This window comes from Streptomyces sp. NBC_00285 (genome assembly GCF_036174265.1).
In the GTDB taxonomy this organism is placed as follows: domain Bacteria; phylum Actinomycetota; class Actinomycetes; order Streptomycetales; family Streptomycetaceae; genus Streptomyces.
The window spans coordinates 6440839-6553901 of the sequence record NZ_CP108055.1 but is presented as its reverse complement, the minus strand read 5'-3'; the positions used below and the strand labels follow the sequence as shown (position 1 = coordinate 6553901).

Below are 113063 nucleotides of genomic sequence, written 5' to 3'. Positions count from 1 at the left end.
GCCGAAGTTGTCGCTCGCCTCCACGGCTCCGGGGACTCCCTTGGTGTCCTGGGTGAAGCCCTGGGCGCCCTTGCCGGTCAGGCCGGAGCGGCTGCCGTACAGGACGTTGACCATGCCCGCCCCGTCGTCGTAGCCGAGTTCCTCACCGGGCACGCCCACGGCCACGTCGGCGTAGCCGTCGCCGTTGATGTCACCGGCGGCCACCGCGGCGCCGAACTGGTCCTCGGTCTCCTTGCCACCGGGGACCCCTTCGGTGTTCTGGCTGTACGACTTCCACGTGGACTTCGGCTTCAGACCGGAGGCCGAGCCGAGGGCCACGGTGACCGTGGAGTAGTTCGTGGCGCCCCGGACGACGTCGGCGTAGCCGTCGCGGTTGACGTCGCCGAAGGCCACCTGTCCGTCGCCCTCGGGGGCCTCGTAACGGGTGAAGGCGTCTCCGGAGGCGTTGGCCAGGTAGAAGCGGGAGGTGGAGGCGCCCTCGCCGATGTAGTCGGTCAGGGCGAGGTCGTCGCGGCCGTCGCTGTTGACGTCTCCGGCGGCGGAGTACAGCACGTCGTCGTACGTGAGGTCGGTCGCGCCGAAGGCCTTGGTGCCGGCCGGCTTGCCGGTCCGGGATATCGGGCCCCGCCAGACGGTGGCCTTGGTGCCGATCGGGTCGTCGACGTGCGAGCGGCCCCCGCGGAACAGGACCAGGTCCTGCTTGCCGTCGCCGTCGAAGTCGCCTGCCTGGGTGGCCGCCGCGGGGACGGACACCCCGCCGGACAGACCGCTCTTGCCGCCCCAGACGACGACCGCGTCCCGGGTCGGGGAGGCCTGCCCGATGATCAGGTCGGTGCGCCCGTCGCCGTCCAGGTCCCCCGTGGACAGCTGGATGCCGAAGTTCTCGCCCGTGGCGGGGCCGCCCGGGATGCCGCCGGTGGAGCGGCTGATGGTCGTGCGGTGGTCCTTGGTCAGGCCGTGCGGGCCGCCGTACATGACGGTGACGTAGCCCGCCCCCTGCTTGCCGCCGACCGTGGCGATCGGGGCGGCGACGGCGAGGTCCCTGTAGCCGTCGCCGTTGAAGTCGTCGTGGAGGGTCCTCGGGGCGACCGTCGCGGCGCCGGCCGTCAGGACGGGGAGCCCGCCGAGCGCCAGCGCACCGGCGACGAGCGGCACGGACAGGATTTTGTACGAACGCGAAATGGACATCGGAATTCCCCCTGGTTACGGCAAAGCAGTCACCGCAACAGACACCCCGGTACGCCCGATGGTTGCAACACGCGTTTGGTTTTCAGCGGAGCGACTCCCACAACTCACTCGCCGCAGGCTCCTTCGCCACCACCCGGTTGGGGTTCGAGGGCGCGGTCACGACCGGCATGGTCACCGTCTTCACCTGGTCGCTCGACAGGCCCTTCAGGCTCTCGCCGAGGCTCATCAACTCGGTCAGGGAGTCGAGGCCGGTGTCGGTGGTGAGACTGCCGGTGATCGCGTCGGCGACGGAGTACAGCTTGGCCGGGCTGGTCAGGAGGTTCGTCGACGAGATCTGCTCCAGCAGGGCCTTCACCAGCTTCTGCTGGAGGCCGATGCGGCCCAGGTCGCTGCCGTCGCCTATGCCGTGCCGGGTGCGGGCGAGCGCGAGGGCCTGCTTGCCGTCGAGGTGGTGGGTGCCCGCCTTCAGATGCAGGTGGCTGTCGTCGTCGTCGATGTTCTCGTCCGTGGTCACGGTGACCCCGCCGAGGGCGTTGACCAGCTTCGCGAAGCCCGAGAAGTCGATCTCGATGTAGTGGTCCATGCGGACGTCCGTGATCGACTCGACGGTCTTGACCGCGCACACCGGACCGCCCACCGAGTAGGCGCTGTTGAACATCGCGCCGTATGCCACCGCCGTGGAGCCACCGCTCGACAGGGGGCAGGACGGGCGGGTGACGAGGGTGTCGCGCGGGATGCTGACGACCGTGGCCTCGGTGCGGCCGGCGTCGATGTGGACGACCATCGCGGTGTCCGAGCGGGCGCCGGTGCTGCTGCCGCCGCCGAGCGCCTGGTTCTCCTTGCCGCTGCGCGAGTCCGAGCCGAGGACCAGGATGTTCACGGCTTCGGTGGGCAGCGGGGTGGCGGAGGCGGTACCGGACGGGGTGGGCGTGGTGACCGCCTTCGCGGGGCGGTCGTCGCCGAGCGCGCTGTTGATGTCGACGCTCTTGATGTTGGCGTTCAGATGCCAGTAGACCCAGCCGGCCGTCCCGATGCCGAGCACCAGGAGGCCCGCCAGACCGAGGCCGGCGGCCTTCAGCAATTTCGGCCGCCGGGCCGGTCTTATGCAGGCGTCTCCGCCCTCTTCCTGTCCCGTCGCAGTCACAGGGAGGAACGTAAGTCCGAATTATTACCGGCAGGAACTCCAGACGGGATTACTTCGGAAATTCTCAGACTTCTCATGCCGTCATCACCCCAGCTCAACGGCGGGTAGCGGGTTGCTCCCACTCCATGAGCCGTTGAATCCGAACGTCACCGAGCCGCCGTCCGGAACCGTCCCGTTGTAGGAGGCGTTCGAGCAGCTGACCGCCGCGCCGGACTGGGTGCAGGTCGCGTTCCAGGCCTGGGTGACCTGCTGCCCCGCGCCGAACGTCCAGGCGGCCCTCCAGGACGAGAGCGTGCCGCCGGAGCAGGAGATCGTCACCTGTCCCGTGAACCCGGTGTTCCACTGGCTGGTCACGGCGTAGGCGGCGGTGCAGCCGTCCGTCGAGGGACCACCTCCGCCGCCGCTGCCGCCGAGCGCCTCCGCGATCGCGTGGTACGCCGGTTTCGGCGCGTAGTTCTCGTCGTACGGGGTCGCCGCGCCCTGTCCCGGGAAGGTGCTCGGGATCCACGAGTCGGAGTCGGTGAAGCCCCATACGGTGACTCCGGCGCAGCGCGTGACCGCCACGCAGGCGTTCATGACGGCCTTGTAGTCGGCGGCCTGCTGGGCCAGTTTCGTGCTGTCGGAGGGCAGCGTCATCCGGATGTCCAGCTCCGTGACCGCCACGTCGACGCCGAGGTCGGCGAAGCGCTGGATGTTCTGCTGGAGCGTCGAGGGCACCTGACCGACGATCAGGTGGGCCTGGAGGCCGACCCCGTCGATCGGAACCCCCTGCGCCTTCAGCGACTTGACGAGGTTGTAGAGAGCCGTGCTCTTCGCGTTGACGCCCTCGACGTTGTAGTCGTTGATGTACAGCTTGGCGGCCGGGTCGGCGGCGCGGGCGGCGGTGAGGGCCTGCGCGATGTAGCCGGAGCCGAGGCCGTTGTACCAGAGGGTCGGACGGTAGGTGCCGTCCTCGTTGAAGGCTTCGTTGACCACGTCCCAGGCGGCGAGCCGGCCCTTGTACCGGCCCACTTCCAGCGCGATGTGGTCGTTCATGAGCTGGCTCAGCTGGGATGCGGTCCAGGTGCCGTTCGTCAGCCAGCTGGGGTTCTGGCTGTGCCAGACCAGGGTGTGGCCGCGCACCTGCTGGCCGTGGGCCTCGGCGAAGTTCACGATCTGGTCGGCCTCGGCCCAGTTGAAGCTGCCCCGGGTCGGCTCGACCGAGCCCCACTTCATGGCGTTGCCGGGGGTCAGCGAGTTGAACTGCGCCCCGGCGATGTCGCCGTAGGTGCCGGTGAGCTTGGACCCGGTGACTGCCGTACCGATGACCTTGCCCTTGGCCGCGGCGAGGTCGCGCAGAGGGGGGTCGGCCGCGTGCGCCGGGGGCGCCGTGAGCAGGGTGACGAGGCAGGTGACGAGTGCCGCGAGGGGTAAGCCGGATCTCAGAGATCTCATTGCGGGCGCCTCCGAAAGTTTCGGTCGAACAACCGATTGGCTTCGGAGGAGTGTGGGCGCAGGCACCCCACCCGTCAATAGACCATCTCCCGACACGGCAGCGCCACCAACCCACCCACAACCTGGCAAAGCGCCACCACGACCCCACCGCCACCCAGGGGCGCGGGGAACTGCGCGACCAGCCACGACGGACCCGCACCCGCCTGACGACCGGAACCGCCCGGACCCCCGGTCGCAGCACCGCGCACCCGCCGACCGCGGCAGGCCACCAGGACCCCCCGCCCGGCGGCCTACCGCACCCCCACCCCGGTCAAACCGCCGGAGGAGCCCCCGTACTGCTGCGCACCACCAGGCTGGTGGCCAGCTCCACCCGGGTCGCCGTCTGGTTTCCGTCGTCGCGGCCCAGGTCGAGCACCAGCTTGGCCGCGGCCTCGGCCATCTCGGTCAGGGGCTGTCGTACGGTCGTCAGCGGCGGGCCGACCCAGGGGGCCAACGGAAGGTCGTCGAACCCGACCACGCTCAGGTCCTCCGGGATGCGCAGCCCCAGTTCGCGCGCGGCCTCGTACAGGCCGAGGGCCTGGAGGTCGTTGCCGGCGAAGACCGCGGTGGGCCGGTCCGGGCGGCGCAGGAGTTCCAGGCCCTGGCGGTAGCCGGTCTCGTGGTGGAAGTCGCCGGCCATGATCAGCGCGGGGTCGACGGGCAGCCCGGCGGTCTCCAGGGCGGCCCGGTAGCCGTCGACGCGGGCGCGGCTGCACATCATCCGGGACGGCCCGGTGATCGCACCGATCCTGACGTGCCCCAGCTCGACGAGGTGCCGGGTGGCGGCGAGGCCGCCCTGCCAGTTGGTGGCGCCGATCGAGGGCACGTCGGCGCCCGGATCGCCCGCCGGGTCCATCACCACGAACGGGATCGACCGGCTGCCGAGGAGCGCGCGCTGGGACTCGTCGAGCCCGGACAGCACGAGGATCACGCCGTGGGGGCGGCGGGCGGCGACCTGGTCGGCCCAGGTGCGCCCGGGGGTGAGCCGGCCCGCGCTCTCGCTCAGCACGACACTCAGTCCCGCGTCGCGCGCCACGTTCTCCACGCCCCGGATGACCTCCATCGCCCACGCGCTCTCCAGCTCGTGGAAGACCAGGTCGATCAGGGGCGAACGGCTCGCCTCGGCGCGCCGGCGCCGGTAGCCGTGGGCGCGCAGCAGGTCCTCGACGCGGCTGCGGGTCGCGGGCGCGACATCGGCTCTGCCGTTGAGAACCTTCGAAACTGTCGGCGCCGATACGCCCGCCTCACGGGCGATCTCGGCAAGGGTCGCGGTCTGACCCGACCGTCCTGCCGCAGGTGAAGTCGTCCGGGTTTCAGCGGGCTCCGGGGGTGTCATGGCGGCGATCGTATCCCTGCGCGACCTCTTGACGAACCCTCTCTGCGGCCCTAGGTTCCCAAAACATTCGGATTAGATATCGAAACATTCGCGAAGGTCGTCGACCCGACGTCGAGCCCGACAGGAGTTACATGACCACCGCGCCCTGGCGTGACCCCGCCCTGACCGCCGCCGCCCGCGTCGACGACCTTCTCTCCCGGATGACCCTTGAGGAGAAGACCGCCCAGCTCTACGGCGTGTGGGTGGGCGCCAGCGCGGACGGGGACGGAGTCGCCCCTCTGCAACGTGAGATGACCGCCGGCTCCTCCGCGTACGACTGGGACGAGCTGATCACCCGGGGCCTGGGCCAGCTCACCCGCCCCTTCGGCACCGCCCCCGTGGACCCGGCGCTGGGCGCGCAGGCACTGGCCCGCGCCCAGCGCCGTATCGCCGACGCCGGCCGCTTCGGCATTCCCGCGCTCGCGCACGAGGAGTGCCTGGCCGGCTTCACCACCTGGCGGGCCACCGCCTATCCGGTCCCGCTCGCCTGGGGCGCGAGCTGGGACGCCGATCTGGTCGAGGAGATGGCCGGCGCCATCGGCCGCGACCTGCGTGCGGTCGGGGTCCACCAGGGTCTGGCCCCCGTTCTGGACGTCGTCCGCGACCCGCGCTGGGGGCGGGTCGAGGAGACGATCGGCGAGGACCCGTACCTGGTGGGCACGATCGGCGCCGCGTATGTCCGGGGCCTGGAGTCGGCGGGGATCGTCGCCACGCTCAAGCACTTCGCCGGGTACGCCTCCTCGGCCGGCGCCCGCAACCTCGCGCCCGTGCGCGCGGGCGTCCGGGAGTTCGCCGACATCACCCTCCCGCCCTTCGAGTTCGCCCTGCGCGAGGGCGGGGCCCGCTCGGTGATGGCCGCGTACACCGACACGGACGGCGTCCCGGCCTCCGCCGACCCCGGCCTGCTGACGGAACTCCTGCGCGAGGACTGGGGGTTCACCGGCACGGTCGTCGCCGACTACTTCGGCGTGGGCTTCCTGCAGACCCAGCACCGGATCGCCGGCTCCGAGGCGGGCGCTGCCCACGCGGCGCTGGAGGCGGGCCTGGACGTCGAACTGCCGACGGTGCGGTGCTACGGCAGTCCGCTCATCGAGGCGGTCCGGGCAGGGGAGGTCCCCGAGTCCCTGATCGACCGGGCGGCCCGCCGGGTCCTGCTCCAGAAGTGCGAACTGGGCCTCCTCGACGAGGACTGGAACCCCGAGCCCGCCGAGCGGATCGACCTCGACTCGACGCAGAACCGCGCCCTGGCCCGCCGTCTCGCCGAGGAGTCGGTGGTCCTCCTCGACAACCCGGACGGGCTGCTCCCGCTGGCCCCCGACACCCGGATCGCGGTCGTCGGGCCCCGCGCCGCCGACGCCCTCGCCATGCTCGGCTGCTACTCCTTCCCCTCCCACGTCCTGACCCACCACCCCGACGTGCCGATGGGCATCGAGGTCCCCACGGTCCTTGAGGCCCTGCGCACCGAACTCCCCGACGCCAAGGTGACGTTCACCGAGGGCTGCGGGGTCGACGACCCGGACACCGGGGGCTTCGAGGAGGCGGTGGCCCGGACGGCCGAGGCGGACGTCTGCGTGGCGGTGCTCGGTGACCGGGCGGGCCTGTTCGGGCGGGGCACGTCGGGCGAGGGCTGCGATGTGACGGACCTTCAACTGCCGGGCGTACAGGGTGCGTTGCTGGACTCCCTGGTCGCCACCGGCGTCCCGGTCGTGCTGGTCCTGCTGACCGGCCGCCCCTACGCGCTCGGCCGCTGGCAGGGCCGGCTCGGCGCGGTCGTACAGGCCTTCTTCCCCGGCGAGGAGGGCGGGCCGGCGGTCGCGGGAGTGCTGTCGGGCCGGGTGAACCCCTCGGGCCGCCTGCCGGTGAGCGTCCCGCAGGTGCCCGGGGGCCAGCCCTGGACCTACCTCCAGCCACCGCTCGGCCTCGCGGGCGAGGTCAGCAACCTCGACCCGACCCCGCTGTACGCCTTCGGACACGGGCGCTCGTACACGGAGTTCGCCTGGGAGGACTTCGAGGGGTCGGCGCCGGGGATCACCACCGACGGCTCCTACGACCTCGCCCTCACCGTCCGCAACACGGGGGACCGCGCGGGCGCCGAGGTCGTCCAGCTGTATCTGCACGACCCGGTGGCCTCGGTGACCCGGCCGGACGTCCGCCTGATCGGCTACCGGCGGCTGGAGCTGGACCCGGGCGAGTCCCGACGCGTCACCTTCCGCTTCCACGCCGAACTGTCGGCGTTCACCGACCGCAAGGGCCGCCGGATCGTGGAACCGGGCGACCTCGAACTACGGCTGGCGACGTCGAGCGCGGACACCCGGCACACGGCCCGACTGCTTCTCACGGGCCCAGTACGGGAGTTGGGCCCGACCCGCCGACTGCGCTGCGAGACAGAGGTGTCGTAGGAGCCGCCGTCACTCCACCGACTCGAACCGCCACCGGTGCACCGCCCGGGCGACCAACTCGCCGTCCGGCTCGGGGAGTTCCGGCAGCTCGGCGTCGTAGGCCGCGTCCCACCAGGTGAGGACGAGGACGCGGTCCTGCGGTGCCCGGAGGGTCTCGCGCCGCAGGGGTCGTACGGGAAGCTCCTGGCGGCGGGCCCAGGCGAGGAGTTCCTCGCCGCGTCCCTCGGCCGCCCGGGCCTCCCACATCAACGCGACCGTCACGAGTACAGGTTCTCCTTGCTGACCTCGTGGACGTGGTCGTGGCCCGGGACGTGCGGATCGGTCACCGGGAGGGAGGAGTCGGCGGACAGGTCCCAGCTGGAGGTGGGGCGGTTGCGGGCCACCATCTCCGCACCCAGCGCGGCGACCATCGCGCCGTTGTCGGTGCACAGCTTGGGACGCGGTACCCGCAGCCGGATCCCGGCGGCCTCGCAGCGCTCCTTGGCGAGGACCCGCAGCCGGGAGTTGGCGGCGACGCCGCCGCCGATCATCAGGTGGTCGACGCCCTGGTCCTTGCAGGCCCGCACGGCCTTGCGGGTCAGCACGTCCACGACCGCCTCCTGGAAGGACGCGGCCACGTCACGCACCGGCACCTCCTCCCCCGCGGCCCGCCGGGCCTCGATCCAGCGGGCGACCGACGTCTTCAGCCCGGAGAAGGAGAAGTCGTACGCCGGGTCGCGCGGCCCGGTCAGACCGCGCGGGAACGTGATCGCCGACGGGTCGCCCTCGCGCGCGTACCGGTCGATGACCGGACCGCCCGGGAAGCCGAGGTTCAGCACACGGGCGATCTTGTCGAAGGCCTCACCGGCCGCGTCGTCGATGGTGGCGCCCATGGGGCGGACGTCGGAGGTGATGTCCGAGGACAGCAGCAGGGACGAGTGCCCGCCGGAGACGAGCAGCGCCATGGTCGGCTCGGGCAGTGGCCCGTGCTCCAGCTGGTCGACGCAGATGTGGGAGGCGAGGTGGTTGACGCCGTAGAGGGGCTTGCCGAGGGCGTAGGCGTACGCCTTCGCGGCGGAGACCCCGACGAGCAGGGCGCCGGCGAGCCCCGGGCCCGCGGTGACCGCGATGCCGTCGAGGTCCCTGGCGCTCACCCCGGCTTCCTTCAGCGCGCGCTCGATCGTGGGGACCATGGCCTCCAGGTGCGCCCGGCTGGCCACCTCCGGCACCACTCCGCCGAACCGGGCGTGCTCGTCCACGCTGGACGCGATGGCGTCGGCCAGCAGGGTCGTCCCCCGGACGATGCCGACGCCGGTCTCGTCACAGGAGGTCTCGATGCCCAGGACAAGCGGTTCGTCAGCCATTGATCTCGGTTCCCCGTTCGGATGTCGGTCCTGTGGCCAGGCCGCTGTCGGATGCTGTGGTCAGCCGCATGACCAGGGCGTCCACGTTGCCCGGCTGGTAGTAGCCGCGCCGGAACCCGATGGCCTCGAAGCCGAAGCGCTCGTAGAGCTTCTGGGCGCGGATGTTGTCGATCCGGCACTCCAGCATCACTTCGGCGCACTCGAAGGCGGTCGCGGCCCGCAGCAGCTCGGTCAGCAGCACCGAGCCCAGTCCGGTGCCCCAGTGGTCGCGGGCGACGGCGATCGTCTGCACGTCGGCCCCGGCGCCCGGGCCGGCGTCGGAGCCATTGCCGGTGTCGCCGTCGGCCGCGGTGCCGGCGAGGGCGAGCCCCGCGTACCCGACGAGCCGTTCGCCGGCCTCGGCCACGACGTACCGCCGGGTCGCCGTGGGTCCCCGGGAGTGCGCGAGCTCGGACCAGAACATGCCCCGGGACCAGGCGTCCTCCGGGAAGAGGTTCTTCTCCAGCTCCAGGACGGGATCGATGTCCCACCAGCGCATCTCACGCAGCACGGGATTCACGGGTGTGGTCACTTGGGGGTGACCACCTTGTAGTTCTTGGGCACCTGCGCGTCGGGCCGCCGCAGGTACAGCGGCCGGGGCGCGGGCAGCTCCACCCCGGCGGCGAGCCGTTCGGCGGCGAGGGCGGCGAGCGAGGCGGCCGAGACGTACTCGGGCTCGCGGGCGTCCGGGAAGGTGTCGGGGTAGAGCAGCGCCCCGGCGCCGACCGCGGGCAGCCCCCTGACCTGCTCGGCGATGTCGGCGGGCCGGTCGACCGCGGGTTCCCCGGTGCGCGTGCGGGAGTCCTCGTAGCGCGCCCAGTAGACCTCCTTGCGCCGCGCGTCGGTCGCCACGACGAAGGGTCCGTCGCCGGGGGCGGCGGCGTGGGCGAGTCCGTCCAGGGTGCAGATCCCGTACACGGGGATTCCGAGCGCGAGCCCGAAGGTGTCGGCGGTCATGAGCCCGACGCGCAACCCGGTGTAGGGGCCGGGTCCGACCCCGACGACGATCCCGGTGACGGCGTCCAGCTTCACCCCCGCGTCCGCGAGCACCCGGTCGACGGCCGGCAACAACAGCTCCCCGTGCCTGCGCGCGTCCACCTGGCTGAAGGAGGCGACGACGTCCCCTCCGTCATGCAGGGCGACGGTCACGGCGGGGGTGGCGGTATCCAGAGCGAGCAAGAGCACGCAAACAGCCTACGGCTCCTGAGGGGCCGGGGCGGCCGCAGACCGTCAAGGGGCGCTGGGCTCCGCCGATATGCGGCTCGGCCGCACGGGCGCGACCAGCCACGACGGCGCCGTGCCCGGTCGACAACCTGCTACCGTCACGACAAATCAGGACCAAACACTCAAGAGGTAGCCGGTGGCACCCAGCAACGCAGCCTTCGTGACCGCCCTCACCGCAGCGGCCGTGGCGACGGTCGGTCTCCTCGCCTACCAGGCCTCCGCGACGGTGCCCACCCGTGCACACACCGGCGACGTCCCCGCGGCCACCGTCTCCAAGATCCCCCGGGACAAGCGGCACCCCACCGCCCTCCCGCCGAGCTCCGGCACGGGCGCCCGCGTCGTGTACTCCCTGGACGACGACCGCGTGTGGCTCGTCGAACCCGGTGGCCTGGTCACCCGTAGCTTCCCGGTCACCCCGGGAAGGATCCACCCCGCCCCCGGTGTCTACACGGTCACCTCCCGGTCGGGAGCCGTGACCGGCACCGACGGCACCCCCGTCGAGCACGTGGTCCGCTTCACCGGCGTCGACGGCGTGGCCATCGGCTTCAGCACGGCCCTCGACGACGCGGCGGCCGATGCCTCCACCGCGCGCACGGGCGGCATCCGGGAGTCCCGGGAGGACGGCGACGCGATGTGGGCCTTCGCGACGATCGGCGCGAAGGTCGTGGTGATCCGCTAGGGCCTCCTGAACCCGGGCTGCCCCGGAACGGCCCCAGGACTGCTCAGGCGGCCTTGGGGCGTTCGTGCCCGGCGGTCCGGCGGCCCGTCCCCGGGTCGGGCATCCGCGGCGGCGTCGAGACGGCCTCCGCCGCCGCGCAGGACGCCAGCAGATCGCGCATGGACACGCCTCGAACGATCGCGTACGGCTGTGACTGGGGCTGCGGACGGTTGTCGGTGGCTGCCATGGACGCCTCCTGAAGTTCGGGGGCGGGCGTAGTTAGGTAGACCTAACCACGAGGTGGGTACCATGTGACCACGCACAAGACGCCGAACGCAATATCTTGCCGACGCGTTGTCGGAACGTTCACGGAAAGCGCGGGCGGCACTCAGGCCGTGAGCACGCCGAGGTCGGCCACGGTCCACCGCTCACCGACCGGCGTCAGCGTCACGTGCCGCACCTCGTCGGTGGTGTCGCCGACCGCGCGATGGATCTGCACCTGGAGCCGGTCGTCGGTCAGCTCCTCGACCTTGCCCTCGCCCCACTCCACGACGATCACCGACTCCGGCAGCGACACGTCGAGATCGAGGTCCTCCATCTCGTCGAGCCCGCCGCCCAGGCGGTACGCGTCGACGTGGACGAGCGGCGGCCCGTCACCCAGGGACGGATGCACCCGGGCGATCACGAAGGTCGGCGAGGTGACCGCCCCCCGCACCCCGAGCCCCTCACCGAGCCCGCGGGTCAGCGTCGTCTTGCCCGCGCCGAGCTCCCCGCTGAGCATCACGAGGTCCCCGGCGCGCAGCAGTTCGGCGAGCTTCAGGCCCAGCTCGCGCATCTGCTCGGGGGAGGTGACGGTCAGCTCGGTCTCAACCGGGTTGCGCGGTACTGCTTCCATAACCGCCAACGGTAGCCCCTGCGGGCACCGCACCCGCGCGGGTGAGCAGGTCGGCGAGGCGGTCGGTGACCACTTCCGGGTGTTCCAGCATGACCAGGTGTCCGGCGTCGGGGACCAGGACCAGTTCCGCCTCCGGCAGCAGGGAGGCGATCGCCTCGCTGTGCTCGCTGGGCGTGACCATGTCCCCCACCCCGGCCAGCACGAGCACCGGCTTGTCCACGAAGTGGGCGAGGGCGGCGGCCTTGTCGTGGTTGTCGAACGCCGGGTAGTACTCGGCGACCACGTCGATCGGGGTGCCCTCGATCATCCGCTCGGCGAACCGGACGACGGCCGGGTCGACGTCCCGGGAGGCGAAGGAGTAGCGCTTGATGATCCCGGCGAACAGGTCGGCGGTGGCCCGCCGTCCCTTCTCCACCAGGTCGGCCCGCTGCCCGAGCACCTTGAGGACGCCAGGCAGCACCCGGCGTACGGCGTTGACGCCGGCGACGGGCAGTCCGAAGTTGACCTCGCCGAGCCCTCCCGACGACGTGCCGATCAGAGCCACCGCGACCACCCGGTCGCGGATCAGCTCGGGGTACTGGTCGGCCAGTGCCATGACGGTCATCCCGCCCATCGAGTGCCCCACGAGGACGATCGGCCCCTGCGGCACGGCCGCGTCGATGACGGCCTTCAGGTCGCGCCCCAGCTGCTCGATGTCGACCGGCACCCCGTCCTGCACCTGCCGCACCCCGCGAGCGGACCGCCCGTGGCTGCGCTGGTCCCAGTGCACGGTCCGTACGACGCCTCTCAGGGCCGCGCGCTGGAAGTGCCAGGAGTCCTGGCTGAGGCAGTAGCCGTGGCTGAAGACGACGGTGACGGGAGCGGGGGCCTTGCGCCCGAACAGGCGGCGCCGACGCGGCGACAGGGCGGGCGTGGCCGCCGGGTCGACGTCGTCGACCTCGTAGTAGAGCTCGGTGCCGTCGTCGGCGGGCGCCTTGCCGGGTGTGCCGCGCAGTGCGCCGTACGGCCCGGTCGAGTCGAGGGCGAGTCGCGCCTTCTGCCGTATTCCGCGCCCGACGGTGAGCCGCTCGATGGCCACACCGGCCGCGGCACCCGCGGCGACGACCCCTATCGCGGCACCCGCGAACCCGGTCGCCCGCCGCCAGCCCGCCCCCGTGGCGGAGGCGAGGGCCACCGAAGCGGCGGCGTCCACGACGGCCTCCGCACTGCTCTCGCTCACGTACCGCTCCTGTTCGCTGGTCGGGTGCTGCTGATGGTGCCAGTGCTGCTGATGGTGCCAGTGCTGCCCGTTTCACTTGTGAGGGCACTGACGGTAGATGTTCCCGGACGCGCTGTTCTCGCACACGCTCTGCTCGCACGCGTTGTTCTCGCACGCACTGTGCAGTTACCCCGCTAGTTCCTCATTCACATAGACGCGGGGAACGCGTGTTCCGATGCGGGTGACAATTTCGTACGCGATGGTGCCCGCGGCCTGCGCCCAGTCCTCGGCGGTGGGCTCGCCCCGGTCGCCGGGACCGAAGAGCACGGCCCGGGTGCCGGCCGGGGGCTCGTCGCCGCCGAGGTCCACGACGAACTGGTCCATGGCGATCCGCCCGGCCACCGTCCGCCACTTGCCGTCGACCAGCACCGGGCCGGCGCCGGAGGCGTGCCGCGGGATGCCGTCCGCGTAGCCGACGGGCACCAGGCCGAGGGTCGTCTCGCCCGGGGTGACATAGCCGTGGCCGTAACTGACGCCATGGCCGCCCGGGACACGCTTGACCAGCGCGATCGACGCCGACAGCGTCATCACCGGACGCAGCCCGAAGTCGGCGGGGCCGCCGGTCTCGGGGCTGGGTGAGATGCCGTAGACCGCGATGCCGGTGCGGACGAGGTCGAAGTGGCTCTCCGGAAGGGTGAGCGTGGCGGGCGAGTTGGCGATGTGCCGCACCTCGGGGCGCACGCCCTGGCCCTCGGCGTACCCCACCATCTCCCGGAAGAGGGCGAGCTGGGCGGCGACGGAAGGATGCCCGGGCTCGTCGGCGCAGGCGAAGTGCGACCAGAGGCCGGTGATCCGGAGGAGGCCGTCGGCCTCGGCGCGCAGCGACTGCGCGACCAGCTCGGTCCAGTCCTCGCCGGGCTGGCAGCCACCCCGCCCGAGCCCGGTGTCCGCCTTGAGCTGCACGCGCGCGGGGATGCCGGCCTGCCGGGCCGCCTCCGTGACTTCCCGCAGCGCCCACATCCCGCTGACGGACACGTCGAGGTCGGCCTCGACCGCTTCTCGCCAGGGCCCGCCGGGCGTCCACAGCCAGCACATGATCCGCCCCGGAAGTCCGGCGCCGCGCAGTGCGAGGGCCTCCTCCGGTGTGGCGGTGCCCAGCCACTGCGCGCCCGCCTGGAGCGCCGCGCGGGCGCACGGCACCGCGCCGTGGCCGTACGCGTCGGCCTTGACCACGGCCATGAGGGCGGCCCCCGACGCGCGGGCGCGCAGGGCCCGCACATTGGCCCGCAGCGCGGCCAGGTCGATCTCGGCACGGGCGCGGAGCGGTGCGGTCGGGGCAGTTGCTGTCTCGTTCATGGCGCCCCCAGTGTCTCAGAGGCGACTGACAGCACCGCTGAGCACGTCCCCGATGACGCGCACGCGTGTGTGCGTCACAGGGTGAGACCGTGCCGGGCGAGGTACTTCACCGGGTCGATGTCCGAACCGTACGGTCGGCGGGAGCGGACCTCGAAGTGCAGATGCGGGCCGGTGGCGCGCCCGGTGCTGCCGCTGCTCCCTATCCGCGTCCCGGCTTTGACCTTGGCACCGCGCGCGACGGAGATGCGCGAGAGATGGCCGTAGACGACGTAACGGGAGTCACTCGTCTTGATCGTCACGGCTTTGCCGTACGACCCCGACCAGCTGGCCAGGACGACGACGCCGGTGCCCACCGCGTACACCGGCGTGCCCTTGGGCACGGCAAGATCCACTCCGGTGTGGTAGCCGGCCAGCCAGTTCCCGCGCACCCGGTAACGCATCGTCACCCTGGCCCGCTTGCGCAGGGGGCGGGCCCACTTGGCGGGTGCGAGGGAGCGGTCGCCGGCCCCGACGTCCTCGGGGTCCTCGGCGGCCGCCAGCAGTTCCTCGAATTCGGCGTCGTAGTCGCTGCCGCAAGTGCCGCCGGGTTCCTCGCCCGACGGATCCGACGGATCCTGCGAGTCCGACGGGGCGGGCGGGTCGGGCGAGTCGGGCTGGTCCTGTGCGCGCCGCTGGTCGGGCGGATCCTGCGGATCACCGTGGAAACCGAGAACGGGACTCCCCAGAACGACTGCCGCGCCGCCGAGCAACTCACGCCGGGTGGTGCCGTGTATATGTGGCTCATCCATGCGGCCAGCGAAACATCGCCCTTTCGGCTCCGCACACTCGGCCGTCCGGCATTAGTCCCATCAGGTGTTAGTTCGCGCTCACGCGTCCCTCACGTCCCGCCAGGCCGCCGGAACGGCCTCCGCCACATCGTGGGCCCCCACCGGCGCCCCGTCCGCCGCGAACCGCCCGGCCAGCCCGTGCAGATACGCGGCCACGCTGCCGGCGTCCAGAGCGCCGAGCCCGGACGCGAGCAGAGACCCCGCGAGACCCGACAGCACGTCACCGCTGCCGGCGGTGGCCAGCCATGCCGTCCCGGTCGGGTTCACGCGCACGGCTCCGCCCTCGGCGTCGGCGACCAGCGTGGTCGAGCCCTTGAGCAGCACGGTCGCGCCGTAGCGCCCGGCGAGTTCCCGCACCGAGGCCAGCCGGGTCCCCTCGACCTCCTCGCGCGGCACCCCGAGGAGCGCGGCGGCCTCTCCGGCGTGCGGGGTCATGAGGGTCGGCGCGGTACGCGCGCGTACGGCGTCGCGGTCGGCGAGCCGCAGCCCGTCCGCGTCGACGAGCACCGGCACGTCCGACGCCAGCACCTCGGCGACGGACACGGCGTCGTCACCGGCCCCCGGCCCGACGACCCACGCCTGCACCCGCCCGGCGTGCTTCGGCCCCCGGTCGGAGACGAGGGTCTCGGGGAACCTGGCGAGCACGGCGTCCCCGGCGGGCCCGACGTACCGCACGGCCCCGGCGCCGCCGCGCAGCGCCCCGGACACGGCGAGCACGGCTGCGCCCGGGTACCGCGCGGACCCGGCGGCGATCCCGACGACGCCTCGCCGGTACTTGTCGCTCTCGCCGGTCGGCACCGGCAACAGCCGCCGTACGTCGGCGTGTTGGAGAGCTTCCAGCTCAGCCTCGGCGGGGAGGACGGCCCTCAGCCCGATGTCGACGAGCCGCACCGACCCGGCGTACTCCCGCGCGGGATCGACGAGCAGCCCCGGCTTGTGCGTCCCGAACGTCACGGTCAGGTCGGCCCGCACCGCGGCCCCGCGCACCTCCCCGGTGTCCGCGTCGACCCCGCTCGGCAGATCCACGGCGACGACGGCGGCGCGGGACCGGTCGGCGGCCTCGGCCAGCCGGGCCGCGTCGGGCCGCAGTCCGCCCTTGCCGCCGATGCCGACGATCCCGTCGAGAAGGAGGTCGGCCCGTTCGATCAACCGGTCGGCGCCGTCGACCCTCACGGCCCGCCCTCCGGCCCGCTTCAGCGCGGCCAGCCCCGCGGAGTGGGCCCGCTCGGGCGCGAGGAGCACCGCGGCCACCCCGGCCCCGCGCCTCGCGAGCCGCGCGCCCGCGTAGAGGGCGTCCCCGCCGTTGTCCCCGCTCCCGACGAGCAGTACGACCCGACGGCCGTACACCCGCCCCAGCAGATCGGCGCAGGCCGCGGCCAGTCCGGCCGCCGCCCGCTGCATGAGCGCGCCTTCCGGCAGCCGGGCCATCAGCTCCCGCTCGGCCGCCCTGACCGTCTCCACGCTGTACGCAGTACGCATGGCTCCGAGTCTCCCCCGTCACGGGCGCAGGTGAACAACACGGGTCCGGCCCACCCACCGGCGAGCCGGATATCAGATGCCGTGCCGTCGGCCCGGGGTGCAGACTCCCTGTATGGCAGACATGGGGGCGTTCCGGGACGCGGTCGACGGCTGGGCGAACGGCGGTTCCGGTGAGCCGGCGCGCGATCTGGCCGGGCACCTGGGGATACGGAAGGCGGTCCTGCTGGAGGGCCCGAGCGACCTCGCGGCGGTCGAGGCGCTGGCCGCACGCCGGGACCGCGACCTGGCCGCGGAAGGAGTGGCCGCCGTGTCGATGGGCGGCGCGATGAGCGTCGCCCGCTACGCCGCCCTCCTCGGCCCACCCGGCCTGGGCCTGCGCCTGACGGGCCTGTGCGACGAACGCGAACGCCCCTTCTACGACCGCGGGCTGGAGCGGGCGGGAGCCGCGGACTCGGCGGTCTTCGTGTGCGTGTCGGACCTGGAGGACGAACTCATCCGCGCCCTGGGCACGGCACGCGTCGAGGAGATCGTGGAGACGGAGGGCGACCTGCGCCCCTGGCAGACCTTCCTCTCCCAGCCCGCCCAGCACGACCGGCCCCGCCACCAGCAACTACGCCGCTTCCTCGGCACGAAGAAGGGCCGCAAGATCCGCTACGGCCACCTCCTGGTCGAGGCCCTGACCCCCGACCGGGTCCCGGCCCCGCTGGACGAACTGTTCGCGGGGCTGTGAGGCGGTGACCGTCGCCCCCCGTCTCACCCCTCCGCGATCACCACCGCCGAAGCCACCCCCGCGTCATGACTGAGCGACACATGCCAGGACCGCACCCCGAGAACGGCGGCCCGCGCGGCCACGGTCCCGGTCACCCGCAGCCGAGGCTGCCCAGTGTCCTCGACGTACACCTCGGCGTCGGTCCAGTAGAGGCCGGCGGGTGCCCCGAGCGCCTTGGCGAGCGCCTCTTTGGCAGCGAAGCGGGCGGCAAGCGAGGCGACACCCCGACGCTCACCGCTGGGCAACAACAGCTCACTGTCCAGGAACAACCGCCGGGCCATCCCCGGCGTACGCTCCAGCGACGCCGCGAACCGCTCGATCTCGGCAACGTCGATACCGACCCCGATGATGCTCATCCGGGCACTCTACGATCCACCCGACCGCCTCTTGGCTCAGGCGCCTTCCGGGTCCTCGGCGAACAGGTCCTCGGCCCGCTCGACCGTGCGGGAACGCTCCAGCCAGGCGTCCATGCGGTCGGGATCGGTGCAGGTGGTGATGCGCTCGCGCACACGGTCCGGCACGGGGATACCGCGTACCTCCAGCACGGACAGAATCCCCTTGGCCTCGCCCTCTGCCCTGCCTTCAGCCTTTCCTTCAGCCTTTCCTTCCGACTTGCCTTCCAGATAGGCCGTCTCCCGAACCGTTCCCCGCCCGGGGAAGTAGCTGACGAACGACATGATCCGATTCCATTTCTCTCCGGCTGGGGTCTTGCCCAGGGTGACTTCCAGGAAGTCGAAGAAGTACTCGGCGGTGTCGGGATCGGTTTCCCGGACTTCCTGTAGGGCGCTGCTGATCGCCTCCAGTATGGCGTCGCAGTCGGGATCGCGGGCGTGCGCCAGGGCGGAGAGCACCGCCAGAGCGAGGTTCTTCGCCGCGGTCCTGGCGTCCTTGATCACCGGCAGGTTGTCCGGCCCGGCGACCAGCGGATACACCCGCAGAGCCGTCCAGCCGCGTGTGCCGCAGTCGAAGGGACCGGCTGCCCACTTGGCCGTGGGCCCGTCCTGACACACCACGAGCAGCAACACGGGCAGCCGGAACTTCGCCTGGAGGTAGGCCACGTAGTACGCCCAACTCGCCTCCTTTCCCGCGACCTTGCCCGACTGCGCCTCGATGGCGAGCAGAAAGTCCTCACCGTCGGACGGGCCGATGCGCAACACGGTGTCCACACGCCGCTCCAGCGGCCGGGTCTCCGTCACATCGGTGGTGACGGCATCCACGGTGGCCTTCTCGGACAACGGGACACCCAGCGCCTCGAACACGGACCCCAGAATCTCGGGCCGCTCCTGAAAGATCCGGTGCATGCCCTCGTGAGCTGATGTGACCATGAGCGCAACGTAAGTCGATCACCGAAAGGACGATCCGGAAATACGGAGTACGTTCACCCTTTCGAGCGGCGTATTCGTCGAGCAAGGGAGCCTCAGATGACCGGCACGGCCACCCGTTACCTCTATCTCGCCCGGCACGGTGAGGCATTGCCGGACGAGAGCGGGTTGACCCAGGCCGGCCGACAGCAGGCCACACTGCTCGGCCGACGGCTTCAGGACGTCCCCTTCACGGGCGTTCACCATGGTCCGCTACCGCGGGCAGCACAGACGGCCCGCCTGATCCACGACCAACTGAAGAACATCCCCCTGCTCGTCTCGGAAGTCGCGGGCGATTACGTGCCCTACATGCCCCAGGGGGACGAACTCCCGCCAGAATCAGCGGACTTCTACCTCCGCTTCCTCGCCGACACCACCGACGACGAGCGGGAGCAGGGCGCCACGCTGGCCCACCGGGCACTCGACCTCTTCACCGGACCGGTGGACGGCGAGGAGGACCGGCACGACCTGGTCATCACCCACAACTTCCTCGTCGCCTGGCTCGTCCGGGACGCCATGTACGCGCCGAAGTGGCGCTGGCTCGGCCTCAACCACGGCAACGCGGCACTCACCGTCATCCGGTACGCACCCGGGCGCCCCGCCTCCGTCCTCGTCTCCAACGACATGCGGCACCTGCCCGCCGAACTGCGCTGGACCGGCTTCCCTCCCGACCTGCACATCTGAACGCCCCGGTCAGGCCGCCGCCAGCTCGCACCACACGTACTTCCCCCGGTTGCCGTGTCTGGCCAACGGCTGCCACCCCCACAGGTCCGCGCAGGCCTTCACCAACGCCAGCCCCCTCCCCTCCTCCGCCTCCCCGAGAAGGCCCAACTCCCCCGGCGGTTCCGGTGGTTCCGGGTCCGCGTCCCACGCCCCGATCCGCAGCACGCCCGCCGACCACCGCACCCGCAGCGCGGCCGGCCCCTTCGTATGGCGTACGGCGTTCGAGACCAGCTCCGCCGCGAGCAGCTCCGCGGTGTCCGTCAGGCGGATCAGGCCGTGCATGGTGAGGATCAGCCGGAGGGTGCGGCGGGCGACGGTGACGGCTCGGAGGTCGTTGGGGATGTACAGGGTGTACTCCCAGGGTTCGTTTTCGGGCATGGGTGAACTCCGGTTCAGGGGTGGGGGGTTGAGTGCGGTGGCGATGCCGCAGTCGTCACGGCAGGACGAAGCGGTGCACTTCCGCAGAGTAAGCGTTACGTCACCGACGGTAGGGCTAACATGTGGACCGAAGCAAGTGGATCGCGTGATCCGCCCCCGAACGAGGAGCACCCCATGGTCCTGAGGCGCGAACCCACCGCACGCCAGGTGCGGCTGGGGACCGAACTGCGCAGACTCCGCGAGGCGGCAGGACTCACCGCCATCGAGGCCGCAGCGCTGCTCGGGGCGAATCGCGCCCAGATGAGCCACATCGAATCCGGGCTCGCAGGCGTGAGCGAGGAACGTCTACGTCGCCTCGCGTCCCACTACGCCTGCACGGACAAGGAGTTCATCGAAGCGTTGGCCACGATGGCCACCGACCGGACCCGTGGCTGGTGGGAGAAGTACCGGGGCCTGTTGCCCACGTCTTTCCTGGACCTGTCCGAGCTGGAACACCATGCTCGGTTCCAGCACCACGCTGCTGTCCTGTACGTGCCGGGCCTGCTGCAGACGGAGGACTACGCCCGTGCAGTCTTCTCGGACAGATTGCCCGAACTCACCCATGACGAGATGGAGTTGCGCATCCAGCACAGGAAGGCACGCCAGCAGATCAGCATCCCGTACAAAGCGGTGATCCATGAGGCCGCGCTTCGGATCAGAGTCAGCGACCGCACCGCCTCAAAGGCCCAACTCGCCCGGCTCCTTGAGCTGTCCGAGGCGGACCACATCACCTTGCGTGCCATCCCCTTCGACCTGGACGGCTTCGCCAGAGCCTCAAGCACGATGACGTACGTGGGTGGCCCTCTGCCCAAGCTGGACACGGTGGTACGGGACACGCCCCATGGCTCAATCTTTGTCGACGCCGAGGCCCAGCTCCGCAGTTATCGAACGCGCTTCCATATGGTGGAGGCCGTATCACTCGAACCGGACCAGACCCGTGACTTCATCCACCGGCTGGCAGAAGAGTTGTGAGGGACCCCATGGACAACTGGCGAAAGTCGTCCTACTCCGGCGGCGGCGACGGCAACGAATGCGTCGAGATAGCCAACTCCCCCACCCACATAGCCGTCCGCGACTCCAAGACCCCCACCACCGCCACCCTCACCTTCCCCCCCGCCCCCTTCACCACCTTCCTCAACGCCCTCAAGAGCACCCCCCAAACTAAGTAACCCCGCGTAACCCCTCCTGCTAGCCTGCGCAGCACCGCGTATCGACAAGGCCAGGGGGACCGTCGTATGGGCGAAAGTACTGTCGGCGGGGACAGACCGCTGGTGATCGACCCGTTCGACGCGGTGCCCGGGCTCGCCCCGTTGCGTGACGCCGCGTGGGACGGGGACTGGGTGGCCACGCGGGCGTTCTTCGAAAAGATCCCCTCCGCCGAGGCCGAGGACGCCTCCTTCGCGGCAACGCTCCTCGCCGGAGTCGAGCGGACCGAGTGGTTCCTGGAGAAGGCCGCGAAGGCAGAGCCCGCCGACCCTCTCCCCCGCACCCTCCTCGCCGAGCGGTACATCCACCTCGGCTGGCGGGCCCGCGGCCGTGGCCTCGCCAAGGACGTCCCGTGGGACCAAGCCGAGTTGTTCCAGGACTGGCTGCACAAGGCGGAACGGCTGCTGATCGAGGTGTGCGCGGAGCATCCGGCGTACGTCCCGGCGTGGACCGCACGGCTGGCGACCGCCCGTGGGCTGAGCCTCGGGCAGTCCGAGGCGCGGCGGCGCTACGACCGGCTGGCGGAGCACCACCCGCACCACGTCGAAGCGCAGTCCCGGTTGCTGCAGCAGCTGTGCCCCAAGTGGGGCGGTTCATGGGAGGTGGCGCACGCCTTCGCCGGGGAGTGCGCGAGTGCCGCGCCGGACGGATCGCACGCCGGTGTCCTGGTCGCCGAGGCCCACATCGAGCACTTCATCGATCTGGAAGGCGCCCAGGCCACGGAGTACCTGCGGAACATATCGGTGCGCGACGAACTGCACCGCGCCGCCCGAGCGTCCGTCCTGCACCCCGACCACCCCCGCGACTGGCACTGGACCGGCGACCACAGCACCTTCGCCCTGGCCTTCTCCCTCGGCGGTCATCTCACCGACGCCGCCCCGCACTTCGCCGCCCTGGGCGACACGGCCTCCGAGTCCTTCTGGCGGTACCTGCCCGACTGGAAGAGCCGGTTCACGGAGTACCGCACCGCCGCGTCGGCGATGCTCTGAGGGAGGCGACACCCGACATGACCACACACGAGCACCCGCCCGCCCCGGACCTCGACTCCCTCGACGTCCTCGACAGCCTGGTCAGCCACACCACCGTCCACGGCATCCCCACCCTCTTCGCACCGCGCCCCGGCGAGATCACCGCCGGGCTCTTCTTCCGGGTGGGCCACGTCGACGAGACCCTGCCCACGGCCGGCCTCACCCACCTCGTCGAGCACCTCGCCCTGCACCGCCTGGGCCTGTCCGACCTGCACTACAACGGCGCCACGGCGGACACCTACACCCTCTTCCACGTCACCGGCGGCGAGGACGAGGTCGTCACGTATCTCAACAGCGTCTGCGCGGCGCTGGGCAACCTCCCGATGGACCGTCTGGAGACGGAGAGGGAGATCCTGCGCACGGAGGCGGGCAGCCGCGGGAAAGGCCCCCTGTCCCCGATGCCGCTCTGGCGTTACGGCGCCCAGGGCCACGGACTGTCCAGCTACGACGAACTCGGCACCTGGAGCCTGACGGCCGACCAGGTGCGCCAGTGGGCGAAGACCCGGTTCACCCGCGACAACGCGGTCCTGTGGCTCACCGGCGACCGGGTACCGGACGGCCTGGACCTCACCCTGCCCGCCGGCCGCCGCCTCCCCACCCCGGCCGCGACCAGCGCGCTGCCCGTCACGCCCGCCTACCTCCGCGGCGACGACGGCCACCTCGTCTTCACGTCCGTCCTGCGCCGCTCCACCGCCGCCGCCGTGTTCGCCGAGGTCCTGGGCCGTGCGCTCTTCCAGGACCTGCGTCAGAAGGGCGGGTACTCGTACTCGGCGGAGGCCGACTACTCCCCGCGCGACGCCGACTCCGCCACCCTCACCGCGTACGCCGACGCGCTGCCGCAGAAGCAGGACGCGGCGGTCGGCGCTTTCGTCGACACCTTCGCCCGACTGCGCGCGGGCCGCATCGAGCAGGCCGAACTGGACTCCGCGCGCGGGAAGTTGCTCAAGCGCTACGACGTCCCCGATCTCGGCGCGGCCCTGCTGCCGTCGTACGCGCTCAGTCTGCTGACCGGCCACCGGATCCTGACTCCCGAGCAGCACCGCGACGAACTCGGGGCGGTCGGCGTCGACGACCTGCGCGAGGTCGCCCGGGAGGCATGGGACGGCGGGCTGCTGCAGGTGCCGACCCGGGGCGCCGACTGGGCGGGGCTCACCCCCGCTCCCCGCTTCTCGCCGTCCGGGGTGTCCGGCACCCTGCACCCGTCCCTGGAGGACGACGACGTCACGCTGATCATCGGGGAGGCGGGGGTGACGCTGTCGACGCCGGGCGGCCTGGTCACCGTGCGGTACGACGCCTGCGCCGCGATGACCACCCGCCCCGACGGAGCCCGGCGCCTCACCGGCCTCGACGGCTTCCAGGTGGCCGTGGAGCCGACCCTGTTCGGGGAGGTCACGGCCGAGCGGATCGCCGTACTGGACAAGGCTGTTCCCGCCGCCGCGGTCGTCCCCCTGCCGGCCCGCCCGGCGGCGGAGATACCTCAGCCGCGCGACAGGCAGGCTCCCGCCGCACGGACCCCGGCGGACGAGTCCAAGCAGACGGAAGGCCAGAGAGCGATCGGGCGCGTGACGGGCCACTTCGTCCTCGTGACCACGCTGGCCACGCTGTTTCCCCCACTCATGATCGCTCTTGTCGTCAACGGGATACAGGAATCACCCTCGATAAGACTCGCCGCGATCGCCGGGTTCGCGCTGGAGTTCCTGCTGATCCGCGCCGCCCGCAACCTGTACCGGACCGGGCAGCCGACTACTCCACAGTGACCGACTTCGCGAGGTTCCGGGGCTGGTCCACCTCGTTGCCCCGGGCGGTCGCCAGCTCGCACGCGAACACCTGCAACGGCACCGTGGCCACCAGCGGTTGAAGCAGCGTCGGGGTCGCGGGGATCCGGATCAGGTGATCGGCGTACGGCACCACCGCCTCGTCCCCCTCCTCCGCGATCACGATCGTGCGCGCGCCCCGGGCCCGGATCTCCTGGATGTTGGACACGATCTTGTCGTGGATCACCGACCGCCCCCGGGGCGACGGCACCACCACCACGACCGGAAGATCCTCCTCGATCAGCGCGATCGGCCCGTGCTTCAACTCCCCCGCCGCGAAGCCCTCGGCGTGCATGTAGGCGAGTTCCTTCAGCTTCAGCGCGCCCTCCAGCGCCACCGGATACCCGACGTGCCGCCCGAGGAACAGCACGGTGTTCTTGTCGGCCAGCGACCGCGCCAGCTCCCGCACCGGCTCCATGGTCTCCAGCACCCGTTCGACCTCGCAGGAGATCCGTGAGAGGTCGCGGATGACGGCGGAGATCTCGTCGCCCCACTTGGTCCCGCGCACCTGCCCCAGGTACAGCGCCACCAGGTAGCACGCCACGAGCTGCGTCAGGAACGCCTTCGTCGACGCCACGGCGACCTCGGGCCCGGCGTGCGTGTACAGCACCGCGTCGGACTCCCGGGGGATCGTCGACCCGTTGGTGTTGCAGATCGCCAGCACCTTGGAACCCTGCTCACGGGCGTGCCGTAGCGCCATGAGGGTGTCCATGGTCTCCCCGGACTGCGAGATGGCGATCACGAGGGAGCGCGGTCCGAGGATCGGGTCCCGGTAGCGGAACTCGCTCGCCAGCTCCACCTCGCAGGGGATACGGGTCCAGTGCTCGATGGCGTACTTCGCGATGAGCCCCGCGTGGAAGGCCGTACCGCAGGCGACGATGACGACCTTGTCCACCTCCCGCAGCTCGGCGTCGCTGATCCGCACCTCGTCCAGCGTGAGCGAACCGGCCGCGTCGATACGGCCCAGGAGGGTGTCGGCGACCGCCTTCGGCTGCTCGGCGATCTCCTTGAGCATGAAGTAGTCGTAGCCGCCCTTCTCGGCGGCGGAGGCGTCCCAGTCGACGTGGAACGAGCGGACGTCGGCGGGCAGCCCGTCGAAGCCGGTGACGGTCACCCCGTCCCTGCGCAGCTCCACGACCTGGTCCTGGCCCAGCTCGATCGCGGACCGCGTGTGCGCGATGAACGCGGCGACATCGGAGGCGAGGAATGCCTCCCCCTCCCCCACCCCCACCACGAGCGGCGAGTTCCGCCGGGCGCCGACCACGACGTCCGGCGCGTCCGCGTGCACGGCGACCAGCGTGAACGCCCCCTCCAGCCGCCGGCACACCAGCCGCATCGCGTCCGCGAGGTCGGCGGTCACCGAGAACTCCTCGGCGAGCAGATGCGCGACGACCTCGGTGTCGGTCTCGGAGACGAGCGAGTGCCCCCGCTCCTCCAGCTCGGCCCGCAGAGCCGCGAAGTTCTCGATGATCCCGTTGTGGACGACCGACACCCGGCCGGCGTTGTCCAGATGCGGATGCGCGTTGGCGTCCGTCGGTCCGCCGTGCGTGGCCCAGCGGGTGTGCCCGATCCCGGTGGGCCCCGCCGGCAGCGGCCGGTCCACCAGCTCCTTCTCCAGATTGACCAGCCTCCCGGCCTTCTTGGCCGCCGCCAGCCCGCCGTCGGCGAGCACGGCGACACCCGCCGAGTCGTACCCCCGGTACTCCAGCCGCTTCAGCCCGGCCATCACGACATCGAGCGCCGACTGCGACCCCACGTATCCCACGATTCCGCACATGCGCGGCAGCCTAGGGGTCGAGGGCCGCCGGAACACGGCACTTCGTGCCCGATTCCGGATATTGCGGCAGCGGGCGACACCCCCTCACAGCCCGACGTGACCCACCCCACCCCCCACCCCGTTCAAACTCCGTTAACAATGGACTGTGATCTCTCCGGTCTCCCCGATGCCCCGGAGCGCCCACCGGCACAAGCCGGAGGCGACTCCCTACGTCGATCTCACCCGCTCCGAGTGGAGCGCGCTGCGGGAGAAGACGCCGTTGCCGCTCACCGCGGACGAGGTGGAAAAGCTGCGCGGTCTCGGTGACGTCATCGACCTCGACGAGGTGCGGGACATCTACCTCCCGCTGTCCCGGCTCCTCAACCTGTACGTCGGCGCCACGGACGGTCTCAGAGGCGCCCTGAACACCTTCCTGGGCGAACAGGGCTCCCAGTCGGGCACGCCGTTCGTCATAGGGGTCGCCGGTTCGGTCGCCGTCGGCAAGTCGACCGTCGCCCGTCTCCTCCAGGCGCTTCTCTCCCGCTGGCCCGAGCACCCCCGCGTGGAACTGGTGACGACCGACGGCTTCCTGCTGCCCACCAGGGAGCTCCAGGCTCGCGGGCTCATGTCGCGCAAGGGGTTCCCGGAGTCGTACGACCGCCGCGCGCTGACCCGGTTCGTCGCCGACATCAAGGCCGGCAAGGACGAGGTCACCGCCCCCGTCTACTCCCACCTGATCTACGACATCGTCCCCGACCAGCGGCTCACCGTCCGCCGCCCCGACATCCTGATCGTCGAGGGCCTGAACGTCCTGCAGCCCGCCCTCCCCGGCACGGACGGCCGCACCCGCGTCGGTCTCGCCGACTACTTCGACTTCAGCGTGTACGTCGACGCGAGCGCCGAGGACATCGAGCGCTGGTATCTCAACCGTTTCCGCAAGCTCCGCGCGACGGCCTTCCAGGACCCCGAGTCGTACTTCCGCAAGTACACCCAGGTGTCGGAGGAGGAGGCCGTCGACTACGCCGGCACCCTGTGGCGCACCATCAACAAGCCCAACCTGGTCGAGAACATCGCCCCCACCCGAGGCCGCGCCACCCTCGTCATCCGCAAGGGCCAGGACCACAAGGTGCGCAAGCTGAGCCTCCGCAAACTCTGAGGAGCGGCGCCTGTTAGAAAGGCGTCATGCTGCATCTGCGCCTGATCACACCGGCCGAGAAGACCGACGACGTGGTCCGTCTGATCGAGAAGACGGTCGGCACCGCACATCTCGTCGTGCTGCCGGGCGTCGCCCGCAACCCCGCGGGCGACGTCGTGATGTGCGACGCGGCCCGTGAGGCCGGCGACGAACTCATCGGCGGACTGAGGGAGTTGGGCCTCGACAGGACCGGCTCCATCGCCGTCGAGAACATCGACCTGTCGCTCTCCAAGCGCGCCGACAAGGCCGAGGACGAGGCACCCGGCGAGGGCGCGGACGCGGTGCTGTGGGAGCACCTGGCGGAGGCGACGCACGAGGAGTCGACGCTCTCCATCACGTACCTGGCCTTCCTCACGCTGGCCACGATGATCGCGGCCTGCGGTGTGGTGCTGGACAACGCGATCCTGATCGTGGGCGCGATGGCGGTGGGCCCGGAGTTCGGCCCGCTGGCCGGTATCAGCACGGCGGTCGTCCAACGCCGTCCCCGCCTCGCGGTGCGCTCGTTGGTCGCGCTGCTGGTGGGCTTCGCGGTGGCGATGGCGGCGACGGTCGGCTTCACGTGGTTCATGGACGCCCTGAACCTCTTCCACAAGGCCGACCTGGAGGGCCACCGCCCCAACACCGCCTTCGTGTACGCCCCGGACCCCTTCTCCTTCGTCGTGGCGGTCCTGGCGGGCATCGCGGGCACCCTGAGCCTGACGTCGGCGAAGTCGGGCGCCCTGGTGGGAGTGGCCATCTCGGTCACCACCGTCCCGGCGGCCGCGAACGCGGCGATCGCCCTGGCCTACGGCGACACGAACCAGACGGCCGGCTCGACGAACCAGCTCCTGCTGAACCTGCTCGGCATCGTCATGGCAGGCACTCTTACGCTGCTCTGTCAGAAATGGCTCTGGAAGAAGTCTTAGGGGCGCGGGGCCCGGTCCGATATGCGGCCCCGCCGCGTGGGCGCGACCAGCCACGACGGCGCCGCGGCCCGCAGTGCACGCCGATCCCCCACCCCTGCCCGGCAGTTCAGCCGAGCGCCGACTTCACCACATCGGCAAGCCGCCCGGCAACAGCCCGAGCCTGATCGATGTCCGCGGCCTCGACCATGACCCGCACCAACGGCTCGGTCCCGGACGGCCGCAGCAACACCCGCCCGGTCTCGCCGAGTTCCCGCTCGGCCTCGGCAACGGCCGTGGCCAGCTCCCCGGATGTCGAGACCCGCGACCGGTCCACATCCGGCACATTGATCAGCACCTGCGGCAACCGCTCCATGACGGAGGCGAGTTCCTTCAGCGACCGCCCGCTCGACGCCACCCGGGCGGCCAGCATCAGCCCGGTCAGCGTGCCGTCCCCGGTGGTCGCGTGATCGAGGATGATCACGTGCCCGGACTGCTCACCGCCCAGCGCGTACCCGTGCTCCTTCATCGCCTCCAGCACGTACCGGTCCCCGACGGCGGTCTGGACGATGTTGAGCCCCTCCCGCTCCATCGCCAGCTTGAACCCGAGGTTGGACATGACGGTGGCCACCACGGTGTCGGCCCGCAGAGCACCGAGCTCCCGCATCGCCAGCGCGATCACGGCCATGATCTGGTCGCCGTCCACCTCCTCGCCGGTGTGGTCGACGGCAAGGCACCGGTCCGCGTCCCCGTCGTGCGCGATGCCGAAGTCCGCACCGTGCTCGACGACGGCGGCCTTCAGCAGCCCGAGGTGCGTGGACCCGCAGCCCTCGTTGATGTTGAGCCCGTTCGGCTCGGCCCCGATCGTGACGATCTCCGCCCCGGCCCGCGAGAACGCCTCCGGCGACACCCGCGCGGCCGCTCCGTGCGCCTCGTCGAGGACGATCTTCAGCCCGTCGAGCCGGTTCGGCAGTACGGCGATCAGATGCGCCACGTACCTGTCGAAGCCCTCGGTGTACTCACGGACCCGGCCGACCCCGGCGCCGGTCGGCCGCTCCCAGGGCTCACCGCCCCGGTGCTCCTCGTAGACCGCCTCGATCCGCTCCTCCAGCGCGTCGTCGAGCTTGTGCCCGCCGCGCGCGAGGAACTTGACGCCGTTGTCGGGCATGGCGTTGTGGCTGGCGGAGAGCATGACGCCGAGGTCGGCGCCGAGCACGCCTGTGAGATACGCCACCGCGGGCGTCGGCAGCACACCGACCCGCAGGACGTCCACGCCGGCACTGGCGAGGCCCGCGATCACGGCGGCCTCCAGGAACTCCCCGGACGCGCGCGGATCGCGTCCGACGACCGCCGTCGCACGGTGGCCCTCGAACGAACCCGCCTCGGCCAGCACGTGCGCCGCCGCGACCGACAGACCGAGCGCCAGCTCGGCCGTCAGATCCGCGTTGGCGACACCGCGCACGCCGTCCGTGCCGAAGAGTCGTCCCACTTGTCCTCCTGAGGAAGCGGCAGTTACGGAGATCATCCGATCACATGAGCCCTTGAGCGCCTTGTGCCGTTATACGCCCAAGACGGTGATAAACGAACGCCCCGGCGGCACTGTGGCGTGCCGCCGGGGCGTTCGGACGTACGTCGTACGTACTGCTGACGTGCGAGTACGAGCTTGCAGGCAGCGAAGCTTAACGCTTGCTGTACTGCGGGGCCTTGCGGGCCTTCTTGAGACCGGCCTTCTTGCGCTCGACCGCACGGTCGTCGCGGCGGAGGTAACCGGCCTTCTTGAGGGCGGCGCGGTTGTTGTCCACGTCGGCCTCGTTCAGCGCGCGGGCCACGCCGAGGCGCAGGGCACCGGCCTGACCGGAGACGCCGCCACCCGAGATGCGGGCGATGACGTCGTAGCGGCCGTCGAGCTCGAGCACCTTGAAGGGCTCGTTGACTTCCTGCTGGTGGACCTTGTTCGGGAAGTAGTCCTCGAGCGTGCGCCCGTTGACCTTCCACTTGCCGGTGCCGGGCACGATGCGAACGCGCGCGATGGCGTTCTTGCGGCGGCCCAGGCCGGCGGCCGGCTGCGGGTCGCCGAAGCGGCCGGCGAGGGACTCCGAGGTGTACTCACCCTCGACGGGGACCTCGGACTCGGTGGTGTAGCTCTCGATGTCGACGAGCTCGGTCTCGGTCTCTTCGACCGGCTGCTCAACAGTGGTCTCGGCCACGATGCTCCTCAGATTCTTTTCTGTTTGGGGTGTGGCCGGAACTACTGCGCGACCTGGGTGATCTCGAACGGCACCGGCTGCTGCGCAGCGTGCGGGTGCACGTCGCCCCTGTAGACCTTCAGCTTCGACAGCATCTGACGGCCCAGGGTGTTCTTGGGGATCATGCCCTTGATGGCCTTCTCGACGGCCTTCTCGGGGTTCTTCGACAGCAGCTCGTCGTAACGGACGGAGCGCAGACCACCCGGGAAGCCGGAGTGGCGGTACGCCAGCTTCTGGGTCTTCTTGTTGCCGGACAGGTGAACCTTGTCGGCGTTGATGATGATGACGAAGTCGCCCATGTCCATGTGCGGGGCATAGGTCGGCTTGTGCTTGCCACGGAGGAGGTTCGCGGCAGTGGTAGCCAGACGGCCCAGGACGATGTCCTGAGCGTCGATGACATGCCACTGGCGAGTCACATCGCCGGGCTTGGGGCTGTATGTACGCACTTCGCAGCCTTCTTCTTCAGTGGATTAGGTGCAGACACATGGCATCACTGAAGCGATCGTGCAGTTGGGGACGACAATGGCCGGGGCACCGCCCGTATGCCGCCCACTGGAAACTGCTCCAGGGAACCTAGGTAGAGGCTTCTCTCGTATGAACGAGCGGGCCAATACACAACGAAGGTGCAGGATACCCGGGGTTCCACGGACGGGTCAAAACGAGTCCCCGGCGACGCCTTCGCGGCCGATGACGACACCTCCGCGGCCGAGATGTGCATGTGCGCCGGAAAGGTCCCCCGGACCGGTGTCCACAGGCCCGACAGCACCTCCCGTACCCCGTCTAAGATGCGCCTCATGAGCTTTGGGCAGCAGGGGGAACCCCCGTCCCAGTGGGATCCCTGGAAACCGCAGTCGCAGCAGCCGTGGAGCAGCGGCGGGGGCGAGCAGACCCCGGACTGGGCCGCGCTCGCCGAGGCCTCCGAGATCCGTAACAGGCGGCGTCGGGTGCTCTTCATCGCCGGCGGCGCGCTTGCCACGGTCGCGATAGGCACCGCGGTGGCGATGGCCGTCGTATCGGCGAACAACGGCGACGAGGCGAACAAGCCGACCGGCTCACTGCCGGTGACCGCCGACATCCCGAGCGCCACCGGGACCGCGCCGTCGTTCGCGCCGACCAGCGCTCCGCCGCCGCTGGACCCGAAGGAGTTCATCGCCAGCAAGGCGAAGGACACGGCCCCGCTGAGCGCGCAGATCCTCTTCCCGGGCACGCAGCTGACCATGGGCTCGACCGTGTACAAGAAGGGGACGACGGCCGACACGAAGAACTGCGCCGCCGCCGACGCCGTCCAGCCCAGTCTCGGAAAGCTCCTCAAGGCCAACAGCTGCACCGAGTTCATGCGCGTCAGCTACACCAAGGACGGCGTCTCGGTGACCGTCGGCGTGGCCGTCTTCGACACCGAGGCCCAGGCCGCGAAGGCGAAGGGCAAGGTCGACACCAAGAAGGACATCGTCAGGTCGCTGTCCGGTGGCGCGGTCAAGGCCTTCTGCAACTCCGCGATCTGCCGCACGACCTCGAACTCCTACGGCCGCTACGCCTACTTCACCATCGCCGGCTTCGCGAACGGCAAGAACGTGACGGAGAAGGACACCGCGGTCTTCGGCATCGGCGACAACCTGGCCGAGTTCACCTTCCGCCAGATCCACCGCCGCGGCGAGGCCCAGGCGTCGACGGCCGCGAGCGGCTGATCCGGCGCGCCGAAGCGCGCCGGATCCGGCTCGGTCAGGCCTTCTCCCGGGACCCGCTCAGGGCGGGCTCGGGGCGTGGGACGACGGGTTCGGGCCGGCTGTCGGCCGTCCGCCCGCCGGGTGTCGTCCTGAAGACCCAGGTGCGGTAGGACCAGAAGCGGAAGAGGGTCGCGACGCCGATGCCGAGGAACTTGCTGATGTTGGTGGCGAGCGTGCTGTCCCAGCCGAGGCCGTAGGTCGTCGCGTAGAGCACCGAGTTCTCGATGACCAGGCCGATCGCGCTGAAGAGGAGGAAGAGCGTCAGCTCCTTCCTCCGGCTGTTGCGGTCCTCCTGGTCCCGGTTCCGGTACGCGAAGTAGCGCAGCCCGAGGTAGTTGCTGATGATCGCGACCACCGTGGCCAGGACGCTCGCCCTGACGGTCTGCCAGTCCGTGACCGTCCTGACGAGGTTGAAGACCGCGAGATTGACCACGAAGCCCGAGGCACCCACCATGCCGAACTTCGCGATCTCGCGGTACAGCTTCCCCCACCGGGAGGGAAGCGCGTGGCGTCCGCTGACCATCACGCTCAGTCCCGTCGGTTGCGCATTCGCAGTCGCAGCGGCACCAGCGCCGACTCCAGCTGCGTCGCGAGGCTCATCTTGGAGACGCCCTCGGTGCGCTCCTCGAAACGGATCGGTATCTCGACCGCGCTGTGTCCGGCCCGCACGGCCTTGAACTTCAGCTCGACCTGGAAGCTGTAGCCGGCGCTGTCCAGGGTCGCGAGGTCGATGTCGCGCAGGGTGGCGGCCGACCACAGGTTGAAGCCCGCGGTGATGTCCCGGATCTTGGTGCCGAGCACGGTCCTGGCGTAGCGGTTGGCGAAGCGGGAGAGCAGGACGCGGTGCCTGCCCCACTCCTCGTCCAGCGAGCCGCCCTCCACGTACCGGCTGCCGACGACCAGGCCCACCCCGGACGCCATGGCCGTGCCGAGCATGCGTGGGACCGCTTCCACGGGGTGGCTGCCGTCGGCGTCCATCTGCACGACGTACTCGGCGCCCTCCTCGAGAGCGGCGCTCATACCCGCGACGTACGCCCGCCCGAGCCCGTCCTTCTCGGTCCGGTGCAGCACACTCATCCTGCGCCGCCCGGCGGGCAGGTGGGCGTTGTACTTCTCCGCGAGCTCCTCGGCGATCCGCCCGGTGCCGTCCGGACTGGAGTCGTCGACGACCTTCAGGTGCAGCCCGTCGATCGGCAGCCCGAGAACCAGCTCGGCCATCCGCGGCAGGTTCGGTGCCTCGTTGTAGGTGGGCATCACCACGGTGACGCGGGTACCCCCCAGGTCATACGTCATTTCTTTCCCTCCCCAATTGATTACTCCCCCCGCCGGACGCGGGTCGTCCCGCGTCCGGAACCCAACTCAGGCATGCACCTTGCGCTTGGCGGCGTCGTCCTCGTCCTTGGACGGGTCGTCCGTCGCCGCGCGTGTCCTTTCGAGGAGCACGAGCTGGAGGTATTGCAGCTTCTTGGTCTTCACGACCTTGAAGCTCTTCTGGATCGCGGTCGCCGTCGTCTTCGGCATGCCGCTGAACGGCTGCCCGTCGGGCGTCGTCGACACGAGCCACAGTCGGTCGGCCTTGGCCAGGCACCTCGCGGAATCCGGGCATTCGAGCGCCCCGAACGACCCCAGTTCCTGCGGGGTGCGGTACATCAGCGTGTCGCGCGGGCGGCCGGCGTCGTCCCGCAGTTCGTAGTCCATGGCCCGGCGTTCGGACATCACACCGCTGAAGACGATGCCGTCGCCCTTCTTCTGCCCGGCCTCGATGAGCTGGGCGGCGCCGCGGAAATCGGGCTCGCCCAGTGCGTTGTGCCGGGTCTCACGGATGCCGGGCAGCGACTGGAAGGCGATCGCGGCGACCGCTGCCGCCACGAGCACCCAGCCGAAGCCTCGCCGCGCCGCCGCTCCCGTACCGGCCTTCGCCCCGGCCACCGGTCCTGCGATCCGCACCACGGCGACGGCGGCCAGCAATACCCAGGCGGGCGCGGTGAAGAGCAGATAGCGCGGCAGGAAGAGGTGCAGCTGCGCGGCGGTGGCGTAGGTCGCCAGGGGCGGCAGCACGATCCAGACGGCCAGCGGAAGGGCACGCCGTCCCGCGAAGAACAGCCCGAGCGCGCCGAGCGCCATGACCGGCACGGCCACCGCCCAGGCCCCGAAGAGGTTCTTGGGGAAGTCGATCAGGTCCTTCAGCACCGGATTGTTCCAGGCGATCTGTCCGCTCTGCCCCGAGCCGGAGATCGCCGTGGGAAGGACGAAACACAGGCCCAGCGTGCAGGCCGCGGCATAGGCCCAGCCCACGATCTTGTCGCCGTCCCGCCGAGCGATGAGGATCATCACCAGATGCGCGCCGAGGACAGCCATCGAGGCAAGGTGGCTCCAGCCGATCAGCGGCACCGACAGCGTGTAGGCGACCCACACCTTGAACGACGGCTTGTCCAGCGCCCTGGCGAGCAGCAGTGTCGACAGCAGTACCGCGGCCACCGCGAAGGCGTACGGGCGGATCTCCTGCCCGTACCGCGTGGTGACCGGCACGACGGCGAAGGCAAGCCCCGCGAGCAGTCCCACCTGTGTGGTAAACAGCCGCCGCCCGAGCAGGGCCAGCAGGCCCGCGGAGGCCGCCATGGCCACCGCACCGGGGATGCGCATCGCGGTCGGGGAGTCCCCGGCGAGGGTGATCCAGAGGTGCATGAGCACGTAGTACGGCGTGAACACGACGTCGATCGAGCGGATCAGCAGGCTCAGGTCGTGAAGGGACAGTGTGGCCGCCCACCAGGTGGCGTGCTCGTCGCGCCACAGCTGGCGGTCGCCGATCCCGCGCAGGATCAGGGCGAGGGCGAGCGCCGTGGGCAGCAGAAAGACCACCGCGGTGGCAAGCCGCCCGCCCTTCGGGCCCTCGGGCTCCTCGTCGGCCGGCTCGTCCGTGGGTGGCTGCGGGTCGACCGGTTCCGGAGCGGCGGGCTCGGGAGCGTACGAGTCCTGCCGGCCCGGATACCCGCCCGGATCGGCGTACTGACCGGGAGCGCCGTACGTGCCCGGCTCGGCGTAGCCGCCCTGGCCGCCGGCATACGTGCCCTGCCCGGCGTAGGCGCCCTGTTCCGCGTAGGGATCGTGGCCGCCCGGGGCGTCGGGGTACCCGCCACCGTACGGAGCGGGGGCATGGGGACTCATCGCTTCACCCAAATCCGGTAGGCGGAGTCTCCGCTGCTCGTGGTGTAGGGGAACACGGCCGCCAGCCGGTAGTGGGAGTTGTTCTTCAACCCCTCCTGCACCGCTTCGTACGTCACCGGGCTGACATTGCCGTGCATCACGATCGCGTCGAACTTTCCGTCACGGACGGCCTGCCGGAACGCGTCGGGGCCGGTGTACTGCTTGCCGTCCTTGCCGCGGTAGTCCATGAAGTAGGAGTTCTGCCACTGCGTCCAGTTGGTCTTGTCCCGCAGGTAGTAGGCGGGGACCTCCTGCTCCTCGGCGAGGTAGGTGCCCTTCCTGTCGACAACCGTGCGCAGGTACGAGGTCATCTGCGTGGAGTCCGGGAAGCTGTACGCCTGTTGGGCCTGCACCATGCCGAACACGAGAGTGACGACGTACAGCAGGATCCCGAGCTGTGGATGCCGGAAGTGCGGGCCGACCAGGCGGGCCATGCCGAGGCCGGCCAGCGGCGCGGCGAAGAACAGTCCGAAGCCGACGTGCTTGTAGAGCGAGATCTCGGTGTGGAGGTGGATCTGGTAGGCGGGAGCGAGCAGCGCGGTGCCGGTCAGCAGCAGGCCGAGCGCGGTGCGCCGCCAGCGCCCCGAGGTCTCGCCGCCGATCCACGGCATCTCGCCCATCCGCGCGCGCAGCACGTAGGCGATCGTGCCGCCGAGCGCGGCCAGGAAGACCAGCCCGCCCCACTCCGCGCTGTGCTGGAGCATCGTCGCCGCCGTGTCCGTGCCCTTCGCACGGTCGGTGGTGGTGGAGCTGATGCCGCCCAGCGGACCGGAGAAGTAGTAGCCGATCCCGAGCAGGGCCCCGATGCCCGTACCCAGCACCACACCACGGCCCAGCGCGAGAACGCCGCGGTGCCGGTGCGCGGTGATCACTGCGAGAACCACCAGGGTCGGGAGGTACAGACCGGAGGCGTACTTCACGCCGAACGCCAGTGCGGCCGGCGGTGCCGCGAGCAGCACGGCCATGGCATTCATCCGGTCGGTGCGCACCACCGCCCAGGCGGACAGTCCGAGCAGGAAGATGGCAGCGGCGTCGTACGTGGCGAAGTTGCCGAGCACCATCGTCGACTGGAGCACCGAGAAGAGCGCGGCCGCGCCGAGTGCGGCACGCAGGTTGAACAGCCGCCGGGTCAGCGAATAAAGCAGCGTGGTGGCACCCAGCATGAACAGCAGGCTGACCACGCGTACGCCGGCGAGGCCGAACTGGCTGTCCACGGCGCCGGCGAGCACTGGATACAGCTTGGGGTGCCCGGAGAAGTAGGCCGCGAAGTCCACCGGCAGTTTGGTGCCGTGCAGGAGGTTCGCCAGTTCGTAGTGGCCCGACGCGATGTAGAGCGCCTCGTCCTGGAAGGCCGTCCCGGTCAGCCGCAGGGAGAGCCCCGCCTGCACGAGCAGAATGCACAGCAGCACTCCGCGCCCGAGCAACTTGCTGCGCCGCGTGTCCACCGCCCACGACGACTCCGCGACAGGCGGCAGCGTGTAGCCGGGCTTCTTCGGCTCGGGCTCAGCGGCCGCGGGGGCCGCCCGCTCGGGCTCGACGGCGGTGTAGGAGGCGTACGGGTCGAAGGGCGCGAAGGTGTCGTACGCCTGCTGGTCGGTGTACGAGGATGTCCGGCCGTGGACGTCGAAGCGCCAGCTGCCGGTCTCGGTGAAATAGCCGGGCTGGTAGCCGCCGCCCTGTTCCTGGTCCGGCGAGTGGGCCGGCGAGTGGTCCGGCTCCGCCTGCGGGCGGGTCCGGGCCTGCTGCGCATACTGCCGCAGGCTCTCCCGCTGCGCGTACTGCCGGCCGCTGTCCTCGGCGTGACCGTACTGCTGCTGGTCGGTCCGGCTGTACTGCTGCCCGTACGCGTATTCGTCATGCAACTCGGACTCGTCCGCCCAGGTGGGCGTGGTCGGATCGCTCATGGCTTCGTCACATCGAATCCGAAGTCCGGGTTCGCGGCCTGCTCCTTGAAGGTCTTCTCGGACAGCGGACCGCTGTTGATGCGCCAGTCCGTCTCCTTGTCGAAGTTGAACCAGACGAACCCGATGACGTCGTCGCGCTCGGCGGTCCCCTGGAAGAGGGACTTGATGTCGGCGGGCTTGCGCTCACCGGCCTGCGCGGCGGTCTCCGCGATGATGAACGGTTTCTTCGTGAAGGTACGGATCGCTGTCATCGTCGGCCCGTACAGCGTCCGGTACGTGCTCGGGCCGGTGGCCCCGTAGTAGCCGATGACACCGACCCAGTCGACGTAGTCGTCGCCCGGCCAGTACGGCTTGAGCTTCACGTTCGGCATCGGGTGGGTGACGTTAGGGCTCCACACCCAGATGACCTGGGTGGCGCCCTCGTCGTCGAAGATGTCGTGGATGTGCTTGTACGCGGCGGTGAACTCGGCGGCGGTGGTCTTCTTGGTGCCCCACGGGTACCAGAAGCCGTTCATCTCGTGCGCGAAGCTGATCGCCACGGGCAGGTTCAGTTCCTGGACGGACTTCGCGTACTCGTGGATGTACGCGTCCTCCTTGCCCGAGGCGATGTCCTTCATGCTCGTCTTGAACGGCTCCCAGGCGATGAACGCCACCGCGCCGTAGTCCCAGGAGTTCTGCACCAGCCGCTGCTCGTACTGGTCGCCCCAGGCCGAGTAGAACTCCAGCAGGTTGGGCTTCTTGCCGGCCCGCCCGGCGAAGTCCTCGACGGACGTCATCTTGGCGGGGGCACCGTCGGCGGCCAGCCCCAGGTACTTCTTCTTGGGTTCCAGCAGCGGCCGCACGTCGTACGGCGGCTCGGGCTTCGCCGACTCGCTGGCCTCAGCGGTGCCGGTGGCGGCCGGGTTCTCGCCCTGGCCGCGCTCGTACTGGGTGCGGCCCTCGTCGGAGAACGTGCTGCATCCGGCCGACAGCGCGCCGACGAGCAGGACGGCGGCCAGCGCCCGCACAGGACGCAGAGCTCGTACGTGGCGTACGGAGAAAGTCATGCGGTCGCTTCCTGCACTTCCTGGGCATGCGGCTGGACGAGAACACGGCCGACGACCATGGCGTAGAAGAGGCCGGCGGACAGCATCAGCGCGAAGTCCGGCGGATAGAGGGTGAGCAGGCGCCAGGCCGCGACGAGGATCCAGGCCACGGCGGTGCCGCCGGTCCAGAGGATCATGCAGTTCCAGTAGCGGCGCATGCCGTTCTTCTTGGCGCCCTCCGAACCGGTGGGCTTCCAGCCCATCGGGCGGCCCCGCAGCACGTCCCAGACGGCGAAGACGTGCGACCACCCGTACATGATGCGGACGGCCCAGGCCTCCAGCCGGTACGGCGCCCGGTGCCAGAGCGGCAGCACCAGCGTGACGTACGCGACACTCGGCAGCACCCAGAGGGTGGCCTCGGCTCGCATCAGGTCCGGGCGAAGGATCATCAGACCGAGCGGGATGATCGGCGCGATGAACGTGGCGAGCGCGGTCTGGAGGTAGTAGAGGAACCCCGACACGTAACAGAGCCGCGTCTTGAACTTGAGGTCCATCTCCCAGAACCGCTTGCTGGTGAGCAGCTCCAGCGAGCCCATGCACCAGCGGTACTGCTGGTTGTGGAACGCACCGGCGGTGTCCGGGCACACGCCGGCGGACAGCGCTACGGGCACGTAGCGCAGTTTCCAGCCGAGGGCCCGCAGATCGAAGCCGGTGTACATGTCCTCGGAGTGCTCGATCAGCGTGATGCCGCCGGTCTGCTCCAGGGCCGCGCGCCGGTAGATGGCGCAGGAGCCCACACAGATGGACCCGTCATGGTCCTCACGGGAGGTCTGGACGGAGCGGTAGAACTGCTCCTGCACGGCGCCCGCGCCTCGCTCGATCCAGTTCTGCGCGTCGACGATGCGGAAGAACTGCGGCGACTGCACGATGGCGACCTTCTCGTCGTCGTCCATGTGCGGCAGCAGCTCGTCGAGCAGGTCGGCGCGCGGCGCGAAGTCGGCGTCCAGGATGAGGATGTGGTCGCCGTCGGTCCTCTCGAAGGCGTGGTTGAGGTTGCCGGCCTTCTTGAACCAGCCGCGGTTGGGCCGCACCACGTAGTGGAACCCGAAGTCGGCGGCCATGGCCCCGACCTCGTCCTCGGCGGCGTCGTCGAGGACGTACGTCCTCACGACGCCCTGATAGCTGCCGGCCAGCCGGTTCACATGGACCCAGGTGTTGTGCAGCACCTCCAGCGGCTCCCCGCACACCGGCAGGAAGATGTCCACGCTCGGATACCTGGCCGGCCGCCACTCGCGGACGAGACGCTTGTGCCCCTTGACGTCGAAGTCCTTGCTGAGCCCGTCGAGGTACAGCGAGATCAGGTAGTCCGCGATGATGAACGCCAGCAGGGGCAGTGTCAGCCAGAACCACGGACTCGACGCCGTGAACAGGAGCTGGCTCACCCCGAGGCACGCGAAACTGATCAGCGACCCCACCGTCAGAACCCACAGGTGACGGCGCGTGTAGGAGTACTTCTCGACGTCGTCCGGCGGCTGCGGCAAGAGCCCGTGGTTCTCCACGACCCGCCGACGCCGACGCGAGCGCGTGGAAGCGTCAACTGCACTAGTCATCAAACCCCCCAGGGCCTCCCGGCCCTGCCTACCCCACCCGAATGTTCGGCCATCCCCATAAATCGAACTCTCGACCGGACCACGAAAGCATAACCGGGTTCTCTCTTTACGTCTCAACTCTCTTGTTAAGCGATGGTTTCATCACGGGTCACAGGGGTAACAGAGATGCCGCACAGCCGGGACGGGTGACGATCTCGACGCGATGCGCACCCCGCAGTGCACAATCTGGCCAACTGGTGATAGGAACAACCACTTAGTCTTCACGTTTGTGCCGTACCTGTGACCGTTCCGGGCGCGGACACCAGAGGGGGGTCCCGATTTGCCCGGGTTTTCCATGCCCGCACGCGGTGGGCGCCACCGCAGTCGGCGGCGCACGTGGCTGCTCTCCATCGTGGCCGTGGCCACTGCCGCACTGATCGGCACGACGATCAGCCTGGTGGCGTCCTCGGCCCAGGCCGACCAGACCACCCAGGGCGTCGACAACCTGCGCACCAGCTGGGACCAGAACGAGTCGGGGCTCTCCCCTGCGGTGGTCCAGTCGTCCGCCTTCGGCCGGCTCTTCGCCACCAAGCTGGACGGGCAGATATACGCCCAGCCGCTGGTGCTCGGCGACCAGGTGATCTCGGTCACCGAGAGCAACACCCTGTACGGGCTCGACCGCGCCACCGGTGAGATCGAGTGGAGCAAGAACTACGGACCCGCCTGGCCGGCCTCGGCGATCGGCTGCGGTGACCTGGTGCCCAACATCGGGGCGACCGCAACCCCCGTCTACGACTCCGCCACCGACTCCCTCTACTTCACCACCAAGGTCGACGACGGCACCTCCACGCACCGTCACCCGCAGTGGCTGATGCACGCGGTGGACCCGGCCTCCGGAGCCGAGCGCCCGGGGTGGCCGGTCACCATCGCCGGCAGCCCGATCAACGACCCGGGCAACGAGTTCGACGCGTTCTACGAACAGCAGCGCCCCGGCCTGCTGTTGATGGACGGCGTGGTCTACGCGGGCTTCGGCGGCCACTGCGACGCGTGGCCGTACCGCGGCTATGTGGTCGGCGTGAGCACCACCGCGCACAGCATCACCTCGATGTGGGCCGCGGTGACCGGTGCCAGCACGGGCGGCGCCGGCATCTGGCAGTCGGGCGGCGGCCTGGTCTCCGACGGCTCCGGCCGGATCTTCTTCAGCACCGGCAACGGCATCAGCCCGGCGCCCGGACCGGGCAAGACCGTGCAGGGAACCCTCGCCGAGTCCGTCGTACGCCTCCAGGTGGGCGCGGACAACAGCCTCAGCACCGCTGACTTCTTCAGCCCGAGCGACGCCTCCACCCTGGATCTCAACGACCAGGACATCTCCTCGGGCGCCCCCATGGCGCTGCCGGACGGCTTCGGCACCACCGAGCACCCGCACCTGCTGATCCAGCAGGGCAAGGACGGGCGGATCTTCCTGCTCGACCGGGACAACCTCGGCGGCATGGGCCAGGGAGCCCAGGGCGGCGACGCCGCGGTGAGCATGTCCGGCCCCTACCAGGGCATGTGGGGGCACCCCGCGTTCTGGGGCGGCGACGGCGGCTATGTCTACGTCGTCGGCAACCAGGGGCCGCTGCGCGCGCTCAAGTACGGCGTCCGCAACGGCGGCACGCCCGCGCTCACTCTCACCGGCCAGAGCCAGGACACCTTCGGCTACACCAGCGGCTCGCCCCTGGTCACCTCCGACGGCACGGACGAGTCCAGCGCCCTGGTGTGGATGACCTCCGCGAGCAACGCCTCCGGCGCCGACGGCACCCTGCGCGCCTACGGCCCCACCCCCGACGGCAACGGCCATCTCCCCCTGCTGTGGTCCGCGCCGATCGGCACGGCGACGAAGTTCAGCACGCCGACCGCCGAGCGCGGCAAGGTGTACGTCGGCACCCGGGACGGTGTGCTGTACGGCTTCGGCAGCCCCGCCAGAACCGCTCTGACCGCGGCCTCGCTCGACTTCGGCCAGGTCGGTGTCGGCAGCAGCGACTCGGCCACGATGAAGGTGACGGCCACACAGGACGTCAGCATCACCGGGCTCAAGGCCTCCGGCGCGTTCACGGTCGACCCGTCCGCCGTACCCACCCCCGAGCAGCCCACGGCGCTGGCGGCGGACGCCACCCTGGACGTACCGATCAGCTTCGCCCCCACGACCACCGGCGGCATCAGCGGCACGCTGACCGCGAACCTGTCGGACGGCCAGAAACTGGTCTTCGCCCTCCATGGCGTCGGCACCCGGCCCGGTCTCGGGGCGGCACCCACCGCCCTGGACTTCGGGGAAGTGCCCACCGGCAGCACCTCGACACTGAACCTCCAGGTCACCAACACCGGTACCGCACCGGAGACCATCGACTCGATCGCCTCGCCCACCGGCGTCTTCTCCACCTCGGGGCTGCCCAGCGCGGGCACGGTCGTGCCGGCCGGCGGCTCGTTCGTGCTCTCGGTCACCTACACGCCGACCGGCGACCAGGACGACAACGACGCACTCGTGATCAGCAGCAGCAGCGACGACACGCACACGCTGAGCGTGCCGATCACCGCGACGGCCATCACGGGACAGGGACACCTGGAGTTCTCCCCGAGCTCCCTGGACTTCGGCCAGGTCCCGATCGGCAGCTCGAAGTCCCTCTCGTTCACCATCACCAACACCGGCAACATCCCGGTGACCGTGACCAAGGCCAAAGCGCCGACGGGTGACTTCAACAGCCCGGTGCAGCTGTCGGAGGGCCTGATCATCGGTCCCGAGCAGACCGCCGTGCAGAGCGTGACGTTCACTCCGCGCTCGGCTGCGGATCTGAGCGCCTCCTACGAGGTCACCGGTACCGGCACCGACGCGAACGGCAACGCCCAGGGCGCCATGTACGTGCCGATCAAGGGCACCGGTACCGGCTCCGCCACGACCACCTCGGCCGCCGACGGTAAGTGGCAGACCAACGGCTCGGCGGTACCGGCCGACGGCGGCGGGGTCCAGCTGACCCCGGCCACCAGCTATCAGGCGGGCACCGCGGTGTACACCGAGCCGCTGCGCACCGACGGTCTGCGCGCCACCTTCACCGCGAAGTTCGGCCCCGGCAACGGCGGGAAGGGCATGACGCTCGCTCTGCTCGACCCGGCCCAGAACTCCGCCTCGGCACTGGGCGAGACCGGTGACGGCCTCGGCATCGCGGGTCGGCCGGGCACGGTGATCGCGCTCGGCAGCGGCTACAACGACACGATCAAGGCACAGAACTTCGTGGGCGTCGGCCGCAGTTCGGCCGACTCGTCTGCCATCGACTACCAGTCGGTGGTCCCCCTCGGCACCGCCCTGCGCCAGGGCACGCACCAGGTCGACATCCAGGTGGCCGCCGGTCACGTGTACGTCTGGATCGACGGGACGCAGGTGATGGACGCGACAGCGACGCTGCCGTCCACCGCGCTCCTGGCCTTCTCCGGTGCCACCGGCGACAGCGCCGACGTGCAGACGGTGAGCGGCCCGGTCATCAGCCAGGGAGCGCCCCCGGCGCCGGGGCCGAAGGCAGCGACCTCGCTGCTTCTCACCGCCCCGGGCACAGCCGTCCCGGGCCGGTCGTTGACCGTCCAGGGCACGTTGACCTCGACCGCGGCGCTCGCCGCGGGCCAGGTCGTCCACCTGACGCGCAACGGAACGGCGCTGCCCGATGCGACGGCGAAGGCGGACGGTTCCTTCACCGTCACCGACACCCCGCCGGCGGAGGGCACATACACCTACGCGGCGAGTTACGCGGGCGACACCACCCACGAGACGGCGAGCGCGTCGAACCTCGTCCAGGTCGCCAAGCTGTCCACCTCGGTCACTGTGACGGCTCCGGCCACGGCCACCCGCGCGCAGAAGCTGACGGTGTCCGGCACGCTCTCCGGCTCGCCCTTCGCCACCGGTGGGGTCGTCAAGGTGACGAAGACCGACCTCGCGCACCCGTCCGGCGGCGCACTCCCCGACGCGAAGGTCGCCGCGAACGGTTCGTTCACGTTCACGGACACCCCGCAGATCGGCGGCGCCAACACCTACAAGGTGTCCTACGGCGGCGACATCTCACACAAGCCGGGCAGCAGCACCGCCACCACCCAGGTGTCCCGTGCCGCGACGGCCCTGACCATCACCACCGACCACGCGACGTACGACTACGCCCAGTCCGCGAAGATCACCGCGCATCTCGGCACGACGTACAACAGCCGTACGGTGGCGATCTACGCCCAGCCGTACAGCGGCAGCAAGGTCTTGGTGAAGTCCGGCACGGTGGACTCCCACGGCAACCTGACGGGGTCCTACAAGCTCAGCCGCAACACCACGTTCAGCGCGGTGTTCACGGGCGACTACCGGTACGCCCCGAAGACCGTCGCCCGCGCCGTGCACACCCATGCGGGCGTCTCGGAGAAGCTGGCCGGCTACTACACGAACACGCAGTACGGAAGCACCACATACCGGGTGTACCACCGCACCGTCAAGGAGCAGCTGAACGTCACCGTCTCCCCCAACAAGGCCGGCCAGTGCGTCCTGTACCGCGTCCAGCGCTACTACAGCAGCGCCTGGCACACACAGAGCACCACGTCCTGCTCCGCCCTCAGCTCCACCAGCACCGGCCGTCAGCAGATGTCTCTGACCAACTCCGTCAACAGCAGGTTCCGCGTGGCCGCGCAGTACGTCCACAGCAGCCGGGACAACACCAACCTCAGCACCTGGGGCGCCTGGCAGTACTTCACCGTCAGGCAGTGAGCACGACGGAGACCGGCTGAACAGCCCCGCCCCGGCACACGCCCCGGGGCGGGGCTTGGCTCTCCCGTCCTCCGCCGGCGGCCGGTTCAGACCCCGGGTTCAGGACCCGGCCGCGGGCAACGACCGCCTGTTCCGCGCTTGTCTGGTCCGCGCCGCCAACAACTCGTCCACCGGATACCCGACCTCCTCCAGCGCCAGCCCGTGCGGCCGTACGACATGGACGGCACTGTCCCGGACACCCGCGTCCAGCACCTTCCGCGGCCACTCCGCACCCCGGTGCCCGTCCCCCACGAACAGCAGCGCGCCGACCATGGACCGCACCTGGTTGTGGCAGAAGGCGTCGGCCCGGACCTCGATCTCCACGACTCCGTCCGCGCGCCGCCGCACCCCGAAGTCGAGGATCTCGCGGATCGTCGTCGCTCCCTCACGCTTCTTCGCGTAGGCCGCGAAGTCGTGCTCCCCGACGAGGGACCTGGCGGCGGCGTCCATGTCGGCGACGTCCAACTCCCAGTCGTGCCACAGCACATGGTTGCGCAGCAGCGGGTCCACGCCACCGGTCCGGTCCCCCACCCGGTAGACGTACCGCCGCCACAGAGCGGAGAACCGCGCGTTGAACCCGGCGGGAGCCTCCCGCACCGACCACACCCGCACGTCCTTCGCCAACCGCCCGGCAAGCCGCTTCAGCAGCTTCTCCCGATGCTCCTCCCACAACTCCTCGGGCAGATCCACATGCGCCACCTGCCCCCGCGCATGCACCCCGGCGTCGGTCCGCCCGGCCACCGTCAGCTCGTACGTCACGTCCCGCGACCGCGTCACCGTCCCCAAGGCGTCCTCGATCTCGCCCTGCACGGTCCGCCGTCCCCCGGCCTGCTTGGCCCACCCGGAGAACTCGGTCCCGTCGTACGACAGATCGAGACGGACGCGGACATGCCCGGCAGCTACTTCGTCACTCACCCAGAAATCCTCTCAGCAACACAAAAGCGGGCCCGCCCCTTAAAAGGAACGGACCCGCCAACGCCCTGAAGGGGCGCGGGAACTGCGCGACAAGCCACGACGAAAGCCGCACCCGCCAACGAACAGCCCCCGGCAGAACGCTTACGCGTCCTTCGACTCCTCGGCAGCGTCCTCAGCCTCGTCGGCCTTGGTCACGTCACCCTTGGTGTCCTCGGCAGCCGGAGCAACCTCGGCGTCCTTCGCGGCACGCTTCGTGGCGGCCTCGGCCTCACCCGTCGCAGCCTGTGCAACGGTAAGCGCCTCGACCAGCTCGATGACAGCCATGGGCGCGTTGTCGCCACGACGGTTACCGATCTTGGTGATACGGGTGTAGCCACCGGGACGGTTCTCGTAACGCGGGCCGATCTCGGTGAAGAGCGTGTGCACGATGCTCTTGTCCGTGATCACCTGAAGCACCTGACGGCGGTTGTGAAGGTCGCCCTTCTTGCCCTTGGTGATCAGACGCTCGGCGTACGGACGCAGCTTGCGCGCCTTCGCCTCGGTCGTGGTGATACGGCCGTGCTCGAACAGCGACTTCGCGAGGTTCGCGAGGAGCAGCTTCTCGTGCGCGGCACTGCCGCCCAGACGGGCACCCTTGGTGGGCTTCGGCATTTCTATCTCCTGTGTGTCTGCCCCGGCCGTATCAGGTACCGGGGTCAGGAACCCGGCGAGCGGCTGCTCACCGGCATCAACCGATCAGTACTGCTCGGTCTCCACGAAACCCGCGTCCGCGTCGTCGTCGGCGCCGAAGGCGTCGGCGGCGGCCGTGGGGTCGAATCCGGGCGGGCTGTCCTTGAGGGCCAGGCCCATGCCGGCCAGCTTCGCCTTGACCTCGTCGATGGACTTCGCACCGAAGTTACGGATGTCCAGGAGGTCGGCCTCGGAGCGGGCGACGAGTTCACCCACGGAGTGGATGCCCTCACGCTTGAGGCAGTTGTACGACCGAACGGTGAGCTCCAGCTCCTCGATCGGCAGCGCGAGGTCAGCGGCAAGGGCGGCGTCCGTGGGGGACGGGCCCATGTCGATGCCCTCGGCGTCGATGTTCAGCTCACGGGCGAGACCGAACAGCTCGACCAGCGTCTTGCCCGCGGAGGCCATGGCGTCACGCGGACGCATCGCCTGCTTGGTCTCGACGTCGACGATCAGCTTGTCGAAGTCGGTGCGCTGCTCGACACGCGTGGCCTCGACCTTGTACGTGACCTTGAGCACCGGGCTGTAGATGGAGTCGACCGGAATACGGCCGATCTCCTGGCCCACCTGCTTGTTCTGCACGGCGGAGACATAACCGCGGCCACGCTCGACCGTCAGTTCCATCTCCAGCTTGCCCTTGCCGTTGAGCGTGGCAAGAACCAGATCGGGGTTGTGCACCTCGACACCGGCCGGAGGCGCGATGTCGGCGGCGGTGACCAGACCCGGACCCTGCTTGCGCAGGTACATCACCACAGGCTCGTCGTGCTCCGAGGAGACGACCAGCTGCTTGATGTTGAGGATCAGGTCGGTGACGTCCTCCTTGACGCCCGGCACGGTGGTGAACTCATGCAGGACACCGTCGACCCGGATGCTCGTGACAGCAGCACCGGGAATCGACGACAGGAGGGTACGGCGGAGGGAGTTGCCGAGGGTGTAACCGAATCCCGGCTCCAGCGGCTCGATCACGAACCGGGAACGGAACTCGTCGACGACCTCTTCGGTCAACGACGGACGCTGAGCGATCAGCATGTGTGGATCCTTCTCTCGTGGACGCCCGCTATTTGACGCCCGACGCAGCCGCCCCCTGCTAAGGGGACGGGCACTGCAAGGGTACGGGCGGCACCGCCCCGAAGAGCCGTACCGCCCGCACCCTCAAGACAACCTGACCTCAGACGCGACGGCGCTTGGGCGGACGGCAGCCGTTGTGCGGGGTGGGCGTGACGTCCTGGATCGAACCGACCTCGAGGCCGGTGGCCTGGAGGGAGCGGATCGCGGTCTCACGGCCGGAGCCGGGACCCTTGACGAAGACGTCGACCTTGCGCATGCCGTGCTCCTGCGCGCGGCGGGCGGCCGACTCAGCGGCCATCTGCGCGGCGAAGGGGGTGGACTTGCGCGAGCCCTTGAAGCCGACGTGGCCGGCGGAGGCCCAGGAGATCACGTTGCCCGCGGGGTCCGTGATCGAGACGATGGTGTTGTTGAACGTGCTCTTGATGTGGGCGTGCCCGTGAGCGACGTTCTTCTTTTCCTTGCGGCGCACCTTCTTGGCAGCGCCCTGACGACCCTTGGGGGGCATCTAAATCTCCTACAGGGAGGTGGTCGGTCCTACAGCGAAGACCGCTGATGAAGCGTTGTCCGCTGAGGACTACTTCTTGCCCGGCTTCTTCTTGCCGGCGATGGCGCGACGCGGGCCCTTGCGGGTACGAGCGTTCGTGCTGGTGCGCTGACCACGGACGGGCAGACCACGACGGTGACGGAGACCCTGGTAGCAGCCGATCTCGACCTTGCGGCGGATGTCGGCCTGGACCTCGCGACGGAGGTCACCCTCGGTCTTGATGTTGCTGTCGACGTACTCACGAATCGCGACGAGCTGCTCCTCGGAGAGGTCGCGAACGCGGGTGTTCGGGTCGATGCCGGTCTCGGCCAGCGTGAGCTGGGACAGAGTCCGTCCGATCCCGAACACGTAGGTCAGGGCGACTTCCACGCGCTTTTCGCGCGGGATGTCAACACCGGAAACGCGTGCCATTCAATGGCTCCAGTTGATCTTCGGAGGTCTGACGCGGAACCAGCTCCCTGCCGCCGTCCTCTCCCCTGGGGAAGATTTGGTACGGACCGGGTCCTCGGCCTCCGAACCGAGGGTGTCGGACACCAGGTGTCCGGGCTCCACGTATTTACAATTCAGCTCGCGTCGCGCGAAGTCTCTGCGAAGGCAGAGGGTGAGGCCTGTGTGCGATCAGCCCTGGCGCTGCTTGTGGCGCGGGTTCTCGCAGATGACCATGACCCGACCATGACGGCGGATCACCCTGCACTTGTCGCAGATCTTCTTGACGCTCGGCTTGACCTTCATTAGTGAGGTTCTCCGGGTCAGTGCCACCACCCCGCCGCAGCGGGATGCGGGCAAGATCTACTTGTACCGGTAGACGATCCGGCCACGCGTCAGGTCGTACGGAGACAACTCCACCACGACCCGGTCGTCAGGGAGGATACGGATGTAGTGCATACGCATCTTGCCGCTGATGTGCGCCAGGACCTGGTGGCCGTTCTGGAGCTCTACCTTGAACATTGCGTTCGGGAGAGACTCGACGACAGTGCCCTCGATCTCGATGGCACCTTGCTTCTTGGCCACGCTTCGCCCTTCGAATCGACTACCTTGATCGACTCACTTGCGTTCCCCCTCAGGGGCGCATGCAGGCATGCGGGTGCACGAGAGCCGACGAGTCAGTCTACGTCAGGGCACCCGGAAAGACGAATCGAGGAAGGATGCCCCGCAGCGTAGATCGTTAAGCCAGCGGGTCGGGTGCGGCGGTGATGCCGTGTTCGGCCAGCTTCGCCCTGCCGCCGTCCGGAGCCGTCAGGACCAGCGGGCCCTCGTCGGTCAGCGCCACCGAGTGCTCCCAGTGCGACGACCATGTTCCGTCCGTCGTGATGACGGTCCAGTCGTCGGAGAGGACCTCCGTGCGCGGCGTGCCCAGGGACACCATCGGCTCGATCGCCAGGCAGAACCCGGTGACCAGCTTGGGACCCTTGCCCCGGCGCCGGTCCACGTAGTTCAGCAGGTGCGGGTCCATGTGCATCTCGGTGCCGATGCCGTGGCCGCCGTAGTCCTCGATGATCCCGTAACGGCCGCCGCCGGGCTTCGGCTGGCGGCGGATGTAGGTCTCGATGGCCCGGGAGACGTCCACGAGCCGGCTGCCCTGCTTCATCGCGGCGATGCCGGCCCACATGGACTCCTCGGTCACCCGGGAGAGCTCGATCAGCTCCGGAGCGTGGCCCGAACCCACGAAGGCCGTGTAGGCGGCGTCCCCGTGCCAGCCGTCGATGATCGCGCCGCAGTCGATGGAGATGATGTCGCCGTCCTTGAGGACGACCTCGTCGGACGGGATGCCGTGGACGACGACCTCGTTCACGGAGGTGCAGATCGTCGCCGGGAATCCGCCGTACCCGAGGAAGTTCGGCTTCGCGTCGTGCTCCGCGAGCACCTTGCGTGCGACCTGGTCGAGATCCCTGGTCGTGGCCCCGGGCACCGCGGCCTCACGCGTCGCCGCGTGGATGGCGGCGACGACCAGCCCCGCCTCACGCATCTTGGCGATCTGCTCGGGGGTCTTGATCTGCACCATGCGGCGGGAGCCTTTCTGGAACCGGGGAAATCTGGCAGGGGACGGGCGCCCTCAACGATACGTGCACCCACACAGCAGCCGCGGCCCCCTCGGAAGGGAACCGCGGCTGTCGTACTGGTAAAAACCGCTACGCGGCGTGGTCCTCGCGCTTGAGCGCATCCATGGCGCGACCGGTGACGTCCTCCACCTTGCCGAGCGCCGAGATCGTGACCACCAGGCCCTGGGCCTTGTAGTAGTCAATGATCGGCTCGGTCTGCGTGTGGTAGACCTCCAGCCGCGTGCGGACCGTCTCCTCGGAGTCGTCGTCGCGCTGGTACAGCTCGCCGCCGCAGACGTCACAGACGCCGTCCTGCTTCGGCGCCTTGTACGACACGTGGAAGACGTGCGCCGAGTCGTTGCGGCAGATTCGGCGGCCGGCGATGCGCTTGACGACCTCCTCCTCGGGTACCTCGAGGTCCAGCACCGCGTCGAGCTTCATGCCCTCGGTCTGCAGCATCTCGTCGAGCGACTCGGCCTGCGAGACGTTGCGCGGGAAGCCGTCCAGCAGGAAGCCGTTCACCGCGTCGGGCTGCTCCATGCGGTCCTTGGCCATCCCGATGGTGACCTCGTCGGGGACCAGGTTGCCCGCGTCCATGTAGGACTTCGCGAGCTTGCCGAGGTCCGTCTGCCGGCTGATGTTGGCGCGGAACAGGTCGCCCGTGGAGATGTGCGGGATCGACAGGTTCATGGCCAGGAACGCGGCCTGCGTTCCCTTGCCGGCACCCGGCGGCCCGACGAGGACGATACGCATCAGCGGAGGAACCCTTCGTAATTGCGCTGCTGGAGCTGGCTCTCGATCTGCTTCACCGTCTCAAGACCCACACCCACGATGATCAGGATGCTGGTCCCGCCGAACGGGAAGTTGCCGGTTGCCCCGAACCCGACCAACGCCATCGTTGGTACGAGAGCGATCAGACCCAAGTACAGCGAACCCGGCCAGGTGATCCGGTTGAGCACGTAACTGAGGTACTCAGCGGTCGGTCGGCCAGCCCGGATGCCCGGGATGAAGCCACCATACTTCTTCATGTTGTCGGCGACTTCTTCGGGGTTGAAGGAGATCGCGACATAGAAGAACGCGAAGAAAACGATCAGCAAGAAGTAGCTGACCAGGTAAATCGGGTGATCGCCCTTGGTCAGGTTCGTCTCGACCCACGTCTTCCAGGTGGAGGTTCCGCCGGAGAACTGCGCCACCAGTGCCGGGATGTAGAGCAGCGACGACGCGAAGATGACCGGGATCACACCGGCCTGGTTGACCTTCAGCGGAATGTACGTCGACGTACCGCCGTAGGAACGGCGGCCGATCATGCGCTTCGCGTACTGCACGGGAATGCGGCGCTGGGCCTGCTCGACGAAGACGACCAGGCCGACCATGACCAGGCCGACGGCGATGACGGTGCAGAACTCGATCCAGCCGTCGGCGAGGGTGCCCTGCTTCTTGATGGCCCACAGCGCGGACGGGAAGGTGGCGGCGATCGAGATGAACATCAGGATCGACATGCCGTTGCCGATGCCGCGGTCGGTGATGAGCTCACCGAGCCACATGACGACGGCCGTACCGGCGGTCATCGTGATGACCATGACGATGGTGGTGAAGATCGCGCGGTCCGGAACGATCTGGCTGGAGACCGAGCAGGTGCCGAAGAGGGCACCGCTGCGGGCGGTGGCCACCAGACCGGTGCCCTGGAGGATGGCGAGCGCCACCGTCAGGTAGCGGGTGTACTGCGTGATCTTCGCCGTACCTGCCTGGCCCTCTTTCTTGAGGGCTTCGAGACGCGGGATGACGACAGTCAGCAGCTGCAGAATGATGCTCGCGGTGATGTAGGGCATGATGCCGAGCGCGAAGATCGTGATCTGCAACAGCGCGCCACCGCTGAACATGTTGACCAGGCCGAAGAGGCCCTGGTTGCCGGAGGCCTCCGTCACACACTGCTGGACAGCCGTGTAGTTGACGCCCGGGATCGGGATATGGGTACCGACCCGGTAGACCACGATGATGGCGAGCGTGAAGAGCAGCTTCTTGCGCAGGTCGGGTGTCCTGAACGCCCGGGCGAACGCGGTGAGCACGGTGCCTCCTGCGACCCCCGCGCTACTGCGTCAAGGGTGACGGTCTTGAGGATCGACGAATGATGGGTACAGAAAAGGACAGTGGAGGCTACCTTACCGGCGACACAGCTCCTCGTGGAACGACCAACCGGGGATACCCCGTTTATGGGGTATCCCCGGTCGGGATCGCTCAAGTCATCGAGACGCCTGTGGTGTTCAGACGAGCTCGGTGACGGTACCGCCGGCGGCGGTGATCTTCTCCTTGGCGGAGCCGGAGACGGCGTCGACCGTCACCTGCAGTGCCACGGAGATCTCGCCCTGGCCGAGGACCTTGACGAGGCTGTTCTTGCGAACCGCACCGTTGGCGACGAGCCCCTCGACGGTGACTTCGCCACCCTCCGGGTACAGCGACGCCAGCTTGTCGAGGTTCACGACCTGGTACTCGGTCTTGAACGGGTTCCTGAAGCCCTTGAGCTTCGGGAGACGCATGTGGAGGGGCATCTGGCCACCCTCGAAACGCGCCGGAACCTGGTAACGGGCCTTCGTGCCCTTGGTACCACGTCCAGCCGTCTTACCCTTCGACGCCTCACCACGACCCACACGGGTCTTGGCGGTCTTGGCGCCCGGGGCAGGACGGAGGTTGTGGATCTTGAGCGGGCTGTTTTCCGCCATGATCAGTCGACCTCCTCAACCGTCACGAGGTGGCGGACGGTGTGAACCATTCCGCGGAACTCGGGGCGGTCCTCCTTGACGACCACGGTGTTGATCCCCTTGAGACCAAGGGACCGCAGGGTGTCACGGTGGTTCTGCTTGCTGCCGATGTACGACTTCGTCTGCGTGACCTTGAGGCGAGCCATTACGCACCCGCTCCCGCACGCGCACGCAGCAGAGCCGCGGGAGCGACGTCCTCGAGGGGCAGGCCACGGCGGGCCGCGACCTCCTCGGGACGCTGCAGACCCTGCAGGGCCGCCACGGTCGCGTGCACGATGTTGATCGCGTTCGACGAGCCGAGCGACTTCGACAGGATGTCGTGGATACCGGCGCACTCGAGCACGGCACGCACCGGGCCACCGGCGATAACGCCGGTACCGGGGGACGCGGGCTTGAGCAGAACGACGCCGGCAGCCTTCTCACCCGTGATCGGGTGAGGGATGGTGCCCTGGATACGGGGGACCTTGAAGAAGTGCTTCTTGGCCTCCTCAACACCCTTGGCGATGGCGGCCGGCACCTCCTTGGCCTTGCCGTAACCGACACCGACGGTGCCATCGCCATCGCCCACTACGACGAGCGCAGTGAAGCTGAAGCGACGACCACCCTTCACAACCTTGGCAACGCGGTTGATCGCGACGACGCGCTCAACGTAGGCGGTCTTCTCGGCGGCAGAAGCGCCACCGTCGCGACCCTTTCGGTCCCGCCGCTCGCCGCCACCGGCACCGCTTCCACGGCGCTGGGGTCCAGCCATTGGATTACCTCTCTCTTTCCGCTAGCTACGGAAGCGGCTCAGAACTTGAGCCCGGCTTCGCGGGCGGCGTCCGCCAGGGCGGCGATGCGCCCGGCGTACTGGTTGCCACCACGGTCGAATACGACAGCCTCGACGCCGGCGGCCTTGGCGCGCTCGGCTACCAGGGCTCCGACCGACTTGGCCTGCTCCGACTTGTCGCCCTCGTTGCCGCGGATCGTGGTGTCCAGGGTCGACGCCGACGCCAGGGTGTGACCCTTGATGTCGTCGATGACCTGGGCCACGATGTGGCGGTTGGAGCGCGTCACGACGAGACGCGGACGCTCAGCCGTACCCGAGATGTGCTTACGGATCCGGATGTGGCGACGCTTGATCGCGGCACGCTTGTAAGCGTCGCCCTTGAGGATCTTCTGTCCGTATGCCATGGCTTACTTACCCGCCTTTCCGACCTTGCGGCGGATGACTTCGCCCTCGTACTTGACACCCTTGGCCTTGTACGGGTCGGGCTTGCGCAGCTTGCGGATGTTGGCCGCAACCTCGCCAACCTTCTGCTTGTCGATGCCCTCGACCGAGAAACGGGTCGGGTTCTCCACCTTGAAGGTGATGCCCTCGGGGGCCTCGACGGTGATCGAGTGGCTGTAGCCGAGAGCGAACTCGAGGTTCGATCCCTTGGCCGCAACGCGGTAACCGACACCGCTGATCTCGAGCTTCTTCACGTAACCCGCGGTCACGCCGGTGATCATGTTCGCCACCAGCGTGCGGGACAGGCCGTGCAGGGCCTTGTTCTGACGCTCGTCGTTGGGGCGGGTGACGTTGAGAACGCCGTCCTCACCCTTGGCGATGTCGATCGGCGCAGCGACGGTGTGGGAGAGAGAGCCCTTGGGGCCCTTCACCGAAACCGTACGGCCGTCGATGGTGACGTCCACGCCGGCGGGAACCGTGATGGGGAGCTTGCCAATACGCGACATAGCTGTTTCCTCCGTTCCCTTCTACCAGACGTAGGCGAGGACTTCTCCGCCTACGCCCTTCTTGCCGGCCTGCTGTCCAGTGAGGAGCCCGTGCGACGTGGAGATGATCGCCACGCCCAGGCCACCGAGCACCTTCGGCAGGTTGGTGGACTTCGCGTACACCCGGAGACCGGGCTTGGAGATCCGCTTGATGCCCGCGATGGAGCGCTCACGGTTCGGGCCGAACTTCAGCTCGAGGACGAGGTTCTTGCCGACCTCGGCGTCCTCGACCTTCCAGCCCGTGATGAAGCCCTCCTGCTGGAGGATCTCCGCGATGTGAGACTTGATCTTGGACGCCGGCATCGTCACGGAGTCGTGGTATGCCGAGTTCGCGTTCCGCAGACGCGTAAGCATGTCTGCGATCGGATCAGTCATGGTCATGAATTGGCCTTCGGCCTCTCTCGCCGGGGTTTCCAGGTGCCCATCCCTCTCCTCGATCCGAGACGAGGCGGGTGCGGTGCGGTGGACCTACGGCGTAGTAAGTCGTATGGGCGTCCAGGCGCCCAACCCTCCTAGCCTAAGCCATGGAGGGGTGGGCACCTGACACTGCCCTTTGCTTACCGAGAGCTTCGGGAATCCCTGGAAAGCAGGGACTACCAGGAGCTCTTGGTCACGCCCGGCAGCTCGCCACGGTGAGCCATCTCACGAAGGCAGACGCGGCACAGGCCGAACTTGCGGTACACGGAGTGCGGACGGCCGCAGCGCTGGCAGCGCGTGTAGCCACGTACACCGAACTTGGGCTTGCGAGCAGCCTTGGCAATCAGAGCCTTCTTCGCCATCTCGCTCACGCCTCCTTGAAGGGGAAGCCGAGGTGACGAAGGAGAGCGCGGCCCTCAGCGTCGTTGGTCGCCGTGGTGACCACGGTGATGTCCATACCCCGGGTACGGTCGATCTTGTCCTGGTCGATCTCGTGGAACATGACCTGCTCCGTGAGACCGAAGGTGTAGTTGCCACGGCCGTCGAACTGCTTGGGGGACAGACCACGGAAGTCGCGGATGCGCGGAAGCGCGAGCGACAGGGTGCGGTCCAGGAACTCCCACATGCGGTCGCCACGGAGCGTGACGTGGGCACCGATCGGCTGACCCTCACGCAGCTTGAACTGCGCGATGGACTTACGGGCCTTGGTGACGGCCGGCTTCTGACCGGTGATCGTGGTGAGGTCGCGGATGGCGCCCTCGATCAGCTTGGAGTCGCGGGCGGCGTCGCCCACACCCATGTTGACCACGATCTTGACGAGACCGGGGATCTGCATGACGTTCTCGTAAGTGAACTCGTCACGCAGCTTGCCCGCGATCTCCTCGCGGTACTTCGTCTTGAGACGCGGAGTCGTGGTGGTAGTCATCAGATGTCCTCACCCGTCCGCTTGGCAACGCGGATCTTGTTGCCCTCGTCGTCGAAGCGGTAACCGACACGCGTGACAACCTTGTTGCCGTCCTTCTCAACGACCAGCTGGACGTTGGAGATGTGGACGGGCGCCTCGGTCGTGACGATGCCGCCGGCCTGCGAACCGCTGGCGGTCGGGCCGGCCTTGGTGTGCTTCTTGACCCGGTTGACACCCTCGACCAGGACACGGTCCTCACGGGGGAAGGCCGCGATGACCTTGCCCTGCTTGCCCTTGTCCTTACCGGTGATGACCTGAACCAGGTCGCCCTTCTTGATCTTCATGCTTACAGCACCTCCGGCGCGAGCGAGATGATCTTCATGAACTTCTTCTCGCGCAGCTCCCGGCCCACCGGGCCGAAGATACGGGTGCCACGAGGGTCGCCGTCGTTCTTGAGAATGACAGCGGCGTTCTCGTCGAAGCGGATGTACGAGCCGTCCGGACGGCGGCGCTCCTTGACGGTGCGAACGATGACCGCCTTGATGACGTCACCCTTCTTCACGTTGCCGCCGGGGATCGCGTCCTTGACGGTGGCGACGATGACGTCACCGATGCCCGCGTAGCGGCGACCGGAGCCACCGAGCACACGGATGCAAAGGATTTCCTTCGCACCAGTGTTGTCGGCGACACGGAGTCGCGACTCCTGCTGGATCACGTCTATCTCCTGTTTGTCTGCCGGTTCCCCGGGAGCCGCTCAGCGAGCGGCTCCCGGAGCCTGGCGGAACTGTCCTGCGAGGAATGCCCCGCAGGAGGATTTACTTGGCCTTCTCGAGGATCTCGACGACGCGCCAGCGCTTGGTCGCCGACAGCGGGCGGGTCTCCGCGAGGAGGACCCGGTCGCCGACGCCGGCAGCGTTCTGCTCGTCGTGCGCCTTGAGCTTGTTGGTACGGCGGATGACCTTGCCGTACAGCGCGTGCTTGACGCGGTCCTCGACGGCGACGACGACGGTCTTGTCCATCTTGTCGCTGACGACGAGACCCTCACGGGTCTTGCGGAAGCCGCGGGCCTCTGCAGTCTGCTCAGTCACGTTGCTCTCACTCATCAGGCGCTCTCCACCGTCTCGATGCCCAGCTCGCGCTCACGCATCAGGGTGTAGATCCGCGCGATGTCCTTACGGACGGCCTTGAGCCGACCGTGGTTCTCGAGCTGACCAGTCGCCGCCTGGAAGCGGAGGTTGAACAGCTCTTCCTTGGCTTCGCGGAGCTTGTTGAGAAGCTCCTCGTCACCCAGTTCGCGCAGCTCGGACGCCTTGGTACCGGCCGACATCACGCTTCACCTGCCTCGCGCTTGACGATCCGGCACTTCATCGGCAGCTTGTGGGCTGCGCGAGTCAGGGCCTCACGGGCGATCTTCTCGTTGGGGTAGGACAGCTCGAACATGACCCGACCGGGGTGCACGTTCGCGATCCACCACTCGGGCGAACCCTTACCGGAACCCATGCGGGTCTCGGCGGGCTTCTTCGTGAGGGGGCGGTCCGGGTAGATGTTGATCCAGACCTTGCCGCCACGCTTGATGTGGCGGGTCATCGCGATACGAGCCGCCTCGATCTGGCGGTTGGTCACGTACGCCGGCGTGAGGGCCTGAATGCCGTACTCGCCGAACGCGACCGTCGTACCACCCTTGGCCTGACCGCGGCGCTTGGGGTGGTGCTGCTTGCGGTGCTTGACCCTACGGGGGATCAGCATTTCGGTCAGGCCTCCGTTCCGGTGCTCTCAGCCGGAGCGGCAGCCGCCGGAGCCTCGGCCTTGGGGGCCTCGGCAGCGGGAGCCTGCTGCGGCTTGCGACCGCGACCGCCGCGCTCGCCACCACGGCCACCACGGGCCGGGCGGTCGGCGCCGGGGCCGCCACCACGGGCCGGGCGGTTGCCGGCGCGGGCTGCTGCGTTCTCAGCGCGGACCTCGGCGATGTTCTTGACGTCGCCCTTGTAGATCCAGACCTTCACGCCGATGCGGCCGAAGGTCGTCTTGGCCTCGAAGAAGCCGTAGTCCACGTTCGCGCGGAGCGTGTGCAGGGGCACGCGGCCCTCGCGGTAGAACTCCGAGCGGGACATCTCGGCGCCACCGAGGCGGCCACCGCACTGGATCTTGATGCCCTTGGCGCCGGCCTTCATCGTGCCCTGCATGCTCTTACGCATGGCGCGACGGAAGGAGACGCGGGAGGAGAGCTGCTCGGCAACGGCCTGGGCAACCAGCTGAGCGTCCGTCTCGGGGCTCTTGACCTCGAGGATGTTCAGCTGGACCTGCTTGCCCGTGAGCTTCTCGAGGTCACCGCGGATGCGGTCGGCCTCGGCGCCACGGCGGCCGATGACGATGCCCGGACGCGCGGTGTGGATGTCCACACGGACGCGGTCGCGGGTGCGCTCGATCTCAACCTTCGAGATACCGGCGCGCTCCATGCCGGACGTCATCATCCGACGGATGGCGACGTCTTCCTTGACGTAGTCCTTGTACAGCTTGTCGGCGTACCAACGGGACTTGAAGTCCGTGGTGATGCCGAGCCGGAACCCGTGCGGGTTTACCTTCTGGCCCATTACCGGGTTCCTTCCTTGCTGCTGACGACCACGGTGATGTGGCTGGTCCGCTTGCGGATCCGGTAGGCACGGCCCTGGGCGCGCGGACGGAACCGCTTCAGGGTCGGGCCCTCGTCGACGTACGCCTCGGAGATGACGAGGCTGTCGGCGTCGGTGTGGTCGTAGTTGTGCGCGGCGTTGGCGATGGCGCTGTCGAGCACCTTGCCGACGGGCACTGAGGCTGCCTGCGGAGCGAATCGCAGAACAGCCTGAGCCTCCGTGGCATCCATGCCACGGATAAGGTCCACCACGCGGCGGGCCTTCATGGGCGTAACGCGGATGTACCGCGCCTGGGCCCTGGCTTCCATGGTTGTCCCTCTCAGTTACTTACGTGTCTGAATGCGATCCGCGATTAGCGGCGCTTCGACTTCCGGTCGTCCTTGACGTGACCCCGGAAGGTGCGCGTCGGCGAGAACTCGCCGAGCTTGTGGCCGACCATCGACTCGGTGACGAACACCGGGATGTGGATCTTGCCGTTGTGCACCGCGAGCGTGTGGCCGAGCATGGCCGGCACGATCATGGAGCGACGGGACCAGGTCTTGATGACGTTCTTGGTGCCTGCTTCGTTCTGGACGTCCACCTTCTTGATCAGGTGGTCGTCGACGAAGGGCCCCTTCTTGAGACTCCGCGGCATCTAAACCCGCTCCTAGCGCTTCTTGTTCGTCTTGCGGCGGCGGACGATGTACTTGTTCGAAGCCTTCTTCGGCGAACGAGTACGACCCTCCTTCTGACCCCACGGCGAGACCGGGTGGCGACCACCGGAGGTCTTGCCCTCACCACCACCGTGCGGGTGGTCAACCGGGTTCATCGCCACACCGCGAACGGTCGGGCGGACGCCCAGCCAGCGCTTACGACCGGCCTTGCCCCAGTTGATGTTGCTCTGCTCGGCGTTGCCGACCTCGCCGACCGTGGCGCGGCAGCGCTGGTCGACCAGACGGATCTCACCGGACGGCATACGAAGGTGGGCCATGGTGCCCTCCTTCGCGAGCAGCTGCACCGAGGCACCGGCGGAGCGGGCGAACTTGGCGCCGCCACCGGGACGGATCTCGATCGCGTGGATCGTGGTACCGACCGGGATGTTGCGGATCGCCAGGTTGTTGCCCGGCTTGATGTCGGCCCCGGGACCGTTCTCGACGCGGTCACCCTGCTGCAGGTTGCGCGGGGCGAGGATGTAGCGCTTCTCGCCGTCCACGTAGTGCAGCAGCGCGATGCGCGCGGTGCGGTTGGGGTCGTACTCGATGTGCGCGACCTTCGCCGGCACGCCGTCCTTGTCGTGACGACGGAAGTCGATCACTCGGTAGGCGCGCTTGTGTCCGCCACCCTGGTGGCGAACGGTCACACGACCGGCGTTGTTACGGCCGCCCTTGCTGTGCAGCGGGCGGACCAGCGACTTCTCCGGCGTGGACCGCGTGACCTCGACGAAGTCGGCGACGCTCGAGCCGCGACGGCCCGGCGTAGTCGGCTTGTACTTGCGGATTCCCATTTCTCAGTCCTCGTCCGATATCGGACGATCCGACCCGCTTACGCGGTCGGACCGCCGAAGATGTCGATACGGTCGCCCTCGGCAAGGGTCACGATCGCGCGCTTGCTGTCGGCACGCTTGCCGAAGCCCGTCTTCGTCCGCTTGCGCTTGCCCTGGCGGTTGATCGTGTTGACGCCGGTGACCTTGACCGAGAAGACCGCCTGGACGGCCTGCTTGATCTGGGTCTTGTTGGCGCCGGGGGCCACGACGAACGTGTACTTGCCCTCGTCGAGAAGCGCGTAGCTCTTCTCGGACACGACCGGCTTCAGCAGGACGTCACGGTGGTCCGTGAACGACTTGCTGGCGGGCGTGACGACGGTGTTCTTGCCCTCGGTGGCGTGACGCTTCGCCTTGGCGACGCGCGCTACCTTCTTGGCCTTGGCGGCCTTCGAGGCGATGCTCGGGTGACGCGTAGCCATCAGGCTTCGCTCCCTTCGGTGTCAGCGGCCTTGGGGCCAGACACGAAGGACTCGAAAGCGGCCTGGGTGAAGACCACGTCGTCCGAGACGAGAACGTCGTACGTGTTCAGCTGGCCCGGCTCCAGGATGTGGACCTGGGGCAGGTTACGAGCGGACAGCCACGCGGCCTCGTCGGCACGGTCGATGACGAGCAGCAGGTTCTTGCGCTCGCTGATCTTGCCGAAGAGCGTCTTGGCGGCCTTCGTCGAAGGCGACTCGCCCTCGAGGACGCCGGAGACGACGTGGATGCGGTTGTTGCGGGCCCGGTCGGTGAGGGCGTGGCGCAGGGCCGCGGCCTTCATCTTCTTCGGGGTCCGCTGCGAGTAGTCACGCGGGGTGGGGCCGTGAACGACACCACCGCCGGCGAACTGCGGCGCACGGGTCGAACCCTGACGGGCGCGGCCGGTGCCCTTCTGGCGGTAGGGCTTCTTGCCGCCACCGCGGACCTCGCCACGACGCTTGACCTTGTGCGTGCCCTGACGGGCAGCGGCCAGCTGTGCGACGACAACCTGGTGAAGCAGCGGGATGCTGATCTTCTCTACATCGAAGATCTCGGCCGGGAGCTCAACGGTCCCGGCGGTGTCGCCGGAGGGCGACAGAATGTCAATGGTGCTCATAGTCCTCAGGCCCCCTTGGCCGCAGTGCGGACCAGGACGAGGCCGCCGTTCGGACCAGGAACCGCGCCCTTGATGAGGAGCAGGCCCTTCTCCGCGTCAACGGCGTGAACGGTCAGGTTCTGGGTGGTGACCCGCTCGTTGCCCATGCGACCCGCCATGCGGAGGCCCTTGAACACACGGCCCGGGGTGGCACAGCCACCGATGGAGCCGGGAGAGCGGTGCTTGCGCTGGGTGCCGTGACCGGCGCCGAGTCCCTTGAAGTTGTGACGCTTCATGACACCGGCGAAGCCCTTGCCCTTGCTCTTGCCGGTCACGTCCACCTTGACGCCGGCCTCGAAGACCTCCGCGGAGATCTCCTGGCCCAGCGTGTACTCGGAGGCGTCCGCGGTGCGGATCTCGACGAGGTGGCGGCGGGGCGTGACGTCGGCCTTGGCGAAGTGACCCTTGAGGGGCTTGTTCACCTTGCGAGGGTCGATCTCGCCGAAGGCGATCTGGACCGACTCGTAGCCGTCGACATCGTTCGTACGCACCTGGGTCACGACGTTGGGGCTGGCCTTGACGACGGTGACCGGAACAACACGGTTGTTCTCGTCCCACACCTGCGTCATGCCGAGCTTCTCGCCCAGGATGCCCTTGATCTGCTTAGCCATTCTCAGATCACCGGCCTTCAGAGCTTGATCTCGATGTCGACACCGGCCGGGAGGTCGAGTCGCATCAAAGAGTCAACGGTCTTGGGCGTCGGGTCGAGGATGTCGATCAGGCGCTTGTGCGTGCGCATCTCGAAGTGCTCGCGCGAGTCCTTGTACTTGTGCGGCGACTTGATGACGCAGTACACGTTCTTCTCAGTGGGCAGCGGCACCGGGCCCGCGACCGACGCACCAGTGCGAGTCACCGTCTCGACGATCTTCTTCGCCGAAGAGTCGATGACCTCGTGGTCGTAGGCCTTGAGCCGGATGCGGATCTTCTGTCCCGCCATGGCTACTCCGTAGTCCTGTCTATTTACCGCTCTGGAACCCGGTGTTCCTTCGACCTCTGTCCGACCCACGCGGTCGGGTGTGTCGCACTCTCACCGACATAGATGTCCCTTGTTCGAACATCCCCTGCCTGGGAAAGAGGTTCATCGGGCGCCTGGCCAGTGCCGCACTCCGCTTCCCGAAAGATTCCCGTACGTCCGCCCCAGCGCTGCCTTACGGCAGTTAGGGCGACGAGTACTGTGGGACTCGCTTCCGGTCCTCCCGGCGGGAGGCGCACAGCATCAACACTCGACCGAGCAACCCCGCTAGTCTGCCATACGGGGCACGGGCCTGGCCAATCGAGCCGGAGACCTTACCCCTAGAGTGACGCAGGTCAAACACGGCTCGAACGTCCACGTGTGACGGTCAACACTCCAGGACGCCGCGAGGGACACACCGCGGGGTGCGCGGCAGCAGCTCACAGCAGACAGCCCGGATCGGGCGAGGCCGTGGGACGAGGAGTCCGGCGACCACGACGAGCAGGCCTCACAGCGTGCCGGCATCCGGGTGCGCAGCACCTCGGTCACCAGTGACGGTCGTGCGCCGGGCCGGAGGCCGGCTCGGCCGGCCGGACCTCATCCCCCTCATGGAGAATCCGCTCCCCGCCGCGAATCAGCTCTCCGACGCGAACGGCAGGAAACGGGCCCAGGCCCCCGCAGTCAGCGCGAACCGGGGACCGGCGTCGCGGAACTTGGAGTCGCGGACGTGGACCGTGCCGGGAGTGGTGGCGACCTCGACGCAGGAGTCGCCCTCACTGCTGCTGCTGTAGCTGCTCTTGAACCACTCCAACGCGGAGTCGGTCTCGTGGATCATGTCTCCCCCAGCAGGCGCTCGACGAAGGCCAGCGACTCACGAGGAGTGAGCGCCTGAGCCCGGATGATTCCGTACCGCAGCTCAAGGATACGGAGGTGCTTGGGCTCGTGGACCGGCCGCCCGTGCGCCACCACAGGCGAACGCCCCACGGCAGAACCGTCCTCGAACTTCAGCACCTCAATGCCGCCCGCCAGTCCCGCGTGCTCCTCCCGATCCATCGGCATCACCTGAAGCTCGACGTTCCGCAGCCGCGCCACCTCCAGCAGGTGTTCGAGCTGGCCCCGCAGCGCCGCGCGCCCACCGAGCGGACGCCGCAACGACCACTCCTCCAGCACGAAGCTGATCTCGGGCGCCGGGTCCCGCTCGAAGACCGCTCTGCGGGCCACCCGCGCGGCGATGAACCGCTCCACCTCGTCCGAGCTGTACGCGGGGCGCCGCATCAACAGCAGCCCGCGCGCGTACTCCGGCGTCTGGAGCAGCCCGTGGATGTTGAGGGGGTCGTAGAGCTGAAGCTCGACCGCCTTCGCCTCCAGCTCCCCCAGGGCCCGCACCTTCTTCGGGTACCGGACCTTCTCCACGTCCTCCTTCATCGCGGAGATGAGCCCGCCCGCCTCCAACACCTGGTCGGCGTCGTCCAGATACTCGGGCCGGGGGATCCGCTTCCCGCCCTCGATCTTGTAGACCATGTCCTCGCCGTACCCGAGCCGCTCCCCGAACTCCCCGGCCCGCAGCCCCGCCGCCTCCCGCCGAAGCCTCAACTGCCGCCCCACGGTCCCGATGACCGCGAGCCCCCACTCGTCATCCGGATCAACCTCCCAACCCGGCTCGTCCGCCTCACCCTTGAGCCGCCCCGCCTCACCGTCGACCATCGCGCACCCCTCCGTCGTCCCACTGCGCCACACCGCCGCCCTACCCACGAACCCGGCCCCGACAAGCCCGGACAGCACCGGACAAACAGCGGACAGCGACCGTACGCACCTACTGCGGGAAGTCGGCGAGCACGGACAGCTCCCTGACAGCGGAGGCGGTCACGCCGCCCGATCCAGCCGGCAGCAGCACGCTGGTGTCGTAGTTCTCGAACTCGTCGGAGACCAGGAGGTCGGCGTAGCCGTCCCGGTCGACGTCACGCTGCCGGACGACAGGGAAGCTGGCGTTCGGCTGAGCCGGGGGCTTGGGGTGACGGGCCGACAGTCACCCCCGGGCGGGATTTCAGCCTCGCCCTCCACCCCGTTGGCGACACGCTCCACACCGAGGTCAATGACGCGAAAACGTCCTCGCCCCACCGGAACGCGGTCCGCCACGTGCCGGTACTCCGCCGCCCGGCTCCACGCGTGATCAAAGCCTTCTGACGAAAACAAGGGAAAGAACCAACCCCACCCCACCCCACCGAGCCTTCACAGGAACCCTGGTCACCCGTATGAGTGGCGTGCCTCAACTCAGCTGGATTTCCTACCGGTTCGCTGGCATATGCTCGCCGCGATCACACCACCGCAGACATGCGACGGCCCCCGCCGGGACGGCAATCCCAGTGCGAGGGCCTGACCACCGAGGAAGACAAGGACTTCCCGATGGATACCCAGAACCTTAGCGCGCCCCCGTGCGCCCGGCCGCTGAATCCGCGCGGCGTCACCCACATCAAGGTCCCGCACACGACCCGGTTCACGGTCGTCGGCAACCACCTCGCCCAGCACCGGCAGCTCTCGCTCACCGCGATCGGGCTCGCCCTGCACATCCAGTCACTGCCGGACGAGGCCCGCGTCGACATCAAGTCGCTCGCCGACCGCTTCACCGAGGGCGAGACCCGTATCGCCGCCGCCCTGCGTGAGTTGAAGGCCCACGGCTATCTGGCCCAGGTGCGCAAACGGCTCCCCAACGGGCGGGTCGTCACGCACACGGTGTCGTACAACCGGCCCCAGGACCGGCACCTCCAGAGCAGCCCCTCGCCCACCGCCCCCAAGGGACCACCCCGTCCGGCCTCCGACGCCGTACCGCCGCCACAGCCCAGCGCCCCGGAACCCCGGCCAACGACACCCGCGCCACCCCCGCCCTCCCCCGCGTCCAAACCCCCGCTCCCCGAGCCCCAGGACCCCGACCCGGAGCTCCAGCGCGCCGCCACCGCTCTCCTCGCCACGCTCCACCGCGACGACCCGCGCTTCCTCCTCGCCGAACGCGATGTCCGGCGACTCGCCCCCGCCGTCGCCGCCTGGCTGGAACGCGGCGCGGGTCCCGAAGCCGTACGTCATTCGCTGACCTCGGATCTCCCGCGCGAGCCCCTGCGCCATCCCGCGGCGCTGCTCGCCCACCGGCTCACCGAGTTCCTCCCGGCTCCGGCACCTCCCGCCCCGCCACCCGGCAGCGACCCCACCCCTCCACCCCCGATGGCCAACTGCGACGGCTGCGACCGGGGCTTCCGGACCTGGGAACAGGAGAACCCCCGCTGCCGCGACTGTCGTGAGGCAGGCCGTGGCAGCACGGTTCGGGAACCTGACAGACGTGCCGGTTCGCAGCCGAAGGACACCGCCCCCTGCCCGAAGCCCGGAGGCACACCCGTAGGCGCGATCCAGGTGGCCGTACGTCTGCCAGTGATGACCTTCGCCTGACCTACGGCCAGTCGACCAGCGCCGCGAACACGAGGTACACGCACGGCACCATCGTCGGTGCGGCGAGCGCGAGCCCCACCCGGCGGGCCGAGTTGCGGCGCTCCCACGGCAGGGCCCAGCCGGCCGCCAGCAGGAACAGGGTGAGACCCAGGCCCCCGAGCAGCACCGGGAAGGCGAGGCCGAAGCTCGACTCGAAGCGGTCGGCCTCGGGGCCCGCGCAGGAGTCGCACGCCATCACGGAGAGCCCGCCGAAGACGTAGGCGGCCAGGCACGCGGGCAGGGTCAGGAGCGTCGAGAGCAGCGGGGCGACCCAGGCTCCGGTCGCGCGGTCGTCGTCGAGTATGAGGTCCGGCATGGGTCCATCACACCGCCCGGGCGACGCGGTCGCATGAGCGTTCGTACTCAGATGCTGGCGCAGATGCCAGTGCTCAGCCCGAGCCGTCGTACAGGTTCAGGCTCCGGCGTTCCTGAGCCGCGCGAACGACGTGTCCAGCCCCCGCTTCAGCAGTCCCGCCACCGGACGCTCCACGAACCGGTGCACCAGCCAGCTCAGCAGCATGAACCCGGCGATGACGCACACGATCAGCAGGCGGGCGTCCATCGTGTCGCGCAGGCGGTTGATGACCGCCGTGCCGGCCGCGTAGTGCATCAGGTAGAGCGGATAGGTGAGCGCGCCCGCCGTCACCAGCCATTTCCAGCGGATACGGTCCGTGGCGCCGAGGGCGATGGCGACCATGGCGAGCAGGAAGACCGTGAAGATCAGGACACTCCCCCGCCACCCCGACACATGCTCGACCTCGTCGATCCGGATGCCCAGTTCCCGCTGGCCCATCAGCCAGGCCATCGCCAGGATGCCCCACAGCAACAGGTCCTGGCCGAAGCGGTGCATCAGGTACAACGCCAGACCCGCGATGAAGTACCAGGCGCCCTCGGGGTTCGCGAGCAGTTCGAGGAGGGGCAGCTCGGAGATCGGGGCGAGCATGGCCGCGGCGCCCCACACACAGCAGAAGACGACGACCTTGCGGTAGGTCAGGCCCGTCCACACGACGACGAGGAACAGCAGGTAGAAGCGCAGCTCCGACCAGAGGGTCCAGTAGACGCCGTCGACGTTCATGACGCCCGAACCGGACTGGAGCATCGTGATGTTGAGGAGTACGTCCCGCATGCGCAGGCGGTCCCAGACGCCGGGCAGCAGCATCAGGACGGCGGTCGTGAAGGCGATGGCGAACCAGTACGCCGGGTACAGCCGGATCACCCGGGACACGAAGAACTGCCTCGGGGTACGGCCCCAGCAGGACATGCAGATCACGAAGCCGCTGATCACGAAGAAGATCTCGACGCCGATCCAGCCGTAGGACGAGAACCGGAAGACCGTCGGCATGATGTCGGATACCGGCCGGTCCCAGATGCGGTTGCCGGGCTGGTCGACGCGGTTCGTGCCGGCGTAGTGGTGCATGACGACCATGAGCGCGGCGAGGAGCCGGATGCCGTCGATGGCGTAGAGCCGGCGACCCGCGCGGTCGCGTACGGCGGCGCGGGCGGGCCGGCCCGGCGCGGCGGGCACGGCGAGGGGCGGAAGCGGCCGGCCACCGACGACCCTTCGCGGCATCGACGTTCTGCTCTCCGCGTCCTGTATCGACACCTGCGTGTCCGTCCGTCCTCGCGAGGGAATCCCGGGCCGGGAGTGGCCACCGGACGCCTCAGGCTACGACCCTCACAACCACCCCACAGCGACCAGACAAGAACATTCCTCGCACGGGCGCCGGGAGTTGCCGCAACCCTCGCCGAGCCGTCCCCCGGAGTTCTCGGAGACTTCACCTGTCGGCGGGGCAACCCGAAAGGGCCCGTACGACCGAAGTCGTACGGGCCCCTCAGAGACCTACCGGGTCAAGATCAGGCGTTGATCTTGGTGACCTGGCCGGCGCCCACCGTGCGACCACCCTCACGGATGGCGAACTTCAGGCCCTCTTCCATGGCGATGGGCTGGATGAGCTCAACGGTCATCTCAGTGTTGTCGCCCGGCATGACCATCTCGGTGCCCTCGGGGAGGGTCACGACGCCGGTCACGTCCGTCGTACGGAAGTAGAACTGGGGACGGTAGTTGTTGAAGAACGGCGTGTGACGGCCGCCCTCGTCCTTGGACAGGATGTACGCCTGCGCCTCGAACGAGGTGTGCGGGGTGACCGAGCCCGGCTTGATGATGACCTGGCCGCGCTCGACGTCCTCGCGCTTGATGCCACGGAGGAGCAGACCGACGTTCTCACCGGCCTGGCCCTCGTCGAGCAGCTTGCGGAACATCTCGATGCCGGTGACCGTGGTGGTGGTCTTCTCGGTCTTGATGCCGATGATGTCGACGGTCTCGTTGACCTTGAGGACACCACGCTCGATACGACCGGTGACGACGGTGCCACGACCGGTGATCGTGAAGACGTCCTCGATCGGCATCAGGAACGGCTTGTCGACGTCACGCTCGGGCTGCGGGATCGCCTCGTCGACGGCGGCCATCAGGTCGAGGACCGTCTGGCCCCACTCCTTGTCGCCCTCGAGCGCCTTGAGCGCCGAGACCTTGACGACCGGCAGGTCGTCGCCCGGGAACTCGTACTCGGAGAGGAGCTCACGAACCTCGAGCTCGACGAGCTCCAGGATCTCCTCGTCGTCCACCATGTCGGCCTTGTTCAGGGCGACGACGATGTAGGGAACGCCGACCTGGCGGGCCAGGAGCACGTGCTCCTTGGTCTGCGGCATCGGGCCGTCGGTGGCCGCGACCACGAGGATGGCGCCGTCCATCTGCGCCGCACCCGTGATCATGTTCTTGATGTAGTCCGCGTGACCGGGGCAGTCGACGTGGGCGTAGTGACGCGTCTCGGTCTGGTACTCGACGTGCGCGATGGAGATGGTGATACCGCGCTGACGCTCTTCGGGAGCCTTGTCGATCTGGTCGAAGGCCGAGGCCTCGTTCAGGTCCGGGTACGCGTCGTGCAGCACCTTGGTAATGGCGGCCGTAAGGGTCGTCTTACCGTGGTCGATGTGACCGATGGTGCCGATGTTGACGTGGGGCTTAGTCCGCTCGAACTTCGCCTTCGCCACGGGGTCCTCCTGTGGAGTGGTTCTGAACGCCTTGCTTCATCGGCGCCAGGGGATCTTTGCTGGAAAGCCTCGGCCCGGGGGCACTCTCCCACAAATGCGGGTGAATGCCCCTCCGGGCTCCGGAGTCAAGCCTAAAGCGTGCGAACGCGGTGCGTTACTCGCCCTTGGCCTTCGCGATGATCTCCTCGGCGACGTTCCGCGGAACCTCGGCGTAGGAGTCGAACTGCATCGAGTAGCTTGCGCGACCCGACGTCTTGCTGCGGAGGTCTCCGACGTAGCCGAACATCTCCGAGAGAGGCACGAGGCCCCTCACGACGCGGGCACCGGCCCGCTCCTCCATGGCCTGAATCTGGCCACGGCGGGAGTTGATGTCGCCGATGACCTCACCCATGTAGTCCTCGGGCGTGGTGACCTCTACGGCCATCATCGGCTCAAGGAGCACAGGGCTGGCCTTGCGCGCGGCCTCCTTGAAGGCCTGCGAGCCGGCGATCTTGAACGCGAGCTCGGAGGAGTCGACCTCGTGGTAGCCACCGTCGAGAAGCGTGACGCGGACGCCCGTCATCTCGTAGCCCGCGAGGATGCCGAACTGCATGGCCTCCTGCGCACCGGCGTCCACCGAGGGGATGTACTCCCGCGGGATACGGCCACCGGTGACCTTGTTCACGAACTCGTACGCCGGACCGTCGGTCTCGGTGATGGGCTCGATCGCGATCTGCACCTTGGCGAACTGACCGGTACCACCGGTCTGCTTCTTGTGGGTGTAGTCCACGCGCTCGACGGCCTTGCGGATCGTCTCACGGTACGCGACCTGCGGCTTGCCGACGTTGGCCTCGACCCTGAACTCGCGCTTCATACGGTCGACCAGCACCTCGAGGTGCAGTTCGCCCATACCGCCGAGGATGGTCTGGCCGGTCTCCTCGTCCGAGTGAACGTGGAAGGAGGGGTCCTCCTCCGCGAGACGCTGGATGGCAACACCCAGCTTCTCCTGGTCACCCTTGGACTTGGGCTCGATGGCGACCTGGATGACCGGCGCCGGGAAGTCCATGGACTCCAGGATCACCGGGTTCTTGTCATCGCAGAGCGTCTCACCGGTCGTGGTCTGCTTCAGACCCATCACGGCGACGATGTCGCCGGCGCCCACCGCTTCGATCTCCTCACGCTTGTTCGCGTGCATGCGGTAGATCTTGCCGATGCGCTCCTTCTTGCCCTTGACGGAGTTCAGCACCGCGGTGCCGGTCTCCAGGCGGCCCGAGTAAACCCGGACGAAGGTGAGCTTGCCCAGGTGGGGGTCGCTCATGATCTTGAAGGCGAGCGCGGACAGCGGCTCGTCGACGGACGGCTTGCGCTTGACGACGACCTCGTGGTCCTTGACGTCGTGGCCTTCGATGGCCTCGACGTCGAGCGGGGTCGGCAGGTAGCGCACGACCGCGTCGAGCAGGGGCTGGACGCCCTTGTTCTTGAACGCGGTACCGCAGAACACCGGGGTGACCGTGATGCCGTCGGACTTGCCGGACGCGATGGTGACGCGACGGATCGCGGCGTACAGCTGCTCCTCGGTGGGCTCCTGGCCCTCCAGGAACAGCTCCATGATCTCGTCGTCGTGCTCGGCGACGGTCTCGACCAGCTTGCCGCGGTACTCCTCGGCAGCCTCGGCGTGCGTGGCCGGGATGTCGACGACGTCGTACATCTCGCCCTTCGCCGCCTCGGCGGACCACACGAGCGCCTTCATGCGGACCAGGTCCACAACGCCCTTGAAGTCCATCTCGGCGCCGATCGGCAGCTGCATGATGATCGGAACGGCACCGAGCCGGTCCTTGATCATGTCCACACAGCGGTGGAACTCGGCGCCGGTGCGGTCCAGCTTGTTCACGAAGCAGATGCGCGGCACGCCGTAACGGTCGGCCTGACGCCACACCGTCTCGGACTGCGGCTCGACACCGGCGACACCGTCGAACACCGTGACGGCACCGTCGAGGACGCGGAGCGAACGCTCCACCTCGACCGTGAAGTCGACGTGCCCCGGGGTGTCGATGATGTTGATCGTGTAGTCGTCGTCCTCGAGCGGCCAGTGACAGGTGGTGGCAGCAGAGGTGATCGTGATGCCACGCTCCTGCTCCTGCTCCATCCAGTCCATGGTGGCAGCGCCGTCGTGGACCTCACCGATCTTGTAGCTGACGCCGGTGTAGAAGAGGATCCGCTCGGTGGTGGTCGTCTTGCCCGCGTCGATGTGGGCCATGATCCCGATGTTGCGGACCTTGGCCAGGTCAAGTGAAGTGGTAGCCATAAGGCTTCGGTCTTCTCTCGGTCTCGATGGGGTCTGCGACTACCAGCGGTAGTGCGCGAAGGCCTTGTTGGACTCGGCCATCTTGTGGGTGTCTTCGCGCTTCTTGACGGCCGCACCAAGGCCGTTCGAAGCGTCGAGAAGCTCGTTGAGCAGACGCTCGGTCATGGTCTTCTCGCGACGGGCGCGGGAGTAACCGACCAGCCAGCGCAGGGCGAGCGTGTTCGCACGGCCCGGCTTGACCTCGATCGGGACCTGGTAGGTCGCGCCACCGACACGGCGGGACTTGACCTCGAGGGTCGGCTTGATGTTCTCCAGCGCGCGCTTCAGCGTGATGACCGGGTCGTTGCTGGTCTTCTCGCGCAGGCCCTCCATGGCGCCGTACACGATGCGCTCGGCGGTGGAACGCTTGCCGTTCATCAGGATCTTGTTGATGAGCGACGTGACAAGAGGAGAGCTGTAGACCGGGTCGATGATGACCGGGCGCTTCGGGGCGGGGCCCTTACGAGGCATTTTCTACTTCTCCTTCTTGGCGCCGTAGCGGCTGCGGGCCTGCTTGCGGTTCTTGACACCCTGAGTGTCAAGCGAACCACGGATGATCTTGTACCGAACACCGGGCAGGTCCTTCACACGACCGCCACGCACGAGCACGATGGAGTGCTCCTGCAGGTTGTGTCCCTCACCCGGAATGTAAGCAGTGACCTCGATCCCGCTGGTCAGACGCACACGCGCGACCTTACGCAGGGCCGAGTTCGGCTTCTTCGGGGTGGTCGTGAACACGCGCGTGCAGACGCCACGACGCTGAGGGGAACCCTCGAGTGCGGGCGTCTTGTTCTTCTCGACCTTGTCCTGCCGGCCCTTCCGGACCAGCTGCTGGATCGTAGGCACTACTTCTCCGGTTTCTGTGTGCCGAATGGTGAAGCTAACCTGAAACATTCGCCGACCCACGCGGTCGGGTGTGTCGAATCCGGCGAACCCCCCGCCGCAAGGCGGAAGGGGCACGGATCACGGTGGCCGCTTACAGCTCGACATGCGGTTGAAGGCACGCACGAGAGCCAGGGCACACCCCAGGCACAAGGACTGAGCGTACCTAGCTCATTCGCTGCGGTCAAAACAAATGGACGGCGGCAACATCTCCGGACCGCCGGTGTCAAGCCCCTACGCCGTGGACGATCTTCGATTTCACATTCCGCACATGGTGCGGCACAGCCTTCAGGAGCGCTCCCGGGCCCGTCCGGCGCTCACCCGGAGGCGAGTCCCACGGCGATGAGCAGCGTCAGCAGGACCGCCCAGGCGGCGATCGACAGCCAGCCGAACACAAGCCCGGTCAGGGCGAGTCCGTCCCCGCTCTCGCCGGTCCGCTCGATCTCCGTCCGCGCGGTGTGCCCGAGGATCACCGCCGGAATCCCGGTGAACCCGAAGGTCGGCACACACAGCAGCCCGCACACGGCGGCCCCGACGGCCTTCCCGTTCGCCCGCGGCCGCGGGGCCGGCAGAAACGTCCGCGGTACGGCGGTGACGGCCGCGGCGACCTGCGGTACGGGTCCCTGCGGCAGGTCGGCGACGAGCAGCGCCAGCTCCCCCACCGTCCGGGCGGCGTACGCACGGCCCACCCGCCGGTCGAACTCCTCCTTCTCCAGCCGCCCCTCCCCGTACCCGGCCCGGAGCACATCGACGGCACGCTCACGGTCGGCATGGGAGGCGAGCATGGAGGGGGCGGTCTGCGGAACGGCGTATCCGGGCCAGGGACGCGCGACCGGGGCGCCGGCCCAGGGGCGCACCACCGGGGCGTCAGCGCCCGACCAGGGCCGCGACGCGGAGGACTGTGCATCCCGCCAGGGCCGCTCGACGGGAGCATCGGCGCCGGGCCCCGGCAACGGACCCTGCCCGTCCCCCGGCACACCGCTGCCCGACGACTCGCCCTCGCCCTCCCAGGGCGGCCACGACGACTGCGACACGGAGCACCTCCCGAACCCCCGAGGTCCCTCCATGATGCGCCATTACGTGCCGTTGTCGACGGTACGCGCGTCAGCCACAGTGGCCGATTGTCGCTGTTTTCCCGCCTCGTCACTTCAAGGAGGCGGCGTGACCACCCGGGCCCCGTCCCGCCTGTGCCCTGGGTGACAGCTCCTCCCATCGCGCTGGGCGTCGGCCCGACGGACGCCGCGACCTCCGCAGACGGAGCCGAGCCGGACGGTGACCGGAAGAAGCAAGGCGAGTCGGCCGAGCCCCAGGAACGGCAGCGAGAGAAGGCCTGGGACGCCCCCTGGGACCTGATCTCCCACGGCCCGGCCCAACCGGTCGCCACTGCCTCCCGGCGCGCGGAGCCGCGTACTGGGCACGCGCCCCCGTCCACACCCGGAAGCACCACCTGCAGGCCCACATGGACCGCCGCCGAGGACACGCCGAAGGGCGGCCACCCCGCACGAAACGGAGTGACCGCCCTTCAGTCGTTCAGACGCAGGTCCTACTGGTTGTACGGACCGTAGTCGTAGTCCTCCAGCGGGACGGCCTGGCCGGAGCCCGTACCGAACGGCGAGTAGTCGATGTCGTCGTAACCGACGGCCGAGTACATCGCGGCCTTGGCCTCCTCGGTCGGCTCCACCCGGATGTTGCGGTAACGGGACAGACCCGTACCGGCCGGGATGAGCTTACCGATGATGACGTTCTCCTTGAGGCCGATGAGGCTGTCGGACTTGGCGTTGATCGCCGCATCCGTCAGGACTCGGGTCGTCTCCTGGAAGGAGGCGGCCGACAGCCAGGATTCCGTCGCCAGCGAGGCCTTGGTGATACCCATCAGCTGCGGACGACCGGAGGCCGGGTGACCGCCCTCCTGGACCACACGACGGTTCTCGGTCTCGAACTTCGACCGCTCGACCAGCTCACCGGGCAGCAGCTCGGCGTCGCCGGACTCGATGATCGTCACGCGGCGCAGCATCTGCCGGATGATGATCTCGATGTGCTTGTCGTGGATCGACACACCCTGCGAGTTGTAGACCTTCTGGACCTCACCGACCAGGTGGACCTGGACGGCACGCTGACCCAGGATGCGCAGCACGTCGTGCGGGTTGGTGGCACCCACGGTGAGCTTCTGGCCCACCGTGACGCGCTCACCCTCGCTGACGAGGAGTCGGGCGCGCTTCGAGATCGGGAACGCCGTCTCTTCGCTGCCGTCGTCCGGCGTGATGACGAGCTTCTTGGTCTTCTCGGTCTCCTCGATACGGACACGGCCGTCCGCCTCGGAGATCGGGGCGACACCCTTCGGGGTACGGGCCTCGAAGAGCTCGACGACACGCGGCAGACCCTGCGTGATGTCGTCACCGGCCACACCACCGGTGTGGAAGGTACGCATCGTCAGCTGGGTGCCGGGCTCACCGATGGACTGGGCGGCGATGATGCCGACCGCCTCACCGATGTCGACCAGCTTGCCGGTGGCCAGCGAGCGGCCGTAGCACATGGCGCAGGTGCCGACATGCGACTCGCAGGTCAGGATCGAGCGGGTCTTGACCTCCTCGATGCCGTGGTGCACCAGCTGGTCGATGAGCACGTCGCCCAGGTCCACGTTGGCCGGCGCGATCACCTTGCCGTCGATGACGACGTCCTCGGCGAGCATGCGGGCGTAGACGCTGGTCTCGACGTCGTCCGTCTTGCGCAGCACACCGTCGGCGCCGCGCGTGGCGATCTTCAGCTTCAGACCGCGCTCGGTGCCGCAGTCCTCCTCGCGGATGATGACGTCCTGCGAGACGTCCACCAGACGACGGGTCAGGTAACCCGAGTCGGCGGTACGCAGGGCGGTGTCCGCCAGACCCTTACGGGCACCGTGCGTGGAGATGAAGTACTCCAGCACGGACAGGCCCTCACGGAAGGACGCCTTGATGGGACGGGGAATCGTCTCGTTCTTGGCGTTCGACACCAGACCACGCATACCGGCGATCTGCCGCATCTGCATCATGTTTCCTCGGGCACCCGAGTCAACCATCATGAAGATGGGGTTCGTCTTGGGGAAGTTCGCGTTCATCGCCTCGGCGACCTCGTTGGTCGCCTTGGTCCAGATCGCGATGAGCTCCTGCGTGCGCTCTTCCTTGGTGATCAGACCGCGCTCGTACTGCTTCTGGACCTTCTCGTCCAGGGCCTCGTAGCCCTTGACGATCTCGACCTTCGCCTCGGGAACGACGATGTCGGAGATGGCCACGGTGACACCGGAACGGGTCGCCCAGAAGAAGCCCGCCGCCTTCAGGTTGTCGAGCGTCGCCGCCACGATGACCTTGGGGTAGCGCTCGGCCAGGTCGTTGACGATCTCGGAGAGCTGCTTCTTGCCCACCGAGTAGTCGACGAACGGGTAGTCCTCGGGCAGCAGCTCGTTGAAGAGCGCGCGGCCCAGGGTGGTGCGCAGGCGGAAGGTGTCACCCTGCTGCCACTCCGGGTCGCTCTCCTCCTGCGCCGGCGGCGTCCAGCCACGCGGCGGGATGGTGCCCACCGGGAAGCGGATGTCGACCTGCGACTGGAGCGCGAGCTCACCGGCGTCGAACGCCATGATCGCCTCGGCCGTGGAGCCGAACGACCGGCCCTCGCCCTTGACGTCACGCAGTTCACCGTCGGTGGTGAGGAAGAACAGACCGAGGACCATGTCCTGGGTCGGCATCGTCACCGGACGGCCGTCGGCGGGCTTGAGGATGTTGTTCGAGGACAGCATCAGGATGCGGGCCTCGGCCTGCGCCTCCGCGGAGAGCGGCAGGTGTACGGCCATCTGGTCGCCGTCGAAGTCCGCGTTGAACGCGGTGCAGACGAGCGGGTGGATCTGGATGGCCTTGCCCTCGACGAGCTGCGGCTCGAAGGCCTGGATGCCGAGGCGGTGCAGGGTGGGCGCACGGTTCAGCAGCACCGGGTGCTCGGCGATGACCTCTTCGAGGACGTCGTACACCACGGTCCGGCCACGCTCGACCATCCGCTTGGCGCTCTTGATGTTCTGCGCGTGGTTGAGGTCCACGAGCCGCTTCATCACGAACGGCTTGAAGAGCTCCAGCGCCATCGCCTTCGGCAGACCGCACTGGTGCAGCTTCAGCTGCGGACCGACGACGATCACGGAACGCGCGGAGTAGTCCACACGCTTGCCGAGCAGGTTCTGACGGAATCGACCCTGCTTGCCCTTGAGCATGTCGCTCAGGGACTTCAGCGGGCGGTTACCGGGACCGGTGACCGGACGGCCGCGACGGCCGTTGTCGAACAGCGCGTCGACGGCCTCCTGGAGCATGCGCTTCTCGTTGTTCACGATGATCTCGGGCGCACCGAGGTCGAGAAGGCGCTTCAGGCGGTTGTTGCGGTTGATCACGCGGCGGTACAGGTCGTTCAGGTCGGAGGTCGCGAAGCGGCCACCGTCCAGCTGCACCATCGGGCGAAGGTCCGGCGGGATGACCGGGACGCAGTCGAGGACCATGCCCTTGGGGCTGTTGGAGGTCTGCAGGAAGGCAGACACGACCTTCAGCCGCTTCAGCGCACGGGTCTTCTTCTGGCCCTTGCCGGTACGGATGATCTCGCGAAGCCGCTCGGCCTCTTCGTTCAGGTCGAAGGACTCCAGGCGCTTCTGCAGCGCCGCGGCACCCATCGAGCCGTCGAAGTACGTGCCGAAACGGTCACGCAGCTCGCGGTAGAGGAGCTCGTCGCCCTCGAGGTCCTGGACCTTGAGGTTCTTGAACCGGGTCCACACCTCGTCGAGACGGTCGATCTCGCGCTGCGCACGGTCGCGCAGCTGCTTCATCTCACGCTCGGCACCTTCGCGCACCTTGCGGCGCACGTCGGCCTTGGCGCCCTCGGCCTCCAGCTCGGCCAGGTCGGTCTCGAGCTTCTTGGCGCGGGCCTCCAGGTCGGAGTCGCGACGGTTCTCGACCTGCTGCCGCTCGACGGAGACGTGCGCCTCCAGGGAGGGCAGGTCGCGGGTGCGGCGCTCCTCGTCGACGAACGTGATCATGTACGCCGCGAAGTAGATGACCTTCTCGAGGTCCTTCGGAGCGAGGTCGAGCAGGTAGCCAAGCCGCGACGGAACGCCCTTGAAGTACCAGATGTGGGTGACAGGGGCGGCCAGTTCGATGTGGCCCATCCGCTCACGACGCACCTTGGCGCGAGTGACCTCGACGCCACAGCGCTCACAGATGATGCCCTTGAAGCGGACGCGCTTGTACTTGCCGCAGTAGCACTCCCAGTCCCGGGTCGGACCGAAGATCTTCTCGCAGAAGAGTCCGTCCTTCTCGGGCTTGAGGGTGCGGTAGTTGATGGTCTCTGGCTTCTTGACCTCGCCGTGGCTCCACTGACGGATGTCGTCAGCGGTGGCCAGACCGATCCGGAGCTCATCGAAGAAGTTGACGTCGAGCACTATGCGTCAATCCCTCTCAGGGTTGTAAGTCTTGGGGTCTGATACGGGGGTCCAGGGGCCGGCCGGAGGTTCCTCACCAGGACCTCCGGCCGGACTCCCGTCAGACCTCTTCGACGCTGCTCGGCTCGCGCCGGGACAGGTCGATGCCGAGCTCTTCCGCCGCGCGGAAGACGTCCTCGTCGGTGTCGCGCATCTCGATGGACATGCCGTCCGAGGACAGCACCTCCACGTTGAGGCACAGAGACTGCATCTCCTTGATGAGCACCTTGAAGGACTCGGGGATGCCGGGCTCGGGGATGTTCTCGCCCTTGACGATGGCCTCGTAGACCTTCACGCGGCCGGTGACGTCGTCGGACTTGATGGTCAGCAGCTCCTGGAGGGCGTATGCGGCGCCGTATGCCTCCAGCGCCCACACCTCCATCTCACCGAAGCGCTGGCCACCGAACTGGGCCTTACCACCCAGCGGCTGCTGGGTGATCATCGAGTACGGACCGGTCGAGCGGGCGTGCAGCTTGTCGTCGACCAGGTGGTGCAGCTTGAGGATGTACATGTAACCGACCGAGATCGGCTCCGGGAACGGCTCGCCGGAGCGGCCGTCGAACATCCTCGCCTTACCGGTCGGCTGCACCATGCGCTCGCCGTCGCGGTTCGGGATGGTGTGGTTCAGCAGACCCGCGAGCTCGTCCTCACGCGCACCGTCGAACACCGGGGTGGCGACGTTGGTGCCCGGCGCGACCTGGTCGGCGCCGATGGACTGCAGGCGCTGCGCCCAGTCCTCGCCGAGCCCGGAGACGTCCCAGCCGCGGCTGGCGAGCCAGCCGAGGTGGATCTCCAGGACCTGTCCCGGGTTCATTCGGGACGGCACACCCAGCGGGTTCAGGATGATGTCGACCGGAGTTCCGTCCTCGAGGAACGGCATGTCCTCGATAGGAAGGATCTTCGAGATGACGCCCTTGTTGCCGTGTCGGCCGGCGAGCTTGTCACCGTCGGTGATCTTGCGCTTCTGCGCAACATACACACGGACCAGCTGGTTGACGCCGGGCGGCAGCTCGTCGCCCTCCTCGCGGTCGAAGACGCGAACGCCGATGATCTTTCCGGTCTCGCCGTGCGGCACCTTCAGCGAGGTGTCGCGGACCTCACGGGCCTTCTCACCGAAGATCGCGCGCAGCAGGCGCTCCTCCGGCGTCAGCTCGGTCTCACCCTTGGGCGTGACCTTGCCGACCAGGATGTCGCCCGCGGTGACCTCGGCGCCGATGCGGATGATGCCGCGCTCGTCGAGGTCGGCGAGGACCTCCTCGGAGACGTTCGGGATGTCCCGGGTGATCTCCTCGGGGCCGAGCTTGGTGTCACGGGCGTCGACCTCGTGCTCCTCGATGTGGATCGAGGAGAGGACGTCGTCCTGCACGAGGCGCTGCGACAGGATGATCGCGTCCTCGTAGTTGTGACCCTCCCACGGCATGAACGCCACGAGCAGGTTCTTGCCGAGCGCCATCTCGCCGTTCTCGGTGGCCGCGCCGTCGGCGAGGACCTGGCCCTCGATGACGCGGTCGCCCTCGTCGATGATGACCTTCTGGTTGACCGAGGTGCCCTGGTTGGAGCGGGCGAACTTGGCCAGGCGGTACGTGATGTACGTGCCGTCGTCGTTGGCGGTGGTGATGTAGTCCGCGGAGACCTCCTGGACCACACCCGCCTTCTCGGCCTTGACCACGTCGCCGGCGTCGACGGCGGAGCGGTACTCCATGCCGGTGCCGACGAGCGGGGCCTCGCTCTTGATGAGCGGCACGGCCTGACGCATCATGTTCGCGCCCATCAGGGCACGGTTGGCGTCGTCGTGCTCGAGGAACGGGATCATGGCGGTCGCGACCGACACCATCTGGCGCGGCGAGACGTCCATGTAGTCCACGTCGTCACCGGGGACGTAGTCGACCTCTCCGCCACGACGGCGGACCAGGACGCGGTTCTCGGTGAAACGCATGTTGTCGTCGAGCGTGGCGTTGGCCTGCGCGATGACGAAGCGGTCCTCTTCGTCGGCCGTCAGGTAGTCGACCTCGTCGGTGACGACGTCGCCGTCGACCCTGCGGTACGGCGTCTCCACGAAGCCGAACGCGTTGACGCGGCCGTAGGAGGCGAGCGAACCGATCAGACCGATGTTCGGGCCTTCAGGCGTCTCGATCGGGCACATGCGTCCGTAGTGGGACGGGTGCACGTCACGGACCTCGAAGCCGGCCCGCTCACGGGAGAGACCACCCGGGCCAAGAGCCGACAGACGGCGCTTGTGGGTGAGACCCGACAGCGGGTTGTTCTGGTCCATGAACTGCGACAGCTGGCTGGTGCCGAAGAACTCCTTGATGGAGGCGACGACCGGCCGGATGTTGATCAGGGTCTGCGGCGTGATCGCCTCGACGTCCTGAGTCGTCATGCGCTCACGGACGACGCGCTCCATACGAGCCAGACCCGTGCGGACCTGGTTCTGGATGAGCTCGCCGACGCTGCGCAGACGACGGTTGCCGAAGTGGTCGATGTCGTCGGTCTCGACGACGATGTTCGTGCCGCTGTCGCCGACCGTCTCGGTCTCGCCGGCGTGCAGCTTCACCAGGTACTTGATCGTCGAGATGATGTCCTCGACGGTCAGGATGCCCGCGTCGAGCGGAGCCTCCGCACCCAGCTTCTTGTTGACCTTGTAGCGGCCGACCTTGGCGAGGTCGTAGCGCTTCGGGTTGAAGTAGAGGTTCTCCAGAAGAGTCTGGGCGGCCTCACGCGTGGGCGGTTCGCCCGGACGCAGCTTGCGGTAGATGTCGAGCAGCGCGTCGTCCTGGCCCTGGGTGTGGTCCTTCTCCAGGGTGGCGCGCATCGACTCGTACTCGCCGAACTCCTCGAGGATCTGCTCGGTGGTCCAACCGAGCGCCTTGAGAAGGACGGTCACGGACTGCTTGCGCTTGCGGTCGATGCGGACACCGACCATGTCGCGCTTGTCGATCTCAAGCTCCAGCCAGGCACCCCGGGACGGGATGACCTTGGCCGAGAAGATGTCCTTGTCGGACGTCTTGTCGATGGAGGAGTCGAAGTAGACACCCGGCGAACGGACCAGCTGCGACACCACGACACGCTCGGTGCCGTTGATGACGAAGGTGCCCTTGTGGGTCATGAGCGGGAAGTCGCCCATGAAGACCGTCTGGGACTTGATCTCGCCGGTCTCGTTGTTGGTGAACTCGGCCGTCACGAAGAGCGGTGCCGCGTACGTGAAGTCGCGGTCCTTGCACTCGTCGATGCTGTTCTTCGGGGGCTCGAAACGGTGGTCGCGGAAGGTCAGCGACATCGACCCGGAAAAGTCCTCGATCGGGGAGATCTCCTCGAAGATCTCCTCCAGACCGGACTTGGTGGGGACGTCCTGACCTGACTCAAGAGCGGCCTCGACCCGACTCTGCCAGGCGGTGTTCCCGAGCAGCCAGTCAAAGCTCTCGGTCTGCAGCGCGAGCAGGTTGGGAACCTCGAGGGGCTCCTTGATCTTTGCAAAGGAGATGCGCAGCGGGGCGGTGCTGGCGCCGTTGTTCGTATTCGCGTTCGAGGCAGTGCGCGAGGCGGCCAAGAGGGGGTCCTTCCGAGGGCTCGGACTCACTACGCGCTCCCGGGTCCCTCATCACGGCACAGGGACAGATCTCTCCGATTTGACCAAAAGGCCAGGTCGGAGATGTTCCGTTCATCGGTGCTGAGGCGAGGGAAGACCCCTGGTGACGGGCAGGGGGCAACTAACAGGCAGCGCAAAGGGTCAGTGTAGCCATTCGGCGCACTGATGTCCAGCCCTGCGATCCTGCCCAGTCTTCAAAAACTCTCGCTGTCCTCAACGCCCTCGGCATGCTGCCCTCAACGCACACTGATACTGCCCTCTTCGTCGCCGATCCATGCCTCGGATTCGGACCGTTCTGGCGACGCGTCCTGAGAATTGCGCGCTGCGTGCGGTTCGTCAAGGCCCCCCTGCCCGAACCTGGGGTTCCGGGAGACACGACGAAGATCACCATACCCCTCGCCCTCAAGGCGGCACGGTAACCGTGACCGCGCCTCCAGGAACGCCGAAGAGCGACCACCCAGATGGATGATCGCTCTTCGGTGCTTACGCGTTACAGGCCGAATGAGGCCCGCGAGAGGTCTTACTTGACCTCGACGGACGCGCCGGCGGCCTTGAGGGACTCGGCAGCCTTCTCGGCGGCCTCCTTGGCGACCTTCTCGAGGACCGGCTTCGGAGCGCCGTCCACGAGGTCCTTGGCCTCCTTGAGGCCCAGGGAGGTCAGCTCGCGCACGACCTTGATGACCTGGATCTTCTTCTCGCCGGCGCCGGTGAGGATGACGTCGAACTCGTCCTGCTCCTCGGCAACCTCGGCGGCGGCGGCCGGGCCGGCGGGGGCGGCGGCGACCGCAGCGGCGGCGGTGACGTCGAACTTGTCCTCGAACGCCTTGACGAACTCGGAGAGCTCGATGAGGGTCATCTCTTCGAACTGCGCGAGCAGGTCTTCCTGGCTGAGCTTCGCCATGAGGGGCGATCCTTCCACTAATTCGGCTGGTGCCGGTATGTACATGTGTGGCGGGCGTACGTTCGGCCCGCTACGACCTCTGCCTCAGGCGGGATGCCTCAGGCGGCGGTCATTTCGCGAGCCGAATTACTCGGCACCGCCCTGCTCGTCCTGCTTGGCACGAAGCGCTTCCACAGTGCGGACGAGCTTCGACGGGAGCGCCTGGAAGACCTGAGCAGCCTGAGTCTGCTTGCCCTTGAAGGCACCCGCCAGCTTGGAGAGCAGAACCTCGCGGGACTCGAGGTCCGCAAGCTTCTTGAACTCGTCGGCGGACAGCGCCTTACCGTCAAGGACACCGCCCTTGATGACGAGGTTCGGGTTGTCCTTGGCGAAGTCACGAAGACCCTTCGCCGACTCCACCGGGTCACCGGTGACGAAGGCGACCGCCGTCGGACCGTTGAACAGGTCGTCGAGCGTCGTGATCCCGGCCTCGTTGGCCGCAATCTTGGTCAGCGTGTTCTTCACCACGGCGTACTGGGCGTTCTCACCGAGCGAACGACGCAGCGTCTTGAGCTGCGCCACGGTGAGACCCCGGTACTCGGTCAGCACGGCGGCGTTCGAGCTGCGGAACTGCTCCGTCAGCTCGGCTACCGCGGCAGCCTTGTCGGGCCTTGCCATAGAGCGTCGGCCTCCTTCCGGGTGATGAGGACCGCTCAGAAGGGGCTGAACAAACGAAACGCCCCGGCGCAGGCGCACGGGGCGTAACTCAACCGGAAAACACCTGCCGTGAGGCAGTGGACTCCAGGAGCGACTTCCACAGACACCTACGCGGGTCGTCCGCAGTATTCAGCGGATCCTTCGGCCACCGCACCCTCTAGTGAGAACACGGCAACGACCAGCGGTCTTTGGCTTCTGTAGGAGCGTACGTGACCGGATCCCTGTCAAGCAAATCCGGTCCTACGACGCTCAGCCGTCCTGGAGTCCCTTCATCATCTCGGCCAGGTCGGCGGTGTCCTTGGCCGGCGGGGCCGTGACGCTGACCGGCTTGTTGTAGTCGAGGAAGGTGACGGTCATGTCGAGCGGGCCCTTGTCGGCAGCGCCCTGCATCCGGAACTGCTTGGTGTGGTTCTCGCCGTCGACCCACATGTCCATGGCGAGCTTGTCGACGCCCAGCTTCTCGTACTGCTGGAGGCTCTTCTCGCGCGCCTCACGGACGGCCTTGGCCTCGTCCTTGAAGGAGGCCTTGAGGTCGGCGACGGTGACGGTGCCCGAGTAGTGGGTCGTCTTGACGCCGTCGACGGTCTCGGTGCCGACCTTCTTCACGTTCTTGGCGCCGGTGAGGAACGTGGACTCGGTGGCCGGGTTCTGGTCGGCCTGGCCGGCGCCGGGTGTGGTGGCGCCGAGGTTCTTGTCGCCCAGCGCGGACATGTCGAACTTGATCCAGGTCTTGCCGTCCATCTCCTTGGCCAGGTCGGCGTTGCCGCCGATGTACATGGCCTTGTCGACGAGCCGGATCTCCATGGTGCCCTTGGTGCCCTGGTCGGGCACGGTCATCTTCATGGACATCGCGACGCTGGGCTTGATCCGCATGGAGGCCTCGGCCTCGACCCGCCCCTGCTCGGGCACCTTGCCCTTCATGCGGTAGCGGAAGGAGGTGATGTCCTCCGTGTTCTTCGCCGCCTTGGCGACCGCTGCCGCGGGCGTCATCTTCGGCGACTCCTCGCCCCCCTTGGAACAGCTGACCGCACCCGCGGCGAGGGCCACGGCGGCGAGCCCCGCGCCGATCGTCCGACGGCGTACGGAACGTCGTACAGAAGTACTCATTGATTCCCCCCAAGGAACACATGGTCGATTCACAGCAAGAGCGTGAGCCTATCCGAGGGGGCGGAGGGGGGCCTGCGAATTCCGTGGGGCTCAGGTGGAGTTGGTGCTCGGCTGTGACAGGAGTGTCTTGAAGTCCGTGGTGTCGGCCGCCGGCGGCTTCTGTACGGCGACCTTCACGCCGTAGTCGCTGTAATGGGCGGTCTGGGTCACCCTGCCGTTCGCCGTGCTGGTCTTCTCGACCTTCTTGACCAGCAGGTTCTTCTCGTTGATCCAGATGTCGACGGTCTCGGCGGTGACATCGGCGGCCCGGAGCCGCTGCTGGAGTTCGGTGTCGGTGACGTCCTCGACCCGCACGGTGCCGGAGTAGTGCGTGGCGGTCTGGCCGTCCACCCTCTCCTCGCCGACCTCGCGCACGTCCTTCGAGTCCAGCAGCAGTCTCACCGACTGGTTGGGGGTGGTGGAGCGCATCTGGTCGGCGAGGTCGGCTCCGCCGCCGAGGGACTTCAGGTCGTCGTAGGCGTATTTGAGCCAGTGCTTGCCGCCTGCTTTCGCGGCGAAGACGTCGCCCATGCGCGCGTAGTAGGCGTCGGAGAGGTAGCGGGCCTCCATGGAGGTGACGCCGAGACTCCGCATCGTCTCGGCCGCGGTGCCGCCGGTGTAGCGGATGGTGAGGGCGCCGGAGAGGCCGTCCCGCCAGGCGAGGACGCCGTCGGCGGTGAGGGAGAGCTGGCTGCCCATCACGGTGCCGGATCGCACCCGGGCCGTGTCGGCCCGCTCGGTGGAGCGCTCGGCGATGTGCAGGGCGGGGAGGGACGCGGGCGCCGAGGCCGTGTGCGTCTCGTCGGGCGCGTCGGAGGAGCCGGAGGAGGTGCAGGCGGTGGTGCAGACGGACAGTCCCGTCAGTACGGCGGCCCTCATGACCCAGACCGTCGTCCTCTTCATACGTCCCCCCGGTGCTGGTGCCCTGCTCGCACGCTAACCCAGAGCGCATGTCCCGCACACGCGAACGGGCCCCGCACCTCGAAAGGTGCGGGGCCCGGGAACCTGCCGGTGTCTCAGACCGCGGCCGGGTCCTCCTCGACGAGGAGGTTGCGGGTGCGGTTGGAGTCGAGCGGGATGCCGGGGCCGATCGTGGTGCTGAGAGCGGCCTTCTTGATGTAGCGCCCCTTGGCGGCCGACGGCTTCAGACGGAGGATCTCCTCCAGCGCCGCGGCGTAGTTCTCCACCAGCTTGACGTCGTCGAACGACGTCTTGCCGATGATGAAGTGCAGGTTCGAGTGCTTGTCGACGCGGAACTCGATCTTGCCGCCCTTGATGTCGTTGACAGCCTTGGTGACATCGGGGGTGACGGTGCCGGTCTTGGGGTTCGGCATGAGACCACGGGGACCGAGCACGCGGCCGAGGCGGCCGACCTTGCCCATGAGGTCCGGGGTGGCGACGACGGCGTCGAAGTCCAGACGGCCCTTCGCCACCTCGTCGATGAGCTCGTCGGAACCGACGATGTCGGCGCCCGCGGCGAGTGCGGCCTCGGCACGGTCACCGGTCGCGAAGACCAGGACCCGGGCGGTCTTACCGGTGCCGTGCGGGAGGTTCACGGTGCCACGGACCATCTGGTCCGCCTTACGCGGGTCGACACCCAGGCGGAAGGCGACCTCGACGGTGCCGTCGAACTTGCTCGTGGAGGTCTCCTTGGCGAGACGGACGGCCTCGAGCGGGGCATAGAACTTTTCCCGGTCGATCTTGGCGTCCGCAGCGCGGAGAGACTTGCTGCGCTTGCTCACTACTGCTCCTTGTGTGTTCTGAGGAGTCGTGGTGTGGGCCGAGCAGGCCCTGCCACTTCTTCTGCGGGAGTTGGGCTCAGCCCTCGACCGTGATGCCCATGGAACGGGCGGTGCCAGCAATGATCTTGGACGCGGCGTCCAGGTCATTGGCGTTCAGGTCGGGGAGCTTGGTCGTGGCGATCTCGCGGACCTGCGCCTGGGTGATCTTGGCGACCTTGGTCTTGTGCGGCTCGCCCGAGCCCTTCTCGACACCAGCGGCCTTGAGGATCATCTTCGCGGCCGGCGGCGTCTTGGTGATGAAGGTGAAGGAGCGGTCCTCATAGACCGTGATCTCCACCGGGATCACCCAGCCACGCTGCGACTCGGTCGCGGCGTTGTAGGCCTTGCAGAACTCCATGATGTTGACGCCGTGCTGGCCGAGCGCGGGGCCGACCGGCGGGGCCGGGTTCGCCGCGCCGGCGTTGATCTGGAGCTTGATAAGCCCCGTGACCTTCTTCTTCTTGGGAGGCATGCTCTCTCCGGGTCCATAGTGAGAGGTCGAGTGCCATCTGCCTCAATCGGATGTGTCAATTGGATGATTCATCCAGCAAATGGCATACCGCACCACGATAGCCGCTGCGGCCCAGGACATGAAATCGGCAGGTCAGCCCTGCGGAGCCGGGTCCCGCCGGGGCGGCCCGAAGACCAGCCGAAGCACGCCGGCGAGCAGCAGCGCAAGCGTCGGGATCCCGAGCAGGAAGACGGTGGCGACCACGAAGCCGTAGCCATCCTCCTCGGCGACCGTCGTCGGGTCCGAGGCCAGATAACGGATGACGATCGGCTTGCCGTCCCGCGGGACCTTGTTGTTCCGGGAGCTGGTGAGGGCCGGCAGGTCGGCCTCCACGCGTCTGCCGTCGATCTCGAAGTCGACCCAGCAGCGGTGCCGGAAGCAGTTGGAGCCCTCCGAGTGGAACGTGCCGACCGCGCGGGCCCCGCCCTGGACCTCCGACACCCGGTTCCACTGGTTGATCCCCACCAGGATCGCCGGAAGCGAGAGGACGGCCGCCAGCAGCAGGAGCAGAGCCGGTACCCGGGAACGGCGAAGACGCCCCTTGCCGGTTTCCACCGGAGGGGCGCCTTCGTCGGTTCTGTCTAAGTCGGTCAAGCCGCTCAGTTCTTCTGGATCTGGTCGAAGGACAGCTCGACCGGAGTCTCGCGGCCGAAGATCTCGACGAGACCCTTGACCTTCTTGGAGTCGGCGTTGATCTCGTTGATCGTGGCCTGGAGGGTGGCGAAGGGGCCGTCGGTGACGGTGACCGAGTCGCCGACCTCGAAGTCCAGGACCTGGACCTCGAGCTTGCGCTGCGGGACCGGCTTGCCCTCGGCCTCGGCGGCCTCGCGGGCTGCCTTCTCCTCGGCCTCCGGGGCGAGCATCTTGACGATCTCGTCCAGGGTCAGCGGGTACGGGTCGTAGGCGTTGCCCACGAAGCCGGTGACGCCGGGGGTGTTGCGGACGACACCCCAGGACTCGTTGGTCAGGTCCATGCGCACCAGGACATAGCCGGGGAGCTTGTTCTGGCGGACGGTCTTGCGCTCGCCGTTCTTGATCTGCGCGACTTCTTCCTGCGGCACCTCGGCCTGGAAGATGAAGTCCTCGACGTTCAGCGAGACGGCACGCTGTTCGAGGTTGGTCTTCACGCGGTTCTCGTAACCGGCGTAGGTGTGGATGACGTACCACTCGCCGGGCAGGGTGCGCAGTTCCTCGCGCAGCGCGGCGACGGGGTCGACCGGCTCGGCCGGCTCTTCCTCGGCCTCTTCTTCGTCCTCGACGGACTCGGCGGCCTCGACGTCACCGCCGGACTCTTCCTCGGCGAACTCGACGTCACCGCCGGACTCTTCCTCGGACTCGTCCTCGGCGTGCATGGCGGCTTCCTCGGCGGGCTCGCCGGCCTCGGCATCGGCAGCCTCGACCTCGTCCAGGTCCTCGTCCGCGCCCTCGACGATGTCGAGCTCGTCCTCCACGGACACGGTCTCGTCCGGCTCGACGGCGTCGTTCAGGTTCTGGTCAGACACGGTGGCTGCTTCTTCCTGGATACTTGGGGTGGAACATGCGAAAAGGGGCGCCGGTAACCTCGGCGCCCTTCGCTCTGTGCTCAGCCGAATACGTACTTGGCGGCGTGGTTGAGCCCATAGTCAATCACGGTCACCAGACCGATCATGACGAGGACGAAGACGATCACCACGGTCGTATACGTCGACAGCTGGTTCCGCGACGGCCAGACGACCTTGCGGAGTTCTGCGACGATCTGCCGGTAGAAGAGCGCGAGGCGCTTCAGCGGGCCCTTCTTGGCCCGCTTGCCGCCCTTACGGGTCTTCTTGGACTCCGGCGCCTCATCCTGGGCATCAGGCGTATCAATGGAGCCCACGGCGTCCGCCATTCGTCCTCACCTGTTCCCGGGTCGTGGCCGTGCCGCGCCCGGTTGGAGCCGCACGGCGGTGCATTGCTGTACGTACATGCGCACACATCCTGGCGATGGTGTGTGTAGCAGGGCCGGAGGGACTTGAACCCCCAACCGCCGGTTTTGGAGACCGGTGCTCTACCAATTGAGCTACGACCCTTTGTGCGTCCCCCAACGTACCGCATCCGACCGGGTGCTCGGTGTGCACCGGTTGGGGCGGCGGCTGAAGGCCAACGAGGTGAGAGTGTACGTGGTCCACGGGCCCTCGTCGAACAGAAAGCGCCCGTAAGGGCCTTGGGGACGCAAGATCGCCCAGCGTGCGGGACGAATCCGGACGGTTGTTCAGTCATTGTTCAGTCCGTGAAACCCGCGTGCCGGGCAGGTTTCCGGTCTGGAACGATGGGCCCCATGAGCGCTGCAACCCCTCCCACCGCGCGCCGGGTCTCCGCCCGAGTCGGCGCGATCTCCGAGTCCGCCACCCTCGCCGTGGACGCCAAGGCCAAGGCCCTCAAGGCCGCCGGACGGCCGGTGATCGGCTTCGGCGCCGGTGAGCCGGACTTCCCGACCCCGGACTACATCGTCCAGGCCGCGATCGAGGCCTGCTCGAACCCGAAGTACCACCGCTATACCCCGGCCGGCGGTCTGCCCGAGCTGAAGTCCGCGATCGCCGCGAAGACGCTGCGCGACTCCGGCTACGAGGTCGACACGACTCAGATCCTGGTGACCAACGGCGGAAAGCAGGCGATCTACGAGGCCTTCGCCGCGATCCTCGACCCGGGCGACGAGGTCATCGTCCCGGCGCCGTACTGGACGACGTACCCGGAGTCCATCCGTCTCGCCGGCGGTGTCCCGGTCGACGTCGTCGCGGACGAGACCACCGGCTACCGCGTCACCGTGGAGCAGCTGGAGGCGGCCCGCACGGAGAACACCAAGGTCGTCCTCTTCGTCTCCCCCTCCAACCCGACCGGCGCCGTCTACAGCGAGGCCGAGGCCGAGGCGATCGGCCGCTGGGCCGTCGAGCACGGCCTGTGGGTGCTGACCGACGAGATCTACGAGCACCTCGTCTACGGCGACGCGAAGTTCACCTCGCTGCCCGCGCTCCTGCCCGAGCTGCGCGACAGGTGCATCGTCGTCAACGGCGTCGCGAAGACGTACGCCATGACGGGCTGGCGGGTGGGCTGGATCATCGGTCCGAAGGACGTCGTCAAGGCCGCGACCAACCTCCAGTCGCACGCCACGTCCAACGTGTCGAACGTCGCCCAGGTCGCGGCCCTCGCCGCGGTCTCCGGCAACCTCGACGCGGTGGCGGAGATGCGTACGGCCTTCGACCGCCGTCGCAAGACGATCGTGCGGATGCTCAACGAGATCGACGGCGTGCTCTGCCCGGAGCCCGAGGGCGCCTTCTACGCCTACCCGTCGGTCAAGGCCCTGCTCGGCAAGGAGATCCGCGGCAAGCGCCCGCAGGACACGGTCGAGCTGGCCGCGCTGATCCTGGAGGAGTCCGAGGTCGCGGTCGTCCCGGGTGAGGCCTTCGGCACGCCCGGCTATCTGCGGCTCTCGTACGCGCTCGGTGACGAGGATCTCGTCGAGGGTGTCTCGCGGATCCAGAAGCTGCTGGCGGAGGCGCGGGACTGACGTCTCCGTGAGAAAAGGGGCACCCCGTCCGTGAGGGGGTGCCCCTTTTTTTGTGCGAGCAAGACCACTAAAGGGGAAAGCGGTACCGGGACGGCGCTGACGTACGGCAGGATCCTGGAATGCTGAGCTCTTCAGGGGGGAACCCCCCGAACCCCCCACGTGTACGTGATGTCTCTGAGCTGCCGAAGGCCCATCTGCACCTGCACTTCACCGGTTCGATGCGGCCCGCCACCGTCCTGGAGCTGGCCGACAAGTACGGGGTGCGGCTGCCCGAGGCGCTGACCGAAGCACTGACCAGCGGGGAACCGCCGAAACTGCGGGCCACGGACGAGCGGGGCTGGTTCCGTTTCCAGCGGCTGTACGACGCGGCCCGCTCGTGTCTCAGGGAGCCCGACGACATCCGGCGGCTGGTGCGGGAGGCCGCGGAGGAGGATGTCCGCGACGGTTCGGGGTGGCTGGAGATCCAGGTCGACCCGACGTCGTACGCCCCTCGGCTCGGCGGGCTGATCCCGGCGCTGGAGATCATCCTGGACGCGGTCGAGACGACCTCGCGCGAGACCGGGCTCGGGATGCGGGTGCTGGTCGCCGCGAACCGGATGAAGCATCCGCTGGACGCGCGCACACTGGCCCGGCTCGCGGTGCGGTACGCGGACAAGGGCGTGGTCGGGTTCGGGCTGTCGAACGACGAACGTCGGGGCATGGCACGGGACTTCGACCGGGCCTTCAACATCGCGCGTGAGGGCGGGCTGCTGTCGGTGCCGCACGGCGGTGAGCTGGCGGGGCCGTCGTCGGTCCGGGACTGTCTCGACGACCTGGACGCGAGCCGGATCGGTCACGGCGTGCGGGCGGCCGAGAACCCGCGGCTGCTGAAGCGGCTGGCGGACCGCGGGGTGACGTGCGAGGTGTGTCCGGCGTCGAACGTGGCCCTCGGCGTGTACGAGAAGCCGGAGGACGTGCCGCTGCGGACGCTGTTCGAGGCGGGGGTGCCGATGGCGCTGGGCGCGGACGACCCGCTGCTGTTCGGGTCCCGGCTGGCCGCGCAGTACGACATCGCCCGGCAGTATCACGGCTTCTCGGACGCGGAGCTCGCGGAACTGGCCCGGCAGTCGGTACGGGCTTCGGCGGCACCGGAGGACATGAAGACCAAGCTGCTGTCCGGAGTGGACGACTGGCTCAGCGGTCCGGCCTCCTGAGGCGTTCCGCCGTCGGCTACAGGCGCACGCCCACCGTCACCGGCTCGTTGACCAGGGTGATCCCGAAGGTGTCCCGTACGCCTGCCACGACCTCCCGGGCCAGTGTGAGGAGGTCCTCGGTGGTGGCGTCGCCCCGGTTGGTGAGGGCGAGGGTGTGCTTGGTGGAGATGCGGGCGGGGCCGGTGCCGTAGCCCTTGGTGAAGCCTGCCTTGTCGATGAGCCAGGCCGCGGAGGTCTTGGTGTGGCCGTCGCCCGCGGGGTAGGCGGGCGGTACGGCGTCTTCGCCGAGGTGGTGCTTCACGCGCGCGTGAAACTCCGCGAACTGGGTGTGGGTGAGGATCGGGTTGGTGAAGAAGGAGCCTGCCGACCAGGTGTCGTGGTCGTCGGGGTCCAGGACCATGCCCTTGCCGGCGCGCAACTTCAGTACGGTTTCGCGGGCTTCGGCGAGCGGGACGCGGTCGCCGGGTTCCACGCCCAGGGCGCGGGCGGTCTCCGCGTACTTGACGGGCGCGGAGAGGCCACCGGCGTCCTCGAGGTCGAAGAGGACGCGCAGGACGACGTAGCGGTCGGGGTCCTCCTTGAAGCGGCTGTGCCGGTAGGAGAAGGCGCACTCGTCGTTGGTGAGGGTGACGGTTTCGCCGCTGTGGCGGTCATAGGCGATGACCTCGGTGATGCGGGAGGACACCTCCTGGCCGTAGGCGCCGACGTTCTGGATGGGGGTCGCGCCCGCGGAGCCGGGGATGCCGGCGAGGCACTCGATTCCGGCGAGTCCGGCTTCCACGGTGCGGGCGACGGCGTCGGTCCACACTTCGCCGGCGGCGAGCGTCAGGCGGGTGCCGGTGAGTTCGTGGCCCTCGGTGCCGATGACGAGCGCGGTGCCCTCGAATCCCTTGTCGCCGATGACGAGGTTGGACCCGCCGCCGATGACCAGAAGCGGGGTGCCGGCGGCGTCGGCCTCGCGGACGGCCTCGATCACCTCGGCGTCGGTCGTCGCGGTCACGAGGCGGGTGGCGGGGCCGCCCAGGCGGAAGGTGGTCAGCGGGGCGAGGGGGGCGTCGTGTCGTTCCTGCACGCGGTACAGCCTACGGTTCGGCGGCGCCCGCGGGTGCGCCCCGGGTCGGGGTGTGCGCGTGACTGGAACTCCTGCCGGAACACCCCACTGCCGCCATTCGTTGCCGCAGGCAGGGGGCCACAACGCCGTAAGGGGCGCCCCACCATGGAGGGCACCCCTTACCGCAGCGACCGGACCGGCTCACCTGAGCCGCCGGACCCGCTCGTCATTCGTCCTTCGTCAGGCCAGTCGTACGACGGCCCGCGACATCCCCAGCACCTTCTGCCCCGCACTGGTCGCCGTGAGGTCCACGCGGACCGTGTTGTCGTCCAGCTTGGCCGCGACCTTGGCACTGACCTCGATCGTGGCGCCCTGGTCGTCGTTCGGGACGACGACGGGCTTGGTGAAGCGCACGCCGTACTCGACGACCGCGCCCGGGTCGCCGGTCCAGTCGGTGACCACGCGGATCGCCTCGGCCATGGTGAACATGCCGTGCGCGATGACGTCCGGCAGTCCGACCTCCTTGGCGAACTTCTCGTTCCAGTGGATGGGGTTGAAGTCCCCGGAGGCGCCCGCGTACTGGACGAGGCCGGCGCGGGTCACGGGAAAGGTCCGGGCGGGCAGCTCGGTGCCGACCTCGACGTCGGAGTAGGAGATCTTCGCGGTCATCTGCTTCCTCACGCCCCCTCTGCCGCGCGGGCGACGAGCTTCGTCCAGGCGGTCACGACATGCTCGCCGGACTCGTCGTGGACCTCGCCGCGGATGTCCAGGATGTCGTTGCCGGCCATGGACTTGATGGCCTGGATGGTGGAGGTGACGGTCAGCCGGTCACCGGCGCGCACCGGGCGGACGTAGGAGAACTTCTGGTCGCCGTGCACGACCCGGCTGTAGTCCAGACCGAGTTGCGGGTCCTGGACGACCTGTCCCGCGGCCCTGAAGGTGATCGAGAACACGAAGGTCGGCGGGGCGACGACGTCGGGGTGACCGAGCGCCTTGGCGGCCTCCGGGTCCGTGTACGCGGGGTTGGTGTCCCCGACCGCCTCGGCGAACTCACGGATCTTCTCCCGGCCCACCTCGTAGGGGGCGGTGGGCGGGTAGGTCCGCCCCACGAGGGACTGGTCGAGCGCCATGGGCTAGGCACCTCCTGGTTGCTCTACTGACCGGTATCGGATCGCTCAACGACGCGAGGCCGCCCCCGATCTCTCGGGGACGGCCTCGTGTACGAGCCTGATTTATCGCGTTTCGCGGTGCGCGGTGTGCGCCTTGCAACGCGGGCAGTGCTTCTTCATCTCCATTCGATCCGGGTTGTTACGCCGGTTCTTCTTGGTGATGTAGTTCCGCTCCTTGCACTCCACGCAGGCCAGCGTGATCTTCGGGCGGACGTCGGTGGCAGCCACAGGAGTGCTCCTTGACGAACGGATGGGACGTTGAACGCATACAAGAGTAGCCGATCGAAGGACCGACCCCGCAATCGGCTACTGTCAGTAGCGGTGACCGGACTTGAACCGGTGACACAGCGATTATGAGCCGCTTGCTCTACCGACTGAGCTACACCGCTGTGATGCGATCGGTTCCCGCCTTGCGACGGGAACCTCTCACACCAGAGCCCCAATACGGAATCGAACCGTAGACCTTCTCCTTACCATGGAGACGCTCTACCGACTGAGCTATTGGGGCGAGCGATGAAGACATTACACGCTCCGCCGCCGTTCACCCAAATCCGTTTCGCGGCGCCCCGCACGCCTTGATCCACGGCCTTCTCGGCGGCCTCAACGGCCCCTCCCGCACGCCGGACCGCACCGGTACGACTATTGCGCTCCTCCCCGTGACGGGTGGATCACCGTCCTAGGCTCGACTCACTCTGCGTGATCTTGCGTCCCTTGCGCGGTTCCGGCGGTCCCGAGCTCGCGCAGCCCCCGAGCCCCTGGAGCGCGATGTCTGACAGCCGGCCGCAGCCGCACCACTCCTCGTCGTCCTCCTCCTCGCCCGGTGCCGCGTCCTCGGGCAGGTCCGAGGGGTCCGGTCTCCTGTTGTGCGGGGCGCGTCTCATGGACGGCCGGACCGTGGACGTACGGCTGGGTGGCGGGCGGATCGAGGCGGTCGGTACGGCGGGGAGTCTGGCCGTGGGCGGCACGCACGCGCGTGGGGCGCGAGTGGATCTCGGCGGCTACCTGCTCCTGCCTGCCCCGGCCGAGCCGCACGCCCACAGCGACACAGCGCTGTCGGCCGACGCCGAGGGACCGGTCTCCAACGACCCCCACGACGTCCAACGCCGGGCCACCGAGGCCGCTCTGCTCCAGCTCGGGCACGGGGCGACCGCGCTGAGGGCACATGTGCGTGTGGGCGACGTCCAGGGGCTGGGCGCACTGGCCGCCGTACTCCAGGCACGGCGTTCGCTGCGCGGGCTCACCGAGTTGACGGCCGTGGCGATGCCGCGCGTGCTGACCGGGGTGGCCGGGGCGGAGGGGCTCGCAATGCTGCGGGACGCGCTGAAGATGGGTGCCTCCGCGGTCGGTGGCTGTCCGGATCTCGACCCCGATCCGACGGGCTACGCGGAGGCCGTTCTGGAGGTGGCCTCCGAGCACGGCTGCCCCGTCGACCTGCACACCGACGCCACCGACCCGGCCCGGCTGGCCCGCTTCGCCGCCATGGCCGGCGGGCTGCGCCCCGGCGTGACCCTGGGCCCCTGTGCCGGGCTCGACCAGCTGCCCGCCGAGGTGGTGTCCCGGACCGCGGATCACCTCGCGGCGGCCGGGGTCGCGGTGGTGTGTCTGCCACAGGGCGGCTGCGGGGGCGTCGACCGGCGGGGCACGGCTCCGGTACGGCTGCTGCGCGCGGCCGGCGTCCAGGTGGCGGCCGGCAGCGGAGCGCTGCGGGACGTGTCCAACCCGGTGGGGCGCGGCGACCCGTTGGAGGCCGCATACCTCCTCGCCTCCCGGTACGCACTGCGCCCCGAGGACGCCTACGACGCGGTGAGCACGTCCGCCCGGGCCGTCCTCGGGCTGCCCGAAGTCCGCGTGGAGGCGGGCTTTCCGGCCGAGTTGCTCGCGGTGCGCGGCGACCGCCTGGCCGGCGCGCTCTCCCTCGCCTACAGCCGGATCGTGGTGCACCGGGGGCGTGTGGTGGCCCGGACGAGCGCGGTACGGGAGTACTGCAACTCGGCCACGGCAACGACCGCGGAGGCGGGGCTGCCGCGGCAGGGGCGGGGAGAGGTTCCGTAGGTTCCGTAGGGGGCGATGTTCGTGGGGGCCGGGGTGTTTCAGTGGGGGTGTCTGCGACTGTTCAGACGGACGGGGCGTCGCGCGGCCGGCTCCCCCAACGGCCCGTACCGGCCCGGCGACCCCGGCCGGAGGCCATGCGGCGGTTGTGGCTGTTCGGGCGTACGGTCGAAGACATGCGCATTGTCATCGCTGGTGGTCATGGTCAGATCGCGCTGCGGCTGGAGCGGTTGCTCGCCGCGCGCGGGGACGAGGGGGCGGGCATCGTCCGCCGCGCGGAACAGGGCGACGATCTGCGGGACGCCGGTGCCGAACCGGTGCTGCTGGACCTGGAGTCGGCCTCGGTCGAGGAGGTCGCGGACTCTCTGCGGGGCGCGGACGCGGCCGTCTTCGCGGCGGGCGCGGGGCCGGGCAGCGACGTGGCCCGCAAGGAGACGGTGGACAAGGCCGCGGCGGTGCTGTTCGCGGACGCGGCGGTCCAGGCGGGTGTGCGGCGCTTCGTGATCGTGTCGTCCATGGGCGCGGACCCGCACCACCAGGGCGACGAGATCTTCGACGCATACCTGCGCGCCAAGGGCGAGGCCGACGCCTACGTGAGCGGCCTGGACGCCCTGGACTGCACGATCCTGCGCCCCGGCGCGCTCACGAACGACCCCGGCAAGGGCCTCGTACGCCTGGAGGCGCGCACCGGCCGGGGCTCGATCCCGCGCGACGACGTGGCCACCGTACTCGCGGAGTTGCTGGACACGCCCGCGACCGCCGGGCTGTCGCTGGAGCTGATCGGCGGGTCCACGCCGGTGTCGGTGGCGGTGAAATCGGTGGCAGGCAACTGACGGCTGCCGTCGGAAGGGCCTCCCGCGTGGGCGGCCCTGTTGCGGCGGGTCGGCGCCTGCCGCGGACTTGCCGAACGTGCTGGGCGTGCTGGGCGTGCTGGGCGTGCTGGGCGTGCTGGGCGTGCTGGGCAGGGTCGGTTGTACGACTGTCAGGCGGTATTGGGCCTACTGAGCACGACAGTTCGCGACGGCGACTTCCTCCTCGTACGGCCGGGCGGGTTCGGAGTGAGCGGCGCGTCGGGCGGGCGGTCGGCTGGGGAGACGGGAAACACGCGAGGGCTGGCAGCTGGAGGGTCAGCGCTGTGCGGGGGCGTCCGGTGAGGCAGGACGTCGTAGGCGCCGGACACGGCGGTGTCAGAACAGGGGGAGCTGGCCGGGTACGACGGGGACTGCGTACCCGTCCAACGACGGCTGCACCGCTGCGAGTTCCGCCTGCCTGCGGGAACCCGGGCACGAGATCAGCTGACCTTTCTCGCGTGCCCCTGGCGGGTCGTGCCGGGCGAAGCGGCCGGCGACCACCGCGATCTCGCGACGGCATTCGGGGCAGAGCCTGCGGCGACTTGACATGCAGTCAGTGTGCCCCGGGCGGGCGGAATTCTTACGTCCGGATCGACGGGTGCCACGCACTCCCCCTTCGCCGTGGCCTCACATAATCCGAACGCACTTACTTAGAAGTCGCGCAGACAGGCGCGATGGGGCATCGCGGGAGAAGAAGAGGCACAGGGTCTGGTGATCATGGAGCAGCGGCGCTCTGTGATCATCGGGAGACCTGTGTCTTTGTGCCGTGTCCTGGAACTCAGGCAGCGCACAAAGTCGCGGCGGGGCGCCGACCCGCGGTGGACGCTGCCGGTGGGACACCCATGAAGTGGCGGAACTGGGCTGTCATGTGGGACTGGTCGTAGTAGCCGGCCGCCGCGGCGATGGCCGCCCATCAGCCCGCGTCGGCCGCGAGCACGGTGCGAACGCGGTCGATGCGTGCGAAGTGCTTGGGGGACAAGCTGGTGGCCTCGGTGAACAGGGCGTGCAGGTGACGCTCACTGATGTGCAGCCGGGCCGCGGTCGCGGTGACAGTGGTGGCGACCAGCAGACGCGCCGCCTCTTCGATCCGCTCCGACGGCTCCGGGCGGTCAGCCAACGCTTTTTCGAGAGCGGTGAGCGGGTCGGCGGCGAGTTGGTCGACGTCCAGGCCCGGTAGTTCGCGGAGTGGCAGGGCACGGTAGTTCGCGGAACGGCAGGGCACGGTCGGTGAGATCATTCGGCGGACGTCCGAGCAGCGCTTGGGCACGACCCGGCCGCATACGAACCCGCACGCACGAGTGGCCGGGCGCGGCGACGTGATATGCGGCCCGGGTGCGGGGGCCCATGACGATCAGCTCGCGCTTGCCAGTGCGCAGGAGAAGTGTGGTGGCGTGATCGGGCGCATAGACCGCCGCTGAAGCACCCGCCGTAGGAGTATCGATCCCGGCCACTCAACGCATACGGCCAGGCGGCACGATGAGAGAACTCACGCGGTCCACGACAGTGCCGAAACTTCCTATCACGCGGTGTGAGAGCACTGTCATGGTCGGGACATGATCCTTGTTACCGGTGCCACCGGCACCATCGGCAGTCGCGTCGTCCGTCTGCTCACCGAGCGGGGCGTACCGTTCCGGGCGATGTCCCGCCGCGAGCGGCCCGGCGGGGTGCGGGCCGACTTCGACGACCCGGCGTCGCTGGCGCACGCTGTGGCCGACGTCGACACGGTCTTCCTCGTCACCGTGCCCCCCGTGCCGACCGCAGACCATGACATCGCCCTGGTCACGGCCGCGCGGGCGGCAGGCGTCCGTAAGATCGTCAAGCTGTCCGCCATCGGCAGCGGCGAGCGGTTCGACGGGGCGACCGTCGGCGCGTGGCACCTCGCCGCGGAGGAGGCGATCGAGGCCAGCGGGCTCATGTGGACGATGCTCCGTCCGCCGAGCTTCGCCTCGAACGTCTTGTGGTACCGGGCGCTTCTCCAGGCCGGAGAGCCGATCCCGAACCTGGCCGGCGACTCCCTGCAGGCCATCGTCGACCCGAGGGACGTGGCTGCGGTCGCCGTCGCCGCCATGACCAGCGATGCGCACGACGGGCAGCGGTACGACCTGACCGGGCCGGAGCTGCTGACGTTCGCGGACCAGGCGGCGATCCTGGAAAGCGTGCTGGAACGGCCGGTCAAGATCACCGACACGATTGCGCTCGACCAGTTGCCGGCCGGGATGGTCACTGGCATCGGCTGGGCGCGCGCCGGCGGTGCGGCCTATGCCACCGACCACGTGCCGCGGGCGCTCGGACGACCGGCGGGCACGTTCGAGCAGTGGGCACGGGACCATCGGGAGGCATTCGCGGCAATGCCGTAACCGACCGCCCCAGACAGCCGCCAGGCTCAGGTAGTTCAGGGATACAGCCCGTTCTCCTTTGGTGCTTCATCGAAGCTAGTGAGAACACCGTCTAGGAGGTCCAAGGGCGGGGCGAGCAGCGGCGAGTCGTGGCAGTTCGCTCCGGCCAGGACGCGGCCCAGCGGGATGACTTGGCTTTCAGATCGAGTGCTCGGGCCACTGATCGCCTACGGGCTGGACTGCGTGAGCCTCCTTGCAGCCACCATGATCGCGATCGTGCTTGACCACCGGCTCACTGGCCGTGCTGCTCGTCATCACGCTGTGCAGGCTCTGCATGATCGACTTCTCCTGCTGGATCTCTGGATGCGCACCACGCCGTCGCCGGTACGGCGACCATGCGCTCCGCTTTGCGGGAAGAGAACGAACGCGGCGCCCTGGCCCGCCGGGCCACCACCGGGTGAGACACACCAAGCATCAAAGTTTCCAGTACACGAAGAGACCCCCTACGCGCTGCGTTTCCGCAGTTCATAGGGGGTCTTTCTCTCAGCGTGGCGGCGCCAGGGTTCGAACCTGGGTAGGCTGAGCCGGCAGATTTACAGTCCCCCCAAGATCGCGCGACTACATGCCATCTGACCTGGCGTTTCATGCCCTTCAGGTAGCTGGAAGCCAGATCCCGTCCACGTCTCGTCCTGATCTTGGGATTCCAGGGGTTGCGAGCACCCCGCTACGACCAGAGGAACAGCGCGGCCGGCGCCCACAAGCGCTGGTATTGATCGCACTCGTCGGCGGGGTGCGGGATCACCCTCCGCCCCGCCGACAAGCTGCACGGTTGCGGCCGTCATTGGTCGTTGCTGGTCGTCGTTGGCCAGCCTCGGACGGCCCACAGACGGCCCAGCAAGTTGGCCGCAGCAATCTCCAGTTCGTCTCCGGACATCAGCTTGGGAAGCTCAGATACTCCCGGGCGGTGGGCACACCTGACCTGCGGTGGGGCCACGTTGCACCTTTGTAGGCCGCTGTCTTGCTCCCCGGTGTTCCCCGTGGCTCCCCGCACGATCTGGCACGGGTCTGGCACGACCTCTGCGTCACGAACTTCGAGCGGGACGGTCGCTGATGTCTGCTGGGCTGGTCACGCGGCTGGTGGAGGTTGTTGAGGGCCGGTGGCAGTTGCTGGGGTTGCTGGATTTCCCTGCTGTACAGCCTCGGCTTCTCGGAGGGCGAGCGCGAGGTTGTTGCGGCTGGCCAATGTGGCGGGGTGATTGTCGCCGAGTACCCGTTCAACCTGGGCGACGGTGGCCTTCAATAGCGGTATGGCTCGCCCCAGGTCCCCCGCCGCCCGGTAGGCGAGCGCGAGGTTGTTGCGGCTGGTCAGGGTGTTGTGGTGGGTGTCGCCGAGTACCCGTTCAACCTGGGCGACGGTGGCCTCCAATAGCGGTATGGCTCGCCCCAGGTCCCCCGCCGACTGGTAGGCGAGCGCGAGGTTGTTGCGGCTGGCCAATGTGGCGGGGTGATTGTCGCCCAGCACCTGCACGCGCTGGGTGAGGGTGGCCTCGTACAACGGGATGGCCCGCTCTAGGTCCCCCGCCTCCCCGTAGGCGCCTGCGAGGTTGTTGCGGCTGCTCAGGGTGTCGGGGTGGGTGCCACCTAGTGTCTGCTCGTACTGGGTGAGGGTGGCCTCGAACAGCGGTATGGCTCGCCCCAGGTCCCCTGCCGCTCGGTAGGCGTAGGCGAGGTTGTTGCGGCTGCTCAGGGTGTCGGGGTGGGTGCCACCTAGTGTCTGCTCGTACTGGGTGAGGGTGGCCTCGAACAGCGGTATGGCTCGCCCTAGGTCCCCTGCCGCTCGGTAGGCGTAGGCGAGGTTGTTGCGGCTGGCCAGGGTGGAGGGGTGAGTATCGCCCCGGACCTGCTCGCACCGGGTGAGGATGGCGGTGAACAGTGTGATGGTGTGGGCTTCGCGGCCTTGCCGGTGCAGGTACTGGGCAGCTTGGTAATAGGCGTTGGCGGTATCGGCTGAGGCGATCGTGTCCGGTGGTGTGGACTCGGCGAGGGCCAGGACGTGCGGGAGCAGGCGCTCCCACGGGGCGGGGGGTTCGGGTTGAGGGCCGTCCGGCGGATCGGGCAGGGCCTGCCGGACGGCCTGTTCGGCCTCCGAGCGGCCCGGGGCATGGGCGTCGGGTTCTGATTCGGCCGGGCTGCGGGTGCGGAGGACGGTCTGTACGAGTCGGTGGATGCTGGCGCCCTGGCGGTCGTCGGCGAAGGCGATCATGTTGTAGGCGTGCAGGTCTCCTAGCGCGTTGTCCAACGCGATCGGGCTGGGGGCGAGGTGGGCCAGGAGGGTGCGGGGGATGTTGTTGGGGGCCAGCCAGGCCATGGTGTGCAGGAGGGAGACGGCCAGCGGGTTGCGGCGGGTGATGGCGGTGAGGGTCTTCTCCCATATCCGGGCGATGGTCCGCTCGGGGTGGACGACGTCACGATCCTCGTCCAGGACCAGCCCCAGGGACCGGCTGTAGGTGTCCAGGTTGATGCCGGTCCGGTACGCGTAGGCGCCGGCCTGCTCCAGTGCCAGCGGCAGACACCCCAGATCCTCGGCCAGCCGCCGCGTCTGTTTCTTCTGCTCATCGGTGGGGGTGAGGTTGGGGAAGGCGATGGCGCACAGCAGGTCGGTGGCCTCGTCCAGGGGGAGCAGGCCCAGGGCCATGGTGGGGGCCAGGGTGTGCCATCCTGTGGCTTTGCGGCTGGTGGCCAGATGGTGCCCGCCGGCCAGGGTGCCCAGGTAGGGGCGCAGGTGCGTGGGGTCCTCGACGTTGTCGAAGATCAGCAGCCAGCCCGGGTGCGCCTGCAACCACAGGATCGCCCACGCCGCCCGCTCATCCGGATCGACCGCCCCGGCCCACTGCGGACACACGCCCATGGCCAACCCCGCCAGACCGGTCACGATCAACTCGGGGGACTCGGCGGTGATCCACCACACCAGCGTGTACATGCTGCGGTAGCGGTCGGCGTAGTGCAGGGCCAGGGTGCTCTTGCCCACCCCGCCCAGCCCGTGAATCGCCCGTACCCGCGACTGCACCACCGCTGCCGAGCCCCCGCCCGCCAGCATCCCCCGCAGGTCGGCCAGTTCCTGCTCACGGCCGACGAAGACGCCCGACACCGACTCCGGCAAGAACCCCGCCCCCGGCGGTGCCTCAACGGTCCGCGCCCAGTGCACCGCCTGCGCTGGCAACATTACGACCCGCGCATTGTCCCCGCTGATCGCCACTGCGATCGAGTCGGCCCCGATCGCCTGTTTGCCGGAGATGTGCACCTGCACTGGCTCTCCCGGGACCGGCGCGCTCACGGCTGTGGGGGGTGGATGGTGGCGTGGTCGCCGGAGACCGCGATGTCGATGTGCTGTGCGCCGATCGCCCGTGTCCCCGACACGTTCACCGTCACCCCGCCCTGCGCGGGCAGCAGTTCGGCGACCTCACGCGCCAGCTCCGTGTCCTCCCGCAAGGCCCGCTTGATCAGCTGCCGCAACGCCCCCGCCGCATCCTCGTCCGGCTCCTCGGCAGCCTCCCGCACCGCTGACTCCAAAGCGGCGCGGCCCTGGTCGTCCCGGCGGTGCCACACCGCCCGCAGAATCCGCTGCCCCAGACTGGCTGTCGCATCGGCCGCGGCGTCCACGGCCGCGTCCTGGGCCCGACTGAACACCCCTGCCCCGTACGCACCCACCGCTGCCGACAGATACGGCCCCGCCTGCTCCACCAACTGATTAACGATCTCCGCACTCATGCCCGCCCCTGCCTGCCCGTCACCCGACCGGTGCCGGTGGCCCAGCGTAGGAAAACGCGACACTGTGTGAGTACAAAACGCCGAAACCGCCCGCTGCGGTTCCGCGACACGATGCCGCACGTGGGGTGGGTCCCTCCTCGGTCGGGCAGCTTCGCCGGACCAGGGTTCTCCGGGGGCCGCCAAGGCTCACCTCGTGACGCGTGCGCTCGGCCTTGGCGGCCCCTGGAGGTTCCTGGTACGCCCCCGGGGCCCGACCGAGGAGGGACCCACCCCGCGCCCCACCACCCCCAACCACGACGCACCCGCACATGACATCAGGCCCCCTCCCCTCCGAGAGAGGGCCGGGGTGTGGGGCGGAGCCCCGCGTCTGCTGTTCCTCCCGTTGAGTGCCTGCTGACTGCGGCGCCGACCGGGGCGCGCGCCGGAGCGGGGCGAAGACAGGAGCGGCGGCGCGCGGGCCGGGCGAGCGCCGCGCGCCGCGCTTGCGCGGCGCCTTGATGGAGTGGGGAAAGTCCTACCGGGCTTAAGCCAGTGACGACTTTCAAGGCCGTCCCATGGACCTCGTAAAAGGCCTGTTCAGTGGGTGTTCTGGCTTCCCGGAGAGGGACACTGGCCCACACATGGCCCATGAACCGCTTGATCCTGATCGCGAGGCAGTGCTGGCCCCGCGGACCCGGAGGCCGCGCGCTACCTGCTGGGCAACCTCGCGGCCCGGCGCCGCAGCCCTCTAGAGAGATCGACCGTTGGAGGTAATACAGGTCGCTTCACCGTCTCGGAAAGCTGTAGCTGGATAGGGGCGGTTGCTGCCAGTGTTGCGAGAAAGCCCTCAAGAAAGACCTAGGAATACCCTATTCTGACAGTCCCATCGTGAGCCGTAAATCTTGTACAGCTTGCAGAGATCTAGCCAGAAGGCGAGCAAGGTGATCTGCCTAATCAGCGCTTCAATGAAAACATAGTATGGCACCTCCGTGCCCTTGTATGCGATGATGCCACCGTGCATCACGTAGTCAAATTCTGCATGCGCAATGCTATTCCTTACGTCTCGACTGAATGACGAGTTCCAGAAGTAGCGAAGGTACGGGTGCCGGTTCAGGTAAGCCTCTTTTGTTGCGGCTTTGGATTTAGTGTACTGATTCACATTGTTCACGCAATCTTGCGCACGTAGAATCCTCGGCATCCATCCGCTTAGGTCGGCTGGATATCTGATCGATTCCGGATCCCGCCCTTCGGAAATATTCTGCATCCGAATGACGAGTGGAAGAATTTGGCAGCTCACTTCAAAATTTTGTCGGTACGCATCCCGCAGCGAGTCGATGCGACCTACCGGCACCTGCCAGCCCGAAGGTACCGGTCTACCCTTGGCGCGTAGATGAATAATTGCCAGGGCCGGGAGCCACTCAGCGTTGGCGCGAAGAAGGTTGAAGAACTGCTCAGCCACTCTTCGGTTCATGGCCTCAAACTCCGGATTATCAATTACGGAGTGAGCGCATTCTGAGAACGCGGCCTCTTTCTTGAATATCCGTGACCACACTTCATATTTCGCCTGTAGGTACAATCCTTCTGGATCCAGGGAAACCAGGTAGGGGAAAATGAAGCGATGCATTGTCGTGTGCCTGTCAAGAAAGCTTGGATTCTCCGGCCACGCCCCTTCGAAGTTTTTCCACATGAGGCGGTCGAGAAGATCCCATTTCTGTTTTAGGTAGAACCCGTAGGCGTGTTCTAGTGGGTCTACCTTCTCCCCAAGCCACCGCGCGGTTGCCAGGAAGTTAAGGAAACCTGGGAAATTTTCGTCGCCAAATATTTTGTGCGCCGAGAGGAAGGCGGAGTACTCTCTACTATTCGGAAAGTTCGGCAAATCTCCATACGTCGTGACTATGCGCCATTCCCCACTCACATCCTTTGGGTCGATGACCCGGATTTCAGGGAGGTGGAAGCGAGGCAATCCTTCCGCCTCGACTGTTTCCCCCCTGATTGCGGACTCGCATGAGGGGCAGGCTACGGTAAAGCGCTGTCGCGCACGTGTAACACCGACGCGCAGAACAATCGGCTCTTGGCAAGCCGGACACTCAATATACGTCCGAAGGATCATTCGAGTTCGTCTCGTCCTTTCAGCGGCATAGAACCCTGGGCGCAGTCACGACTGTTCGTTGCCGTCCGTTTAGCCGCTTGGATGCCCCCCATGCCTAGAGATTATGGGGTCTACCCAGTTGAGGTACTGAGTTTGCTTGAGCTGCTCAAGGTCTGTGGAGCCGACCGCCCCAGCCACGACGTACCCCTTCTCTAAGATCAGGCGGCTGATCGTTGTGTCCGCGGCACGGGCGCCGGCCGGGGCTGGAGCGGGGTGGAGACAGGAGCGCAGGCCCGGCCGGCGCCCGTGCCGCGGACAGTGAGCGGAGCGAGCCGCCTTGAAGCAGTGGAGAAACCTCTACGGGGCTTGCCTAGCGACGGCTTCAAGAGCGTCAAGCCTGCAGTACGAACGCCCTGTTCAGGGCTGTTTCGGGCCTCGCGGGAGACTGCCTAGCCCACACATGGCCCACGACCCTCGCCGCGCACCGGTGAGGCTGCTCCACACGGGGGTGGGCTTCCGTATCTTGAGGAAAGCCCTCACTCCTCACCTCCGCAGCAGCTTTCTGAATCCGAATGCCGTCGCTTGAGGTACTAGCTATCATCGAGGTCCTGCACAAATGTATCCGCACTGAAGAACGGTAGGCCCCGGAAATGGCTGATCTCATCTTTCCCGGATTGGCAATATCCGGGTATCGCAGTTTTGGTGCAGAGATGCAATACAGTGGCAACATGGGGCCCGTCACCCTACTTGCAGGACAAAACAATTCAGGCAAGTCGAACTTTCTTCGATTCTTGAAAATGGCAGCCTTGGGGAAGGTGGAGCTAATCTCCTTGGACCGCCCCCAGGCGGCCCCCTCCACCCATTGCCAGTACTCAATCGCCATTCCGCTCGATGAAGCAATGGCGATCGTCAAGGATAAATTTCCGACAGTGGAATCGAGGTTTCGCGACGTAGCCACTCATGCAAGTATTCAAAAATTCAAAGACGGGTTCGTATGGCTGCGACTCGAACAGAATGGCCAACTAGTCGAAGATCAATTCGATGATATTGTAAACGAGCACGGAAATCTTTCCATTCTTGCACAACAAATGGGAACGGACTACAACGAACAGTCAAGCCTTGCCGCTGGCCGCAAAAATGCATTGAGAGTGTTCGGAAAAATCCTCCAGTTCAGGCCTACCAACATTCCTATCGCCACAATTGAGTCTTTTCGTCAGATTCAACCCATCAGTGGCGGGATGAGCATCGAAGGCTCCCACGAAGGCGCCGGGCTTCTGGAAAAGCTGCAGAGACTCCAGAATCCAAGCGCCGAAACCTACCAACGGGATTCAGCAAGATTCGCGGCCATCAATCGATTTCTGCAAAGTGTTCTTGACGATCCGTCCGCCCGCCTTGAGGTTCAACACGGAGCCGAAACGCTGAATGTCCATCAAGGCGGAAAAATGCTGCCCTTGGGACACCTTGGTACAGGAATCCACCAGGTGGTGATTCTGGCCGTGGCGGCAACAGTGCTAGAACGCACTGTTGTCTGTATTGAGGAACCCGAGGTCCACCTACATCCGATCCTGCAGCGTAAATTCATCAGGTATCTGGCCGACGAAACGAATAATCAATACGTGATCGCCACACATTCTGCTCATCTGCTCGACTATAAGCGAGCATCAGTGATTCACGTTTGGCACGACGGCGAGAACACTAAACTCACCCCGGCGCAGAACCCTGACGATTTGTCGAATGTGTGCTCAGATCTTGGATACCGACCTTCTGACCTACTCCAAACGAACGCCATCATTTGGGTGGAGGGCCCCTCGGACCGAATCTATCTGAATCACTGGATCGCGCAGATCAAAAACGACCTGATCGAGGGGATCCATTATTCAATCATGTTCTATGGCGGTGGTCTACTAAAACACCTAACTTCCAGAGACGAGGAAGTCACGGACTTCATTCGCCTCCGACGTCTAAATCGCTATCTAGCCATCGTGATCGATAGCGACAAAACCTATGCGCGAATGCCGATCAACGACACAAAGAAGCGGGTTCGCGAGGAGTTCGATGGGGTCGGAGTTAAGGGATTTGCATGGATCACGGACGGGTACACCATCGAAAATTATGTACCCCACGAGATACTACGTGCCGCAGTCGCCGAGGTGCATCCGCGAGCAAAGCCGCCGAGTTGGACGGGAGAGAAATGGGAGAATCCTCTGCCGCTTGTCAACAACAATGGGAATTCTATGGCTCCAGACAAGAACAAGATCGCCCGTAAGGTGTGCGAACAGTGGACGGACCCCCTGGCTAGCAATAGCGGGTTGGAAAAGATGGTTCAGCGATGCGTCCAGTTCATCCAGGACGCTAACTCGGGAATCGAGCAGACCATGTAGGCATGCAGAGTGGCAGCAACCTAGGTCGTATCCATAGTCGTGTAGGGTCTCGCAGCTCTTTGCCTACGCTGTTGCCCTGACCTTGGCTGTCTCGCGGCCGCACACCGAATCCGGTCGTGCCGAGTCTCATCACTCGTTGCATTTCCTCGACAGCGGGCGGGATATCGAAGCCAGGACGTTCCAGGCCGATGCCGAACGCCGCTTCCATTACGTCAGTGCTGCCGGTCCCAACTGCGGGGCTGCTGACTCATCCATTCTCGTAACGCAGTGGCCAGGGACCGAGCGACTGTCGGTGACGAAGCGACGATGAGGGCATGCTGTTGGAGGGTCCTTGAGTAGCTGTCTGTCACGCGAAGAGTGTCGGGGTGGCTACGGCCCAGGACACGTTCACGACTGACGACGACTTGTTTCATCAAGGAGACGGCCTCCTCGGTGCGCCCGGCCTGCAAGTAGGAGTTGGCGAGGTTGTTGCGGGCGGTCAGGGTGTTGGGGTGCTCAGGGCCCAGGAAGCGCTCGCACGCCGCAACGACCTGCTCTTGGATATTGATGGCCTCCTCGGTGCGCCCGGCCTGCAAGTAGGAGGCGGCGAGGTTGCTGCAGGCAGTCAGGGTGTCGGGGTGCTCAGGGCCCAGGATGTGCTCGCACGCCGTAACGACCTGCTCTTGGATATTGATGGCCTCCTCGGTGCGCCCGGCCTGCAAGTAGGAGGCGGCGAGGTTGCTGCAGGCAGTCAGGGTGTCGGGGTGCTCAGGGCCCAGGATGCGCTCGCGATCGGCAACGACCTGCTCTTGGATATTGATGGCCTCCTCGGTGCGCCCGGCATCCGAGTAGGAGTTGGCAAGGTTGTTGCGGGCGGTCAGGGTGTTGGGGTGCTCAGGGCCCAGGATGCGCTCGCACGCCGCAACGTCCTGCTCTTGGATATTGATGGCCTCCTCGGTGCGCCCGGCCTGCAAGTAGGAGATGGCGAGGTTGCTGCAGGCAGTCAGGGTATTGGGATGCTCAGGGCCCAGGAAGCGCTCGCACGCCGCAACGACCTGCTCTTGGATATTGATGGCCTCCTCGGTGCGCCCGGCCTGCAAGTAGGAGGCGGCGAGGTTGCTGCAGGCAGTCAGGGTGTCGGGGTGCTCAGGGCCCAGGATGTGCTCGCACGCCGTAACGACCTGCTCTTGGATATTGATGGCCTCCTCGGTGCGCCCGGCCTGCAAGTAGGAGGCGGCGAGGTTGCTGCGGGCAGTCAGGGTGTCGGGGTGCTCAGGGCCCAGGATGCGCTCGCGATCGGCAACGACCTGCTCTTGGATATTGATGGCCTCCTCGGTGCGCCCGGCATGCAAGTAGGAGTTGGCAAGGTTGTTGCGGGCGGTCAGGGTGTTGGGGTGCTCAGGGCCCAGGATGCGCTCGCGATCGGCAACGTCCTGCTCTTGGATATTGATGGCCTCCTCGGTGCGCCCGGCATCCGAGTAGGAGTTGGCAAGGTTGTTGCGGGTAGTCAGGGTGTTGGGGTGCTCAGGGCCCAGGATGTGCTCGCACGCCGCAACGACCTGCTCTTGGATATTGATGGCCTCCTCGGTGCGCCCGGCCTGCAAGTAGGAGATGGCGAGGTTGCTGCAGGCAGTCAGGGTATTGGGATGCTCAGGGCCCAGGATGTGCTCGCACGCCGTAACGACCTGCTCTTGGATATTGATGGCCTCCTCGGTGCGCCCGGCATGCAAGTAGGAGGCGGCGAGGTTGCTGCAGGCAGTCAGGGTATTGGGGTCCTCAGGGCCCAGGATGCGCTCGCGATCGGCAACGACCTGCTCTTGGATATTGATGGCCTCCTCGGTGCGCCCGGCATGCAAGTAGGAGGTGGCGAGGTTGCTGCGGGCAGTCAGGGTGTCGGGGTGCTCAGGGCCCAGGATGCGCTCGCGATCGGCAACGACCTGCTCTTGGATATTGATGGCCTCCTCGGTGCGCCCGGCATCCGAGTAGGAGTTGGCAAGGTTGCTGCGGGTAGTCAGGGTGTGGGGGTGCTCAGGGCCCAGGATGCGCTCGCGATCGGCAACGTCCTGCTCTTGGATATTGATGGCCTCCTCGGTGCGCCCGGCATGCGAGTAGGAGATGGCGAGGTTGCTGCGGGCAGTCAGGGTGTGGGGGTGCTCAGGGCCCAGGATGCGCTCGGCCTCACGTGCTAGGTCTTGCCAGTAGAGGGTCCCGGTGGAGTTCAGGTGGGCGTGCAGTAGTGCGGTGCCAGCCTGGTACAGCACGCCATGGCGGCCGGTGGTCCAGAGGAGTTCGTGCGCGAGTCCGGCGAGAGTGTCGGTGTTGGCGCGCAGGACGCTGGCGAGTGCCGGCTGGGTCTGGTCCGCGGTGGGCCAGATCTCCAGCAGGGCGTCTGCGGCAGCCGTCTTGGCGACGTCGAGGGCGCTGTCGGGCGTGGCCTCGCGGGTGGCCCGGGCGGTAAGGGCGTGGATGCGCACGGCACGAGGCTCGGCCGGGGAGTCGTCGGCCAGCAGTCCATAGCGGTGCAGGAGGCGTAGCACGTTCAGGGCCAATGGGGGCTGGTCGTCGGGTTCATGGTCTGTGTGTGGCCCTGTGGTGGGTTGGGCTGTCAGGTAAGCGTGGGCGGCGTGGGTGTTCCACAGAGTGTGGGGTTGGCCTGCGGGGTCCAGGCAGGCGGCCAGGCGCAGGGCGGGCAGGGCGAGGCCGACTGGTTCGCACTGCTGGGCGGCGTCGAGGTTGAGCAGCAGGCTGGTGGCGACCTCGCGCCCGTATTTCTCGGTGTCGGCCCAGCGGGGCAGCAGTTTACCCAGGCGTGAGCGGCGGTGGGTGAAGTGTTGGAGGTAGGCGGTGCAGCCGATGTCCTGCTGGTCCATGTAGGCGGCCGCGTGGGACAGGGCCAGTGGAAGCAGCCCCAACTCCCGGCACACGGTGTCGACGTGGCCATCGATGAGGTGGTTTTTGTGAATGCGGCGCACATAGTCGGTGAGGTAGGCGCGTGCTTCTGCTTCGCTGTAGACGCTGATTTCGACGAGGGCGCGGCCGCCGCCGTGCAGGACGGCGTCCTGACGGCGGGTCGTGGCCAGCACACGGCCCTGCTCCTTCAGTGCAGATGGTGGCCACCAAGGGTCGATGTGCTCGGGGTCGATGTCATCCAGGATGATCAGCCACGACTGTGGCGTAGCTGCCAGCCACTCCAGGAATCGTTGCGCGTCGCCCTGGGTGTCGGCCCCGGTGGCGCCGGGAAGATGCAGGTCCCGGGCGGCGCGGGCATACAGGGTGATCACCTGGTCGACTTTGGTGGCGTCGACCCACATCACCAGATCGACCTTGTCGCGCCGGGCCTCGTGGGCGTAGGCGGCGGCCAGTTGGCTTTTGCCGACACCACCGCCTCCGCGCAGCACCTGGGTCAGCACCACCGTGGCATGGTCAGACCGCGCCTGGTCGACGTTCTTGCGCAACGCGGCACGCGGCTGGAAAGCGGACGCCCGCTCCGGGATCTGCCCGAAGACGCACGGCCAGGTGACCGGCGGTGCCGGGGGTGGATACACGCTCCGGTTGTCCTGGTACACCCCGGAGATCGCGATGCTGCCAGGTGCGGAAGCACTGGCGGGCCCCGTATGCCTGAGGTCCACCGGCTGCAGCGGGGGTGGACCCGCGTAACCGGTGTGCGCCTCCGCCGCTGCGGACGCATCAGCACAACCGGTGTCGGTCACGCTCACACCGGGATCCGCCGTCGACCGATCCTTGGCTGTTCGTGCTTTCCGCGAACCCCACCTCATGGCGTACCTGTCTCACCTCCCGGCCGAACGGCGGTTCAGGGGGTGTAGTCGATCCCGGTTCCGCTCTTGGCGCCCGGCCCGCGTGCCGTGGCCTTCCCGGACCGCTTCACCCTGGCCCAACCGCGACCCCGGCCACCAGGCCGTCGAATGCCGGCGTGCGCCTCGCCGCCGCCGCTTGCCTCCGCGTCCCCGCTGCCGATGACCTCATCGCGCGGCCCGCTGACGGCCGCAGGCCGTCGCACCGCCCACACCAGCGCCGCTACCCCGGTGGCGGCCTGAATGGACGCCCCCGCGAACTGACCGCCGTCTGGACCGTTCAACAGCCAGACCACAGGCGTCGTAACAATCCCCGCCACCGCGAGCACGATGACCGTGATCTTCCATGCCGATGGCATGCAGGCACCCCCAGCCTCCACAGCCCCAGCGCTCCCTTTCGCGAAGAACGCAGCGAGCCTCCGGCCGATTTACCTCAAATGACCGGAACACAGCCATGCTATCGCCAGGGCAGGCTTCAGACCTGCGTGTTTTCCGAAGATGCGACGGGTGAGGAGCCTGGGTTCACTGGGGGCTCGACGCGTCTCAGCATGACGCCATAAGTGGTGCCGCTATGCAGTTGGCGCTGAGAATGTGGCCCGGATTTTGAGAACCTACAAGTCGGCTGGCCGGCATCCTCGGCAGGCGGGCGGGTAGATCACGACGGGTTGCCGGGGATCATGTCGCCAGCGTGCGACTTGGGGTGCCCGCGCGCATGCGGGGCCCTAGTGCTGCTCGTAGGCTGATCCTGCTCGGGGCTCACGCGGAGGTCCCTCATGCCCCGAACCATCTGGAGCGGCGCCATCTCGTTTGGCCTGGTCACGGTGCCTATCCACGTCCAGAGTGCAACGGAAAACCACAGCATCCAGTTCCACCAGTACCACCTGGAGGACATGGGGAGGGTGCGGGTGAAGAAGGTGTGCGAGCTGGAGGACCGCGAGGTCGCCCAGTCGGAGATCGGTAAGGGCTACGAGTATGCCAAGGACCAGGTCGTCGCCATCTCGGATGCGGACCTGAGGGAGTTGCCGCTGCCGACCGCGAAGGCGATCGAGATTCAGGCTTTCGTGCCGCTGGACTCCATCGACCCGATTCAGATCGGTGAGGGCTATTACCTTGCCCCGGACGGGGCTGTGGCGGCGAAGCCGTACAAGCTGCTGGTGCAGGCGCTTGGCCGGTCGTCGAAGGTTGCGGTCGCGAAGTATGCGTGGAGCGGGCGGGAACGCCTTGGGCTGCTGCGGATCCGCGACAACGTGATCGTGCTGCACGCGATGCGCTGGCCCAACGAGATCCGCGCCCCGGGCGCCGTCGACCCGCCGGACGAGAAGGTGTCGAAGGAGGAGATCGAGGGGGCCCTCGCTTTGATGGAGTCGATGGCACGCGACGACCTCGACGGCCCCGAGTTCGAGGACACCTACACCGACGCCCTGGCAAAAATCATCGAGGCCAAGCGGGAAGACCGCGAGCTCCCCGAGGCCCCGGAGCCCGAGAAGCCAGCCCAGGTCCTCGACCTCATGGCCGCGCTTAACCAGTCGGTGGAGAAGGCCCGGGCCTCCCGCGGCGAAGACGCCGACGTACACGAACTGCCGAAGAAGACCGCGGCCAAGAAGACGGCGAAGAAGCAGCCAGCCAAGAAGACGACCGCGAAGAAGACCACGGGGAAGAAGGTGACCGGACGCAGGCCGCGCAGCGCCTAGTCGAGGATGCCCAGCGCGGTGTCCGGCCGGCACTGCGGGCACGCCATCACGCCGTCGGCGAGCGCGCGCACCGCCTGGTCCCGCTCGACGCCCTTCGACCGCGAGCCCGCGTTCCAGCAGTCACCAACGTGCACGTACACGGCGTTTTGCCGGGACAGGCCGCGCTCGATCAGCCAGTCCGGCGCCGGCGGCCGCGCCGCGATGCCCCGCTGCCGCTCGGCCTCGCGCTTCTCCTCGTCCGCGATCCACCGGCGGGTCCGCTCCAGGTCCCGCACCTGCACGCGTTCCAGGAAGCGGAGCAGGGCAAGCCGCGACAGACTGGAGTCGTTCACGTGTTCGATTCCAGGAGGTAGCGTGGCCCGCGCACTCCGAGGGGCATAGGAGACAGCGTTGGACCGCATGGACGTCGAGGAGCTGCTCACGCAGCACGCCGTGGACGGTGCGCGCCTGGACCCGGCGCCGCCTGAGACGGGCGACCGGCTCACAGACGACCCTCAGGTGCGAGCCCGGTACCGCGCGGACGCATGGCGGCCGTGCTGCGTGTGGGGCACGGACTACCGCACCTCCCGCGTGATCGACTTCCCCGGCTGCGGGCCGTGCTGGGTGGACCTGTGCCGGGACCACTCGCTCGCCGTCAGGAAGCCCGCCCTACCGGCGATGCCGGCCACCGTGGAGGGGTCCTTCGCGGACATTAGGGAGGTCGCGGCCAAGTTTGGGCTCACGATGCGGCCCGTCAGCCATGAGGAGTGGCTGGAGATGGGACGCGCAGCAAGGCACCGCCGTGACCGGTGAACAGGAGCGCTTCCGCATCGCCGTGTCATCCGCTGGCCGTACGGTCATGCGCGGCTGGTGGCCAGACGAAGTGGTGGCGCGCGACAAGTTCCGCGACTGGATCGGCAGCCACCGGGACCTCGTCGAGCCGCACTTCACCCTCACCGACGAGACCGAGGGCATCGTGTTGACGAGCTGGCCGGAAGAGCCGTAGCTGGCGGCCATTTCCACAGCACCGAACCTGATACAGCACTGACATCAGTGTCCGAGATAGGTAGACGCGGATGAGGCCACAGAGCGGTCGTACCGTCAGCCCTCGGCGCTCTCCGCAGCAGTTGCGAGCCGTGGGAGTCTTGGGGGTGACGACGGCGGACAGAGAGGGAGAGCGAGTGTCGCAGCAGGCCAACCCGCGGGGAACCTTCCTGAAGATTGCCGACTCTGTGAAGCGGCAGATCGAGGACGACCCGGACATGACGGAGCTCCCGTCACTGGCTGAGGTCATGCGCGACCACGAGGTCTCGCGCGGGGTCGCCCTCCGCGCGTTCGGCGTGCTGCGTCAGGAAGGCGTGGCCGAACCGGTCCCCGGCGAGCGGTGGCGCGTCGTGCGCGCGGGTGCCCGAGTCAACCGGCGTCCGCTCGATCAGCGCATCGCCGACATCATCACGGCTGAGGGGCTCGAAGTGGGGGAAGCCTTCCCGAGCGCTTCCGCGCTGGCCGACCGGTTCGGGGTCTCGCGCCCCACAGTGACCAAGGCGCTGGAGAAGTTGGAGACCGCCGGCGTGCTGGCGGGTGGCGGACAGGGCAGGGTGCGGACGGTCCGCGCCGTGCCGACGCGAGAGGAGCGTTCGTAGCTTGCCGACGTTGACCGATTGGGCCTATCCCCTGGCTGAGTCCCTGCTCGCCGACCCGCTTCCGCGGCGCTGGAAGCACTGTCTCGGAGTAGCTGAGAGGGCGCGTACGATCGCGCTCGTTCTTGACCAGGACGCGGATCTGTTGGAGGCCGCA

General features: G+C 68.1%; 114 protein-coding genes, 3 tRNA genes and 1 pseudogene (2 of these 118 only partly in view). 24 read left to right on the top strand and 94 right to left on the bottom strand.

Annotation, left to right across the window (positions count from 1 at the left end; all coding sequences use genetic code 11):
- The 4 genes from OHT57_RS30495 to OHT57_RS30480 form a co-directional block, all read right to left on the bottom strand.
- Nucleotides 1–1188, bottom strand: the 5' portion of a protein-coding gene (locus OHT57_RS30495) for an FG-GAP-like repeat-containing protein (protein WP_328749753.1). 222 nt of this gene lie to the left of the window's left edge; only the first 1188 of its 1410 coding nucleotides appear in the window; it begins with the start codon at nucleotides 1186–1188; its stop codon lies beyond the left edge, outside the window.
- An 82-nt stretch (nucleotides 1189–1270) separates the two neighbouring features.
- Entirely contained in the window at nucleotides 1271–2269 is a 999-nt protein-coding gene (locus OHT57_RS30490; protein ID WP_328753367.1) for an LCP family protein, read from the bottom strand.
- Nucleotides 2270–2416: 147 nt separating this feature from the next.
- Nucleotides 2417–3766, bottom strand: a complete 1350-nt coding sequence (locus tag OHT57_RS30485; protein ID WP_328749752.1) for an endo-1,4-beta-xylanase — start codon at nucleotides 3764–3766, stop codon at nucleotides 2417–2419.
- Nucleotides 3767–4076: 310 nt separating this feature from the next.
- Nucleotides 4077–5141, bottom strand: a complete 1065-nt coding sequence (locus OHT57_RS30480; RefSeq protein WP_328749751.1) for a LacI family DNA-binding transcriptional regulator — start codon at nucleotides 5139–5141, stop codon at nucleotides 4077–4079.
- Between the two features lie 131 nt (nucleotides 5142–5272).
- On the opposite strand from OHT57_RS30480, the gene OHT57_RS30475 reads away from it, so the two are divergent.
- Nucleotides 5273–7579, top strand: coding sequence for a glycoside hydrolase family 3 N-terminal domain-containing protein (locus tag OHT57_RS30475; RefSeq protein WP_328749748.1), 2307 nt, complete (start codon nucleotides 5273–5275; stop codon nucleotides 7577–7579).
- A gap of 9 nt (nucleotides 7580–7588) precedes the next feature.
- Here OHT57_RS30475 and OHT57_RS30470 read toward each other — a convergent pair whose 3' ends face one another.
- Genes OHT57_RS30470 through tsaB form a run of 4 tightly spaced genes read right to left on the bottom strand, consistent with a single transcriptional unit; the run spans nucleotide 7589 to nucleotide 10146 of the window.
- A complete protein-coding gene (locus tag OHT57_RS30470) occupies nucleotides 7589–7840 on the bottom strand; it encodes a hypothetical protein (RefSeq protein ID WP_328749747.1) in 252 nt (83 codons plus the stop codon).
- On the bottom strand, nucleotides 7837–8922 hold the full coding sequence (gene tsaD, locus OHT57_RS30465) for a tRNA (adenosine(37)-N6)-threonylcarbamoyltransferase complex transferase subunit TsaD (protein ID WP_328749746.1): 1086 nt from the start codon (nucleotides 8920–8922) through the stop codon (nucleotides 7837–7839). Before tsaD ends, OHT57_RS30470 begins: the two co-directional genes overlap by 4 nt.
- Entirely contained in the window at nucleotides 8915–9493 is a 579-nt protein-coding gene (locus OHT57_RS30460) for a GNAT family N-acetyltransferase (RefSeq protein ID WP_328749745.1), read from the bottom strand. Before OHT57_RS30460 ends, tsaD begins: the two co-directional genes overlap by 8 nt.
- The gene (tsaB, locus tag OHT57_RS30455) at nucleotides 9490–10146 is read right to left on the bottom strand and encodes a tRNA (adenosine(37)-N6)-threonylcarbamoyltransferase complex dimerization subunit type 1 TsaB (protein ID WP_328749744.1); all 657 of its coding nucleotides are present in this window, start codon (nucleotides 10144–10146) and stop codon (nucleotides 9490–9492) included. Before tsaB ends, OHT57_RS30460 begins: the two co-directional genes overlap by 4 nt.
- A 175-nt stretch (nucleotides 10147–10321) precedes the next feature.
- Between tsaB and OHT57_RS30450 the strand changes: the two genes are divergently transcribed.
- Entirely contained in the window at nucleotides 10322–10864 is a 543-nt protein-coding gene (locus tag OHT57_RS30450; RefSeq protein WP_328749743.1) for a hypothetical protein, read from the top strand.
- 43 nt (nucleotides 10865–10907) lie between these two features.
- Here OHT57_RS30450 and OHT57_RS30445 read toward each other — a convergent pair whose 3' ends face one another.
- The 6 genes from OHT57_RS30445 to OHT57_RS30420 form a co-directional block, all read right to left on the bottom strand.
- A complete protein-coding gene (locus OHT57_RS30445) occupies nucleotides 10908–11090 on the bottom strand; it encodes a hypothetical protein (protein ID WP_328749742.1) in 183 nt (60 codons plus the stop codon).
- Nucleotides 11091–11231: 141 nt separating this feature from the next.
- Nucleotides 11232–11738: a tRNA (adenosine(37)-N6)-threonylcarbamoyltransferase complex ATPase subunit type 1 TsaE gene (gene tsaE / locus OHT57_RS30440; protein WP_328749741.1), complete on the bottom strand. Its 507-nt coding sequence runs from the start codon at nucleotides 11736–11738 to the stop codon at nucleotides 11232–11234.
- Entirely contained in the window at nucleotides 11710–12957 is a 1248-nt protein-coding gene (locus OHT57_RS30435; protein WP_328749739.1) for an alpha/beta fold hydrolase, read from the bottom strand. Before OHT57_RS30435 ends, tsaE begins: the two co-directional genes overlap by 29 nt.
- Before the next feature lie 165 nt (nucleotides 12958–13122).
- Nucleotides 13123–14292: an alanine racemase gene (alr, locus tag OHT57_RS30430; protein ID WP_328749737.1), complete on the bottom strand. Its 1170-nt coding sequence runs from the start codon at nucleotides 14290–14292 to the stop codon at nucleotides 13123–13125.
- Nucleotides 14293–14366: 74 nt separating this feature from the next.
- On the bottom strand, nucleotides 14367–15080 hold the full coding sequence (locus tag OHT57_RS30425) for a M23 family metallopeptidase (RefSeq protein ID WP_328749736.1): 714 nt from the start codon (nucleotides 15078–15080) through the stop codon (nucleotides 14367–14369).
- A 78-nt stretch (nucleotides 15081–15158) separates the two neighbouring features.
- Nucleotides 15159–16598, bottom strand: coding sequence for an NAD(P)H-hydrate dehydratase (locus OHT57_RS30420; RefSeq protein ID WP_328749735.1), 1440 nt, complete (start codon nucleotides 16596–16598; stop codon nucleotides 15159–15161).
- Between the two features lie 112 nt (nucleotides 16599–16710).
- Here OHT57_RS30420 and OHT57_RS30415 point away from each other — a divergent pair, with 112 nt between their 5' ends.
- Nucleotides 16711–17328 (top strand): TOPRIM nucleotidyl transferase/hydrolase domain-containing protein, encoded by a 618-nt coding sequence (locus OHT57_RS30415; RefSeq protein WP_328749734.1) that lies wholly within the window; start codon nucleotides 16711–16713, stop codon nucleotides 17326–17328.
- Nucleotides 17329–17351: 23 nt separating this feature from the next.
- On the opposite strand, the gene OHT57_RS30410 is transcribed toward OHT57_RS30415, so the two are convergent.
- Both OHT57_RS30410 and OHT57_RS30405 read right to left on the bottom strand, forming a co-directional pair.
- The gene (locus tag OHT57_RS30410; RefSeq protein ID WP_328749733.1) at nucleotides 17352–17723 is read right to left on the bottom strand and encodes a holo-ACP synthase; all 372 of its coding nucleotides are present in this window, start codon (nucleotides 17721–17723) and stop codon (nucleotides 17352–17354) included.
- A gap of 36 nt (nucleotides 17724–17759) precedes the next feature.
- Entirely contained in the window at nucleotides 17760–18692 is a 933-nt protein-coding gene (locus OHT57_RS30405) for a hypothetical protein (protein WP_328749732.1), read from the bottom strand.
- A 96-nt stretch (nucleotides 18693–18788) separates the two neighbouring features.
- Here OHT57_RS30405 and OHT57_RS30400 point away from each other — a divergent pair, with 96 nt between their 5' ends.
- Nucleotides 18789–19412 carry a histidine phosphatase family protein gene (locus OHT57_RS30400; protein ID WP_328749731.1) on the top strand — a complete coding sequence of 208 codons (624 nt, stop codon included), beginning with the start codon at nucleotides 18789–18791 and terminating at the stop codon, nucleotides 19410–19412.
- 9 nt (nucleotides 19413–19421) lie between these two features.
- Here the strand turns inward: OHT57_RS30400 and OHT57_RS30395 are convergent, their stop codons facing one another.
- The gene (locus tag OHT57_RS30395; protein ID WP_328749730.1) at nucleotides 19422–19829 is read right to left on the bottom strand and encodes an ATP-binding protein; all 408 of its coding nucleotides are present in this window, start codon (nucleotides 19827–19829) and stop codon (nucleotides 19422–19424) included.
- Between the two features lie 174 nt (nucleotides 19830–20003).
- Between OHT57_RS30395 and OHT57_RS30390 the strand changes: the two genes are divergently transcribed.
- From OHT57_RS30390 to OHT57_RS30375, 4 genes are all read left to right on the top strand, one after another.
- On the top strand, nucleotides 20004–20840 hold the full coding sequence (locus OHT57_RS30390; RefSeq protein ID WP_328749729.1) for a helix-turn-helix domain-containing protein: 837 nt from the start codon (nucleotides 20004–20006) through the stop codon (nucleotides 20838–20840).
- Between the two features lie 8 nt (nucleotides 20841–20848).
- Nucleotides 20849–21037 (top strand): DUF397 domain-containing protein, encoded by a 189-nt coding sequence (locus OHT57_RS30385; protein WP_328749728.1) that lies wholly within the window; start codon nucleotides 20849–20851, stop codon nucleotides 21035–21037.
- A 66-nt stretch (nucleotides 21038–21103) separates the two neighbouring features.
- A complete protein-coding gene (locus OHT57_RS30380) occupies nucleotides 21104–22063 on the top strand; it encodes a hypothetical protein (RefSeq protein ID WP_328749727.1) in 960 nt (319 codons plus the stop codon).
- 17 nt (nucleotides 22064–22080) lie between these two features.
- On the top strand, nucleotides 22081–23859 hold the full coding sequence (locus OHT57_RS30375) for a M16 family metallopeptidase (RefSeq protein ID WP_328749726.1): 1779 nt from the start codon (nucleotides 22081–22083) through the stop codon (nucleotides 23857–23859).
- Here OHT57_RS30375 and glmS read toward each other — a convergent pair.
- Nucleotides 23846–25693 (bottom strand): glutamine--fructose-6-phosphate transaminase (isomerizing), encoded by a 1848-nt coding sequence (gene glmS, locus OHT57_RS30370; protein WP_328749725.1) that lies wholly within the window; start codon nucleotides 25691–25693, stop codon nucleotides 23846–23848. The two genes, OHT57_RS30375 and glmS, sit on opposite strands and share 14 nt — an antisense overlap.
- 166 nt (nucleotides 25694–25859) lie before the next feature.
- Between glmS and coaA the strand changes: the two genes are divergently transcribed.
- Both coaA and OHT57_RS30360 read left to right on the top strand, forming a co-directional pair.
- Nucleotides 25860–26828 (top strand): type I pantothenate kinase, encoded by a 969-nt coding sequence (gene coaA / locus OHT57_RS30365; protein WP_328749724.1) that lies wholly within the window; start codon nucleotides 25860–25862, stop codon nucleotides 26826–26828.
- Nucleotides 26829–26854: 26 nt separating this feature from the next.
- Nucleotides 26855–27772 carry a DUF389 domain-containing protein gene (locus tag OHT57_RS30360; RefSeq protein WP_328749723.1) on the top strand — a complete coding sequence of 306 codons (918 nt, stop codon included), beginning with the start codon at nucleotides 26855–26857 and terminating at the stop codon, nucleotides 27770–27772.
- Nucleotides 27773–27878: 106 nt separating this feature from the next.
- On the opposite strand, the gene glmM is transcribed toward OHT57_RS30360, so the two are convergent.
- From glmM to rplM, 3 genes are all read right to left on the bottom strand, one after another.
- Nucleotides 27879–29237 (bottom strand): phosphoglucosamine mutase, encoded by a 1359-nt coding sequence (gene glmM, locus OHT57_RS30355; RefSeq protein ID WP_328749722.1) that lies wholly within the window; start codon nucleotides 29235–29237, stop codon nucleotides 27879–27881.
- Between the two features lie 190 nt (nucleotides 29238–29427).
- Nucleotides 29428–29955, bottom strand: a complete 528-nt coding sequence (gene rpsI / locus OHT57_RS30350) for a 30S ribosomal protein S9 (RefSeq protein WP_043676862.1) — start codon at nucleotides 29953–29955, stop codon at nucleotides 29428–29430.
- A gap of 41 nt (nucleotides 29956–29996) precedes the next feature.
- Nucleotides 29997–30440, bottom strand: coding sequence for a 50S ribosomal protein L13 (gene rplM / locus OHT57_RS30345; RefSeq protein WP_328749721.1), 444 nt, complete (start codon nucleotides 30438–30440; stop codon nucleotides 29997–29999).
- A gap of 348 nt (nucleotides 30441–30788) precedes the next feature.
- Between rplM and OHT57_RS30340 the strand changes: the two genes are divergently transcribed.
- The gene (locus tag OHT57_RS30340) at nucleotides 30789–31679 is read left to right on the top strand and encodes a hypothetical protein (protein WP_328749720.1); all 891 of its coding nucleotides are present in this window, start codon (nucleotides 30789–30791) and stop codon (nucleotides 31677–31679) included.
- Nucleotides 31680–31713: 34 nt separating this feature from the next.
- On the opposite strand, the gene OHT57_RS30335 is transcribed toward OHT57_RS30340, so the two are convergent.
- From OHT57_RS30335 to OHT57_RS30310, 6 genes are all read right to left on the bottom strand, one after another.
- Nucleotides 31714–32241, bottom strand: a complete 528-nt coding sequence (locus OHT57_RS30335; protein WP_328749719.1) for a GtrA family protein — start codon at nucleotides 32239–32241, stop codon at nucleotides 31714–31716.
- 5 nt (nucleotides 32242–32246) lie between these two features.
- Nucleotides 32247–33011: a polyprenol monophosphomannose synthase gene (locus tag OHT57_RS30330; protein WP_328749718.1), complete on the bottom strand. Its 765-nt coding sequence runs from the start codon at nucleotides 33009–33011 to the stop codon at nucleotides 32247–32249.
- A 66-nt stretch (nucleotides 33012–33077) separates the two neighbouring features.
- Nucleotides 33078–34883 carry a glycosyltransferase family 39 protein gene (locus OHT57_RS30325; RefSeq protein ID WP_328749717.1) on the bottom strand — a complete coding sequence of 602 codons (1806 nt, stop codon included), beginning with the start codon at nucleotides 34881–34883 and terminating at the stop codon, nucleotides 33078–33080.
- The gene (locus tag OHT57_RS30320) at nucleotides 34880–36826 is read right to left on the bottom strand and encodes an ArnT family glycosyltransferase (RefSeq protein WP_328749715.1); all 1947 of its coding nucleotides are present in this window, start codon (nucleotides 36824–36826) and stop codon (nucleotides 34880–34882) included. Before OHT57_RS30320 ends, OHT57_RS30325 begins: the two co-directional genes overlap by 4 nt.
- Complete coding sequence (locus OHT57_RS30315) at nucleotides 36823–37872, bottom strand: glycoside hydrolase family 26 protein (RefSeq protein WP_328749714.1); 1050 nt, start codon at nucleotides 37870–37872, stop codon at nucleotides 36823–36825. Before OHT57_RS30315 ends, OHT57_RS30320 begins: the two co-directional genes overlap by 4 nt.
- The gene (locus tag OHT57_RS30310; RefSeq protein WP_328749713.1) at nucleotides 37869–39461 is read right to left on the bottom strand and encodes a glycosyltransferase family 2 protein; all 1593 of its coding nucleotides are present in this window, start codon (nucleotides 39459–39461) and stop codon (nucleotides 37869–37871) included. Before OHT57_RS30310 ends, OHT57_RS30315 begins: the two co-directional genes overlap by 4 nt.
- Before the next feature lie 334 nt (nucleotides 39462–39795).
- Here OHT57_RS30310 and OHT57_RS30305 point away from each other — a divergent pair, with 334 nt between their 5' ends.
- Nucleotides 39796–44202, top strand: a complete 4407-nt coding sequence (locus OHT57_RS30305) for an Ig-like domain-containing protein (RefSeq protein WP_328749712.1) — start codon at nucleotides 39796–39798, stop codon at nucleotides 44200–44202.
- A gap of 99 nt (nucleotides 44203–44301) precedes the next feature.
- Here the strand turns inward: OHT57_RS30305 and truA are convergent, their stop codons facing one another.
- From truA to OHT57_RS30140, 33 genes are all read right to left on the bottom strand, one after another.
- Nucleotides 44302–45156, bottom strand: coding sequence for a tRNA pseudouridine(38-40) synthase TruA (gene truA, locus OHT57_RS30300; RefSeq protein WP_328749711.1), 855 nt, complete (start codon nucleotides 45154–45156; stop codon nucleotides 44302–44304).
- A 141-nt stretch (nucleotides 45157–45297) separates the two neighbouring features.
- Nucleotides 45298–45807, bottom strand: coding sequence for a 50S ribosomal protein L17 (rplQ, locus tag OHT57_RS30295; RefSeq protein ID WP_328749709.1), 510 nt, complete (start codon nucleotides 45805–45807; stop codon nucleotides 45298–45300).
- A gap of 84 nt (nucleotides 45808–45891) precedes the next feature.
- The gene (locus OHT57_RS30290; protein ID WP_053661878.1) at nucleotides 45892–46914 is read right to left on the bottom strand and encodes a DNA-directed RNA polymerase subunit alpha; all 1023 of its coding nucleotides are present in this window, start codon (nucleotides 46912–46914) and stop codon (nucleotides 45892–45894) included.
- Between the two features lie 139 nt (nucleotides 46915–47053).
- Nucleotides 47054–47458 carry a 30S ribosomal protein S11 gene (gene rpsK, locus OHT57_RS30285; protein ID WP_006376016.1) on the bottom strand — a complete coding sequence of 135 codons (405 nt, stop codon included), beginning with the start codon at nucleotides 47456–47458 and terminating at the stop codon, nucleotides 47054–47056.
- Nucleotides 47459–47527: 69 nt separating this feature from the next.
- A complete protein-coding gene (gene rpsM, locus OHT57_RS30280; protein WP_328749708.1) occupies nucleotides 47528–47908 on the bottom strand; it encodes a 30S ribosomal protein S13 in 381 nt (126 codons plus the stop codon).
- 207 nt (nucleotides 47909–48115) lie between these two features.
- Entirely contained in the window at nucleotides 48116–48229 is a 114-nt protein-coding gene (rpmJ, locus tag OHT57_RS30275; RefSeq protein WP_003998809.1) for a 50S ribosomal protein L36, read from the bottom strand.
- 57 nt (nucleotides 48230–48286) lie between these two features.
- The gene (infA, locus tag OHT57_RS30270) at nucleotides 48287–48508 is read right to left on the bottom strand and encodes a translation initiation factor IF-1 (protein ID WP_003948620.1); all 222 of its coding nucleotides are present in this window, start codon (nucleotides 48506–48508) and stop codon (nucleotides 48287–48289) included.
- 154 nt (nucleotides 48509–48662) lie between these two features.
- Nucleotides 48663–49499 carry a type I methionyl aminopeptidase gene (map, locus tag OHT57_RS30265; protein ID WP_328749707.1) on the bottom strand — a complete coding sequence of 279 codons (837 nt, stop codon included), beginning with the start codon at nucleotides 49497–49499 and terminating at the stop codon, nucleotides 48663–48665.
- 127 nt (nucleotides 49500–49626) lie between these two features.
- The gene (locus OHT57_RS30260) at nucleotides 49627–50289 is read right to left on the bottom strand and encodes an adenylate kinase (RefSeq protein WP_328749706.1); all 663 of its coding nucleotides are present in this window, start codon (nucleotides 50287–50289) and stop codon (nucleotides 49627–49629) included.
- On the bottom strand, nucleotides 50289–51602 hold the full coding sequence (gene secY / locus OHT57_RS30255; protein ID WP_328749705.1) for a preprotein translocase subunit SecY: 1314 nt from the start codon (nucleotides 51600–51602) through the stop codon (nucleotides 50289–50291). The genes OHT57_RS30260 and secY overlap by 1 nt, the downstream gene beginning before the upstream one ends.
- 195 nt (nucleotides 51603–51797) lie before the next feature.
- On the bottom strand, nucleotides 51798–52253 hold the full coding sequence (rplO, locus tag OHT57_RS30250) for a 50S ribosomal protein L15 (protein WP_328749704.1): 456 nt from the start codon (nucleotides 52251–52253) through the stop codon (nucleotides 51798–51800).
- 2 nt (nucleotides 52254–52255) lie between these two features.
- Nucleotides 52256–52438, bottom strand: coding sequence for a 50S ribosomal protein L30 (gene rpmD, locus OHT57_RS30245; RefSeq protein ID WP_006376032.1), 183 nt, complete (start codon nucleotides 52436–52438; stop codon nucleotides 52256–52258).
- Nucleotides 52438–53043: a 30S ribosomal protein S5 gene (rpsE, locus tag OHT57_RS30240; protein WP_328749703.1), complete on the bottom strand. Its 606-nt coding sequence runs from the start codon at nucleotides 53041–53043 to the stop codon at nucleotides 52438–52440. The genes rpmD and rpsE overlap by 1 nt, the downstream gene beginning before the upstream one ends.
- Nucleotides 53044–53081: 38 nt before the next feature.
- Nucleotides 53082–53465, bottom strand: coding sequence for a 50S ribosomal protein L18 (gene rplR, locus OHT57_RS30235; protein ID WP_328749702.1), 384 nt, complete (start codon nucleotides 53463–53465; stop codon nucleotides 53082–53084).
- Nucleotides 53466–53468: 3 nt separating this feature from the next.
- Complete coding sequence (gene rplF, locus OHT57_RS30230; RefSeq protein ID WP_328749701.1) at nucleotides 53469–54008, bottom strand: 50S ribosomal protein L6; 540 nt, start codon at nucleotides 54006–54008, stop codon at nucleotides 53469–53471.
- Nucleotides 54009–54029: 21 nt separating this feature from the next.
- Nucleotides 54030–54428, bottom strand: coding sequence for a 30S ribosomal protein S8 (gene rpsH / locus OHT57_RS30225; RefSeq protein WP_054217232.1), 399 nt, complete (start codon nucleotides 54426–54428; stop codon nucleotides 54030–54032).
- A gap of 212 nt (nucleotides 54429–54640) precedes the next feature.
- On the bottom strand, nucleotides 54641–54826 hold the full coding sequence (locus OHT57_RS30220) for a type Z 30S ribosomal protein S14 (RefSeq protein ID WP_003948630.1): 186 nt from the start codon (nucleotides 54824–54826) through the stop codon (nucleotides 54641–54643).
- A 5-nt stretch (nucleotides 54827–54831) separates the two neighbouring features.
- On the bottom strand, nucleotides 54832–55389 hold the full coding sequence (gene rplE, locus OHT57_RS30215) for a 50S ribosomal protein L5 (protein ID WP_328749700.1): 558 nt from the start codon (nucleotides 55387–55389) through the stop codon (nucleotides 54832–54834).
- The gene (gene rplX / locus OHT57_RS30210) at nucleotides 55389–55712 is read right to left on the bottom strand and encodes a 50S ribosomal protein L24 (RefSeq protein WP_328749699.1); all 324 of its coding nucleotides are present in this window, start codon (nucleotides 55710–55712) and stop codon (nucleotides 55389–55391) included. Before rplX ends, rplE begins: the two co-directional genes overlap by 1 nt.
- Before the next feature lie 2 nt (nucleotides 55713–55714).
- A complete protein-coding gene (gene rplN / locus OHT57_RS30205) occupies nucleotides 55715–56083 on the bottom strand; it encodes a 50S ribosomal protein L14 (protein ID WP_003992364.1) in 369 nt (122 codons plus the stop codon).
- A gap of 100 nt (nucleotides 56084–56183) precedes the next feature.
- The gene (gene rpsQ / locus OHT57_RS30200) at nucleotides 56184–56471 is read right to left on the bottom strand and encodes a 30S ribosomal protein S17 (protein ID WP_007384073.1); all 288 of its coding nucleotides are present in this window, start codon (nucleotides 56469–56471) and stop codon (nucleotides 56184–56186) included.
- Complete coding sequence (gene rpmC, locus OHT57_RS30195; RefSeq protein ID WP_005481220.1) at nucleotides 56471–56695, bottom strand: 50S ribosomal protein L29; 225 nt, start codon at nucleotides 56693–56695, stop codon at nucleotides 56471–56473. Before rpmC ends, rpsQ begins: the two co-directional genes overlap by 1 nt.
- The gene (gene rplP, locus OHT57_RS30190) at nucleotides 56695–57114 is read right to left on the bottom strand and encodes a 50S ribosomal protein L16 (RefSeq protein WP_004927269.1); all 420 of its coding nucleotides are present in this window, start codon (nucleotides 57112–57114) and stop codon (nucleotides 56695–56697) included. The genes rpmC and rplP overlap by 1 nt, the downstream gene beginning before the upstream one ends.
- 5 nt (nucleotides 57115–57119) lie before the next feature.
- Nucleotides 57120–57959: a 30S ribosomal protein S3 gene (gene rpsC / locus OHT57_RS30185; RefSeq protein WP_328749698.1), complete on the bottom strand. Its 840-nt coding sequence runs from the start codon at nucleotides 57957–57959 to the stop codon at nucleotides 57120–57122.
- A complete protein-coding gene (gene rplV, locus OHT57_RS30180) occupies nucleotides 57959–58306 on the bottom strand; it encodes a 50S ribosomal protein L22 (RefSeq protein ID WP_030619142.1) in 348 nt (115 codons plus the stop codon). The genes rpsC and rplV overlap by 1 nt, the downstream gene beginning before the upstream one ends.
- A 44-nt stretch (nucleotides 58307–58350) precedes the next feature.
- Entirely contained in the window at nucleotides 58351–58632 is a 282-nt protein-coding gene (rpsS, locus tag OHT57_RS30175) for a 30S ribosomal protein S19 (protein WP_328749697.1), read from the bottom strand.
- A gap of 12 nt (nucleotides 58633–58644) precedes the next feature.
- On the bottom strand, nucleotides 58645–59481 hold the full coding sequence (gene rplB, locus OHT57_RS30170) for a 50S ribosomal protein L2 (RefSeq protein ID WP_328749696.1): 837 nt from the start codon (nucleotides 59479–59481) through the stop codon (nucleotides 58645–58647).
- Between the two features lie 38 nt (nucleotides 59482–59519).
- Nucleotides 59520–59939 (bottom strand): 50S ribosomal protein L23, encoded by a 420-nt coding sequence (rplW, locus tag OHT57_RS30165; RefSeq protein ID WP_328749695.1) that lies wholly within the window; start codon nucleotides 59937–59939, stop codon nucleotides 59520–59522.
- Entirely contained in the window at nucleotides 59939–60595 is a 657-nt protein-coding gene (gene rplD / locus OHT57_RS30160) for a 50S ribosomal protein L4 (protein ID WP_328749694.1), read from the bottom strand. Before rplD ends, rplW begins: the two co-directional genes overlap by 1 nt.
- 5 nt (nucleotides 60596–60600) lie before the next feature.
- Nucleotides 60601–61245 carry a 50S ribosomal protein L3 gene (gene rplC / locus OHT57_RS30155; RefSeq protein WP_020118531.1) on the bottom strand — a complete coding sequence of 215 codons (645 nt, stop codon included), beginning with the start codon at nucleotides 61243–61245 and terminating at the stop codon, nucleotides 60601–60603.
- A gap of 17 nt (nucleotides 61246–61262) precedes the next feature.
- The gene (rpsJ, locus tag OHT57_RS30150; protein ID WP_003948644.1) at nucleotides 61263–61571 is read right to left on the bottom strand and encodes a 30S ribosomal protein S10; all 309 of its coding nucleotides are present in this window, start codon (nucleotides 61569–61571) and stop codon (nucleotides 61263–61265) included.
- 649 nt (nucleotides 61572–62220) lie between these two features.
- The gene (locus OHT57_RS30145) at nucleotides 62221–62421 is read right to left on the bottom strand and encodes a DUF397 domain-containing protein (RefSeq protein ID WP_328749693.1); all 201 of its coding nucleotides are present in this window, start codon (nucleotides 62419–62421) and stop codon (nucleotides 62221–62223) included.
- On the bottom strand, nucleotides 62418–63290 hold the full coding sequence (locus tag OHT57_RS30140; RefSeq protein WP_328749692.1) for a helix-turn-helix domain-containing protein: 873 nt from the start codon (nucleotides 63288–63290) through the stop codon (nucleotides 62418–62420). The genes OHT57_RS30145 and OHT57_RS30140 overlap by 4 nt, the downstream gene beginning before the upstream one ends.
- A gap of 699 nt (nucleotides 63291–63989) precedes the next feature.
- On the opposite strand from OHT57_RS30140, the gene OHT57_RS30135 reads away from it, so the two are divergent.
- Complete coding sequence (locus tag OHT57_RS30135) at nucleotides 63990–65021, top strand: helix-turn-helix domain-containing protein (protein ID WP_328749691.1); 1032 nt, start codon at nucleotides 63990–63992, stop codon at nucleotides 65019–65021.
- A gap of 1 nt (nucleotide 65022) precedes the next feature.
- Here OHT57_RS30135 and OHT57_RS30130 read toward each other — a convergent pair whose 3' ends face one another.
- The 19 genes from OHT57_RS30130 to OHT57_RS30040 all read right to left on the bottom strand — a co-directional run bounded on the left by OHT57_RS30130 (nucleotide 65023) and on the right by OHT57_RS30040 (nucleotide 87464).
- Nucleotides 65023–65376 (bottom strand): hypothetical protein, encoded by a 354-nt coding sequence (locus OHT57_RS30130; protein ID WP_328749690.1) that lies wholly within the window; start codon nucleotides 65374–65376, stop codon nucleotides 65023–65025.
- 96 nt (nucleotides 65377–65472) lie between these two features.
- The gene (locus OHT57_RS30125; protein WP_328749689.1) at nucleotides 65473–66663 is read right to left on the bottom strand and encodes an acyltransferase family protein; all 1191 of its coding nucleotides are present in this window, start codon (nucleotides 66661–66663) and stop codon (nucleotides 65473–65475) included.
- A 251-nt stretch (nucleotides 66664–66914) separates the two neighbouring features.
- On the bottom strand, nucleotides 66915–68108 hold the full coding sequence (gene tuf / locus OHT57_RS30120) for an elongation factor Tu (protein ID WP_328749688.1): 1194 nt from the start codon (nucleotides 68106–68108) through the stop codon (nucleotides 66915–66917).
- A gap of 154 nt (nucleotides 68109–68262) precedes the next feature.
- The gene (fusA, locus tag OHT57_RS30115) at nucleotides 68263–70392 is read right to left on the bottom strand and encodes an elongation factor G (RefSeq protein WP_328749687.1); all 2130 of its coding nucleotides are present in this window, start codon (nucleotides 70390–70392) and stop codon (nucleotides 68263–68265) included.
- A gap of 39 nt (nucleotides 70393–70431) precedes the next feature.
- A complete protein-coding gene (gene rpsG / locus OHT57_RS30110; protein WP_006376039.1) occupies nucleotides 70432–70902 on the bottom strand; it encodes a 30S ribosomal protein S7 in 471 nt (156 codons plus the stop codon).
- Between the two features lie 3 nt (nucleotides 70903–70905).
- Complete coding sequence (gene rpsL / locus OHT57_RS30105; protein ID WP_003948652.1) at nucleotides 70906–71277, bottom strand: 30S ribosomal protein S12; 372 nt, start codon at nucleotides 71275–71277, stop codon at nucleotides 70906–70908.
- A gap of 353 nt (nucleotides 71278–71630) precedes the next feature.
- Entirely contained in the window at nucleotides 71631–72098 is a 468-nt protein-coding gene (locus OHT57_RS30100) for a DUF1707 and DUF4190 domain-containing protein (RefSeq protein WP_328753366.1), read from the bottom strand.
- A 758-nt stretch (nucleotides 72099–72856) separates the two neighbouring features.
- Entirely contained in the window at nucleotides 72857–76756 is a 3900-nt protein-coding gene (locus tag OHT57_RS30095; protein WP_328749686.1) for a DNA-directed RNA polymerase subunit beta', read from the bottom strand.
- A gap of 100 nt (nucleotides 76757–76856) precedes the next feature.
- A complete protein-coding gene (gene rpoB / locus OHT57_RS30090; protein ID WP_328749685.1) occupies nucleotides 76857–80342 on the bottom strand; it encodes a DNA-directed RNA polymerase subunit beta in 3486 nt (1161 codons plus the stop codon).
- A gap of 559 nt (nucleotides 80343–80901) precedes the next feature.
- Nucleotides 80902–81282: a 50S ribosomal protein L7/L12 gene (gene rplL, locus OHT57_RS30085; RefSeq protein WP_328749684.1), complete on the bottom strand. Its 381-nt coding sequence runs from the start codon at nucleotides 81280–81282 to the stop codon at nucleotides 80902–80904.
- Nucleotides 81283–81408: 126 nt separating this feature from the next.
- Entirely contained in the window at nucleotides 81409–81939 is a 531-nt protein-coding gene (gene rplJ, locus OHT57_RS30080) for a 50S ribosomal protein L10 (RefSeq protein WP_328749683.1), read from the bottom strand.
- Nucleotides 81940–82227: 288 nt separating this feature from the next.
- On the bottom strand, nucleotides 82228–83085 hold the full coding sequence (locus OHT57_RS30075) for an LppX_LprAFG lipoprotein (RefSeq protein WP_328749682.1): 858 nt from the start codon (nucleotides 83083–83085) through the stop codon (nucleotides 82228–82230).
- A gap of 90 nt (nucleotides 83086–83175) precedes the next feature.
- A complete protein-coding gene (locus tag OHT57_RS30070) occupies nucleotides 83176–84027 on the bottom strand; it encodes an LppX_LprAFG lipoprotein (RefSeq protein WP_328749681.1) in 852 nt (283 codons plus the stop codon).
- Nucleotides 84028–84140: 113 nt separating this feature from the next.
- Entirely contained in the window at nucleotides 84141–84866 is a 726-nt protein-coding gene (gene rplA, locus OHT57_RS30065; protein ID WP_328749680.1) for a 50S ribosomal protein L1, read from the bottom strand.
- Between the two features lie 76 nt (nucleotides 84867–84942).
- Entirely contained in the window at nucleotides 84943–85377 is a 435-nt protein-coding gene (rplK, locus tag OHT57_RS30060; protein ID WP_006383482.1) for a 50S ribosomal protein L11, read from the bottom strand.
- A gap of 132 nt (nucleotides 85378–85509) precedes the next feature.
- A complete protein-coding gene (locus tag OHT57_RS30055) occupies nucleotides 85510–85971 on the bottom strand; it encodes a hypothetical protein (RefSeq protein WP_328749679.1) in 462 nt (153 codons plus the stop codon).
- Nucleotides 85972–86015: 44 nt separating this feature from the next.
- Nucleotides 86016–86918, bottom strand: coding sequence for a transcription termination/antitermination protein NusG (gene nusG / locus OHT57_RS30050; RefSeq protein ID WP_328749678.1), 903 nt, complete (start codon nucleotides 86916–86918; stop codon nucleotides 86016–86018).
- Between the two features lie 80 nt (nucleotides 86919–86998).
- On the bottom strand, nucleotides 86999–87283 hold the full coding sequence (gene secE / locus OHT57_RS30045; RefSeq protein WP_328749677.1) for a preprotein translocase subunit SecE: 285 nt from the start codon (nucleotides 87281–87283) through the stop codon (nucleotides 86999–87001).
- Between the two features lie 108 nt (nucleotides 87284–87391).
- A tRNA-Trp gene (locus OHT57_RS30040) sits at nucleotides 87392–87464 on the bottom strand.
- Between the two features lie 248 nt (nucleotides 87465–87712).
- Between OHT57_RS30040 and OHT57_RS30035 the strand changes: the two genes are divergently transcribed.
- Both OHT57_RS30035 and OHT57_RS30030 read left to right on the top strand, forming a co-directional pair.
- Nucleotides 87713–88939 (top strand): pyridoxal phosphate-dependent aminotransferase, encoded by a 1227-nt coding sequence (locus OHT57_RS30035; protein ID WP_328749676.1) that lies wholly within the window; start codon nucleotides 87713–87715, stop codon nucleotides 88937–88939.
- Between the two features lie 119 nt (nucleotides 88940–89058).
- Nucleotides 89059–90132 carry an adenosine deaminase gene (locus tag OHT57_RS30030; RefSeq protein ID WP_328749675.1) on the top strand — a complete coding sequence of 358 codons (1074 nt, stop codon included), beginning with the start codon at nucleotides 89059–89061 and terminating at the stop codon, nucleotides 90130–90132.
- A 16-nt stretch (nucleotides 90133–90148) separates the two neighbouring features.
- Here the strand turns inward: OHT57_RS30030 and OHT57_RS30025 are convergent, their stop codons facing one another.
- From OHT57_RS30025 to OHT57_RS30000, 6 genes are all read right to left on the bottom strand, one after another.
- Nucleotides 90149–91204, bottom strand: a complete 1056-nt coding sequence (locus OHT57_RS30025; RefSeq protein ID WP_328749674.1) for a UDP-N-acetylmuramate dehydrogenase — start codon at nucleotides 91202–91204, stop codon at nucleotides 90149–90151.
- Nucleotides 91205–91423: 219 nt separating this feature from the next.
- Entirely contained in the window at nucleotides 91424–91852 is a 429-nt protein-coding gene (locus OHT57_RS30020; protein WP_328749673.1) for a MaoC family dehydratase, read from the bottom strand.
- An 8-nt stretch (nucleotides 91853–91860) separates the two neighbouring features.
- Entirely contained in the window at nucleotides 91861–92313 is a 453-nt protein-coding gene (locus OHT57_RS30015) for a MaoC family dehydratase N-terminal domain-containing protein (RefSeq protein ID WP_328749672.1), read from the bottom strand.
- A 102-nt stretch (nucleotides 92314–92415) separates the two neighbouring features.
- Entirely contained in the window at nucleotides 92416–92580 is a 165-nt protein-coding gene (rpmG, locus tag OHT57_RS30010; RefSeq protein WP_046706212.1) for a 50S ribosomal protein L33, read from the bottom strand.
- 88 nt (nucleotides 92581–92668) lie between these two features.
- A tRNA-Met gene (locus tag OHT57_RS30005) sits at nucleotides 92669–92741 on the bottom strand.
- Between the two features lie 46 nt (nucleotides 92742–92787).
- Nucleotides 92788–92860 (bottom strand) — tRNA-Thr (locus OHT57_RS30000).
- A gap of 257 nt (nucleotides 92861–93117) precedes the next feature.
- On the opposite strand from OHT57_RS30000, the gene OHT57_RS29995 reads away from it, so the two are divergent.
- Entirely contained in the window at nucleotides 93118–94404 is a 1287-nt protein-coding gene (locus OHT57_RS29995; protein WP_328749671.1) for an amidohydrolase family protein, read from the top strand.
- 173 nt (nucleotides 94405–94577) lie between these two features.
- Nucleotides 94578–95234 carry an NAD(P)H-binding protein gene (locus OHT57_RS29990; protein WP_328749670.1) on the top strand — a complete coding sequence of 219 codons (657 nt, stop codon included), beginning with the start codon at nucleotides 94578–94580 and terminating at the stop codon, nucleotides 95232–95234.
- A 354-nt stretch (nucleotides 95235–95588) separates the two neighbouring features.
- On the opposite strand, the gene OHT57_RS29985 is transcribed toward OHT57_RS29990, so the two are convergent.
- Together OHT57_RS29985 and OHT57_RS29980 are read right to left on the bottom strand one after the other, a co-directional pair.
- Nucleotides 95589–95801: a hypothetical protein gene (locus tag OHT57_RS29985; RefSeq protein ID WP_328749669.1), complete on the bottom strand. Its 213-nt coding sequence runs from the start codon at nucleotides 95799–95801 to the stop codon at nucleotides 95589–95591.
- A gap of 364 nt (nucleotides 95802–96165) precedes the next feature.
- Nucleotides 96166–96489 (bottom strand): hypothetical protein, encoded by a 324-nt coding sequence (locus tag OHT57_RS29980; RefSeq protein WP_328749668.1) that lies wholly within the window; start codon nucleotides 96487–96489, stop codon nucleotides 96166–96168.
- Between the two features lie 316 nt (nucleotides 96490–96805).
- Here OHT57_RS29980 and OHT57_RS29975 point away from each other — a divergent pair, with 316 nt between their 5' ends.
- Nucleotides 96806–97609: an NAD(P)H-binding protein gene (locus OHT57_RS29975; RefSeq protein WP_328749667.1), complete on the top strand. Its 804-nt coding sequence runs from the start codon at nucleotides 96806–96808 to the stop codon at nucleotides 97607–97609.
- A gap of 83 nt (nucleotides 97610–97692) precedes the next feature.
- On the opposite strand, the pseudogene OHT57_RS29970 reads toward OHT57_RS29975, so the two are convergent.
- The 4 genes and pseudogenes from OHT57_RS29970 to OHT57_RS29955 all read right to left on the bottom strand — a co-directional run.
- Nucleotides 97693–97776: pseudogene (locus tag OHT57_RS29970) on the bottom strand (IS5/IS1182 family transposase); the annotation flags it as partial.
- A gap of 938 nt (nucleotides 97777–98714) precedes the next feature.
- Nucleotides 98715–100748, bottom strand: coding sequence for a tetratricopeptide repeat protein (locus tag OHT57_RS29965; RefSeq protein WP_328749666.1), 2034 nt, complete (start codon nucleotides 100746–100748; stop codon nucleotides 98715–98717).
- Between the two features lie 170 nt (nucleotides 100749–100918).
- Entirely contained in the window at nucleotides 100919–101356 is a 438-nt protein-coding gene (locus tag OHT57_RS29960) for a hypothetical protein (protein WP_328749665.1), read from the bottom strand.
- Nucleotides 101357–102182: 826 nt separating this feature from the next.
- Complete coding sequence (locus OHT57_RS29955; protein WP_328749664.1) at nucleotides 102183–103298, bottom strand: hypothetical protein; 1116 nt, start codon at nucleotides 103296–103298, stop codon at nucleotides 102183–102185.
- 776 nt (nucleotides 103299–104074) lie between these two features.
- Between OHT57_RS29955 and OHT57_RS29950 the strand changes: the two genes are divergently transcribed.
- On the top strand, nucleotides 104075–105805 hold the full coding sequence (locus tag OHT57_RS29950) for an AAA family ATPase (protein ID WP_328749663.1): 1731 nt from the start codon (nucleotides 104075–104077) through the stop codon (nucleotides 105803–105805).
- Between the two features lie 212 nt (nucleotides 105806–106017).
- On the opposite strand, the gene OHT57_RS29945 is transcribed toward OHT57_RS29950, so the two are convergent.
- Both OHT57_RS29945 and OHT57_RS29940 read right to left on the bottom strand, forming a co-directional pair.
- A complete protein-coding gene (locus OHT57_RS29945) occupies nucleotides 106018–109350 on the bottom strand; it encodes a tetratricopeptide repeat protein (protein ID WP_328749662.1) in 3333 nt (1110 codons plus the stop codon).
- 245 nt (nucleotides 109351–109595) lie between these two features.
- Nucleotides 109596–109955, bottom strand: a complete 360-nt coding sequence (locus OHT57_RS29940; RefSeq protein ID WP_328749661.1) for a hypothetical protein — start codon at nucleotides 109953–109955, stop codon at nucleotides 109596–109598.
- A 414-nt stretch (nucleotides 109956–110369) separates the two neighbouring features.
- Between OHT57_RS29940 and ku the strand changes: the two genes are divergently transcribed.
- Nucleotides 110370–111287 (top strand): non-homologous end joining protein Ku, encoded by a 918-nt coding sequence (ku, locus tag OHT57_RS29935; RefSeq protein ID WP_328749660.1) that lies wholly within the window; start codon nucleotides 110370–110372, stop codon nucleotides 111285–111287.
- Here the strand turns inward: ku and OHT57_RS29930 are convergent.
- Nucleotides 111284–111619 (bottom strand): DUF6233 domain-containing protein, encoded by a 336-nt coding sequence (locus tag OHT57_RS29930; protein WP_328749659.1) that lies wholly within the window; start codon nucleotides 111617–111619, stop codon nucleotides 111284–111286. The genes ku and OHT57_RS29930 overlap by 4 nt on opposite strands.
- A gap of 58 nt (nucleotides 111620–111677) precedes the next feature.
- On the opposite strand from OHT57_RS29930, the gene OHT57_RS29925 reads away from it, so the two are divergent.
- The 4 genes from OHT57_RS29925 to OHT57_RS29910 form a co-directional block, all read left to right on the top strand.
- A complete protein-coding gene (locus OHT57_RS29925; RefSeq protein WP_328749658.1) occupies nucleotides 111678–112079 on the top strand; it encodes a hypothetical protein in 402 nt (133 codons plus the stop codon).
- Entirely contained in the window at nucleotides 112069–112272 is a 204-nt protein-coding gene (locus OHT57_RS29920) for a hypothetical protein (RefSeq protein WP_328749657.1), read from the top strand. Before OHT57_RS29925 ends, OHT57_RS29920 begins: the two co-directional genes overlap by 11 nt.
- Nucleotides 112273–112447: 175 nt before the next feature.
- Complete coding sequence (locus tag OHT57_RS29915; RefSeq protein ID WP_328749656.1) at nucleotides 112448–112909, top strand: GntR family transcriptional regulator; 462 nt, start codon at nucleotides 112448–112450, stop codon at nucleotides 112907–112909.
- 1 nt (nucleotide 112910) lies between these two features.
- Nucleotides 112911–113063, top strand: partial view of an HD domain-containing protein gene (locus OHT57_RS29910; protein WP_328749655.1) — the beginning only. The gene runs 414 nt beyond the window's last position; only the first 153 of its 567 coding nucleotides appear in the window; its start codon is at nucleotides 112911–112913; its stop codon lies beyond the right edge, outside the window.

Coding starts and splice junctions, on each gene's coding strand:
- OHT57_RS30480 (WP_328749751.1), bottom strand. CDS start 5,141: ATGACACCCCCGGAGCCCGCTGAAACCCGGACGACTTCACCTGCGGCA.
- OHT57_RS30015 (WP_328749672.1), bottom strand. CDS start 92,313: ATGGCGCTCGACCAGTCCCTCGTGGGGCGGACCTACCCGCCCACCGCC.
- OHT57_RS30375 (WP_328749726.1), top strand. CDS start 22,081: ATGACCACACACGAGCACCCGCCCGCCCCGGACCTCGACTCCCTCGAC.
- rpsM (WP_328749708.1), bottom strand. CDS start 47,908: ATGGCACGCGTTTCCGGTGTTGACATCCCGCGCGAAAAGCGCGTGGAA.
- rpsC (WP_328749698.1), bottom strand. CDS start 57,959: ATGGGCCAGAAGGTAAACCCGCACGGGTTCCGGCTCGGCATCACCACG.
- rpsK (WP_006376016.1), bottom strand. CDS start 47,458: ATGCCCCCCAAGGGTCGTCAGGGCGCTGCCAAGAAGGTGCGCCGCAAG.
- rplO (WP_328749704.1), bottom strand. CDS start 52,253: ATGGCGGAAAACAGCCCGCTCAAGATCCACAACCTCCGTCCTGCCCCG.
- OHT57_RS30415 (WP_328749734.1), top strand. CDS start 16,711: ATGGCAGACATGGGGGCGTTCCGGGACGCGGTCGACGGCTGGGCGAAC.
- OHT57_RS30410 (WP_328749733.1), bottom strand. CDS start 17,723: ATGAGCATCATCGGGGTCGGTATCGACGTTGCCGAGATCGAGCGGTTC.
- tsaE (WP_328749741.1), bottom strand. CDS start 11,738: ATGGAAGCAGTACCGCGCAACCCGGTTGAGACCGAGCTGACCGTCACC.
- OHT57_RS30030 (WP_328749675.1), top strand. CDS start 89,059: ATGCTGAGCTCTTCAGGGGGGAACCCCCCGAACCCCCCACGTGTACGT.
- rplC (WP_020118531.1), bottom strand. CDS start 61,245: ATGGCTAAGCAGATCAAGGGCATCCTGGGCGAGAAGCTCGGCATGACG.
- OHT57_RS30485 (WP_328749752.1), bottom strand. CDS start 3,766: ATGAGATCTCTGAGATCCGGCTTACCCCTCGCGGCACTCGTCACCTGC.
- rpsQ (WP_007384073.1), bottom strand. CDS start 56,471: ATGAGTGAGAGCAACGTGACTGAGCAGACTGCAGAGGCCCGCGGCTTC.
- OHT57_RS30220 (WP_003948630.1), bottom strand. CDS start 54,826: ATGGCGAAGAAGGCTCTGATTGCCAAGGCTGCTCGCAAGCCCAAGTTC.
- OHT57_RS30385 (WP_328749728.1), top strand. CDS start 20,849: ATGGACAACTGGCGAAAGTCGTCCTACTCCGGCGGCGGCGACGGCAAC.
- OHT57_RS30420 (WP_328749735.1), bottom strand. CDS start 16,598: ATGCGTACTGCGTACAGCGTGGAGACGGTCAGGGCGGCCGAGCGGGAG.
- OHT57_RS30075 (WP_328749682.1), bottom strand. CDS start 83,085: ATGAGTACTTCTGTACGACGTTCCGTACGCCGTCGGACGATCGGCGCG.
- fusA (WP_328749687.1), bottom strand. CDS start 70,392: ATGGCTACCACTTCACTTGACCTGGCCAAGGTCCGCAACATCGGGATC.
- OHT57_RS30100 (WP_328753366.1), bottom strand. CDS start 72,098: ATGCTCGCCTCCCATGCCGACCGTGAGCGTGCCGTCGATGTGCTCCGG.
- rplV (WP_030619142.1), bottom strand. CDS start 58,306: ATGGAAGCCAGGGCCCAGGCGCGGTACATCCGCGTTACGCCCATGAAG.
- OHT57_RS30135 (WP_328749691.1), top strand. CDS start 63,990: ATGGATACCCAGAACCTTAGCGCGCCCCCGTGCGCCCGGCCGCTGAAT.
- OHT57_RS29990 (WP_328749670.1), top strand. CDS start 94,578: ATGCGCATTGTCATCGCTGGTGGTCATGGTCAGATCGCGCTGCGGCTG.
- OHT57_RS30310 (WP_328749713.1), bottom strand. CDS start 39,461: ATGACTAGTGCAGTTGACGCTTCCACGCGCTCGCGTCGGCGTCGGCGG.
- OHT57_RS30140 (WP_328749692.1), bottom strand. CDS start 63,290: ATGGTCGACGGTGAGGCGGGGCGGCTCAAGGGTGAGGCGGACGAGCCG.
- tsaD (WP_328749746.1), bottom strand. CDS start 8,922: ATGGCTGACGAACCGCTTGTCCTGGGCATCGAGACCTCCTGTGACGAG.
- OHT57_RS29985 (WP_328749669.1), bottom strand. CDS start 95,801: ATGTCAAGTCGCCGCAGGCTCTGCCCCGAATGCCGTCGCGAGATCGCG.
- OHT57_RS30445 (WP_328749742.1), bottom strand. CDS start 11,090: ATGGCAGCCACCGACAACCGTCCGCAGCCCCAGTCACAGCCGTACGCG.
- rpmJ (WP_003998809.1), bottom strand. CDS start 48,229: ATGAAGGTCAAGCCGAGCGTCAAGAAGATCTGCGACAAGTGCAGGGTG.
- rplP (WP_004927269.1), bottom strand. CDS start 57,114: ATGCTGATCCCCCGTAGGGTCAAGCACCGCAAGCAGCACCACCCCAAG.
- OHT57_RS30335 (WP_328749719.1), bottom strand. CDS start 32,241: ATGGTCAGCGGACGCCACGCGCTTCCCTCCCGGTGGGGGAAGCTGTAC.
- OHT57_RS30400 (WP_328749731.1), top strand. CDS start 18,789: ATGACCGGCACGGCCACCCGTTACCTCTATCTCGCCCGGCACGGTGAG.
- alr (WP_328749737.1), bottom strand. CDS start 14,292: ATGAACGAGACAGCAACTGCCCCGACCGCACCGCTCCGCGCCCGTGCC.
- rplL (WP_328749684.1), bottom strand. CDS start 81,282: ATGGCGAAGCTCAGCCAGGAAGACCTGCTCGCGCAGTTCGAAGAGATG.
- rpsJ (WP_003948644.1), bottom strand. CDS start 61,571: ATGGCGGGACAGAAGATCCGCATCCGGCTCAAGGCCTACGACCACGAG.
- secE (WP_328749677.1), bottom strand. CDS start 87,283: ATGGCGGACGCCGTGGGCTCCATTGATACGCCTGATGCCCAGGATGAG.
- OHT57_RS29940 (WP_328749661.1), bottom strand. CDS start 109,955: ATGCCATCGGCATGGAAGATCACGGTCATCGTGCTCGCGGTGGCGGGG.
- rplE (WP_328749700.1), bottom strand. CDS start 55,389: ATGACTACCACCACGACTCCGCGTCTCAAGACGAAGTACCGCGAGGAG.
- OHT57_RS30395 (WP_328749730.1), bottom strand. CDS start 19,829: ATGCCCGAAAACGAACCCTGGGAGTACACCCTGTACATCCCCAACGAC.
- OHT57_RS30130 (WP_328749690.1), bottom strand. CDS start 65,376: ATGCCGGACCTCATACTCGACGACGACCGCGCGACCGGAGCCTGGGTC.
- OHT57_RS30360 (WP_328749723.1), top strand. CDS start 26,855: ATGCTGCATCTGCGCCTGATCACACCGGCCGAGAAGACCGACGACGTG.
- rpmC (WP_005481220.1), bottom strand. CDS start 56,695: ATGTCGGCCGGTACCAAGGCGTCCGAGCTGCGCGAACTGGGTGACGAG.
- OHT57_RS29960 (WP_328749665.1), bottom strand. CDS start 101,356: ATGAGTGCGGAGATCGTTAATCAGTTGGTGGAGCAGGCGGGGCCGTAT.
- rplK (WP_006383482.1), bottom strand. CDS start 85,377: ATGCCTCCCAAGAAGAAGAAGGTCACGGGGCTTATCAAGCTCCAGATC.
- OHT57_RS30315 (WP_328749714.1), bottom strand. CDS start 37,872: ATGACTTTCTCCGTACGCCACGTACGAGCTCTGCGTCCTGTGCGGGCG.
- rpsS (WP_328749697.1), bottom strand. CDS start 58,632: ATGCCGCGGAGTCTCAAGAAGGGGCCCTTCGTCGACGACCACCTGATC.
- OHT57_RS30035 (WP_328749676.1), top strand. CDS start 87,713: ATGAGCGCTGCAACCCCTCCCACCGCGCGCCGGGTCTCCGCCCGAGTC.
- OHT57_RS30425 (WP_328749736.1), bottom strand. CDS start 15,080: ATGGATGAGCCACATATACACGGCACCACCCGGCGTGAGTTGCTCGGC.
- OHT57_RS29995 (WP_328749671.1), top strand. CDS start 93,118: ATGTCTGACAGCCGGCCGCAGCCGCACCACTCCTCGTCGTCCTCCTCC.
- OHT57_RS30405 (WP_328749732.1), bottom strand. CDS start 18,692: ATGGTCACATCAGCTCACGAGGGCATGCACCGGATCTTTCAGGAGCGG.
- OHT57_RS30475 (WP_328749748.1), top strand. CDS start 5,273: ATGACCACCGCGCCCTGGCGTGACCCCGCCCTGACCGCCGCCGCCCGC.
- coaA (WP_328749724.1), top strand. CDS start 25,860: ATGCCCCGGAGCGCCCACCGGCACAAGCCGGAGGCGACTCCCTACGTC.
- rpsE (WP_328749703.1), bottom strand. CDS start 53,043: ATGGCTGGACCCCAGCGCCGTGGAAGCGGTGCCGGTGGCGGCGAGCGG.
- OHT57_RS29975 (WP_328749667.1), top strand. CDS start 96,806: ATGATCCTTGTTACCGGTGCCACCGGCACCATCGGCAGTCGCGTCGTC.
- OHT57_RS30390 (WP_328749729.1), top strand. CDS start 20,004: ATGGTCCTGAGGCGCGAACCCACCGCACGCCAGGTGCGGCTGGGGACC.
- rplJ (WP_328749683.1), bottom strand. CDS start 81,939: ATGGCAAGGCCCGACAAGGCTGCCGCGGTAGCCGAGCTGACGGAGCAG.
- rplF (WP_328749701.1), bottom strand. CDS start 54,008: ATGTCGCGTATTGGCAAGCTCCCCATCACGGTTCCCGCCGGCGTGGAC.
- ku (WP_328749660.1), top strand. CDS start 110,370: ATGCCCCGAACCATCTGGAGCGGCGCCATCTCGTTTGGCCTGGTCACG.
- rpsG (WP_006376039.1), bottom strand. CDS start 70,902: ATGCCTCGTAAGGGCCCCGCCCCGAAGCGCCCGGTCATCATCGACCCG.
- rpmD (WP_006376032.1), bottom strand. CDS start 52,438: ATGGCTCGCCTCAAGGTCACGCAGACGAAGTCGTACATCGGCAGCAAG.
- rplD (WP_328749694.1), bottom strand. CDS start 60,595: ATGAGCACCATTGACATTCTGTCGCCCTCCGGCGACACCGCCGGGACC.
- map (WP_328749707.1), bottom strand. CDS start 49,499: ATGGTGCAGATCAAGACCCCCGAGCAGATCGCCAAGATGCGTGAGGCG.
- OHT57_RS30340 (WP_328749720.1), top strand. CDS start 30,789: ATGAGCTTTGGGCAGCAGGGGGAACCCCCGTCCCAGTGGGATCCCTGG.
- rplX (WP_328749699.1), bottom strand. CDS start 55,712: ATGAAGATCAAGAAGGGCGACCTGGTTCAGGTCATCACCGGTAAGGAC.
- OHT57_RS30330 (WP_328749718.1), bottom strand. CDS start 33,011: ATGACGTATGACCTGGGGGGTACCCGCGTCACCGTGGTGATGCCCACC.
- OHT57_RS30020 (WP_328749673.1), bottom strand. CDS start 91,852: ATGACCGCGAAGATCTCCTACTCCGACGTCGAGGTCGGCACCGAGCTG.
- rplW (WP_328749695.1), bottom strand. CDS start 59,939: ATGGCTACGCGTCACCCGAGCATCGCCTCGAAGGCCGCCAAGGCCAAG.
- OHT57_RS29950 (WP_328749663.1), top strand. CDS start 104,075: ATGGCTGATCTCATCTTTCCCGGATTGGCAATATCCGGGTATCGCAGT.
- OHT57_RS29980 (WP_328749668.1), bottom strand. CDS start 96,489: ATGATCTCACCGACCGTGCCCTGCCGTTCCGCGAACTACCGTGCCCTG.
- OHT57_RS30260 (WP_328749706.1), bottom strand. CDS start 50,289: ATGCGTATCGTCCTCGTCGGGCCGCCGGGTGCCGGCAAGGGAACGCAG.
- rplR (WP_328749702.1), bottom strand. CDS start 53,465: ATGGCATACGGACAGAAGATCCTCAAGGGCGACGCTTACAAGCGTGCC.
- OHT57_RS30305 (WP_328749712.1), top strand. CDS start 39,796: ATGCCCGCACGCGGTGGGCGCCACCGCAGTCGGCGGCGCACGTGGCTG.
- OHT57_RS30325 (WP_328749717.1), bottom strand. CDS start 34,883: ATGAGTCCCCATGCCCCCGCTCCGTACGGTGGCGGGTACCCCGACGCC.
- OHT57_RS30070 (WP_328749681.1), bottom strand. CDS start 84,027: ATGAAGAGGACGACGGTCTGGGTCATGAGGGCCGCCGTACTGACGGGA.
- glmS (WP_328749725.1), bottom strand. CDS start 25,693: ATGTGCGGAATCGTGGGATACGTGGGGTCGCAGTCGGCGCTCGATGTC.
- OHT57_RS30320 (WP_328749715.1), bottom strand. CDS start 36,826: ATGAGCGATCCGACCACGCCCACCTGGGCGGACGAGTCCGAGTTGCAT.
- rpsH (WP_054217232.1), bottom strand. CDS start 54,428: ATGACCATGACTGATCCGATCGCAGACATGCTTACGCGTCTGCGGAAC.
- rplB (WP_328749696.1), bottom strand. CDS start 59,481: ATGGGAATCCGCAAGTACAAGCCGACTACGCCGGGCCGTCGCGGCTCG.
- OHT57_RS30145 (WP_328749693.1), bottom strand. CDS start 62,421: ATGATCCACGAGACCGACTCCGCGTTGGAGTGGTTCAAGAGCAGCTAC.
- OHT57_RS30380 (WP_328749727.1), top strand. CDS start 21,104: ATGGGCGAAAGTACTGTCGGCGGGGACAGACCGCTGGTGATCGACCCG.
- OHT57_RS30290 (WP_053661878.1), bottom strand. CDS start 46,914: ATGCTGATCGCTCAGCGTCCGTCGTTGACCGAAGAGGTCGTCGACGAG.
- rplQ (WP_328749709.1), bottom strand. CDS start 45,807: ATGCCGAAGCCCACCAAGGGTGCCCGTCTGGGCGGCAGTGCCGCGCAC.